At 65.4% G+C, this 111,023-nt stretch carries 110 protein-coding genes (1 of these 110 only partly in view); 72 read left to right on the forward strand and 38 right to left on the reverse strand.

The features are described 5' to 3' along the window. Positions 1–104: 104 nt before the first annotated feature. The 14 genes from motA to flhF all read left to right on the forward strand — a co-directional run bounded on the left by motA (position 105) and on the right by flhF (position 17,997). Complete coding sequence (gene motA, locus ACM1PE_RS09795) at positions 105–980, forward strand: flagellar motor stator protein MotA (RefSeq protein ID WP_059374415.1); 876 nt, start codon at positions 105–107, stop codon at positions 978–980. Between the two features lie 11 nt (positions 981–991). After that, entirely contained in the window at positions 992–1,984 is a 993-nt protein-coding gene (gene motB / locus ACM1PE_RS09800) for a flagellar motor protein MotB (RefSeq protein WP_059374417.1), read from the forward strand. A 2-nt stretch (positions 1,985–1,986) separates the two neighbouring features. Continuing rightward, positions 1,987–2,367 (forward strand): response regulator, encoded by a 381-nt coding sequence (locus ACM1PE_RS09805; protein ID WP_054456659.1) that lies wholly within the window; start codon positions 1,987–1,989, stop codon positions 2,365–2,367. Between the two features lie 29 nt (positions 2,368–2,396). Next, a complete protein-coding gene (gene cheA / locus ACM1PE_RS09810; protein ID WP_419343134.1) occupies positions 2,397–4,517 on the forward strand; it encodes a chemotaxis protein CheA in 2,121 nt (706 codons plus the stop codon). Positions 4,518–4,533: 16 nt separating this feature from the next. Continuing rightward, positions 4,534–5,034, forward strand: coding sequence for a chemotaxis protein CheW (gene cheW / locus ACM1PE_RS09815; protein WP_059374423.1), 501 nt, complete (start codon positions 4,534–4,536; stop codon positions 5,032–5,034). Between the two features lie 91 nt (positions 5,035–5,125). Then, positions 5,126–6,829: a methyl-accepting chemotaxis protein gene (locus ACM1PE_RS09820; RefSeq protein WP_118934113.1), complete on the forward strand. Its 1,704-nt coding sequence runs from the start codon at positions 5,126–5,128 to the stop codon at positions 6,827–6,829. An 8-nt stretch (positions 6,830–6,837) separates the two neighbouring features. Further along, positions 6,838–7,695, forward strand: a complete 858-nt coding sequence (locus ACM1PE_RS09825) for a CheR family methyltransferase (RefSeq protein ID WP_306632834.1) — start codon at positions 6,838–6,840, stop codon at positions 7,693–7,695. 20 nt (positions 7,696–7,715) lie between these two features. Next, positions 7,716–8,774, forward strand: a complete 1,059-nt coding sequence (locus tag ACM1PE_RS09830) for a protein-glutamate methylesterase/protein-glutamine glutaminase (RefSeq protein ID WP_059374430.1) — start codon at positions 7,716–7,718, stop codon at positions 8,772–8,774. Positions 8,775–8,824: 50 nt separating this feature from the next. After that, the gene (cheY, locus tag ACM1PE_RS09835) at positions 8,825–9,214 is read left to right on the forward strand and encodes a chemotaxis response regulator CheY (RefSeq protein WP_013393379.1); all 390 of its coding nucleotides are present in this window, start codon (positions 8,825–8,827) and stop codon (positions 9,212–9,214) included. A gap of 8 nt (positions 9,215–9,222) precedes the next feature. Further along, complete coding sequence (cheZ, locus tag ACM1PE_RS09840) at positions 9,223–9,855, forward strand: protein phosphatase CheZ (RefSeq protein WP_054456663.1); 633 nt, start codon at positions 9,223–9,225, stop codon at positions 9,853–9,855. Between the two features lie 235 nt (positions 9,856–10,090). Next, positions 10,091–11,638, forward strand: coding sequence for a methyl-accepting chemotaxis protein (locus ACM1PE_RS09845; protein ID WP_419343137.1), 1,548 nt, complete (start codon positions 10,091–10,093; stop codon positions 11,636–11,638). Positions 11,639–11,824: 186 nt separating this feature from the next. Further along, positions 11,825–12,979 (forward strand): flagellar biosynthesis protein FlhB, encoded by a 1,155-nt coding sequence (flhB, locus tag ACM1PE_RS09850; protein WP_059374432.1) that lies wholly within the window; start codon positions 11,825–11,827, stop codon positions 12,977–12,979. Between the two features lie 3 nt (positions 12,980–12,982). Continuing rightward, positions 12,983–15,103 carry a flagellar biosynthesis protein FlhA gene (flhA, locus tag ACM1PE_RS09855; protein WP_059374434.1) on the forward strand — a complete coding sequence of 707 codons (2,121 nt, stop codon included), beginning with the start codon at positions 12,983–12,985 and terminating at the stop codon, positions 15,101–15,103. Beyond that, positions 15,100–17,997, forward strand: a complete 2,898-nt coding sequence (gene flhF, locus ACM1PE_RS09860; RefSeq protein WP_419343139.1) for a flagellar biosynthesis protein FlhF — start codon at positions 15,100–15,102, stop codon at positions 17,995–17,997. Before flhA ends, flhF begins: the two co-directional genes overlap by 4 nt. A gap of 108 nt (positions 17,998–18,105) precedes the next feature. On the opposite strand, the gene ACM1PE_RS09865 is transcribed toward flhF, so the two are convergent. The 3 genes from ACM1PE_RS09865 to flgA all read right to left on the reverse strand — a co-directional run bounded on the left by ACM1PE_RS09865 (position 18,106) and on the right by flgA (position 19,753). Continuing rightward, a complete protein-coding gene (locus tag ACM1PE_RS09865) occupies positions 18,106–18,585 on the reverse strand; it encodes a flagella synthesis protein FlgN (RefSeq protein ID WP_054456868.1) in 480 nt (159 codons plus the stop codon). Between the two features lie 31 nt (positions 18,586–18,616). Continuing rightward, positions 18,617–18,910, reverse strand: a complete 294-nt coding sequence (gene flgM, locus ACM1PE_RS09870; protein ID WP_059374439.1) for a flagellar biosynthesis anti-sigma factor FlgM — start codon at positions 18,908–18,910, stop codon at positions 18,617–18,619. Between the two features lie 129 nt (positions 18,911–19,039). After that, on the reverse strand, positions 19,040–19,753 hold the full coding sequence (gene flgA / locus ACM1PE_RS09875) for a flagellar basal body P-ring formation chaperone FlgA (RefSeq protein ID WP_251880512.1): 714 nt from the start codon (positions 19,751–19,753) through the stop codon (positions 19,040–19,042). A 177-nt stretch (positions 19,754–19,930) separates the two neighbouring features. Between flgA and flgB the strand changes: the two genes are divergently transcribed. From flgB to ACM1PE_RS09955, 16 genes are all read left to right on the forward strand, one after another. Next, positions 19,931–20,338 carry a flagellar basal body rod protein FlgB gene (gene flgB / locus ACM1PE_RS09880; RefSeq protein WP_054456668.1) on the forward strand — a complete coding sequence of 136 codons (408 nt, stop codon included), beginning with the start codon at positions 19,931–19,933 and terminating at the stop codon, positions 20,336–20,338. A gap of 23 nt (positions 20,339–20,361) precedes the next feature. Beyond that, complete coding sequence (flgC, locus tag ACM1PE_RS09885) at positions 20,362–20,781, forward strand: flagellar basal body rod protein FlgC (RefSeq protein WP_054456669.1); 420 nt, start codon at positions 20,362–20,364, stop codon at positions 20,779–20,781. Positions 20,782–20,801: 20 nt separating this feature from the next. Beyond that, a complete protein-coding gene (locus ACM1PE_RS09890; RefSeq protein ID WP_251880510.1) occupies positions 20,802–21,500 on the forward strand; it encodes a flagellar hook capping FlgD N-terminal domain-containing protein in 699 nt (232 codons plus the stop codon). A 71-nt stretch (positions 21,501–21,571) separates the two neighbouring features. Then, positions 21,572–23,035: a flagellar hook-basal body complex protein gene (locus ACM1PE_RS09895; RefSeq protein ID WP_251880508.1), complete on the forward strand. Its 1,464-nt coding sequence runs from the start codon at positions 21,572–21,574 to the stop codon at positions 23,033–23,035. A gap of 37 nt (positions 23,036–23,072) precedes the next feature. Further along, on the forward strand, positions 23,073–23,837 hold the full coding sequence (locus ACM1PE_RS09900; protein ID WP_419343143.1) for a flagellar basal body rod protein FlgF: 765 nt from the start codon (positions 23,073–23,075) through the stop codon (positions 23,835–23,837). 65 nt (positions 23,838–23,902) lie between these two features. After that, positions 23,903–24,688 carry a flagellar basal-body rod protein FlgG gene (gene flgG, locus ACM1PE_RS09905; RefSeq protein ID WP_054456673.1) on the forward strand — a complete coding sequence of 262 codons (786 nt, stop codon included), beginning with the start codon at positions 23,903–23,905 and terminating at the stop codon, positions 24,686–24,688. Continuing rightward, entirely contained in the window at positions 24,688–25,377 is a 690-nt protein-coding gene (locus ACM1PE_RS09910) for a flagellar basal body L-ring protein FlgH (RefSeq protein ID WP_419343145.1), read from the forward strand. The genes flgG and ACM1PE_RS09910 overlap by 1 nt, the downstream gene beginning before the upstream one ends. Positions 25,378–25,379: 2 nt before the next feature. Further along, positions 25,380–26,516 (forward strand): flagellar basal body P-ring protein FlgI, encoded by a 1,137-nt coding sequence (locus tag ACM1PE_RS09915; RefSeq protein WP_419343147.1) that lies wholly within the window; start codon positions 25,380–25,382, stop codon positions 26,514–26,516. 5 nt (positions 26,517–26,521) lie between these two features. Continuing rightward, positions 26,522–27,499 (forward strand): flagellar assembly peptidoglycan hydrolase FlgJ, encoded by a 978-nt coding sequence (flgJ, locus tag ACM1PE_RS09920; RefSeq protein WP_306632830.1) that lies wholly within the window; start codon positions 26,522–26,524, stop codon positions 27,497–27,499. 70 nt (positions 27,500–27,569) lie between these two features. Further along, a complete protein-coding gene (flgK, locus tag ACM1PE_RS09925) occupies positions 27,570–29,237 on the forward strand; it encodes a flagellar hook-associated protein FlgK (RefSeq protein ID WP_419343150.1) in 1,668 nt (555 codons plus the stop codon). Between the two features lie 47 nt (positions 29,238–29,284). Then, entirely contained in the window at positions 29,285–30,529 is a 1,245-nt protein-coding gene (flgL, locus tag ACM1PE_RS09930; protein WP_419343152.1) for a flagellar hook-associated protein FlgL, read from the forward strand. 141 nt (positions 30,530–30,670) lie between these two features. After that, positions 30,671–32,560 carry a methyl-accepting chemotaxis protein gene (locus tag ACM1PE_RS09935; RefSeq protein ID WP_419343154.1) on the forward strand — a complete coding sequence of 630 codons (1,890 nt, stop codon included), beginning with the start codon at positions 30,671–30,673 and terminating at the stop codon, positions 32,558–32,560. A gap of 98 nt (positions 32,561–32,658) precedes the next feature. Then, the gene (locus tag ACM1PE_RS09940) at positions 32,659–34,518 is read left to right on the forward strand and encodes a methyl-accepting chemotaxis protein (protein ID WP_419343156.1); all 1,860 of its coding nucleotides are present in this window, start codon (positions 32,659–32,661) and stop codon (positions 34,516–34,518) included. A gap of 29 nt (positions 34,519–34,547) precedes the next feature. Further along, the gene (locus ACM1PE_RS09945; protein WP_059380596.1) at positions 34,548–35,015 is read left to right on the forward strand and encodes a hypothetical protein; all 468 of its coding nucleotides are present in this window, start codon (positions 34,548–34,550) and stop codon (positions 35,013–35,015) included. A gap of 139 nt (positions 35,016–35,154) precedes the next feature. Further along, a complete protein-coding gene (locus ACM1PE_RS09950) occupies positions 35,155–36,888 on the forward strand; it encodes a methyl-accepting chemotaxis protein (RefSeq protein WP_187774047.1) in 1,734 nt (577 codons plus the stop codon). A gap of 295 nt (positions 36,889–37,183) precedes the next feature. Next, complete coding sequence (locus tag ACM1PE_RS09955) at positions 37,184–38,779, forward strand: methyl-accepting chemotaxis protein (protein WP_419343158.1); 1,596 nt, start codon at positions 37,184–37,186, stop codon at positions 38,777–38,779. 53 nt (positions 38,780–38,832) lie between these two features. Here ACM1PE_RS09955 and fliR read toward each other — a convergent pair whose 3' ends face one another. From fliR to fliF, 13 genes are all read right to left on the reverse strand, one after another. Beyond that, entirely contained in the window at positions 38,833–39,621 is a 789-nt protein-coding gene (gene fliR, locus ACM1PE_RS09960) for a flagellar biosynthetic protein FliR (protein WP_419343160.1), read from the reverse strand. 34 nt (positions 39,622–39,655) lie between these two features. Continuing rightward, positions 39,656–39,925 carry a flagellar biosynthesis protein FliQ gene (fliQ, locus tag ACM1PE_RS09965; RefSeq protein WP_008163193.1) on the reverse strand — a complete coding sequence of 90 codons (270 nt, stop codon included), beginning with the start codon at positions 39,923–39,925 and terminating at the stop codon, positions 39,656–39,658. Positions 39,926–39,944: 19 nt separating this feature from the next. Then, positions 39,945–40,736 (reverse strand): flagellar type III secretion system pore protein FliP, encoded by a 792-nt coding sequence (gene fliP / locus ACM1PE_RS09970; RefSeq protein ID WP_419343162.1) that lies wholly within the window; start codon positions 40,734–40,736, stop codon positions 39,945–39,947. A gap of 27 nt (positions 40,737–40,763) precedes the next feature. Further along, positions 40,764–41,087 (reverse strand): flagellar biosynthetic protein FliO, encoded by a 324-nt coding sequence (gene fliO, locus ACM1PE_RS09975; RefSeq protein ID WP_419343164.1) that lies wholly within the window; start codon positions 41,085–41,087, stop codon positions 40,764–40,766. Positions 41,088–41,097: 10 nt separating this feature from the next. Continuing rightward, the gene (gene fliN / locus ACM1PE_RS09980) at positions 41,098–41,640 is read right to left on the reverse strand and encodes a flagellar motor switch protein FliN (RefSeq protein WP_419343166.1); all 543 of its coding nucleotides are present in this window, start codon (positions 41,638–41,640) and stop codon (positions 41,098–41,100) included. Continuing rightward, positions 41,633–42,640, reverse strand: coding sequence for a flagellar motor switch protein FliM (gene fliM / locus ACM1PE_RS09985; protein WP_306632823.1), 1,008 nt, complete (start codon positions 42,638–42,640; stop codon positions 41,633–41,635). Before fliM ends, fliN begins: the two co-directional genes overlap by 8 nt. A 2-nt stretch (positions 42,641–42,642) precedes the next feature. Then, entirely contained in the window at positions 42,643–43,269 is a 627-nt protein-coding gene (fliL, locus tag ACM1PE_RS09990) for a flagellar basal body-associated protein FliL (RefSeq protein WP_059380377.1), read from the reverse strand. A gap of 170 nt (positions 43,270–43,439) precedes the next feature. Beyond that, positions 43,440–44,831 (reverse strand): flagellar hook-length control protein FliK, encoded by a 1,392-nt coding sequence (locus tag ACM1PE_RS09995; RefSeq protein WP_419343168.1) that lies wholly within the window; start codon positions 44,829–44,831, stop codon positions 43,440–43,442. 24 nt (positions 44,832–44,855) lie between these two features. Beyond that, entirely contained in the window at positions 44,856–45,305 is a 450-nt protein-coding gene (fliJ, locus tag ACM1PE_RS10000) for a flagellar export protein FliJ (RefSeq protein WP_054456691.1), read from the reverse strand. Then, complete coding sequence (fliI, locus tag ACM1PE_RS10005; RefSeq protein WP_059380375.1) at positions 45,298–46,788, reverse strand: flagellar protein export ATPase FliI; 1,491 nt, start codon at positions 46,786–46,788, stop codon at positions 45,298–45,300. Before fliI ends, fliJ begins: the two co-directional genes overlap by 8 nt. Beyond that, positions 46,785–47,528 carry a flagellar assembly protein FliH gene (fliH, locus tag ACM1PE_RS10010; protein ID WP_118933648.1) on the reverse strand — a complete coding sequence of 248 codons (744 nt, stop codon included), beginning with the start codon at positions 47,526–47,528 and terminating at the stop codon, positions 46,785–46,787. The genes fliI and fliH overlap by 4 nt, the downstream gene beginning before the upstream one ends. Further along, entirely contained in the window at positions 47,521–48,531 is a 1,011-nt protein-coding gene (gene fliG, locus ACM1PE_RS10015) for a flagellar motor switch protein FliG (RefSeq protein ID WP_054456694.1), read from the reverse strand. Before fliG ends, fliH begins: the two co-directional genes overlap by 8 nt. Then, a complete protein-coding gene (fliF, locus tag ACM1PE_RS10020) occupies positions 48,521–50,182 on the reverse strand; it encodes a flagellar basal-body MS-ring/collar protein FliF (RefSeq protein WP_059380373.1) in 1,662 nt (553 codons plus the stop codon). Before fliF ends, fliG begins: the two co-directional genes overlap by 11 nt. 330 nt (positions 50,183–50,512) lie before the next feature. Here fliF and fliE point away from each other — a divergent pair, with 330 nt between their 5' ends. Continuing rightward, positions 50,513–50,845, forward strand: coding sequence for a flagellar hook-basal body complex protein FliE (gene fliE, locus ACM1PE_RS10025; protein ID WP_054456696.1), 333 nt, complete (start codon positions 50,513–50,515; stop codon positions 50,843–50,845). 95 nt (positions 50,846–50,940) lie between these two features. Here fliE and ACM1PE_RS10030 read toward each other — a convergent pair whose 3' ends face one another. The 7 genes from ACM1PE_RS10030 to ACM1PE_RS10060 form a co-directional block, all read right to left on the reverse strand. Next, positions 50,941–51,744, reverse strand: a complete 804-nt coding sequence (locus tag ACM1PE_RS10030) for a flagellar brake protein (RefSeq protein ID WP_059380372.1) — start codon at positions 51,742–51,744, stop codon at positions 50,941–50,943. 24 nt (positions 51,745–51,768) lie between these two features. Beyond that, positions 51,769–52,086, reverse strand: coding sequence for an EscU/YscU/HrcU family type III secretion system export apparatus switch protein (locus ACM1PE_RS10035; protein ID WP_059380371.1), 318 nt, complete (start codon positions 52,084–52,086; stop codon positions 51,769–51,771). Further along, positions 52,086–53,468, reverse strand: coding sequence for a flagellar hook-length control protein FliK (locus tag ACM1PE_RS10040; RefSeq protein ID WP_419343173.1), 1,383 nt, complete (start codon positions 53,466–53,468; stop codon positions 52,086–52,088). Before ACM1PE_RS10040 ends, ACM1PE_RS10035 begins: the two co-directional genes overlap by 1 nt. Then, complete coding sequence (locus ACM1PE_RS10045; RefSeq protein ID WP_054456700.1) at positions 53,465–53,821, reverse strand: flagellar protein FliT; 357 nt, start codon at positions 53,819–53,821, stop codon at positions 53,465–53,467. The genes ACM1PE_RS10040 and ACM1PE_RS10045 overlap by 4 nt, the downstream gene beginning before the upstream one ends. A gap of 46 nt (positions 53,822–53,867) precedes the next feature. Continuing rightward, a complete protein-coding gene (gene fliS / locus ACM1PE_RS10050; protein ID WP_306650950.1) occupies positions 53,868–54,296 on the reverse strand; it encodes a flagellar export chaperone FliS in 429 nt (142 codons plus the stop codon). 18 nt (positions 54,297–54,314) lie between these two features. Continuing rightward, positions 54,315–55,688 carry a flagellar filament capping protein FliD gene (gene fliD / locus ACM1PE_RS10055; protein ID WP_306650952.1) on the reverse strand — a complete coding sequence of 458 codons (1,374 nt, stop codon included), beginning with the start codon at positions 55,686–55,688 and terminating at the stop codon, positions 54,315–54,317. 144 nt (positions 55,689–55,832) lie between these two features. Continuing rightward, positions 55,833–56,210, reverse strand: a complete 378-nt coding sequence (locus ACM1PE_RS10060) for a flagellar protein FlaG (RefSeq protein WP_419343176.1) — start codon at positions 56,208–56,210, stop codon at positions 55,833–55,835. 142 nt (positions 56,211–56,352) lie between these two features. Here ACM1PE_RS10060 and ACM1PE_RS10065 point away from each other — a divergent pair, with 142 nt between their 5' ends. Continuing rightward, complete coding sequence (locus tag ACM1PE_RS10065) at positions 56,353–57,090, forward strand: IclR family transcriptional regulator (RefSeq protein ID WP_419343178.1); 738 nt, start codon at positions 56,353–56,355, stop codon at positions 57,088–57,090. A 34-nt stretch (positions 57,091–57,124) separates the two neighbouring features. Here the strand turns inward: ACM1PE_RS10065 and ACM1PE_RS10070 are convergent, their stop codons facing one another. The 4 genes from ACM1PE_RS10070 to ACM1PE_RS10085 form a co-directional block, all read right to left on the reverse strand. After that, positions 57,125–58,291, reverse strand: coding sequence for an acyl-CoA dehydrogenase family protein (locus tag ACM1PE_RS10070; protein ID WP_118933658.1), 1,167 nt, complete (start codon positions 58,289–58,291; stop codon positions 57,125–57,127). Then, on the reverse strand, positions 58,291–59,520 hold the full coding sequence (locus tag ACM1PE_RS10075; RefSeq protein ID WP_059380363.1) for a CoA transferase: 1,230 nt from the start codon (positions 59,518–59,520) through the stop codon (positions 58,291–58,293). Before ACM1PE_RS10075 ends, ACM1PE_RS10070 begins: the two co-directional genes overlap by 1 nt. Continuing rightward, positions 59,517–60,488 carry a Bug family tripartite tricarboxylate transporter substrate binding protein gene (locus ACM1PE_RS10080; protein ID WP_059380362.1) on the reverse strand — a complete coding sequence of 324 codons (972 nt, stop codon included), beginning with the start codon at positions 60,486–60,488 and terminating at the stop codon, positions 59,517–59,519. The genes ACM1PE_RS10075 and ACM1PE_RS10080 overlap by 4 nt, the downstream gene beginning before the upstream one ends. 68 nt (positions 60,489–60,556) lie before the next feature. After that, on the reverse strand, positions 60,557–60,973 hold the full coding sequence (locus ACM1PE_RS10085; RefSeq protein WP_118933660.1) for a cupin domain-containing protein: 417 nt from the start codon (positions 60,971–60,973) through the stop codon (positions 60,557–60,559). Positions 60,974–61,137: 164 nt separating this feature from the next. Between ACM1PE_RS10085 and folC the strand changes: the two genes are divergently transcribed. The 4 genes from folC (at position 61,138) to purF (ending at position 65,366) form a co-directional block, all read left to right on the forward strand. Next, positions 61,138–62,448, forward strand: a complete 1,311-nt coding sequence (folC, locus tag ACM1PE_RS10090) for a bifunctional tetrahydrofolate synthase/dihydrofolate synthase (protein WP_059380360.1) — start codon at positions 61,138–61,140, stop codon at positions 62,446–62,448. Positions 62,449–62,511: 63 nt separating this feature from the next. Next, positions 62,512–63,327, forward strand: coding sequence for an SPOR domain-containing protein (locus ACM1PE_RS10095; RefSeq protein WP_059380359.1), 816 nt, complete (start codon positions 62,512–62,514; stop codon positions 63,325–63,327). Then, positions 63,327–63,815, forward strand: a complete 489-nt coding sequence (locus ACM1PE_RS10100) for a CvpA family protein (RefSeq protein WP_054456710.1) — start codon at positions 63,327–63,329, stop codon at positions 63,813–63,815. Before ACM1PE_RS10095 ends, ACM1PE_RS10100 begins: the two co-directional genes overlap by 1 nt. Positions 63,816–63,845: 30 nt before the next feature. Then, a complete protein-coding gene (gene purF, locus ACM1PE_RS10105) occupies positions 63,846–65,366 on the forward strand; it encodes an amidophosphoribosyltransferase (protein ID WP_059380358.1) in 1,521 nt (506 codons plus the stop codon). A gap of 83 nt (positions 65,367–65,449) precedes the next feature. On the opposite strand, the gene ACM1PE_RS10110 is transcribed toward purF, so the two are convergent. The 5 genes from ACM1PE_RS10110 to map all read right to left on the reverse strand — a co-directional run bounded on the left by ACM1PE_RS10110 (position 65,450) and on the right by map (position 70,824). Continuing rightward, positions 65,450–65,971, reverse strand: a complete 522-nt coding sequence (locus tag ACM1PE_RS10110; RefSeq protein WP_118933664.1) for a M48 family metallopeptidase — start codon at positions 65,969–65,971, stop codon at positions 65,450–65,452. A gap of 78 nt (positions 65,972–66,049) precedes the next feature. Further along, positions 66,050–66,535 (reverse strand): disulfide bond formation protein B, encoded by a 486-nt coding sequence (locus ACM1PE_RS10115; protein WP_419343182.1) that lies wholly within the window; start codon positions 66,533–66,535, stop codon positions 66,050–66,052. 53 nt (positions 66,536–66,588) lie between these two features. After that, positions 66,589–67,302 (reverse strand): MarC family protein, encoded by a 714-nt coding sequence (locus tag ACM1PE_RS10120; RefSeq protein ID WP_059380355.1) that lies wholly within the window; start codon positions 67,300–67,302, stop codon positions 66,589–66,591. Positions 67,303–67,377: 75 nt separating this feature from the next. Next, a complete protein-coding gene (locus ACM1PE_RS10125; protein ID WP_419343184.1) occupies positions 67,378–69,984 on the reverse strand; it encodes a [protein-PII] uridylyltransferase in 2,607 nt (868 codons plus the stop codon). A gap of 18 nt (positions 69,985–70,002) precedes the next feature. Beyond that, positions 70,003–70,824: a type I methionyl aminopeptidase gene (gene map, locus ACM1PE_RS10130; protein WP_419343185.1), complete on the reverse strand. Its 822-nt coding sequence runs from the start codon at positions 70,822–70,824 to the stop codon at positions 70,003–70,005. A gap of 846 nt (positions 70,825–71,670) precedes the next feature. On the opposite strand from map, the gene rpsB reads away from it, so the two are divergent. The 18 genes from rpsB (at position 71,671) to ACM1PE_RS10220 (ending at position 88,553) form a co-directional block, all read left to right on the forward strand. After that, positions 71,671–72,420, forward strand: a complete 750-nt coding sequence (gene rpsB / locus ACM1PE_RS10135; protein WP_054456717.1) for a 30S ribosomal protein S2 — start codon at positions 71,671–71,673, stop codon at positions 72,418–72,420. A 178-nt stretch (positions 72,421–72,598) separates the two neighbouring features. Beyond that, entirely contained in the window at positions 72,599–73,477 is an 879-nt protein-coding gene (gene tsf, locus ACM1PE_RS10140; RefSeq protein WP_059380352.1) for a translation elongation factor Ts, read from the forward strand. 97 nt (positions 73,478–73,574) lie between these two features. Continuing rightward, the gene (gene pyrH, locus ACM1PE_RS10145) at positions 73,575–74,291 is read left to right on the forward strand and encodes a UMP kinase (RefSeq protein WP_013393440.1); all 717 of its coding nucleotides are present in this window, start codon (positions 73,575–73,577) and stop codon (positions 74,289–74,291) included. Between the two features lie 15 nt (positions 74,292–74,306). Beyond that, positions 74,307–74,867, forward strand: a complete 561-nt coding sequence (frr, locus tag ACM1PE_RS10150; protein WP_059380351.1) for a ribosome recycling factor — start codon at positions 74,307–74,309, stop codon at positions 74,865–74,867. A gap of 179 nt (positions 74,868–75,046) precedes the next feature. Then, positions 75,047–75,811 (forward strand): polyprenyl diphosphate synthase, encoded by a 765-nt coding sequence (gene uppS, locus ACM1PE_RS10155; RefSeq protein ID WP_059380350.1) that lies wholly within the window; start codon positions 75,047–75,049, stop codon positions 75,809–75,811. A 53-nt stretch (positions 75,812–75,864) separates the two neighbouring features. Further along, positions 75,865–76,722 (forward strand): phosphatidate cytidylyltransferase, encoded by an 858-nt coding sequence (locus tag ACM1PE_RS10160; protein WP_419343188.1) that lies wholly within the window; start codon positions 75,865–75,867, stop codon positions 76,720–76,722. Continuing rightward, entirely contained in the window at positions 76,719–77,918 is a 1,200-nt protein-coding gene (locus ACM1PE_RS10165) for a 1-deoxy-D-xylulose-5-phosphate reductoisomerase (protein WP_059380348.1), read from the forward strand. The genes ACM1PE_RS10160 and ACM1PE_RS10165 overlap by 4 nt, the downstream gene beginning before the upstream one ends. A gap of 58 nt (positions 77,919–77,976) precedes the next feature. After that, positions 77,977–79,308: an RIP metalloprotease RseP gene (rseP, locus tag ACM1PE_RS10170; RefSeq protein ID WP_419343190.1), complete on the forward strand. Its 1,332-nt coding sequence runs from the start codon at positions 77,977–77,979 to the stop codon at positions 79,306–79,308. 53 nt (positions 79,309–79,361) lie between these two features. Beyond that, on the forward strand, positions 79,362–81,695 hold the full coding sequence (gene bamA / locus ACM1PE_RS10175; protein ID WP_059380346.1) for an outer membrane protein assembly factor BamA: 2,334 nt from the start codon (positions 79,362–79,364) through the stop codon (positions 81,693–81,695). Between the two features lie 109 nt (positions 81,696–81,804). Then, positions 81,805–82,365 (forward strand): OmpH family outer membrane protein, encoded by a 561-nt coding sequence (locus ACM1PE_RS10180; RefSeq protein WP_059380345.1) that lies wholly within the window; start codon positions 81,805–81,807, stop codon positions 82,363–82,365. A 17-nt stretch (positions 82,366–82,382) separates the two neighbouring features. Next, positions 82,383–83,480: a UDP-3-O-(3-hydroxymyristoyl)glucosamine N-acyltransferase gene (gene lpxD / locus ACM1PE_RS10185; RefSeq protein WP_118933669.1), complete on the forward strand. Its 1,098-nt coding sequence runs from the start codon at positions 82,383–82,385 to the stop codon at positions 83,478–83,480. 70 nt (positions 83,481–83,550) lie between these two features. Next, on the forward strand, positions 83,551–84,006 hold the full coding sequence (fabZ, locus tag ACM1PE_RS10190; RefSeq protein WP_008167730.1) for a 3-hydroxyacyl-ACP dehydratase FabZ: 456 nt from the start codon (positions 83,551–83,553) through the stop codon (positions 84,004–84,006). Beyond that, positions 84,007–84,801, forward strand: coding sequence for an acyl-ACP--UDP-N-acetylglucosamine O-acyltransferase (gene lpxA, locus ACM1PE_RS10195; protein WP_306632814.1), 795 nt, complete (start codon positions 84,007–84,009; stop codon positions 84,799–84,801). Further along, a complete protein-coding gene (gene lpxB / locus ACM1PE_RS10200) occupies positions 84,798–85,994 on the forward strand; it encodes a lipid-A-disaccharide synthase (protein WP_419343193.1) in 1,197 nt (398 codons plus the stop codon). The genes lpxA and lpxB overlap by 4 nt, the downstream gene beginning before the upstream one ends. After that, positions 85,981–86,589, forward strand: a complete 609-nt coding sequence (rnhB, locus tag ACM1PE_RS10205) for a ribonuclease HII (RefSeq protein ID WP_373428969.1) — start codon at positions 85,981–85,983, stop codon at positions 86,587–86,589. Before lpxB ends, rnhB begins: the two co-directional genes overlap by 14 nt. After that, positions 86,586–87,374 (forward strand): TrmH family RNA methyltransferase, encoded by a 789-nt coding sequence (locus tag ACM1PE_RS10210; protein WP_419343194.1) that lies wholly within the window; start codon positions 86,586–86,588, stop codon positions 87,372–87,374. Before rnhB ends, ACM1PE_RS10210 begins: the two co-directional genes overlap by 4 nt. A gap of 133 nt (positions 87,375–87,507) precedes the next feature. Continuing rightward, entirely contained in the window at positions 87,508–87,978 is a 471-nt protein-coding gene (locus ACM1PE_RS10215) for a DUF2846 domain-containing protein (RefSeq protein ID WP_059380339.1), read from the forward strand. Between the two features lie 95 nt (positions 87,979–88,073). Beyond that, a complete protein-coding gene (locus tag ACM1PE_RS10220; RefSeq protein WP_251880463.1) occupies positions 88,074–88,553 on the forward strand; it encodes a DUF2846 domain-containing protein in 480 nt (159 codons plus the stop codon). 51 nt (positions 88,554–88,604) lie between these two features. Here ACM1PE_RS10220 and ACM1PE_RS10225 read toward each other — a convergent pair whose 3' ends face one another. Then, positions 88,605–89,432, reverse strand: a complete 828-nt coding sequence (locus ACM1PE_RS10225) for a pyruvate, water dikinase regulatory protein (RefSeq protein ID WP_059380337.1) — start codon at positions 89,430–89,432, stop codon at positions 88,605–88,607. Positions 89,433–89,624: 192 nt separating this feature from the next. On the opposite strand from ACM1PE_RS10225, the gene ppsA reads away from it, so the two are divergent. Further along, positions 89,625–91,991, forward strand: a complete 2,367-nt coding sequence (gene ppsA / locus ACM1PE_RS10230) for a phosphoenolpyruvate synthase (RefSeq protein ID WP_059380336.1) — start codon at positions 89,625–89,627, stop codon at positions 91,989–91,991. 72 nt (positions 91,992–92,063) lie between these two features. Here ppsA and ACM1PE_RS10235 read toward each other — a convergent pair whose 3' ends face one another. Further along, entirely contained in the window at positions 92,064–92,906 is an 843-nt protein-coding gene (locus tag ACM1PE_RS10235) for a bifunctional transcriptional activator/DNA repair enzyme AdaA (RefSeq protein WP_419343196.1), read from the reverse strand. A gap of 101 nt (positions 92,907–93,007) precedes the next feature. Beyond that, positions 93,008–93,745 (reverse strand): glutamine amidotransferase, encoded by a 738-nt coding sequence (locus tag ACM1PE_RS10240; RefSeq protein ID WP_059380334.1) that lies wholly within the window; start codon positions 93,743–93,745, stop codon positions 93,008–93,010. A gap of 169 nt (positions 93,746–93,914) precedes the next feature. Here ACM1PE_RS10240 and ACM1PE_RS10245 point away from each other — a divergent pair, with 169 nt between their 5' ends. The 3 genes from ACM1PE_RS10245 to ACM1PE_RS10255 all read left to right on the forward strand — a co-directional run bounded on the left by ACM1PE_RS10245 (position 93,915) and on the right by ACM1PE_RS10255 (position 96,558). Beyond that, positions 93,915–94,349, forward strand: a complete 435-nt coding sequence (locus tag ACM1PE_RS10245; RefSeq protein WP_059380333.1) for an NfeD family protein — start codon at positions 93,915–93,917, stop codon at positions 94,347–94,349. Between the two features lie 69 nt (positions 94,350–94,418). Further along, positions 94,419–95,345, forward strand: a complete 927-nt coding sequence (locus ACM1PE_RS10250) for an SPFH domain-containing protein (RefSeq protein ID WP_059380386.1) — start codon at positions 94,419–94,421, stop codon at positions 95,343–95,345. Positions 95,346–95,370: 25 nt separating this feature from the next. After that, positions 95,371–96,558 (forward strand): GGDEF domain-containing protein, encoded by a 1,188-nt coding sequence (locus ACM1PE_RS10255; RefSeq protein ID WP_280016412.1) that lies wholly within the window; start codon positions 95,371–95,373, stop codon positions 96,556–96,558. On the opposite strand, the gene smpB is transcribed toward ACM1PE_RS10255, so the two are convergent. Next, positions 96,559–97,032, reverse strand: a complete 474-nt coding sequence (gene smpB / locus ACM1PE_RS10260) for an SsrA-binding protein SmpB (protein WP_059380331.1) — start codon at positions 97,030–97,032, stop codon at positions 96,559–96,561. Between the two features lie 106 nt (positions 97,033–97,138). Between smpB and ACM1PE_RS10265 the strand changes: the two genes are divergently transcribed. From ACM1PE_RS10265 to ACM1PE_RS10295, 7 genes are all read left to right on the forward strand, one after another. Beyond that, positions 97,139–97,573, forward strand: a complete 435-nt coding sequence (locus tag ACM1PE_RS10265) for a type II toxin-antitoxin system RatA family toxin (RefSeq protein ID WP_042793335.1) — start codon at positions 97,139–97,141, stop codon at positions 97,571–97,573. Next, a complete protein-coding gene (locus tag ACM1PE_RS10270) occupies positions 97,563–97,910 on the forward strand; it encodes an RnfH family protein (protein ID WP_059380330.1) in 348 nt (115 codons plus the stop codon). The genes ACM1PE_RS10265 and ACM1PE_RS10270 overlap by 11 nt, the downstream gene beginning before the upstream one ends. 195 nt (positions 97,911–98,105) lie before the next feature. Then, entirely contained in the window at positions 98,106–99,260 is a 1,155-nt protein-coding gene (locus ACM1PE_RS10275) for an acyl-CoA dehydrogenase family protein (protein WP_419343199.1), read from the forward strand. Then, the gene (locus ACM1PE_RS10280) at positions 99,257–100,432 is read left to right on the forward strand and encodes an enoyl-CoA hydratase/isomerase family protein (RefSeq protein ID WP_419343200.1); all 1,176 of its coding nucleotides are present in this window, start codon (positions 99,257–99,259) and stop codon (positions 100,430–100,432) included. Before ACM1PE_RS10275 ends, ACM1PE_RS10280 begins: the two co-directional genes overlap by 4 nt. A 100-nt stretch (positions 100,433–100,532) precedes the next feature. After that, complete coding sequence (gene mmsB, locus ACM1PE_RS10285; protein ID WP_059380327.1) at positions 100,533–101,423, forward strand: 3-hydroxyisobutyrate dehydrogenase; 891 nt, start codon at positions 100,533–100,535, stop codon at positions 101,421–101,423. Position 101,424: 1 nt separating this feature from the next. Further along, the gene (locus ACM1PE_RS10290) at positions 101,425–101,862 is read left to right on the forward strand and encodes a PaaI family thioesterase (protein WP_118933678.1); all 438 of its coding nucleotides are present in this window, start codon (positions 101,425–101,427) and stop codon (positions 101,860–101,862) included. Positions 101,863–101,935: 73 nt separating this feature from the next. After that, the gene (locus tag ACM1PE_RS10295) at positions 101,936–102,625 is read left to right on the forward strand and encodes a VIT1/CCC1 transporter family protein (protein WP_419343201.1); all 690 of its coding nucleotides are present in this window, start codon (positions 101,936–101,938) and stop codon (positions 102,623–102,625) included. 30 nt (positions 102,626–102,655) lie between these two features. Here the strand turns inward: ACM1PE_RS10295 and ACM1PE_RS10300 are convergent, their stop codons facing one another. Further along, complete coding sequence (locus ACM1PE_RS10300) at positions 102,656–103,654, reverse strand: YgfZ/GcvT domain-containing protein (RefSeq protein ID WP_419343202.1); 999 nt, start codon at positions 103,652–103,654, stop codon at positions 102,656–102,658. 152 nt (positions 103,655–103,806) lie between these two features. Here ACM1PE_RS10300 and mltG point away from each other — a divergent pair, with 152 nt between their 5' ends. The 5 genes from mltG to ACM1PE_RS10325 all read left to right on the forward strand — a co-directional run bounded on the left by mltG (position 103,807) and on the right by ACM1PE_RS10325 (position 108,464). Beyond that, the gene (gene mltG / locus ACM1PE_RS10305) at positions 103,807–104,976 is read left to right on the forward strand and encodes an endolytic transglycosylase MltG (protein WP_419343203.1); all 1,170 of its coding nucleotides are present in this window, start codon (positions 103,807–103,809) and stop codon (positions 104,974–104,976) included. Then, positions 104,973–105,596: a dTMP kinase gene (gene tmk, locus ACM1PE_RS10310; protein WP_059380322.1), complete on the forward strand. Its 624-nt coding sequence runs from the start codon at positions 104,973–104,975 to the stop codon at positions 105,594–105,596. Before mltG ends, tmk begins: the two co-directional genes overlap by 4 nt. Then, positions 105,593–106,684: a DNA polymerase III subunit delta' gene (holB, locus tag ACM1PE_RS10315; protein WP_118935232.1), complete on the forward strand. Its 1,092-nt coding sequence runs from the start codon at positions 105,593–105,595 to the stop codon at positions 106,682–106,684. The genes tmk and holB overlap by 4 nt, the downstream gene beginning before the upstream one ends. A gap of 68 nt (positions 106,685–106,752) precedes the next feature. Beyond that, positions 106,753–107,523: a TatD family hydrolase gene (locus ACM1PE_RS10320; protein ID WP_059380320.1), complete on the forward strand. Its 771-nt coding sequence runs from the start codon at positions 106,753–106,755 to the stop codon at positions 107,521–107,523. A gap of 38 nt (positions 107,524–107,561) precedes the next feature. Next, a complete protein-coding gene (locus ACM1PE_RS10325; RefSeq protein WP_419343204.1) occupies positions 107,562–108,464 on the forward strand; it encodes an ankyrin repeat domain-containing protein in 903 nt (300 codons plus the stop codon). Between the two features lie 44 nt (positions 108,465–108,508). Here ACM1PE_RS10325 and ACM1PE_RS10330 read toward each other — a convergent pair whose 3' ends face one another. Continuing rightward, a complete protein-coding gene (locus tag ACM1PE_RS10330; RefSeq protein ID WP_059380318.1) occupies positions 108,509–109,207 on the reverse strand; it encodes a GntR family transcriptional regulator in 699 nt (232 codons plus the stop codon). A gap of 164 nt (positions 109,208–109,371) precedes the next feature. On the opposite strand from ACM1PE_RS10330, the gene gabT reads away from it, so the two are divergent. Both gabT and ACM1PE_RS10340 read left to right on the forward strand, forming a co-directional pair. Continuing rightward, positions 109,372–110,730, forward strand: coding sequence for a 4-aminobutyrate--2-oxoglutarate transaminase (gabT, locus tag ACM1PE_RS10335; RefSeq protein WP_419343205.1), 1,359 nt, complete (start codon positions 109,372–109,374; stop codon positions 110,728–110,730). Between the two features lie 10 nt (positions 110,731–110,740). After that, positions 110,741–111,023: the beginning of an aminopeptidase gene (locus tag ACM1PE_RS10340; RefSeq protein WP_280016407.1), read on the forward strand. The gene runs 698 nt beyond the window's last position; only the first 283 of its 981 coding nucleotides appear in the window; its start codon is at positions 110,741–110,743; its stop codon lies off the right edge, out of view.

Genomic DNA, 111,023 nt, shown 5'->3' on the forward strand with positions numbered 1-111,023 from the left:
ATACATCAAAAGCCCTGGAAAACCCCCCGTAACCCGCCTTTTTGGGTCGAGGGGAACAGGGGATCATTGACGCCAGTTTTAGACTTCGTTGGCAGGGGCCTGATGTGTTGATTGTTATCGGTTTTCTCGTGGTGGCCGTGTCGGTCGTCGGCAGCTTCATAGCGCTGGGCGGCCATTTGGGCGCGCTATACCAGCCGTTCGAGCTCACGCTGATTTTTGGGGCGGCTTTCGGCGCCTTCCTCGCCAGCAACAGCAAAAAGTCGCTGATGCTGGTCAAGGCCGCCTTGCCCGACGCCTTGAAAAGCTCGCGTTACGGCAAGGACGTGTACATGGAGCTGATGGCGCTCCTGTATGTGTTGCTGAACAAGGCGCGCCGCGAAGGCCTCATGGCCATCGAATCGCATATCGAAGACCCGGAATCCAGTCCGATCTTCAGCGAATATCCCCGTATCGCCAAAGACGCCAAGCTGATGGAGTTCATTACGGACTACCTGCGCATCATGATCAGCGGCAACATGAGCTCGTTCGAAATCGAGACGCTCATGGACGAGGAAATCGAAACCTACCGCCATGAGCGCGAAGTTCCCGTGCGCGCCCTGCAGCAAATGGCCGACGGCCTGCCGGCCTTCGGTATCGTGGCCGCCGTGCTGGGCGTGATCAAGGCGCTGGCCGCCGTGGACCAGCCGCCGGCGATCCTGGGCGACCTGATTTCCAAGGCCATGGTGGGCACGTTCCTGGGTATTCTGCTGGCTTACGGCTTTGTCGGTCCTCTGGCATCGCGCATCGATCGCCGAAGCGACGAGGCCACCAAGGTACTGGAGTGCATCAAGACCACGCTGTTGGCCAGCATGAATGGCTACCCGCCCCAGTTGGCGGTGGAATTCGGCCGCAAGGTGCTGTTCTCGGCTGTGCGCCCGACCTTCGGTGAGCTGGAAGAGCACGTCCGGCAAGCCAAGTCCGCCACGACCGGCAAGGCCTGACGGAGCGGGCCATGAGTACGGTAAACAATCACCGCGTGGTGATCCGCCGCAAGAAGGGGGGGCATGGCGGGGGGCACCATGGGGGCAGCTGGAAGATCGCGTACGCCGACTTCATCACCGCGATGATGGCGTTCTTTCTGGTGATGTGGCTGATCAGCGTGGTCCCGCGCGAAGAACTCAAGGGCATTGCGGAGTATTTCCGCATGCCGCTGCGCGTCGCCATCACCGGCGGGCCCAGCAGCTCGGCCGAAACCAGCGCGGTGCCGGGAGGCGGTCGCGACCCCTTGCGCAGCGAGGGCGATGTGCGCCGCGCGCAGGGCAATCGCGTGGAGGCCCAGCCCATGGGCGACGCCGAGCGTCGCGAACAGCATCGCTTGGAAAACCTGAAGAAGCGCATTGAAAACGTCATAGAGACCAGTCCGGTGCTGAAAACGTTCAGGCCGCAACTGCTGATCGACCTGACCACCGAAGGCCTGCGTATCCAGATCATCGACAACCAGAACCGTCCGATGTTCGCCACCGGCCGCGCGGAGGTGCAGCCCTACATGCGCGACATCCTCAGGGAACTGGGCCCGGTCCTGAACGAATTGCCCAACAAGGTCAGCATCTCCGGTCACACCGACGCCTCGCAGTACGCCCGCGGAGAGCGCGCCTACAGCAACTGGGAGCTGTCGGCCGACCGCGCCAACGCGTCGCGCCAGGAGTTGGTGGCGGGCGGCATGAACGAAAGCAAGGTCCTGCGCATCCAGGGGCTGTCGTCCAGCATGAGTCTGGTTAAAGATGACCCGTATGCGGCCGTTAATAGACGTATCAGCCTTGTGGTGCTCAATCAGAGCACCCAGCGGCGCATCGAAAGCGAGAACGCCGCGGCTGCGGACGTCAGCGCCAAGGATGCCCGCGAGGTAGGAACGGCAGTGGAAGCGGCGCAAGCCGCGGCCCAGGCCACGACGGCAACCAAACCAGGCGAGGCGGAGAGCAACCCGCCCGCGGAAGGGGTTCGATAGCAATGGCTGCAACGATTCTTGTGGCGGACGATTCGGCGACGATGCGGATGATCGTCCAGGCGACGTTGACGGGCGCGGGATGGAAAGTCCTGACGGCCGGCAATGGCCAGGAAGCGCTGGAATTGGCCAAGAGCCACCCGGTGGATCTGGTGGTCAGCGACTGGAACATGCCGGTCATGGGCGGCCTGGAGCTGATCCAGGGACTGCGCCAGGAAGACGAGTACCTGGACGTGCCGGTGCTGGTGTTGACCACCGAGGACGACGTGGACAGCAAGATGGCCGCCCGGGATCTGGGGGTCTGTGGCTGGCTCTCCAAGCCGGTCGATCCTGATGTGCTGGTGGAATTGGCGTCTGAACTGCTCGACGAGCAGGCCGGCGCGTAAGCAAGTTCATTTTTGAAGGCGTACGGGTCATGAGTTCTGGTTTGGACCTCAGTCAGTTTTACGAGACCTTTTTCGACGAGGCGGACGAGCTGCTCGCGCAAATGGAGCAACTGCTGCTCGAGCTGGATGTGGGCGCGCCCGACATCGAACAGCTCAACGCGATCTTCCGCGCCGCCCACTCGATCAAGGGCGGGGCGGCCACGTTCGGCTGTTTCACGCAGCTGGCGGGCACGACCCATTTGCTGGAAAACCTCCTGGATGCGATCCGTCGCGGCGAAATGGCGCTGCGCACGGACATGATCGATATTTTCTTGGAAACAAAAGACGTGCTCAAAAGCCAACTGGATGCCTATCGGGCCTCCGAAGAGCCCGATGAAGCCGTGTTTGAGCGTATCTGCGCCGTACTGAGGCAGCTTGCGCTGGAGCATAAGGATCCCGCCGCGGCAGCCGCGCCGGCCGGGGCCCCTGCAGCCGTGGCAGCGCCGGCTCCGGCCCCCGCACCGGTGGTTGCCCCGGCGCCTGCCCCCGAGCCCGCAGCGCAAGCGCCGGCCGCGGAAGCGGGCAGCCTGCCTCTGCGTGTGCGGATCACCAAGGTTTCGGACAAGGACGCCGCCTCCCTGCTCGAGGAAATGGGCAATCTCGGCAACGTCAAGGCCAGCGAACGCGCCGACGGCACCTTGACCGTATGGATGGACAGCACCTGCACGCCGGACGATATCGAGGCCGTATGCTGCTTCATCGTCGACGGCGACCAGCTGGAAATCAGCCGCGAAGCCGCTCCGGCGGGCGTGACGCAGGCTGCAGCGCCGGTTGCGGCCGCGACGCCTGCGCCAGCCCCTGCGCCTACGGTAGCCGAAGCGCCCGCCGTGGCCGAGTCGGCCGCGGCCGCCGAGGCCATCACACAATCCGCCCGCGTGGCGCGGCCTGCCGCGGCGGCTCCGGCGCACGCGGACAAGGAATCCACCTCGATCCGCGTCGGCGTCGAGAAGGTCGACCAGGTCATCAACCTGGTGGGCGAACTCGTCATCACCCAAGCCATGCTGGCGCAGACCGCTTCCACCCTGGATCCGGTGCTGCACGACCGCCTGCTCAATGGCATGGAACAGCTTGAGCGCAATGCCCGCGACCTGCAGGAAGCGGTCATGTCCATCCGGATGATGCCGATGGACTACGTGTTCAGCCGCTTCCCGCGCCTGGTGCGCGACATCGCCAGCAAGATGGGCAAGCAGATCGAACTGCAGACCCACGGCCGCGCGACGGAATTGGACAAGAGCCTGATCGAACGCATCATCGATCCGCTGACGCACCTGGTGCGCAACAGCCTGGACCATGGCATCGAGACGCCCGAAAAGCGCGTTGCCGCTGGCAAGGACCCCGTCGGGCAACTGGTGCTGTCCGCCCAGCATAACGGCGGCAACATCGTCATTGAAGTCAGCGACGACGGCGGCGGGCTGAACCGCGACAAAATTCTGAAAAAGGCAATCGCCCAGGGCCTGCCGGTCAACGAGAATTCGCCGGACGACGAAATCTGGCAACTGATCTTCGCGCCGGGCTTCTCCACCGCCGAAAAGGTGACGGATATCTCCGGCCGCGGCGTGGGCATGGACGTGGTGCGCCGGAACATCCAGGACATGGGCGGCCACGTGCAGCTGTCGTGCGAGCCGGGCAACGGCACCACGACGCGCATCGTCCTGCCGCTGACGCTGGCCATTCTGGACGGCATGTCGGTGCGCGTCGGCGAGGAGACCTTCATCCTGCCGCTGAATCACGTAACCGAATCGCTGCAGCCCACCAATGACCAGATCTACTCGGTGGCGGGCAATGAGCGTGTGATGCACGTGCGCGGCGAGTACCTGCCGCTGGTTGAGATGCACCGGGTGTTTTCGGTCGGTGACGCCCAGACCGATCCCACGCAGGCCATCGCGGTCATCATGCAGGCCGAAGACCGCCGTTTTGCGCTGCTGGTGGATCACCTGATCGGCCAGCACCAGGTCGTGGTGAAGAATCTGGAATCGAATTACCGCAAGGTGCCGGGCATTTCCGCCGCCACCATCCTGGGCGATGGCAGCGTGGCCTTGATTGTCGACGTATTTGCGCTTGCGCGCGCCAACCGCGAGCGTTGGTCGCAGCCCGAAGCCATTCTGAATTGACGGAGAAATAAACCTCATGGCAGCTAACCCGCAAACGCAAGCCCGACGCAAGGAAGATGTCGGCAGCGAGTTCCTGGTCTTCACGCTGGGCGACGAAGAGTACGGCATCGACATCCTGAAGGTGCAGGAGATCCGCGGCTACGACGCCGATTCGGTCACGCGCATCGCGAATGTGCCGCCGTTCATCAAGGGCGTGACAAATCTGCGCGGCATCATCGTGCCTATCGTCGACCTGCGCATCAAGTTCAACCTGGGGCGCGTCGAGTACAACGAACAGACCGTGGTCATCATTCTCAACCTCGATCGCCGCGTCGTCGGCATCGTGGTGGATGGCGTGTCTGATGTGTTGATGCTCAATTTGGGACAGATCCGCCCGGCGCCGGAGTTTGGCGCAACCCTGTCCACCGAGTACCTGACGGGTCTGGGCACGGTGGACGAGCGCATGCTGATCCTGGTGGATATTGAAAAAATGATGACCAGCGACGAAATGGCGCTGGTGGAGAAGGCCGCGTCCTGATCGGAACGGCCTGCTTGGGAGGTAGAAGCGCCATATTGAACCCAATGTGGCGCTTTCCTTTAACGACTTCAATCTGGGAGTGGTTCTTGTGATGCGCAAGTTCTTCGCAAACATGACGATACGCAGCAGCCTGTTGTGGGTGCTGGCGTTTTTCTCATTCATGTTGGTGATAGGGGCCGCGCTGGGCGTGCTGTCCCTGCGCATCAGCAATGGCACTCTGGCGCAGATCAAGCAATCGCAAGAGCTGGATGACGCGGTCGGCCGTGTGGTTTCCAGCTACAAGGACTCCATGACCGGCCTGGGCCGCGCGGCCGCGGCCAACTATGCTGACATCGTGAAGAGCGTGGGGCAGCCGACCTTGCTGACCCAGGGCCTGTCATCCGAGGCGGCCGGCTTGTTGGAGCGCGCCAAGGCCTCCATGAACAAGGGGCAGGCCGAGTACGAGTATTACAAGAGCCTGGCCCGGCCGGCCGAAGCGGCCGACGCCCTGAAGGAAATCGACGAATCCTATGACGCGCTGGTCCGGCAAGGACTGGCGCCGCTGGTGGCCGCCCTGGAAAAGGCGGACATGCCCGCCTACCAGAAGCAGGTCCAGACGGTACAGGACGCGCTCGAGGGACGCTACGCGCGAGCCATCGAAGGCTTTGACTTCTGGCGCGCCAGCAAGACGCTGGATGCCCACGAGGTGGCGCAGGTGCGTTACCAGTTCGTCCTGATGGCGGTAGCGGCTGGCGGCGTGATCGCCGCGTTGCTGGTGTTTGCCACCTACGTGTTCCTGCGCCGCCGCGTGCTGCTGCCGTTGAAGGAAGCCGGTCATCATTTCGACCGCATCGCCGGTGGCGACCTCACCGCCCGCGTGGACGTGCGCAATACCAACGAAATCGGCCAGTTGTTCGCCGCGTTGAAGCGCATGCAGGAAAGCCTGACGCGCACCGTGGCGTCGGTGCGCCGCGGGGTGGATGAGATCAACGTCGGCTCGCACGAGATCGCGGCGGGTAATACGGACCTGTCCAGCCGCACCGAGCAGCAGGCAGCCTCGCTGGAAGAAACCGCGGCCTCGATGGAAGAGCTGGCCTCGACCGTCAAGCAGAACGCAGACAATGCGCGCCAGGCCAACCAGCTGGCGGCCAGCGCCTCGGACGTGGCTGAGCGCGGCGGTTCGGCGGTGTCGGAAGTGGTCAGCACCATGCAGGAAATCTCGGCCAGCTCGCGCAAGATCTCCGAGATCGTATCGGTGATCGACGGCATCGCCTTCCAGACCAATATTCTGGCGCTGAACGCGGCGGTGGAAGCGGCGCGCGCCGGTGAGCAAGGCAAGGGTTTCGCAGTAGTGGCGGGCGAAGTGCGCTCGCTGGCGCAACGTAGCGCCCAGGCAGCCAAGGAAATCAAGGGTTTGATCGAGGACTCCGTGACCAAGGTCGGCGCGGGTTCGCAGCAGGTGGAGCGCGCTGGCTCGACGATGCAGGAAATCGTGGCTTCGGTGAAGCGTGTGACGGACATCATGGGCGAGATCTCGGCGGCGTCGGAAGAACAGTCCAGCGGCATCGACCAGGTCAATCGAGCCGTGTCGCAGATGGATGAGGTGACCCAGCAGAACGCGGCGCTGGTGGAAGAGGCGGCGGCTGCCGCGGGTTCCCTGCAGGAACAGGCACAACGCCTGGCCGAAGCGGTATCCGTGTTCAAGATCAATGCGGGCGAGGTCATCGAAGTTCCGGCCCAGCGCCTGTCGTCGGCGCGTTCTTCCGGCGACGATACACGTTTGCAGGCGCCTGACGCGCTTGCGCTTGGGCACTGAGGATAGCAGTGGCTACAACAGCGGCAACCCAGGCGCCGTCCATTTCGGTGGAACGCCAATTCGATTTTCGCGATGCGGACTTTTCGCGCGTGCGCAAGATGATCCATGCCTACGCGGGCATTTCGTTGGGCACGCACAAGCGCGAAATGGTCTACAGCCGCTTGGCCCGGCGCCTGCGTGCGCTGGGCATGCAGGATTTCGGCAGCTATCTGGACCAGCTGGAAAATGAGCCGAATGCGGCCGAGTGGGAAGATTTCGTCAACGCATTGACGACCAACTTGACCGCTTTCTTCCGCGAAGCCCATCACTTTCCCATCCTGGCCGACTTCGCCAAGCGGCGTGGCGGTCCGGTGTCGGTGTGGTGCTGTGCGGCCTCCACCGGGGAAGAGCCGTATTCGATCGCCATGACGCTGGTGGAAGCGCTGGGCCCCAGGGCCAGCGCAAGTTCGGTGCTGGCCACCGATATCGACACTAATGTGCTCAACCGCGCGCGGGCTGGAGTCTATCCGGCCGAGCGCGTGGACAAAATGGACGGCGAGCGTCTGCGGCGTTTCTTCCTGAAGGGCCGCGGCGCCAACGAAGGGCAGGTGCGGGTGCGTCCGGAAATCGCTGACATGGTCCGCTACGAGACCCTGAATCTCTTGGCGCCGGCTTGGCAGATCAATGAGCAGTTCGATGTGATCTTCTGCCGCAACGTCATGATCTATTTCGACAAACCCACCCAGGCCAGGATCCTGGAGCGGTTTGTGCCGCTGCTCAAGCCGGGTGGCTTGCTGTTTGCCGGCCATTCCGAAAACTTCACCTACATCAGCCGGGATTTTCGTCTGCGCGGGCAGACCGTCTATGAATGCGCGGGCAGGTCCTGAGCGGGACGAGGCAGCAAAAAATGAAGAAAATTAGCGTTTTGTGTGTGGACGATTCGGCATTGGTGCGTGGCCTGATGACCGAGATCATCAACAGCCAGCCGGACATGGAGGTGGTCGCAACCGCGCCCGATCCACTGGTGGCGCGCGAACTCATCAAGCGCCACAACCCCGACGTGCTGACGCTGGACGTGGAAATGCCCCGCATGGACGGGCTGGATTTCCTTGAAAAACTGATGCGCCTGCGTCCCATGCCGGTGGTGATGGTGTCGTCGCTGACCGAACGCGGCGGCGAAATCACGCTGCGGGCCTTGGAACTGGGCGCGATCGACTTTGTCACCAAACCCAAGCTGGGCATCCGCGACGGCCTGCTCGAATACACCGAGATCATCGCCGACAAGATACGCGCCGCCTCGCGCGCCAAGCTGCGCGCGCCCACGGCGCATGCCGCGCCCGCCGCACCCGCACCCATGTTGCGCCGCCCGCTGGCCAGCTCGGAAAAACTGGTGATCGTCGGCGCGTCCACGGGGGGCACGGAGGCGATCCGCGAGGTTCTGCAGCCGCTGCCGCCCGACAGCCCGGCCATCCTGATTACGCAACACATGCCGGCGGGTTTCACGCGTTCCTTCGCGCAGCGCCTGGACGCCCTGTGCGCCGTGACCGTCCGCGAAGCCGTGCATGGCGACCGCGTACTGCCCGGACACGTGTATCTGGCGCCGGGCGGCGACATGCACATGCGTTTGGGCCGCAGCGGCGCCAACTACGTGATCGAACTTGAAGCCAGCGAACCCGTCAACCGCCACCGTCCGTCGGTGGACGTGCTGTTCAATTCGGCCGCCGTCGCCGCCGGCAAGAACGCCATCGGCGTCATCCTGACCGGCATGGGCAAGGACGGCGCTGCCGGCATGTTGGCCATGCACCGCGCGGGCGCCCACACGATTGCGCAGGACGAGGCCAGTTGCGTCGTCTTCGGCATGCCCCGCGAAGCGATCGCCTTGGGCGCCGCGGATGAAGTGGTTTCGTTGTCGGCGATAAGCGAACGCATTCTGACTCGCCTGGGCGATCGCGGGCACCGCGTCTGACGCGCAAGGCTCCCCGATCGGTCCAAGCTAAATTTTTTCTGGAGTAGAAGATGGTAGACAAGGGCCTGAAGATTCTGGTGGTGGATGACTTCCCCACCATGCGGCGGATCATCCGCAACCTGCTCAAGGAGCTGGGTTTCGAGAACGTGGATGAAGCCGAAGACGGCGCCATCGGCCTGGAAAAGCTGCGCAACGGCGGTTTCCAGTTCGTGGTGTCCGACTGGAACATGCCCAATCTCGACGGCCTGGAGATGCTCAAGCAGATCCGCGCCGACGCGGCGCTGGCCTCGCTGCCCGTGCTGATGGTGACGGCCGAGGCCAAGAAGGAAAACATCGTTGCCGCGGCCCAGGCCGGCGCCAACGGTTATGTGGTCAAGCCTTTCACGGCGGCGACGCTGGAAGAGAAGCTCAACAAGATCTTCGAGAAAATCGCCGGTTGAGGTGAGCCATGAGCACGACGGAACATGAGAGCCCGGGCGAATCCCCCGACCTGATCCATCGCATCGCGTCGCTGACGCGCATGCTGCGCGACAGCATGCGCGAGCTGGGGCTGGATCAGGCCATCAAGGACGCCGCCAACGCCATTCCCGACGCCCGCGATCGTCTGCGCTACGTGGCGCAGATGACGGAGCAGGCCGCCAACCGCGTCTTGAACGCCACCGAGCAGGCTGGTCCCATCCAGGACGGCCTGTCGCGTTCGGCGCAGGCGCTGGATGCGCGCTGGCAGCAGTGGTACGACCAACCCCTGGAACTGCCCGAGGCGCGCGAACTGGTGAAGGACACCCGCGCCTACCTGCAAGATGTGCCGAAACAGGCGCAGCAGACGCAATCCCAGCTGATGGAAATCATCATGGCGCAGGATTTCCAGGACCTCACGGGCCAGGTCATCATGCGCATGATGGACGTGGTGGGCGCGATCGAGCGCGAACTGCTGCAGGTGCTGCTGGACAACGTCCCGCAAGAACGCCGCGACGAAGCGAACAGCCTGCTCAACGGGCCGCAGATCAGTCCGCAAGGCAAGACCGACGTGGTGACCAGCCAGGATCAGGTCGACGACCTGCTGGCCAGCCTGGGCTTCTAGCCGGGAGCCGCGCCGCCGGACAGGGTCTCCGGCGGCGCGTTTTCCTGGTGGTGCCGCCCGCGCATGAAGGTAGTCCGCATGAAGGTAGTCCCTAAGGGCGCAAAGAGCGCCTCATGGATAGACTCCCCTCCAGAACAATAATCAGGGGCTGTGCAGCGTGAATCATGGCGCGCAATGCGCGCCAGGCAACGGATGCCCATAGAAGGCGATCCGGGCCGGCACAAGGAGGTTGATCATGGCCAGATCCGTATTCCGCCTGGGCGGCATGTGGCGGTTGTTGCGGCGGCTCAATCGCGGCGACGCGACACTGTCGGAACGCACGCTATCCATCAGTCCGGCTGTTTGGCCGCTGTACGGTTTCATGACGCGCATACGCAGCCGCATCATGACCGTACGCCAGTCCAGCATAGAAATCGCGCTGAATGCCGCGCGCACGCAGTTCCAGGCGGGCCATTGCTCGATCCTGGCGCAGGAGCAGGCGCGGGCTGCTGAGGCGCTCGCGGCCAGCGGCGCGCAAATCGCCGCCTTGTCGACATCAACATCCACCCATGCGCGCGAGATTGCCGAGGTGTCGGGGCAGAATCTGCACGCGGCGCAGCAGGCGCTGGCCGAACTGTCGGACGTCAAGGGGCGGGTAGAGCGCATGACGCGGGAGATGGCTTCATTCACCGAGGTGGTCGGGCAACTGACGGACCGCGCCCAATCGGTCGGCGACATCAGCAAGCTGATCAAGGAGATCGCCCTGCAGACGCAGCTCCTGGCCCTGAACGCCGGGGTCGAGGCGGCCCGGGCAGGGGACGCGGGAAGGGGGTTCGCGGTGGTCGCCAGCGAGGTCGGGCGGCTGGCCGAACGCGTGAACTCGGCCACCAGCGATATCGGCCGACATACCGCCGAGATGTTGGAGCTGGTGGAGACGACCCAGCATCAGACCGGCACGCTGCGCGAGGACGTCAACGCTTCCGGCGTAGTGCTGGATCGGACATGCTCAGGCTTTGAGCGTTTCGTGCGCGACTTCGACAGCATGAACCGCCAGGTCGGCGACGTCGTTCAGGCCATCGGCGAGGTGGACTCGACCAACCACGGCATGAGCGAAGAGGTGGGGCGGATTGCCGCGCTGAGCGCCGACGTGTTGAAACGCGTGGGCCATATGTCCGGCGAGATCGACCGCATCCGCCGCCAGACGGAAAGCGTGCAGGAGGTGCTGGCCGACATGCGCACCGGCAATACCGCTTTTGACGGCCTGTCCCAGGCTCTCGAAGCCTTCCGGGATGCCGCCGTCAACCTGCTGGAAGACGCCAGGAGCCGCGGAGCGGACGTGTTCGACCGCCACTACCGGCGCATTCCCGGCAGCGAACCCGCGCGCTACCACACCAGTTACGACCGGCAGATCGACGAGACGGTGACGCAGCTGCTGGATAGCGTTCTGGATGGCGTGCCGGGCGGGATCTACACGATCCTGGTGGACGGCCGGGGTTACGCGCCGGCCCACAATCGCCGCTTTTCCCAGGCGCCTACCGGCGATCCGAAGCAGGACATCCTGCGGGTGCGCAACAAGCGCATCTTCGATGATCCGGTGGGCTTGCGCCTGGCGACCAATACCGGCGGAATGCTGCTGCAGACCTATTCCCGCGATACGGGCGAAATCGTCAATGACATATCCATTCCGGTCTATCTGGGGTCGGAACATTGGGGCGCGGTGCGGATTGGCCTGGATTTCGGCCGCTTCCAAGCGGCGGCCGGAGAGGGCGAGGCAGACCGGCTGGTGGTCGCCACGGGCGGCTGACGCCGCTGGCCCGCCCGGGGCCGGGCGCGTTCAGGGCGGGCCTGGAACGCGCTGCCTGAAACGCATCCGGGAATAGCGCCGCTTTCCCCCCGTTTCTTGGCTTATCGCCGAGCCCCTGGGCCTCCTAGAATCTCGGCGGGCAGCTCGTCATTCCATAATCCGCGAGCCGCGACAATACCGCAGAGCATGGCCGAAGAAAGCGACCTCGAAAAAACCGAAGCCGCCTCTCCCAGGCGCCTGGAAAAGGCGCGCGAGGAGGGGCAGATTGCGCGTTCCCGCGAATTGGGAACGTTCATGATGCTGGCGGCGGGCGTGGGCGCCATCTGGGTGGGCGGCAGTTCGCTCTACCAGACCCTGAGCGGCGTGTTGCGAAACGGCCTGGCGTTTGATCAGCGTATCGTGCTCGATCCCGGCGTGATGGTCGAACGCGCGGTCGAAGGTTTCGGCGAGGCCTTGCTGGTGCTGCTGCCGATTTTCGGGCTGCTGGCTGTCATCGCGGTGCTGTCCAGCGTGCTTTTGGGCGGCATCGTCATCTCGGGCAAGCCCCTGCAGTTCAATTTCTCCAAGCTCAGCCCCATTGCGGGCGTGAAGCGGATGTTCTCGTCGCAGACGGTGGTGGAGCTGATCAAGGCGCTGGCCAAGGCCGCGCTGGTCGGCGGGGTGGCGGTCTGGGTCATCTGGCGCTACCACGACGACATGCTCAGCCTGATGCACGTGGCGCCGTCGGCGGCGCTGATCAAGGCGCTGACGCTGGTGGCGATGTGCTGCGCCTTCATCGTGGCTTCGCTGATGGTCATCGTCATGCTGGACGTGCCGTGGCAGATCTGGAGCCACCTGAAGAAGCTGCGCATGTCCAAGGAAGACGTGCGCCAGGAGCACAAGGAAAGCGAAGGCGACCCCCACGTGAAGGCGCGCATCCGGCAGCAGCAGCGCCAGGCGGCGCGCCGCCGCATGATGGCGGAAGTGCCCAAGGCGGACGTGGTGGTGACCAACCCCACGCACTACGCCGTGGCTCTCAAGTACGACGAGGAAAAGAGCGGCGCGCCGCGCGTGCTGGCCAAGGGTACGGGCCTGATCGCGGCCAAGATCCGCGAGCTTGCCGCCGAGAACCGCATCCCGACATTGGAAGCGCCGCCCCTGGCGCGCGCATTGCATCAACACGTGGAGATTGGGCAGGAAATTCCGTCCGAACTCTACACCGCGGTGGCAGAAGTGCTGGCGTGGGTCTTCCAGCTGCGCTCCTGGCGGGCCGGTTGGGGCGCCGAACCGACGGCCCCGACCCGGTTGCCCGTGCCGGTCGAGCTGGACCCGCAAGCCAAAACCGCAGCACAAGGAGCTTAAGGAATGAGCGCTTTGCTCACCATGTTGAAGAGTAACGGGGCCACGCATGCGCGGCTGCTGGCAGGGCCGATCCTGATCGTGATGGTGCTGGGCATGATGGTCTTGCCCCTGCCCACGTTCCTGCTCGACCTGCTGTTCACCTTCAACATCGCGTTGTCGGTGATGATCCTGCTGGTGGCCATGTTCACGCGCAAGCCGCTGGATTTTGCGGCATTCCCGGCCGTGCTGCTGTTCGCCACGCTGCTGCGCCTGTCGTTGAACGTCGCCTCCACCCGCGTGGTGCTGCTCCATGGCCATACCGGGCCCGACGCTGCAGGCAAGGTCATTGAGGCCTTCGGCCACTTCCTGGTCGGCGGCAACTTCGCCGTGGGGATCATCGTCTTCGTGATCCTGACCATCATCAACTTCATCGTCATCACCAAGGGCGCGGGCCGTATCGCCGAGGTGGGCGCGCGCTTCACCCTGGACGCGATGCCGGGCAAGCAGATGGCGATCGATGCGGACCTGAATGCCGGCCTGATCGGCGAAGACGAGGCGCGCAAGCGCCGCGCGGAAGTCTCTCAGGAATCCGACTTCTTCGGCTCGATGGACGGCGCCAGCAAGTTCGTGCGGGGCGACGCCATCGCCGGCCTGCTGATCATGGCGATCAACATCATCGGCGGCCTGATCGTGGGCGTGGCCCAGCATGACATGTCGATGGGTGATTCGGCGCGCGTCTACACGCTGCTGACCATCGGCGACGGCCTGGTGGCGCAGATCCCGGCGCTGGTGATCTCCACCGCCGCGGGCGTGGTGGTATCGCGCGTATCGACCGACCAGGACATCGGCCAGCAGATTCTCAGCCAGCTGTTCTCCAACCCCAGCGTGCTGTTCCTGACGGCCGGCATCGTCGGCATCATGGGCCTGATCCCCAACATGCCGCACGTTGCGTTCCTGACCCTGGCCGGCGCGCTGGGCTGGGGCGGTTGGATGCTGTACAAGCGGCAAACTGCGGCGGCGGCCGCGGCGGCCGAGGTGCCGCCACAGGCCGTTACGCAGGCTCAGGCCGCGGCGGCCGAGGCCAGTTGGGACGACGTGTCCATGGTGGACCAGCTGGGCCTCGAGGTCGGCTACCGCCTGATCCCGCTGGTGGATCATGCCCAAAACGGGGAGCTGCTGCACCGGATCCGCAGCCTGCGCAAGAAATTCGCTCAGGACGTGGGCTTTTTGCCGCCGGTCGTGCATATCCGCGACAACCTGGAACTCAAGCCCAACGATTACCGCATCCTGCTGTCCGGCGTGGAGGTCGGCCACGGCGTCGCCATGCCGGGCCAGTGGCTGGCCATCGACCCGGGCGGCGTGACCGTGCAGATCAAGGGCACGCCCACGACCGATCCCGCCTTCGGCTTGCCGGCGCTGTGGATCGACGGCAGCCTGCGCGATCAGGCGCAGGTGGCGGGCTATACGGTGGTGGATGCCGGCACCGTGGTCGCGACGCACCTGAATCACCTGATGCACCGTCACGGTTCCAATCTGCTGGGCCGCCAGGAAGTGCAGCAATTGCTGGACCGCATTGGACGCGACGCGCCCAAGCTGGTCGAGGACCTGGTGCCCAAGACCCTGTCGCTTACGGCGCTGCAGAAGGTGCTGCAGGGCCTGCTGTCGGAAGAAGTGCCGATCCGCGACATGCGCACCATCATCGATACCTTGTCCGAACATGGTCCGCGCCTGGCGGCGCTGGCCGCCGGCACCGGCAGCCAGCCCGACATCAACGAACTGATCGCGCTGACGCGCCGTTCGCTGGGCCGCGCCATTACCCAGCAATGGTTCCCGGGAGAGGGCGAGCTGCGGGTAATCGGCCTGGACGTGAAACTCGAGCGCGTGCTTTCGCAGGCGATGACGACCAGCGGCGGCCTGGAACCCGGGTTGGCCGATACGTTGTTGCGCGAAGCGCAGGCCGCGGTCGAGCGCCAGGAATCGCAAGGCAATGCGCCGGTGTTGCTGGTGTCTCCGGTCTTGCGTGCGCCTTTGTCGCGCTTCCTGCGGCACCATCTGCCGCAGCTGGGCGTGTTGTCGAATACGGAAATACCCGATGAGCGCATGGTGCGTGTTACCGCGCTGATCGGCGGAGGTAATGGGGCATGAAGATAAGCCGATTTTTTGGGGCGAACAGCCGCGATGTGATGCGCCAGGTCCGGCAGGTGCTGGGACCGGACGCGCTGATCGTGTCGAACCGTAGCGTCGATGGCGGCGTCGAGGTGCTGGCTACCGTCGAAGGCGCTTTTGACGATGCCGCTCACGAGCCCGCGCCGCGCCAGGAAGCTGCGCCCGTCCGGCCGCTCGAAGCGCGGCCGCTGCCACCTGCGGGCGCGCCGGCAGGCATGCGCTTCGATGCGTCTGAGCAGGCAGGACGTGCGCCCGCGCCCGTGATGCCCCAGGGCGGATACGCGGCGCCGTCGCGTTCGATCGCCGCATACCAGACCGCTTACGCATCTTCGACACAGCCTGAAGATGAAGCGCCCCAGGTTGCTCCTATAGCGCCCCAGCCGGCGGCGCCCGTGCGGGTTGAATTGCCATCCCTGCCGCCGTTGCGCCAGGTCCCCGCTGATCAGTCCGCCGCATCCGCTGCCGCGCCTGGCGCTCCTGCGGCATCATCCGCGTATGCTGTTGCGCCCGCGGGGCAGGCCCCGGCGGCTGCCGCTGCCTATTCGGGCGTGCCTGCAAGCGCGGCTCCGGCGCCTGCGGCTTATACGCCAGCCACGCCCCAACCGGCGCCTCCGGCTTATACGCCAGCCACGCCCCAACCGGCACCGGCGCCTTACACGCCGGCCGCCCCTCAACCGGCACCCGCGCCTACGATGGCCCGCATGCCGGATGCGCCGTTGCGCCAACCGCCGGTTTTGCCGCCTGCGGCGATGCCGGCTGACGCCGCAGCGGGATTGCAGGACGCCATCAGCGCACTGCGTGGCGCTCTGGAAAGCCGCATGGACGGCCTGCTCTGGGGCGGCCGCCAAGGACCGGGCCGGGAACCCGCGGGCGCGGCGCTGTTCCGCAGCCTGCTGGACGCGGGGTTCAGCACCAAGCTGGTGCGCACCCTGGTGGAGCGCCTCCCGGAAGGAATGACGCCGGAAGCGGCGCTGAGCTGGGCCCGCAACGAGCTGGTGACCCACCTCCCGGTGCTGCGTTCCGAAGATGAGTTCCTGGCCGGCGGCGTATACGCCCTGGTCGGCCCGACCGGGGTGGGCAAGACGACCACGCTGGCCAAGCTGGCCGCGCGTTGCGTGGCGCGCGAGGGCCGCGAGCAGGTCGCGATGCTGACCACCGACAATTTCCGGATCGGCGCGCTGGAACAGTTGCAGATTTACGGACGCCTGATGGGCGTGCCCGCCCATTCGGTGCGCGATGCGGGCGAGCTGCGCCGCATCCTGGCTGAGTTGGGCAGCCGCAAGATCGTGCTGATCGATACCACCGGCATCAGCCAGCGCGACCGCCAGGTGGCGGAGCAGGCGGCCATGCTGTGCAATGCGGGCAAGCCGGTGCGCCGGCTGCTGGTGCTCAACGCGGCCAGCCAGGGCGACACGCTGGACGAAGTGGCGCATGCGTATCGCAATGGCGTGGGCGAGGATGTCGCGGGCTGCATCATTACCAAGCTGGACGAGGCTACCCGCCTGGGCGCGGCGCTGGATACGGCCATCCGTCATCGTTTGCCGATCCATTACATGTCGGTCGGGCAAAAGGTGCCTGAACACATGGAGCTGGCTCGCGCCGACGTGCTGATCGACCGCGCTTTCTCGATGGTCGAGCGCGCCCGCGCGCTGTACACCCCCAGCGAGGCAGACCTTGCGACGCTGGTGTCCGCGTCGCGGGAGCCCGAAAGCGCGGATCCGGCGCGCAAGCGGCAATTGCTGGCTTCCGCCATCCTGCGTCCGCAAGGTGGCGCGAGTTCCATCGAGGCGGCCCAGAACCTGGACGACGCCATTTCCTGGCTGGAAAGCGATCCGGCCTGCGTGCAGGCTCGCGCGTCCTGGCGCGGCTATGTCGGCGACAGTTCGGGCGCGAGCGTAGCTGCGCTGGGCGATGAACCCTTGGCGATGGTGCGCCGAGAATTTTCCGCGGTCTGCGGACGGCACCTGCTTGCCATGCATGGCAAGGCCGCCATGAAGGGAGAGGGTCTTCCTGGCGGAGCCGTGTTGGGCACGCTGTTGATGAGCGATCGTGGCACGGCTCTGGCGGCACCCGCGCAGCAATTGGTTTTGCCGCATGGGCTGCTCTCTTCATTTGCGCCTGCGGCGCCGGCACAGCCAGACGCGGCCCTGGCGTTGCAGGGGCGTGTTACCTGGCTGGCCGAGAAGCTGGAGCGCGTCCCGGTTGTTCAGATGCTGGAAACGGGCACATCCGCCTTGTGGCCGGCTTTGAGCGAGCAGGGCGTCGCCTGGGTTGCGCGCAGCGCCGGCGGCCAGCGCGTCATCCAGGATGACTGCCCGACCAATCTGAATGCCGTGGGTAAGAGCGTGGGCTATTTGCCCGTCGGCCAGCCCGGCGATATGCCGGGGCTGCACAGCGTCCAGGGCAGCAAGCGCGTGCCCCTGGCGTTGTGGGCTTCGGGTACGGAAGTGACCCTGCCTGGCCGTAGCGGCGGCGAACCCGTCCGGCTGGTCTGCGCCCGACTGATCGACACGGTCAGCGGCGAGGTGGCCGGGCAGCTGTTTGGCATGACCAATCTGCCCGCGTCCCAAGCGGATGCGGCCACCGTAGCGCGCTGGCTGGTGCTGCAGGATGAGGCCAAGGCGGGGTTCCGCTATATGGCTAATGCGTGGCAGGCTTTGCCGGCGGTGGACGGCGCCCATGCCTTGGCGCGCCAATCGCTGATGGCCGGTCAGATGGGCGCGGCATGCTGGCAGCTGGCGCACACGTCGGCGGCGGAAGTGCTGCGCGGACCCTTGTTGGGCATTATGGGAACGGATCGCAAGCTGTCCGGGCGCATGTTGCCGCTGGCTTTGCTGAAGATGTATGCGATGCTGGAGATGACAGCGGGGTAACGAAGGCCGTGGCTGGGGTGGTTTTGCGCAAGTGCGTGAGGGGTTGTGCGCGATAGCGAGGTGGGTTCCGGCGCGCGAACCGGCGCGCTTTACCTATCCTACGTCGGTTCAGCCCGCTACGATGGGTTTGCGGCCGGGGCCGCTGCGTGCACCACGGCCGCGGGCGTCGTAAGTGGATACAGTACCACCCGCCGCACCCAAGCCGCGCAGGGCGTCCAGTGACTGCTGCGTGTAGCGCAGATGCACGTCGATGAGCGCGCCGTTGCGCAAGTTGATTTCGTTGGCGGATGCCGATTTGCTCAGCAAAGCCTGCCAGACGCCCGACAGCTGTGGATGCAGAACGGCTGCCTGTTCGGTGCCGGTATGCCCGGCGGGCAGGCCGATCTCCGCGAGCAGGGAGTCCCGGACCTGGCTCAGGTCCACGAGCTTGCGGGCGACGTCGCCCTTGCGCTCGGTGATTTCCTGCAGCGTGCCGACGCTTCCCAAGCCCACCAGCACTTCGGTCTCTTCTTCCAGAATGGCGGAGAACTCGGTGATCAGGGCATCTTCCTGGCGCATGCAGGATTGCAGGGATTCGACGGTGCTCATGGTCATGCTGTTCGGCTCGGGAGGTTCGGGGTTACTTCAGCAAATCGCGGGCGCTGGCAATCAGGCTGTCCGCGATGCGGCCGGTGTCGATCTTCAACTGACCCGAAGCGATTGCCGCGCGGATGGCGGCCACGCGTTCGACGTTGATGTCATTGGACCCGTCCTGCAGCGCCAGCAGTTTGCGCGACGCCGAGCTCAGCGCCACCTGCGAGCTGCTGGAGCCGCTGGCACTGCCGGCGCCGTAGGCCTGGGCAACCGCCGAGTCGGCGCGGGGCGCGACGGCGTCAGCCGATAGGGGGCGGTTGGTGGTGGAATTGATCTTCAAGATTTTCTCCGCAGGGCGTCCTGGGTCGGTTGTGCGACGGTTTCGCCTACTTATGCCTCAGTAACGGCAGGGCCGGAAGGAACTTTAGGGGAGGGCGGTGTGTTGGTGCAATGCGACATGTAACAACAATTACAGTTGTATTTCCACCAGGCTGGCGTTGCGCACCACGCCGCTGACCACCTGGCCGCCCGCGGTGCGGACCTGCACGGTTGCGCCGGGCGCCGCGTTGTCGAGCGCCTGGCCTTCGCTGCTGACGACGAAGCCGTTGCCGCGCGCGTTGATGCGGACGTTGGCGCCGCGCACCACCGATTGTGCGTTGCGCAACCCGGAACCCCGTACTGCTTGCCCGGCATTGATCCGGTGCACGGCCGTCATGCCCACCACCGTCTGCGGATCCGTAATCGCGCCCGGGGGCAGGGCGACCAGGTCGCCGTCCCGTGGGGCGAGGTCGTCCGGCGTCAGGGCCTGCCCTGCGGCAATCATGCGTGCGGCGACGTAATAGTGGCCCGGCACGCTCACCGTCGCCTGAACATAGGCCGTCCAAGGTTTGGGGGCGTTGCAGCGCACCCCGACGGTCATGCGCGAACGCAGTTTCATGCCCGAGGGCATAAAAGGGGACATGGCGTCGCAAGGCGCCAGGCGTTCCGCGCGCGGCGGGTCTATCGCTATCGAGGGTTGCCCTGGAAGGCCGGCCAATTGATCCAGCAGATAGGTTTGCGCGACAAGAGCGATCGCCTCGGGCGCCTGGGTGGCGGTTTCCTGCCCCTGCGCGGCGGCCAGGGGCAACAGCAGGGCTGCCAGGCAGCTTGCGCGCGCGCGGAGTCGGGGGGCGGATATTTTCATGATGGAGGAATTGTAGAAGTCCGCGGCATTCGGCAATACGTGAATTGGATGAGAAATGGCGGGTTATTTGGCTGATTGTGTTGAGCCACCGGCCCCTATGATGCCGTCATCCAATGGGATAACGGTCTGTCCGGCATCCCTGGCTTTATCTGAATTGCAACGCACCAAGGCGCCCCGATGCTAGACAGGCTTAATGAAGATTTCCGGTTTTTCCAGCAGTCCCTGGGACTGCGCGCGCAACGCCAGGAAGTGCTGTCGTCGAACATCGCCAACGCCGATACGCCCAACTACAAAGCGCGCGATTTCGACTTCAAGACGGCCATGGCCAACGCCATGGAAGGCACGAAACGCCTGCCCGACACCGCGCTCACGCTGACTGCCGCTCGCCATATTCCGGCCAAGGCTGTATCGCAAGGTCCGACGGAACTCCTGTACCGCCTGCCGTACCAGCCGAGCATGGATGGCAACACGGTGGACATGGACATCGAACGCGTGCAGTTCGCCGATAACACCCTGCATTACCAAAGCACGATGCAGATGCTGTCTGGCCGTATCCGGACCATGATGGCCGCAATTCAGGAATGATTCTTTAAAGGGAGCGGCAGGCAATGTCCTTGTTGAGCATTTTCGATATCGCCGGTTCGGCGCTCAGCGCGCAATCGCAGCGCATGAACGTGGCGGCCAGCAACATGGCCAACGCCGACAGCGTGGTTGGCCCCGACGGCAAACCCTACCGCGCCCGCCAGGTCGTGTTCCAGGTGAATCCCCCGGCCGGCCAGGCGCTGGGCCAGGAAATAGGCGGCGTGCGCGTGGCTGGGGTGGTAGAAGACCAGTCTCCCTTGAAGCAGGTCTATGACCCGCAGCACCCCATGGCCGACGCTCAGGGCTACGTCAGCATGCCCAACGTTGACCCGGTGGCCGAAACCGTGAACATGATCGCGGCCTCGCGCTCTTACCAGGCAAACGTGGAGGTGCTCAACACCGCCAAGGCGCTGATGCAGAAGACCCTTACCATCGGCCAGTCCTAATTTCCGGAACCAGTTAATCCATGACCACTATCGACCAATCGACGAGCAAGACCGGTTTGGGCCTGGCTCAAACGGGCGCCAATAGCAGCAGCACGGCGCAAGGCTTGCAGGACCAGTTCCTGAAGCTGCTGGTCACGCAGCTGCAGAACCAGGATCCCCTGAATCCGATGCAGAACGCCGAGCTGACCTCCCAGCTGGCGCAGATCTCCACGGTGGAAGGCATCACCAACCTGAAGAACACCATGCTCGCCATCAGCGGCCAGATCGACGTGTCTCAGTCGATGAATGCCGTGGCCATGATAGGCAAGGGCGTGCTGATTCCCGGCTCCAAGATCAAGTCCGGCGTGGATGCTACGGATCCGGGTGGCCGCGTCGTCACGCCTTACGGTCTGGATCTGCAGGGCGATGCCCAGAAGGTGCAGATCCGTATCTCCGACGCCAACGGCGCGGTCGTGCGCACGATCGAAACGAAGGACCAGAAGCCTGGCGTGTACACGCTGTCCTGGGATGGCAAGAACGATCAAGGCATTGCGCTGGAGCCGGGTGCGTACACCGTGTCCGTTCTGGCCACGGATGCCGATGGCAAGAAGGTGAACGCAGAAGTCCTGAGCTACGGCCAGGTCAAGAGCGTGGCGTACTCCACTGAAGGCCTGAGGCTGGATCTGGGCCTGGATGGCCAGACCAGCATGCTGGACGTGCGCAAGGTGATCGGCGCCTGAAGCGTGCGCAATGTATCGGTGCCGGCGCATGGGCGGCGGCTTCCCCTAGTTAAAGATTAGCGAGAACAAACATGGGTTTCGGACAAGGATTGAGCGGCTTGAACGCCGCAGCGCAGAACCTGGACGTCATCGGCAACAACATCGCCAACTCTGGCACGGTCGGCTTCAAGTCCGCCACCGCCTCGTTCGCCGACGTCTACGCCAGCTCGCGCGTCGGCCTGGGCGTGAAGGTCGCGGCCATCAACCAGCGCTTTACCGTGGGCACGGTGAATGGCGGCGGCGGCGAGTACGACATCGCCATTGACGGCGCCAAGGGCATGTTCCGCGTCACCGACCAGAGCGGCGCGGTGATGTACACCCGCAACGGCGAATTCCTGGTCGACAAGAACAACTTCATCGTGAACGCTCAGGGCTATCGCCTGACGGGCTATCCGCCGGGCTCGGTTGGAGCCAACCCGGTGGAATTGCAGCTGCCCACCGCCAACGTGGCGCCCAAGGCGACCGCAGCAGGCACTACCGTTGCCAACCTGAACGCCAATGCCAAGGTTATCTACGAAACCAATACGACGACGGATCCTGGTTCCGATGGCACTGTCACGCTCAATGGCTTGCCGTACACGTTTACCAGGAACGGGACGGGAGCGTTGGTATGGGCCGGAGCTGCCCCGGCCGACGGCACATACACGAACGGCGCCAATAGTGTCACTATCACTGGCGGAGTAGTCACCGGCGATATCAAGACCATGGCCGGTTACAGCGAATACGTGGCCCCCACCGTGGAGGTCGGCAAGCCGTTCGATCCGAAGCAGTCCAGCACCTACACGAACGCATCGCCGATGACGGTGTTCGATTCGCTGGGCAACTCGCATCAGGTCATGCAGTACTTCGTGAAGCGTCCTTCGACCGGTCCCGATATCAGCAACTATGACGTCTATTACACGATAGATGGCAAAGCCATGGCGCCGACGACCGAAGCTGGTGGTGTATGGGGCAATCCGCAGAAGTTCACCTTCAACAAGGCGGGTGTGATGACCAGCGCGCCAGTGGTGAACCTGTCGTTTGCAACCCCGGGTGAAGGCGCTGCTCCGGCCGATCCCATCAACATCGCAATGAACTACGCGGGCACCACGCAGTTTGGCAGCGCCTACACCTTGGTGGCCAAGCCGGACGGCTACGCATCCGGTGAATTCAGCGGCATCAACATCGGCGGCGACGGCAGCCTGGTGGCAAGCTACACCAACGGCCAGACCCAGGTCGTCGGTACCATCGTGCTGGCCGACTTCTCCAACCTGCAGGGTCTGCAGCCCGTGGGCAACAACGCCTGGACGGAAACCTCCGCGTCCGGCCAGCCCATCTTGGGCCAGCCCGGCACCAACGGCCTCTCCAAGGTCGTGGGCCAGGCCACGGAGTCGTCCAACGTCGACATGAGCAAGGAACTGGTCAACATGATCATTGCCCAGCGCACCTACCAGGCCAACTCGCAGACCATCAAGACCCAGGACGAAATCATGCAAGTCCTGATGAACCTGAAGTAAGCCCGGCAGGCACGAGACGACACCGACGGAATAGGCAATGGACCGTATCATCTACACCGCCATGAATGGCGCGGCGCGCATCACCGAGCATCAGGCCGCGCTTTCCAACAACATGGCCAACGTGAACACGGCGGGTTTCCGCGAGCAGATCGCGCTGTACCGCTCCGTGCCGGTCACGGATGGGACGAGCCTGCCCACGCGTGTTTCGACGGTGGCGTCGACGCCGCGCAACAGCTTCCAGATGGGCAATATGCAGACCACGGGCCGGGATCTGGACGTGGCGCTGTCCAGCGAGCGCGGCTGGATCGTTGTGCAGACGCCGCAAGGCGAGGCCTACACTCGCGCCGGCAGCCTGCAGGTCGGCATCAATGGCCTGTTGCAGACCTCGCTGGGCCAGCCCGTGCTGTCTGACCAGGGCGGTCCCATCGACGTGCCCGACCAGGCTGCGCTGACGATCACGGCGGACGGCACCATTACCGCCATCGGCGCTGGCGACGCGCCGAACAACATCCTGAACCTGGGCCGGATCAAACTGGCCAACCCGCAGAACGAGCAGCTGGTGCACGGCGACGACGGCGTATTTCGCATGGCGCCCGTCAATGGCCAGCCTGCGCCTCCGGTACCCGCCGACCCCAGCCTGCGGCTGTTGTCGGGCGTGCTGGAAGGCAGTAATACCAATCCGATGGCGGCGATGGTAGGCATGATCGCCAACGCCCGCCGCTTCGAGCAGCAGATGCAGGTGATCCAGCAGTCGGACCGCAACGCCGAACGCGCCAACGGCATCCTGTCGGTAAGCGCCTGATACGGCAACTGAACTAGAAACAATTTTTGCGCGCGGCCGGGCCGCGACACCAGGAGTACTTCATCATGATGCGTTCGCTGTGGATCGCCAAGACGGGCCTGGAAGGTCAGCAGACCTCCATGGACGTGATTTCGAACAACTTGGCCAACGTTTCGACCAATGGCTTCAAGCGCGGCCGCGCCGTGTTCCAGGACCTGATGTACCAGACGCTGCGTCAGCCCGGCGCCCAGGTCGGCGACGCCACCCAGCTGCCGTCGGGCCTGCAATTGGGTACCGGTGCGCGCGTCGCCGCGACCGAGCGCATCCACACCGCCGGAAACCTGAACAACACCGGCAGCGAGATGGACATCGCCATCAACGGCCGCGGTTTCCTGCAGGTCGAACTACCTGACGGCACCCAAGCCTACACCCGTGACGGTGCACTGCAACGCGACCAGAACGGCCAGTTGACGACCGTCAGCGGCTACGTGATCCAGCCGCCGATGAACATCCCCGACAATGCGCTGTCGATCTCTATCGGCAACGACGGCATCGTTTCGGTTACGCAGCCCGGCGCCGCTGGCATCAACGTACAGATCGGCCAGCTGCAGATCGCCACGTTCATCAACCCCACCGGGTTGCAGAGCGTAGGTGAAAACCTGTATCTGGAAACCGACGCTTCGGGTCCCGCCAACCTGTTGCAGCCTGGCGTGGATGGCGCCGGTTCGATCATGCAGAAGTACGTTGAAACTTCCAACGTCAACGTCGCCGAAGAACTGGTCAACATGATCACCACGCAGCGCGCGTACGAAATGAACAGCAAGGCCGTCAAGACCTCGGACGAAATGCTGGCTCGCCTGACTCAACTGTGATGTCCATGTCTGTCCTGCGCCTGGTATCGAGTGCGGCCCTGGCTATGCTGGTGGTCGGTTGCGCCATGATCCCGCCCGAGCCCATCGTGACCGGGCCGACGACGGCGGCGCCGCCGCCGCCGCCCACGCCCATGGCGCAGCCGACGGGCTCGATCTATCAGCCGACGACCTACGGCAACTATCCCTTGTTCGAGGATCGCCGGCCGCGCAACGTGGGCGACATCGTCACTATCGTCCTGAACGAGAAGACCAACGCTTCCAAGAACGTCGCCACCAACACTAACCGTAGCGGCAGTGCCTCCCTGGGCATCGCCGCCGCGCCGTCCTTCATGGATAGCTGGGCCAACGCCAACCTGAACACCGACGCCAAGGGCGGCAATGTGTCGCAGGGCAAGGGCGACAGCACGGCGAACAATGCCTTTACCGGCACCATCACGACCACGGTGGTGGGGGTGATGTCCAACGGCAACCTGCAGGTCGCGGGCGAAAAGCAGATCGCCATCAACCGGGGCAGCGAATTCGTGCGCTTCTCCGGCGTGGTCGATCCGCGCTCCATCACCGGCACCAACACCGTGTCGTCCACGCAGGTGGCCGACGCCCGCATCGAGTACCGCAGCAAAGGCGTTATGGACGAAGTTCAGACCATGGGCTGGCTGCAACGCTTCTTCCTGATCGCTTCGCCGTTCTGAACATGAAACAACCGAATCCGATATCCGCCTTGGTGTCCTTGTTGGCGCGCGTCTGCATTTCGGTCGGGCTGGTGGCCGGCGCGGGCGCGGCACACGCCGAACGGCTCAAGGATCTGGCTTCAATCCAGGGCGTGCGGGGCAACCAGCTGATCGGCTATGGCCTGGTCGTGGGCCTGGACGGCAGCGGTGACCAAGTGCGGCAGACGCCGTTCACGCAGCAAAGTCTGACCAATATGCTGTCGCAGCTGGGCATCACCGTTCCGCCCGGCAGCAATATGCAGTTGAAGAACGTGGCCGCGGTCATGGTCACGACCACGCTGCCGGCTTTCGCCCGCCCGGGGCAGACGCTGGACGTGGTGGTGTCGTCCATGGGTAACGCCAAGAGCCTGCGCGGCGGCACGTTGCTGATGACTCCGCTCAAAGGCGCCGACAGCCAGGTCTACGCCATCGCCCAGGGCAATATCCTGGTGGGCGGTGCGGGCGCCTCCGCCGGCGGTTCCAGCGTGCAGATCAACCAGTTGAACGGTGGACGCATCAGTGCCGGCGCCATTGTCGAGCGCGGCGTGCCCACCACGTTCTCGCGCGACGGCTACGTTTACGTGGAACTGAACAACACCGATTTCGGCACGGCGCAGAATGTGTCCATGGCGTTGAACCGCAAGTTCGGCCAAGGCACCGCCACCGCCCTGGACGGACGCGTGGTGCAGGTCCGTACGCCGATGGACCAGGTGTCGCAGGCGCGTTTCCTGTCGCAGCTCGAAGACTTGCAGGTGACGCGCGCACCTACCGTGGCCAAGGTCATCATCAATGCGCGCACGGGTTCGGTCGTCATGAACCGTACCGTCATGATCGAAGAGGCCGCCGTGGCCCACGGCAATCTGTCGGTCATCATCAATCGCCAGAACCAGGTGTCTCAGCCTGACACGCCGTTCACGGAAGGGCAGACGGTAGTGGTGCCCAATACCCAGATCGAGGTGCGCCAGGAAAACGGCTCCCTGCAGCGCGTGAGCACCAGCGCCAATCTGGCGGACGTAGTCAAGGGCTTGAACGCCTTGGGCGCCACGCCGCAGGACCTGCTGGCGATTCTGCAGGCCATGAAGACCGCCGGCGCCTTGCGCGCCGAACTGGAAATCATCTGACGGCCATGGCTTACACCAATGATGCAGCGCGCGGCGCCAGCCGGCAGGATTCGGTCTTCGACATGGGCCGCCTGTCGGACTTGAAGCGCGACGTCAAGAAAGATCCTGAGGGGACCGAGCAGCAGAAGCAGGTCGCCAAGCAGTTCGAGGCCCTGTTCCTGCAGATGATGGTCAAGCGCATGCGCGAGGCGACGCCCAAGGAGGGGCTGTTCGACTCGCAGCAGACGCAGATGCTGCAGTCCATGGCGGACGAGCAACTGGCCTTGCATCTGGCGTCGCCCGGCATCGGATTGTCTGGTGCCATCTTGGCGCAGATGCAGCAGGGCAAGCCTGGCGAGCTGGGCGCGGATGCCGTCAAGCGCCTGGGAGAGGGTTCGGATCTCGATTTCCGCTCGGCCGGCTCGCGCGAAGTCTCGGCCCTGTTGAATGTGATGCGCAACAACAGCGCGCAGAACCGGGCGCTGGCCGCCGCGGAAGGCGCGCCCGACCACGTGGTCGCTTTCGTGTCCAAAATGTCGCGCGCCGCCAATCTCGCTTCCCAGCAAAGCGGCGTGCCGGCCCGCCTCATCATGGGCCAGGCGGCGCTGGAGTCGGGCTGGGGCAAGCGCGAGATTAAACACCAGGACGGCAGCACCAGCTACAACCTGTTCGGCATCAAGGCGGGTTCCAGCTGGAAGGGCCAGGTCGTCAATGTGCTGACCACCGAATACGAAGACGGCGTAGCTAAAAAGGTGACGCAACCTTTCCGCGCCTACGCGTCCTATGAGGAATCGTTCGCGGATTACGCCCGTCTGATCGGCAATAGCCCGCGCTACGAGGGCGTCACGCAGGCGCGCAACGAGATCGAGGCGGCCCGCCGGATCCAGGACGCGGGCTATGCGACGGATCCGCAGTACGCGCAAAAATTGATCGGCGTGATGAGCCAGTTGCGGGGCGCGGCATCCAAGGTGGAAATTTCTCGCCAGATGTTGGAAGGACTCTAAATTCGGATCATCTCCTGCCGTTAATTGGATATCCAGGCATATCAGCGGTTAAATACGGGGCATTGTCAGCATGAACATGTATAAATTGGCGCTGGGCGGGCTGAACGCCGCTCAGGCAGGGCTGGCCACCACCAGCCACAATATCAACAATGCCACCACGGTTGGTTACAACCGCCAGCGCGTCATGGTCTCGACCGCAGGCGCCCAGGCGACCAGCAACGGCTATATCGGCCGCGGCGTGCAGGTCGACACGGTCGTGCGCAGCTACGACAGCTTCCTGTACAAGCAACTGGTCGGCGCTCAGGGCAGCGGTGCCCAGTTGCAGACGCAATACAACCAGGTCTCGGCAATCAACAACCTGTTTGCCGACCGCACCGTCGGTATCGCGCCAGGCCTGACAAATTTCTTCACCAGCATGAACGCGGTAGCCAGCAAGCCTGCCGACCCCGCTGCGCGCCAGGATTTGCTGGGCAAGGCCAACAGCCTGGCTACCCAGATCCGCTCGGCATACACCGAGATGCAGAATCAGCGCATCGGCCTGAATACGCAGATCACGACGACGGTTGAGCAGGTCAACAGCTATCTGACGCGTATCGACGACCTGAACCAGCAAATCTCGCTGGCTACGGGCAAGGCCGGCGGCGGTCCTCCCAATGATCTGCTGGATCAGCGTGACCAAGCCGTCATGGAACTGAATCAGCTGGTAGGTATCACCACCTACGAGCAAGGCGACAAGATCAACATTACGCTGGCCAACGGCGGCCAAGCGCTGCTGTCCGGCAACACCATCTATCCGTTGCAAGCGGTGGCTTCCTCCAAGGATACGGGGCGTACCGCCATTGCCTACACGCTGCCGGCCGGCTCGGGTAAGACGGTTGCCGTGGAGCTGGGTGATGCGGAAGTGACCGGTGGGTCGCTGGGCGGCTTGCTGCAATTCCGCGCGACTTCGCTGGATGTCATGCAAAGCCAGCTGGGTCAGATGGCCGTCGGCCTGGCGCTGTCCTTCAACGAGCAGCACAAGCAGGGCCTGGACCAGAACGGCAATCCCGGCACGGATTTCTTTGGCATCGGTTCGCCGCAGGGCGTGCCGAATGCGCAGAACAAGAGCAACGCGTCGCTTTCGGGTCAGTTCACGAACGTGAACAACATCAACGCCAAGGAATACGAGATTTCCTTTGATGGCACGAACTACCGCGTGCTGCGCATGCCCGAGGGTTCGCAGGTCTACAACGGTCCGGCTACCGGCACGCCAGGCACGCTGAATCTCGACAGCGAGATGGGTGTGACCCTGACCATCAGCGAGCCGCCCCAGGCTGGCGACAAATGGTCGCTGGCGCCCACGCGCGATGCGGCGCGTGATATCACCGTACTGATTTCCGATCCCTACAAGATCGCGGCCGCCGATGCGGCGGGCGGTGATGCCAATGGCAAGAACGCGTTGAAGCTGGCGCAACTGCAGAACAGCAAAGTGCTGGGTAACGGCACGATGAGCGTGAACGACATGTTCGGCCAGGTGGTGAATACGGTCGGGGTGCAAACCGCTCAACTCAAGTCCGCGGCGACCGCGCAGGCAAACCTGATCACGCAGAAGACTGCGGCGCAGCAGGCTGTCTCGGGCGTCAACCTGAACGAAGAATACGTCAGCCTGTCGCTGTACCAGGAACAGTATCAAGCCAGTGCTCGCATCATTGATGTGGCCAGCACCATGTTCGACACGCTGCTGGGTCTGCGCGGCTGATCGGATCGTTGAATCGTGACAAATAAAGAAAATTTCGGAGCTTCACCATGCGCCTGAGCACCTCGATGATGTACTCGAACGGCCTGAAGGGCGTTCTCTCTCAGGAATCCGATATGAACCGCCTGGTTGAGCAGGTCGGTAGCGGACGCAAGAATCTGAGCCCTGCCGATGACCCCTTGGCGGCGGCGCAGGCCATCAGCGTCGCACAGACGCAGAGCATGAACAGTACGTATGGCATGAACCGCCAGACGGCCAATACGAACCTGGGTCAAGAGAACAACACCTTGACCGCCGTCACGAACGCTCTGCAGGAAGCGAGAACACGCATCATCCAGGCGGGTGGCGTGCTGTCCGATACGGATCGCCAGACTCTCTCCGCGGCACTCAAGAGTACCCGTGAAGCGATGCTGGGCTTGGCCAATACCACCGATGGCAATGGCCAGTACCTGTTCTCCGGTAATGATGGCAGCGTCATGCCGTACGCGAAGAATGCTGCCGGTCAGATTGTTTACAGCGGCTCGGTCGGCGAACGAACCATTCAGGTTGATCAAAGCCGGCAACTGTCCACCAGTGACCTGGGCAAGGACATTTTTGCCCGAGCCAATCCGGGTTCGCAGGCTTTCGTCGCATCGGCTGCAAGCGCCAATACCGGGACTGCCCAGTTCGGCGCGCCTTCCGTTGTGCCCGGATCTGCCAACAACGGAAAGAGTTTTGCCGTGCAGTTTGAGGCCGATGCGGCTACGGGCGCTATCGGTTACCGGGTTACGACGACCAATCCCGACGGATCTAGCTCCACAGTACCGGCTGCGGGGTTGCCTGCTACCGGGTATACCGATGGTGCGACCATTGATTTTGGCGGCGTGTCGGTGGCAATCAAGGGTGCTCCCAACGCAGGCGACGTGATCAATGTCGAGAGCGTTCAGGCCGCCGATATGGATGTGTTCGCAGCCCTGGACGATGTGATCGCTGCTCTGGATGCGCCCAGCAGCGGCGATCCGGTGGCGACGGCAAAGTTGAACAATGCACTCGCTACCGCCAACAAGAAGTTGGCAAATACCTATGACAACGTGCTGACGGTACAAGCTTCGGTCGGCGCTCGCATGAATGAACTGGATGCGCTGGATGCCACCGGTACGCAGAAGGGGCTGTCCTATTCCAAATCTCTCTCGGATCTGGAAGAGCTGGACTACTACCAAGGCGCCAGCCAGCTCGCGTTGCGCCAGGTCGCCCTGCAAGCGGCGTCGGCAGCATTCATGACCATTCAGGGATCAAGTCTGTTCAGCCGCAAGTAGTACTGCGGTAGGTACAAAAACGCGCCATCGGGTGCGTAGGGTTGCGCCTTTGCGGACGCTACTGGCCAGGGGCCGGGGCGTCCGTGTGTGCGTGCAGAGTAGGAAATAGTCGTTTCACATTGCTTAACGCTCGGATATTCCATGCTTGTCAACTTGAAAGTCCGCACCTGTCTCGTTCTGGTGTTGCTGCTCTTCACGGGCGCCATGTTCATCTCAAATGGCGTGGCGTGGATGGGGCTGAACTCGAGCAATGAGAAGCTGGAGCGGGTCAACGACGCCTATTCCACGCAGGCCTCGCAGCTGAACCGGGCCTACATCCTGTTCCTGCGCGGCCGCTTGCTGTTGGCGACGTCGCTGATGGATCTGCAGCAAGGAAAGACCGAACAGGCGACTTCGCAGGCCAAGCGCGCCGAAGGTTTGATGCAGGAAGGCGCCCAGGCGCTGGACGCATACCGCAAGGCACCCCGCCTGGAAGGCTCGGAGGCGTTGAATCAAAAGCTGGAAGACGCCTACAAGCAATTCAGCGACGTGGTCAGGCGTCAGGCGGCCGCGTTGTCGACCATGGCCGTGCAGGACTACCTGGATCTGAACGACGCGGGGAGCGCGGCGAACACGGCTCTGAGAGAGGCCGTCGGCGGCGTGCTGGCGCATATCGACTCCAGCACCGATGAGCTCGTGGTGCAGGCCGAAGCGTCCCACGGCGTTTCGCGCACGGTCACGATAGTCATGCTGGCGATCTCCCTGGCCTTGGCATTGGGCTGCTGGCTGTTCATCAGCCGGACCGTGCTGCGCCCGTTGCGGGAAGCGGGCGACCATTTTGAAAAGATCTCGGGCGGCGATTTCACCGGTCGCATCGACGTGCGCAGCACCAACGAGATTGGCCAATTGTTTGGCGCTATCAAGCGTATGCAGGAAAGCCTGACCCGCACCGTGGCGCTGGTGCGCCGTGGCGTGGACGAGATCAACGTGGGCTCGAGCGAGATTTCCGCCGGCAACACGGACCTGTCCAGCCGCACCGAGCAGCAGGCGGCCTCGCTGGAGGAAACCGCGGCTTCGATGGAAGAGCTGGCGTCGACCGTGAAGCAGAACGCGGACAACGCGCGCCAGGCCAATCAGCTGGCGGCCAGCGCGTCCGACGTGGCGGAGCGCGGCGGTTCGGCTGTGTCGGAAGTGGTCAGCACGATGCAAGGCATCTCGGCCAGCTCGCGCAAGATCTCCGAGATCGTATCGGTGATCGACGGCATCGCGTTCCAGACCAACATCCTGGCGCTGAACGCGGCTGTGGAAGCGGCGCGCGCGGGTGAGCAGGGCAAGGGCTTTGCCGTGGTGGCGGGCGAGGTGCGTTCGCTGGCGCAGCGCAGCGCCCAGGCGGCCAAGGAAATCAAGGGCTTGATCGAGGATTCGGTGAGCAAGGTCGGCGCGGGCTCGCAGCAGGTGGAGCGCGCGGGCGCAACGATGCAGGAGATCGTGGCGTCGGTGAAGCGCGTGACGGACATCATGGGCGAGATCTCGGCGGCGTCCGAAGAGCAGTCCAGCGGCATCGACCAGGTGAACCGCGCGGTGTCGCAGATGGACGAGGTGACGCAGCAGAACGCGGCGCTGGTGGAAGAGGCTGCAGCGGCTGCAGGGTCTCTGCAAGAGCAGGCGCAGCGCCTGGCCGAAGCAGTATCCGTGTTCAAGATCAATGCGGGCGAAGTGATTGAAGTCCCCGCGCAGCAACTGGCGTCGCAACGCGCCGCGCCGCGCATGCCGGCTCCGTCCGCGCCGCAGGCAGCAGCGGCAAGCAAGGTGTCCACCGAACCTGCCAAGGCAGAAGCGCCTCAGCCGGCGGAACCTGCGCCGAAGGCGGCGCCTGCGCCCCGCCTGACGCAGGTCGCCCGACCCAAGCCAGCGCCGGAAGCAGCCACTACCGTTCGTCCGCTACGCCGGCCGGCCAGCCGGCCGACGAGTGCCAAGGACGCCGCGCCTGCGGCGCCAGCCGCCAGCCGACGCCCAGCGCCTGCGGCGGACGACGATTGGGAGTCTTTCTGACGGAGGGATCCGTCAGCGCAGCACACGCAGTAAAGCTACCCCCTATTTACGGCTTGGCGGCATGAATGCCGCCGGGACGACTACCGGAATATACGGAAATGTTTAGCAATCTGAAGGTGCGCACGGGCTTGATGCTCGCCCAGTTGGCCGTGGCGCTGGCCGCGCTGGTGTCCATCGTCCTGGGCTGGAACAGCATGCGTTCCAGCTCCGAGGCGATCAATGCGCTGGACACCTTGAGCGTGCAGCAGGCGAATCTGATCAAGGACGCTTACACGCAGATGTTGCGCGCGACCATACGCGCCGACATCGCCGCCGCGCAGCGGGCCACGGGCGACGCCAACGGCGCCAGCGAGAACACGCGCACGGTGCAGCAGCTGGTCGCCGACGCCAAGAAGAAGATGGAAACCTTCAAGGCCATCCCGAAGACTACGGCGCTTGGCAAGAGCGCCGAAGGCGATCTTATTTCGTCCTTCAACGGGTTCGCCGACGCGCTGCAGGCCATGATGTCGGCCTTGGACAAGGGCGATTCGGCGGCTTACCTGGATCTGAAGAACACCAGGGCCGGCGCCGCGAGTGGGGCATTCTCGAAGCAACTGACCGAATTTGCCAAGGACATCACCTCCTATAGCGAAGAGATGGTGTCGTCTTCGCGTTCGCAGGCGGCGACGATGGCGATTGTGTACGTCGCGCTCGCCGTGCTGATCTTGGCCGTATGGATGGGAGCCTTCCTGTTCATGAACCGCGTGGTGCTGCGTCCCTTGCGCGCTGTCAGCGACAGTTTCGATAAGATCGCCGGCGGCGATCTCACCGTGCGCGTGGACGCGACCTCCACCAATGAGATCGGCATGCTGATGGCGGCGGTCAAGCGCATGCAGGAAAGCCTGACGCGCACGGTGGCGTCGGTGCGTCGCGGAGTGGATGAAATCAATGTGGGTTCGCGGGAGATTTCCGCGGGCAATACGGATCTCTCCAGCCGCACGGAGGAACAGGCGGCTTCTCTGGAGGAAACCGCCGCCTCGATGGAACAGTTGGCTTCGACCGTCAAGCAGAACGCGGACAACGCACGCCAGGCGAACCAGTTGGCCGCCAGTGCCTCGGACGTGGCCGAGCGTGGCGGTTCGGCGGTGTCGGAAGTGGTCAATACCATGCAGGAAATCTCTGCCAGCTCGCGCAAGATTTCTGAAATCGTTTCGGTGATCGATGGCATTGCGTTCCAAACCAACATCCTGGCGCTGAACGCCGCGGTGGAGGCTGCGCGTGCGGGCGAGCAGGGCAAGGGTTTTGCCGTGGTGGCGGGCGAGGTGCGCTCGCTGGCGCAGCGCAGCGCCCAGGCGGCCAAGGAAATCAAGGGCCTGATCGAGGATTCGGTGAGCAAGGTCGGCGCGGGCTCGCAGCAGGTGGAACGCGCGGGCGCAACGATGCAGGAGATCGTGGCTTCGGTGAAGCGCGTGACGGACATCATGGGCGAGATCTCGGCGGCGTCGGAAGAACAGTCCAGCGGCATCGACCAGGTGAACCGCGCGGTGTCGCAGATGGACGAGGTGACGCAGCAGAACGCGGCGCTGGTGGAAGAGGCGGCTGCCGCCGCAGGTTCGCTGCAGGAACAGGCCGAACGCCTGGCCGAAGCGGTGGCCGTGTTCAAGATCAATGCGGGCGAAGTGATCGAAGTCCCCGCGCATCAGTTGGCGGGGCGACGCCCGGCGGCGCGCGTGGCTGCCCCGGTTGCTCCCTCCGCCCCGGCGGCGCAGGCGGACGCGCCTGCGGCAGAGGCCAAGGCGGTACCGGCCGTGCGTTTGACGCATTCCGCGCGGGCCAAGCCGGCTGCGGCCGAAGGGGCGACTGCGGCACGGCCGCTGCGCCGTCCCACTGTGCGTCCGGCCGCTGCGCCAGCGGCGAAGCCCGCGACGACGCCAAGCCGCCGATCGGCGCCTGCGGATGACGATTGGGAATCTTTCTGACACCGGCCTTGCCGGTAAATGGGTAGGGTATGCGAGGCTATATACATCTTCTGGCAACGGCCGTGTTGGCGGTCTTTCTGGTTGGCTGCGCGGCGACCGGGCACAATTTCGACCCGGACAAGCTGTCGACCTTGACCCCTGGGCAAACGACGCTGGAAGAGGCCTCTCGTGCGCTGACCGCCCCGCCCGACAAACTCTATAAGCAGACCGACGGTACGTTGCTCGCGCTCTGGGCCTTCAAAATCACCTTCGTCGCGGACGGCTTGTACAGCCGCAAGGAAGCGCTGCTGCAGTTCGGCCCGGATGGCCGGCTGCTGCGCCTCGTCGACAGCACCAATATCTTGCTGGAACCCTGGGAACGCCAGAAGCTGCTGGGACCCGCGCCTGTGCCTGACCTGCGTCAGGATATGGCGCCGCCCGCTGCGGCCCCCGAGGTGCAGACCATCTACATACCGGGTCCGGGTGAAGCGGCCGGCTTGCAGCCTCAGGGCAAATAACGCCCTGTAGTCCAGCGGGGAGCATCGCGGCGCGCGCCGCGATGTACGTCGCCCGGAGTTCGTGCCTCGTGTAACAAGGCATGTCCACCGGGTGGTTTTTCATTTGGTCAGAGTAGTTCCTGAGGGATGGGGAAATAATATGGAAGCGAGTCTCGAGTCCGGTACGAAATCCGGAAAAGTCGGCAAGAAGAAGGCCGCGCGCGCACCCAAGGTGAAGCGCAAGCTGCGGTTGCGCGATGCCCGCGTCGGCACCATGTTGCTGTGGGTCATGGCGTTTTTCGCCGTGTTGATCGCGGCGGTGGGCGGTTTGGCCGCGTATTTCCTGCAGAACAACTATGAGTCGATCCGCGAAGTCAATGCCTTGACCGAGCGTGCGAAGCAGGTCGAAGTGATCAACAGCGACATGTTGCGCGCGCGCGTTGCGCTGATGGTCGCCGCGCGCCATCTGCAGGAATCCGGTTGGGGCAGCGGCGAGAACTCGGCCCGCGATGCCGCGGCGGCCTTGAAGGGCGCCACGGACCTGCTGACCGGCGTGCGTAGCCGCTTCGCCGATTTCCAGAAGAACATGCTGCAGGACGATACGGGCCGTCAGTTGTCGATGAACCTGGTCCGTCGTTATCGTTCGTACATCGACGATGGCGTGGATACCATGGTCGAAGCCCTGCGCAGCGAAGACTATTCCACCTTCTACATGGTGAACAACGAGTACGGCACGCCGCGTAGCGCAGCCTTCATCGAGGCGCTCAGCGAGTTCGGCAAGTACATCGGCGACCAGCAGCAGGAGACGATCAACGAGGCGGAAGCCAACTTCAACCTCGCCATGGTGGCGGTGGGCGTCGCCGTCGGTCTGGCGGTGTTGCTGATGATTCTGGCGCGTCTGGTATTTGGTCGCCTGGTGGTGCGCCCCTTGGTGGAAGCCGGCCAGCACTTCGACAAGATTGCTGCCGGAGACTTGACCAGCCGCGTGGAAGTGCGTTCGCACAACGAGATCGGCCAGTTGTTCGCCGCACTCAAGCGCATGCAGGAAAGCCTGACTCGTACCGTGTCCGCGGTACGCAGCGGCGTGGACGAAATCACGGTGGGCTCGCGCGAGATTTCCGCCGGCAACACGGACTTGTCCAGCCGTACGGAAGAGCAGGCGGCTTCGCTGGAGGAAACCGCGGCCTCGATGGAAGAGCTGGCGTCGACCGTGAAGCAGAACGCGGACAACGCGCGCCAGGCCAATCAGCTGGCGGCCAGCGCGTCCGACGTGGCGGAGCGCGGCGGTTCGGCTGTGTCGGAAGTGGTCAGCACGATGCAAGGCATCTCGGCCAGCTCGCGCAAGATCTCCGAGATCGTGTCGGTGATCGACGGCATTGCCTTCCAGACCAACATCCTGGCGCTGAACGCGGCTGTGGAAGCGGCGCGCGCGGGCGAGCAGGGCAAGGGTTTTGCCGTGGTGGCAGGCGAGGTGCGCTCGCTGGCGCAGCGCAGCGCCCAGGCGGCCAAGGAAATCAAGGGCCTGATCGAGGATTCGGTGAGCAAGGTCGGCGCGGGCTCGCAGCAGGTGGAGCGCGCGGGCGCAACGATGCAGGAGATCGTGGCGTCGGTGAAGCGCGTGACGGACATCATGGGCGAAATCTCGGCGGCGTCCGAAGAGCAGTCCAGCGGCATCGACCAGGTGAACCGCGCGGTGTCGCAGATGGACGAGGTGACGCAGCAGAACGCGGCGCTGGTGGAAGAGGCTGCAGCGGCAGCGGGGTCTCTGCAAGAGCAGGCGCAGCGCCTGGCCGAAGCGGTGGCCGTGTTCAAGATCAACACGGGTGAAGTGATCGAGGTCCCCGCGCACCAGTTGTCGGGCGGTTATGCCGCGCCGACGCTGACGCAGGCTTGATGCCCGTCTTCTAACGTCTGCAACAGGACCGCGGCCGCGCTGATGCGCGGCCGCGGTCCATGTGCTTTACGCCTTGGTGTGCGCAAAATTCATGCGCACGTTAAGTTTTCGAAAATTTGGTCGTTAACAACAATAACGCCTGAAAAGGGCGGTGAACAGTGTTCGAAAACGCGGGGGCCATGCCGTCCCGGAGCCTGACGAACCTGGCGGGGGAACACGTCTATGCGGGGCGTCAGATCCGGTTTGCTCGCCGATATTCATTCGCTGCTCGACATGATGTATCCGGAGACAAGCTGTGCGCGTCAACCTACCTGTCCACAATGTAGAAACCAAGCTGCGCGAGGATCAATACCTGATCTCGCGTACTGATACCAAGGGCCGGATCGTCTATGCGAACCCGGCCTTTGTCGAAGTCAGCGGTTTTTCCCGAGAAGAACTCATCGGCAAGCCGCACAATATCGTGCGTCATCCCGACATGCCGGCCGAAGCCTACGAAGATCTGTGGGAAACGCTGCAGGCCGGAGAGTCCTGGCTGGGGCTGGTGAAGAACCGGCGCAAGGACGGCGGTTACTACTGGGTGCTGGCCAACGCGACGCCCATCGTCGAAAACGGCGAGGTCGTGGCGTATTCCTCGGTGCGGGTGCGCCCCTCCGAAGAACAGATCGAAATGGCTGAGGATTTGTATGCCCGCATTCGCGAGGGCACGGCCAAGGGCGTGCGCATCCTGCGCGGGCGTCCCGTGCGGGCAGGCTGGCGCCGCGGCGTGGACGTGCTGGCATTTCCGTTCCGGCGTAATGTCCGCAGCCGCATGCTGCGCCACGCGCTGCTGTCATCGGCAATCATGGCCGGCGCCGGTATTTACGGCCTGCGGGCCAACTGGGCGGAACTGGGCACCTTGGGCGCGAGCGTCGGCTGCGCGGCCATCGCGCTGGGCGTTTTCGCCATCTTTGGCATGGGTTGGCGCCTGTCGCGCTCGCTGCTGGATCCGATGGTGGATGCCGCCAATATGGCGCGTCAGGTCGCCGCAGGCAATCTGACCACGCAGATCGTGGCGGATTCCGATGATGAAGTCGGAAGCTTGAAATTTTCGCTCGATGTGATGCGCAAGAGCCTGATCGGGATCGCGCAGGATGTGTATCGCGGCATCGAGGGTACGACCCATGCCGCGGCGCATATCGCGCGCGGCAACCAGGAACTCGCGGGCCGTACCGAAGGCCAGGCGGCGTCCTTGCAGCAGACCGCGGCCAGCATGGAACAGCTGACCTCCACGGTGCGGCAGAACGCGGACAATGCGCGACAGGCCAATCAGCTGGCCGCCAGCAGCATGGAAGTGGCGCGCAAGGGCGGTGTGGCGGTCGGGCAGGTGGTGAGCACCATGCACGGCATTTCGGACAGTTCCCGCAAAATTGCCGACATCGTCAGCATCATTGAAGGCATTGCATTCCAGACCAACATCCTGGCGTTGAACGCTGCCGTGGAAGCGGCTCGCGCCGGAGAGTCGGGCAAGGGCTTCGCGGTGGTGGCGGGCGAGGTGCGCAGCCTGGCGCAGAAGAGCGCCCAGGCAGCCAAGGAGATCAAGGGCCTGATCGAAGACTCGGTGGAACGCGTGACCGAAGGCTCCCTGCAGGCCGAGCAGGCGGGCGCGACGATGCAGGACATCGTGGCCGCCGTGCATCGTGTCACCGACATCATTGGCGAGATTTCGCAGGCCTCGCAGGAACAGTCCAGCGGCATCGAGCAGGTGGATACGGCGGTGTCGCAGATGGATGTGATGACGGTGCAGAACTCCGCGCTGGTCCAGGACCTGGGGGGCGCGGTGGTCCAACTGGGCAACCAATCCGGCGCGCTGCGCGAGACGATCCGGGTGTTCCGTCTTACCGGGCAGCAGTGATCGGGCGCGGGGCGGTGTCACACACCGCCCCGGCGGTCCCTATGAGTCCAGTCCTACTTGCCCGCCAGGGCGTCGGCGACGCGGCTCATCGCGGTGAGGCCGGATTCGAGCAGCGATTCCAGGAAGGGCCCGGCGTGCGGCAGGACGACCGCCAGAATGGTGACGCCGATGATGAGCGTCACGGGAAATCCGATCGAGAACACGGATAGCTGCTGCGCCGCGCGGTTCAGGATGCCCATGGCCAGGTTGATGGTCAGCAGCGCGCAGATCAGGGGCAGGGCCAGCAGCAGACCCGATACGAATATGGTCTTGCCCCATTCCACCACCACGCCAAAGCCGTTCTGATGCAACTGGATCATGGCAACGGGCAAGGTGTCGAAGGAGCGTACCAGTGCCGCCAGGACCAGTAGATGGCCGTCCAATGCCAGGAATGTCAGCATCGCAATGATGTTGAACAGGCGCGACAGCACCGCGGTATTGGCGCCGGAGCTCGGGTCGAAGAACGACGCGAACGACAGGCCCATCTGCAGGCCGACGAATTCACCGGCGGTCTGCACGGCGGCGAACACCAGGCGCATGGTGAATCCCAGCGCGATGCCGATCAGCACCTGCTGCATCACCATCCACAATCCGGCGAACGAACCGGGCGCTATGGGCGGCACGGGGTCAAGCGCCGGACTGATCGCAACGGCCAGGACGAAGGACAGCCCGACCTTGACCTTGATGGGAATCAGCGATTCCGAGAACAGCGGGGCGGTGCCCACGAGCGCCAGAATGCGCACGAACGGCCAGAGAAACTGGCCGATCCAGCCGTTGAGCTGCTCGAGCGTGAAGGCGATCATGGGGAAAGGTCCGGTGTCCGGCGGCGGGCGCCGCTCAGGACACCAGCATGGGGATCTGGCCGATCAGCTGCCGTATGTAGTCGACCATGACGCCGATAAGCCAGGGACCGAGCAGCACCAGCACGCCGCACATGGCCAACAGCTTCGGAATGAACGACAACGTCATTTCGTTGATCTGCGTGGCGGCCTGGAAGATGCTGATGACCAGGCCCACCACCAGTGTCACGAGCAGCAAGGGCCCAGCCATCGCAAGCACGATCTTCATAGCCTGGTAGGTCATGGTCATGACGGTTTCGGCGGTCATGGCGATTCTCCTCCAGGCGTTATTGATAGAAGCTCTGGGCCAGGGAGCCCATGAGCAGGTTCCAGCCGTCGGCCAGCACGAAAAGCATCAGCTTGAAGGGCAGGGCCACCGTCACCGGAGGAACCATCATCATGCCCAGTGCCATCAGCACGCTGGCGACGACCAGGTCGATGATGAGGAAGGGTATGAAGATGGTGAAGCCGATCTGGAAGGCGGTCTTGAGTTCGCTGGTGATGAACGCCGGCACCAGGATGCGCAGAGGCACCTGAGTAGGGTCTTCCAGGGCGGGCTGCTTGGCCAGGTTGGCGAACAGCGACAGATCGTTCTCGCGCGTCTGGTGCAGCATGAAGGTGCGCAGCGGCGCGGCGGCGCGCTCGACGGCTGCCTCGAACTGGATCGAGCCTTCGGACAGCGGCTTGTAGGCGTCGGTGTATATCTTGTCGAATACCGGCGACATCGTATAGAAGGTCAGGAACAGCGCCAGGCCGATCAGCACGTGGTTGGGCGGCGACATGGCCGTTCCCATGGCGCTGCGCAGCAGGCCCAGCACGATGATGATGCGGGTGAAGCCCGTCATCATGAGCAGCGCGGCGGGCAGGAACGACAGCGAGGTCATCAGCAGCAGGGTCTGCATGCTGAGCGAATAGGTTTCGGAACCGTTCGGACCCGGCGTTGCGGTCAGCGCGGGCAAGGTGGCCTGCGCGACGACACCCGCGGGAAACAGGGCCAGGCCTAGCAGGGCGGCGGCGCCGAGCAGGTGTAGCGCGCCGGGCCGGGCGCGGACGGTTGTCGTGCTGGTGAGCAAACTCATGGGTGTCGCTTGGAGGGCGCGGCAGCGCTAGCGGCGCTTGAGCGCCTGGCCCAGCTTGGCCGCGAAGGCGGCCGCGGGCAAGGTCGAAGCCTCCGGCAGTTGGCCGGCGGGCAGGGTATGCAGGGTATTGAGCTGGTTCGGGCCGACGCCCACCACCAGCCAGGTGTTCTCGACTTCCACCACCACGATGCTCTGGCGCGGACCGACGGGCAGGCTTGCGACCTGCCGCAACAGGCTGCCGCCGCCGCGCTGTGTCAGCCCGGCGCGGCGCGCCAGCCAGGCCGAGGCCAGGATGGCGGCCACGACCAGGATCAGGCCGGCAAAGACGCGCAGGAGGGTGGAATCGTCCATGACGCCAGGATCAGCGGCGGTTGTTCAAGCGGTTGATCCGCTCGGACGGCGTGATGATGTCGGTCAGGCGGATACCGTACTTGTCTTCCACGACCACGACTTCGCCCTGGGCGATCAGGTAGCCGTTGACGAAGATGTCCATCGGCTCGCCTGCCAGGCCGTCCAGCTCGACCACAGAACCCTGGCCCAGCTGGAGCAGGTTCTTGATGGTCAGGCGGGTGCGGCCCAGCTCGACCGTCAGCTGGACGGGTACGTCCATGATCAGGTCGATATCCGCGCCCGTGCCACCGGTGGCGCCGGCCAGGGGTTTGAATACGGATTGCGCGGCAGGTTGGGCGGCTGCGGCAGGAGCGGCAGGCGCCGCCGCTGCGGGAGCCGGCGCGGCAGCGGGCGCCGCCGCACTGGTCTGCTCGGCCATGGCTGCGGCCCAGTCGTCCTGGGGCTTCAGGCCGTCGGCCTGGGTGGGCGGATTGGCGCGGGATTGTTCGGCGAGCGCGTCGGCCCAGTCGTCGGCCGGGGACGAGCCGGTACCGGGCTCGTTCTTGTCAGTCATGGTCAGAGGCCTCGTTGGATTCTGTATCGTGGGTAAACATGTTCTGTACGCGCAAGGCGTACTGGCCATTGAAGACGCCGTAGCCGCATTCCATCAACGGCACGCCGTCGACGCTGGCGACTATGGTTTCGGGTACGGTCACGGGAAGGACGTCGCCGACTTTCAGGCTCATCAGTTCGCGGATCGACGAGGGAATGCGGGCAAATTCCGCAACCACGTCGATATCGGCGCTGCGCACCTGGCGCGAGAGCTGCTGCGCCCAGCGCTGGTCCACTTCTTCGAGTGTGGTTTCCTGCAGCGGGCGCGTCAGCAGGTCGCGCACCGGTTCGATCATGGAATAGGGCAGGCAGATGTTCAGGTCGCCGCCGGTCGCGCCGAATTCGATGTGGAACGAGGTGACGACCACCACTTCATTGTTGCCGGTGATGCTGGCGAACTTGGTGTGCATCTCTGAGCGCACGTACTCGAATTCGATCGGGTAGACGGGATCCCAGGACTTGCCGTAGCTTTCCAGGGTCAGGTTGAGCAGGCGCCGGATGATGCGCTGTTCGGTCGTGGTGAAGTCCCGGCCTTCGACGCGTGTGTGGTAGCGGCCATCGCCGCCGAACAGGCTGTCGATGACCAGGAACACCAGGTTCGGGTCATAGGTGAAGAGGGCCGTGCCGCGCAGGGGCTTCATCTGAATCATGTTCAGATTGCTCGGCACGGGCAGGTTGCGTTCGAAATCCGCGTACTTCTGGATCTTGATCGAACCCACGGTAATGTCGGCGCTGCGGCGCATGAAGTTCAGCAGCACGTGGCGCATCTGCCGGGCGAAACGCTCGTTGATGAGCTCCAGCGTCTGCATGCGGCGGCGCACGACGCGCTCGGGCGAACTCAGGTCGTAAGCGCGGGCGCCGGCGTTCGGGTCCGCGGCGGTAGTTTTGCTGTCGCTTTCGCCGGTGACGCCCGCCAACAGCGCATCAACCTCGTCCTGCGAAAGAAATGCCTCGTAGGCCATGCTTATTGCACCACGAACGCCGTGTACAGTACGTCGGTGACATACTGGCCGTCCGGCAGGGGCGAGAAGGGGCGATTCACGGCCTGCTTGATCGCGTTGGCCATGTCGGTCTTGCCTTGCTGAGTCTGCACGCCGGTGGGCGATTGCGACGACAGCACCATCAGGATGCGGCTGCGCACTTCAGGCATGTACTTTTCGAGGCGCGTACGGGTCTGCTCGTCGCTGACGCGCAGCGTCAGGCCCACATGCATGATGCGTTCCGTATCCGGATTTTGCAGCGTGACGGTAAAGGGTTCGATCGGCACGAAGATCGGAGCGGGCACGGCGACCGGGTTGGCCGGCGGCGCGACAAAGGTGGTCGGGGTGGCTTGCGGGCCTTGTTCCGGCTGACCCGGCTGGCCGGGTTGGCCAGGCTGTCCGGCGGGCACCTGACCGACGCCGAGCTGCACGGTTGCGCTGTTCTGCGGCTGCATCCGTTGGGTGATGAACCAGGTCGCGCCGGCGCTGGCCGCGGCAACGATGAGCAGGACCAGGATTGCCAGCAAGGGGCGAAGAATACGGCCCATGCCGCCGGAGCGGGAAGAAGGCGCGCCGCGCGCAGGCATGGGTGAAGGTTTGGAAGTCGCCATCTCGGTGTCGATGCGTGTTTTGCCGCTGATGAAAACGGGTTCTTAGTGGATGAAAGCATTCTGCCCCAAATGCCGCTTCCGCTTGGAGGCGAAAAACAGGGCGAAAGCCGCGTATCTCAAGCTATTGCTGCACCGCCCGCAGCCGTGGCCAGAGGCGATGCGTTGCTTTGTCAGGCGAAGGTGTCCACCAGCGCGTTGGCGTTGCGCGGGCTTGCCACCGCAACGGGGGCTTCAGCCGCGGCCTCGGCGCCAGTCTGGCTGCCGCCGGCATGGCGCTGCGAGCCGTTGCCGCCTTGCTGCGCGAACTCCTGTTGGGCGGCTTGTTCACCCACGCTGGTCTGGCCGAGCGAGATGCCGGCCTGGGCCAGCGCCTGCTGCAGTTGCGGGATCGCGGTTTCGATCGCCTGGCGGACCGAGGCGTGGGCCGACACGAACGAAGCGCTGGCTACGCCGTCCGTCAGGTTCAGGCTGACGCGCAGCGGACCCAGATCGGGCGGATCGAGGCGCAGTTCGGCAGTTTGCATGCCCTGGCGTGCGCTGTGGCTCATCATGACGACCTGTTGGCCGAGCTCTGTGCCCCAATGGGTGCCGCCCACGGGAGTGGCGACTTGAAGCACCACCGGTACGACGGGTGCGGCGACAGCTGCCGGATTTGCAACCGGAGCGGCGGCAGGACGCTGCGCGGCTGCGGCAAGCGCCTGGGCCAGGTGGTCCTGGGCCGAGGCGCCATGTTGCGGCGCCTGGAATTGCTGTTGGGCGCTGGCCAGGGCCGGCGTTTCGTCGGTCTGTTCAGGCATGGCGGCGTGGCCCGCAGCCGGGCGCGCATCGCGCGCGGGACGGGGCAGCGCGACTTCCGCGGCGAGTCGCGGCGTTTCGGCCTTGACGGGCGCGGCAGCGGCCGGGGTGCGGACCGGCGCTTGCGCGACTGCCACCGCGTCAGTGCCGGGCTTGGCTGCCGCGGTGACGACCGGCACGGCGATTTCGGCCTCGCGGGCGGCAAGCGCGGCGGCAGCCTCTGCTTGCGGAGCGGTCAGGCCAACAGCGCCAGAGGCGGCGATGGCAGCGGCCTGCGCCTGCGTTGCGGGCGCGGCGTCGGCGGCATTCAGCGCGGCGGTCAGAACGGCGGCGCCGCTGCTCATCGCTGCGGCGGCAGCGGCGGCGTTGCCGCGTGCGAGCTGCACTTGTTCTGCGGCCTGGGCCGCGATTTCCAGGGCTTGCTGCGGGAGAATGACCGCGGGTTGCGCGGCCGCGACGGCCAGCGCGCCTGCCTCGGCCTGCGCGGCGGTTTGCACCGCCTCGTCGATGGCGCCGGCGGCGGCGCCTTCGGCTCGGGCGGCCGGGTCGCTGGAAGTCTTGCCATCAGCGGACATCTTGGCGCCGTTGTTCGCGGGCCGCGAATCGGCGGCCTGGCTGGGGCGTTGTTGCGCGGGACGCTGCTGGGCCAGCACGTCGGAGAAGCTGGGGCCCTTCTTGTTTACAGGCGCGCTCTTGGCGCCGAGCGCGTCGGCGATCGACGAGGGCGCGGCGGGCGCGATAGAGGGCAGGGGCAGGGGAGCGTTCATCTGGGGCTTCCTGTGAGGTATTGCTTAATGCATGCCGGTCTGGCGTTGGACCAGGCGGGCGGAGTATTCATCGTTGGCGCGCTGTTCGCGGCGGGATTCCACGACGGCCTGGGCGCGCAGTTCGCGCTGCGCCAGGGCGTCGTAGGAGTTGAGCTTGCGTTTTTCCTGTTGCCAGTAAAGCCGGCCCTTGGCGAGGTTGTCGTCCGCCTGGCGCAACACGCCTTGTTGCTGGCTGATGGCGTCGTCCAGCGTGCTGATGAAGCGCTGATAGTTATGGCAGTCGCTGGCCGACATTCCGCTGGTCATCGCCTGTTGCAGCCGTTCCAGGTAGTCCTGGCGGTAGTCGTGCAGCATGGATAGCTGGCGTTCGGCGTTGGTGCGTTCGGCGCTGAGCCTGCCGAGCAGGCGGGCGGCTTCGTCCGTGCTCTCTTTGGCCAGGTTGATCAGCATGTCCAAAGGCAATTGGCTAGGCATAAGCGTTCCTCAATTCGAAACTGGCCTGCAGTTGGTTGACGGCGGCTTCATAACCGACGTTTTCGCCTATGTCTTGCTGCAGGAAGGCTTCCAGGCGCGGATAGCGGGCGATGGCGTCGTCCAGCTGCGGGTCATTGCCGGCGGCGTAGGCGCCCACCGCGATCAGATCGCGGTTGCGCTGGTAGCGCGACAGGCTTTGCTTGAAGCGTCGCACCACGGCGAACTGCTCGGGCGTGATCAGCGAGGTCATGGCGCGCGAGATAGACGCTTCGATGTCGATGGCCGGGTAGTGGCCGGCTTCGGCCAGGTGGCGTGACAGCACGACGTGGCCGTCCAGGATGGCGCGGGCCGAATCCGCGATCGGATCCTGTTGGTCGTCGCCTTCGGCCAGCACGGTGTAGAACGCAGTGATCGAGCCGGCTTTGCCGGACGGTCCGGGCGCGCCCATGCCCGCGCGTTCGACCAGCGTCGGCAGCTTGGCGAAGACCGAGGGCGGATAGCCCTTGGTGGCAGGCGGCTCGCCGATGGCCAGCGCGATTTCGCGCTGCGCCATGGCGTAGCGGGTCAGCGAATCCATGATCAGGAGCACGTCCAGGCCCTGATCGCGGAAGTGTTCGGCCAGGCGCGTGGCGTAGGCGGCGCCTTGCAGGCGCAACAGCGCCGACACGTCGGCCGGCGCAGCCACCACGACCGAGCGCGCCAGGCCTTCGGGGCCGAGGTTGTGCTCGATGAATTCCTTGACTTCGCGGCCGCGTTCGCCGATCAGCCCGACGACGATCACGTCGGCCTTGGTGTAGCGGGCCATCATGCCGAGCAACACGCTCTTGCCGACGCCGGAACCGGCGAACAGGCCCATGCGCTGCCCCCGGCCCACGGTGAGCAGGCCGTTGATGGCGCGCACGCCGGTGTCGAGCACCGTATCGATGGGTGCGCGCGACAGCGGGTTGATCGGCTGGGCGGACAGGGGGGCGAGTTCGGCGCCGTTGAGCGGACCCAGTCCGTCCAGCGGCCGGCCGGCGCCGTCCAGTACCCGGCCCAGCAGGGCGTTGCCGACCGGCAGGTGGCGGCCCAGCTGCGGCTTGGCGTTGCCGTTCAGTTCGGCCTTGCGCGGCAGCGGGATCTGGCGTTGCACGGGAGGCTCGCCAGGCACGACGCGCGCGCCGGGCGGCAAGCCGGAAATATCCGCCTGCGGCATCAGATAGAGGGTGTGGCCGTCGAAACCTACGACTTCTGCATCGGCCCAGTGGTCGTGGCCGCGGGCGATTTCGATGCGGGCGGCCGCCCCGACGGGCAGACGCAGGCCGGTGGCGTGCAGCACCAGGCCGGTGGCGCGCGTGATCTTACCGCTCACGAGCCACGGGTCGGTCGAGGCCGCGCGGATCGAGCCGATCTGTAGCTGAGTCTGCCAGCGGTCGATGACCGGCACCGCGGTAGCGGGCGCGGCCGGCTGGCCGGGCAGGGCGGGAGCCGGATTGGCGCTCACACCGGCTCCTCCCAGGAGACGTTGCGGCCCAGCGAGGCCGCGACCCGGCGCCAGCGCGTCTGCAAGGTGGCGTCGATGTCGCCGAAGGGCGTTTCGGCGCGGCAGCCGCCGCGCGAGATGGACTCATCGGCCAGAACGCGCCAGTGGCCTTCCTTGAGCTCGTCCGCCAGATGCAGGCGGATCAGTTCGATGTCGTCGGGGTTGGCCCACAGGCGCATCTGGCCGCCGGCGGTGGGATTGATGTGCAGCACTTCGCGCACCGCGTTGACAACGGTTTCCGGCTGGTCGGCGAGCGTGGTGCGCACGACCTGCTGGGCGATGTCGAGAGCCAGGGTCAGCAGGCCTTGGCCCATTTTTTCTTCGAGCGAGCCTAGGGACGCGGCGCAAGCCTCTACCAGCGCATGCAGGCGCTGCGCTTCCGCGGCGCCCTGTTCGCGGGCCTGGACGAGGCCTTCTGCGTAGCCTTGTTCGCGGCCGGCGGCGAGCCCGGCCTCATAGCCAGCCTGTTGGCCGACTTCGAGGCCGGCGGCGTGGCCCAGCGCGTGGCCTTCCTCGCGGCCTTCGGCAAGCGCCTGGGCGCGCAGCTGGGCCATCACCACTTCGGGATCCGGCCCGGGGTCGGGTTCGGGTTCCGGCTCGGCTTCGACGACCGCGGGCTCGTCGAACGACAGCATCTGCCAACGCCGCCAGGCGGCGCTGCGCGAGATGAGCGCCGTGGCGCCGCTGTCGACCTCAGACATAGGTGTCGTCTCCCTGGTTGCCCAGGACGATCTGGCCGCTCTCGGCCAGGCGGCGCGCGATCTGCAAGATCTTCTTCTGCTCGGTCTCGACCTTGGACATGCGGATCGGACCTTGCGCGTCCAGGTCTTCGCGCAGCATTTCGGCGGCGCGGCTGGACATGTTGCGCAGGAACTTGGCGCGCAGCTCTTCCGGGGCGCCCTTGAGCGCAACCATGAGCGTGTCGTTGTCGATTTCCTTGAGGATGAGCTGGATGGCGCGATCCTCGACGTCGAGCAGGTTGTCGAAGACGAACATCTCGTCGATGATCTTCTGCGCCAGGTCGTTGTCGCGCTCGCGCAGGCTGGCGACCACGGTTTCTTCCTGGGTCGAGTTCATCATGTTGAGGATCTCGGCCGCGGTGCGCACGCCGCCCATCTTGCTGCGCTTTGCGCCCTGGCCGGCCAGGACCGAATTCAGGACTTCCGTGAGCTCGGACAGCGCTGCTGGCTGCACGCCGCCGAAAGTGGCGATGCGCAGCATCACGTCGTTGCGCAGACGGTCCGTCAGGAGCGCCAGCACGCCGGCGGCGCGGTCGCGCTCCAGATGCACCAGGATGGTCGCGATGATCTGCGGGTGTTCGTCGCCGATCAGTTCTGCGACGGTGTTCGGATCGAGCCAGTTCAGCGCATCGATGCCGCTGCCGCCTTCGCCGGCTTCGAGGATGTCTTCGATCAGGCCGGCCGCGCGGTCGCTGCCCAGGGCCTTGGTCAGCACGGTGCGGATGTAGTCGTCCGAACCCAGCGTTACAGCCATGAACTGGTCGGCCTCCTGGCGGAACTCTTCCAGCACCACCGCAACGTCGCTGCGCGTGACCTGTTTGAGGCTGGCCATGGCGGCGCCGACCTGCTGGACTTCACGAGCGCCGAGGTACTTGAAGACCTCGGCTGCTGCATCTTCGCCCAGCGACATCATCAGCACGGCGCTGCGCGTCATGCCGTCCAGCGGGGTGGAATCATTTTTCATCTTTGTTCATCCAGGTGCGCAGAACCATGGCGACGGCGCGCGGATCCTTGGTGGCCATCGTGCGGGCGCGTTCCAGGTTGTCTTGGTAGCGGTCCACTTCCTTGGCGCGGGCCGCGTCCTGGGCCTCGCGTGCGGCTTCGACGCGTTCGGCTTCAGCCTGTTCCGGATCGACCGGCGGGTAGAGGTAGTCGCCCACCGTGCGGCGCAGCAGGCGATACAGCCACAGCGCCAGCACGCCACCGACCAGCCAGGCCAGGATCGTCTTGAACAGCGAGATCATTTCCGGATCGCGCCACATCGGCACCGGCGGCGGGCCGTCGTTGAATTGGCTGTTGACCAGGTTGAGCGAATCGCCGCGGGTCTCGGAGTAGCCCATGGCTTCGCGCACGAGGTTGGTCAGCTTGTTCAGTTCTTCAGGCGGCAGGGGCTGCAGTTCGCCGTCCTTGTCGCGCATGTAGTTGACGACCACGGCGACCGACAGGCGCTTGAGGTTGCCCACCGGCTGCTTGATGTGGCTGATCGTGCGGTCCACTTCGTAGTTGGTGGTGGCGTCGCGGCGTTCATTGAGGTTGCCGGTGACCGCCTGCGTGCCGGTCTGCTGCTGGGCATTGGCCGGTTGCTGCGGCTGGCCGGGGCGGGGCGGCTGGGGTTGCGGCGGGTTGGCGATGGGAGCCTGCGGATTGGCCGGCGCCTGGTTCGACAGCGCGCCAGGCACGCCTTGCGCGGGATTGATGCCGCGCTGGGTCGAGTCGCTGGTTTGCTGGCTGCGCACGGCGGCCTGGCCGGGCTCCTGGTTAGGGCGGTAGACCTCGGAGGTTTCTTCGCGGCGGGCGAAGTCGACGTCGGCGCTGGCCTGGGCGTGCACATTGCCCGGGCCGACCAGCGGATTGAGGATGGTGAGGATGCGTTCGACCGTGCGCTGTTCCATTTCGCGCACGAAACGCATCTGGTCGGCGTCCATGCCGCGGCCTTCGCCCATCGGCGCCGACAGCAGGCGGCCGTTCTGGTCCACGATGGATACGTTTTCGGCGGTGAGTTCGGGAACGCTCGAGGCCACCAGCCAGGAAATCGCGGAGACCTGGGCGTCGCTCAGGCTGCGCCCCGGATGCATGTTCAGCAGCACCGAGGCGGTGGGCGCCTGGCGTTCGCGCACGAACAGCGACTGGCGCGGCATGGCCAGGTGCACGCGGGCGTGCTGCACGGTGTGCATGGCTTCGATCGAACGCGCCAGCTCGCCTTCCAGGCCGCGCTGGTAGTTGATCTGTTCCGTGAACTGGCTGGCGCCGAAGCGGGCGTTGTCCATCAGTTCGAAACCGACGGAGCCGCCGCGCGGCAGCCCCTGGGACGCCAGTTGCAGACGGGCGTCGTACACGCGGTCGGCCGGAACCAGCACGGCGGTGCCGGTTTCGTTGTAGCGGTAGGGCACGTTCATCGTGCCGAGCGCCGCCACGATGGCGCCGCCATCGCGGTCGTCCAGGTTCGAGAAGAGCACCTTGTACTTGGGCTCGCTGCTCCACATCGCCACGGCGACGATGACCGCGACGAGAGCCGCCGCCGCGCCCAGCAGGACAGGCTTGGGCAGCGCGCGCACCTTCTCCAGCACGGGGAACTTCGTCAGCAGCGACGAACTCAGGGTGGCCTGCTGGTTCATTGGCGGCCCCCGCTGGCCACGCGGAGCTGGAATTGGGACTTCATGTCTGGGTAGGGCAGATTACACATGCAACGTGCTTCTGGTCTGGGGAGAGCGTGGATTATTGCCCCTGAGACGTCCATCCCAATCGTTGAAAACGGCCGGTTTTTGGCGTTACTTATCTCCTATGTCCCCGACAAGGCGGACAAAGCCGCGGCCGCCCTGACGGCAAGCGGCCGCATTCGTGGAAATGTCGGGTTTTTTGGCGGTTCTTGTCGGCTATGAACCGGCGGAGTTGGCGTTACGCTGTGCGCACAATTGGTGTAATCCCAACCAGCAAGGAATCAGGTAATGGCTGTATCAGGCTTGTCCGGCATCGAAAGCATGCTTCAGCAGATGCGCGCGGTAGTGAGCAAGGCGGAGACCGGTAATCTCAGCGCGGGTGAAATGGTCGGTCAGCCGGACGGCTTTGCCGCGGAGCTGCAACGCTCCATCCGTCGCGTCACTTCCGCCCAGAATGCCGCCACGGCCCAGGCCAAGGCGTTCGAGCTGGGAGCGCCCGATATTTCCCTCAACGACGTCATGATCGACATGCAGAAGGCCAGCATCGGCTTCCAGACGGCGGTGCAGGTGCGCAACAAGCTGGTTGCGGCCTACAAGGAAATTTCCTCGATGGCGGTCTGAGTCCCGTCGCGGGAACAGCGCTTGCGCGTACGCCGCAAGCGCAGCAGGCATCAGGGGCGGGGCGCTTGCCGCGCATGGCTCCGCCAAACCAGGTATCAATTGCGCTGGGCGCCTCTTTCCAGGCGCCAGACTACCTGCTGCAGCCAGTTTTCCTGGCGCGCATCCAGATTCAGGAAGACGGCTCCCAGGTGGCTGACGGGCGGTTCGCCAGTCAGCGAAACATGCCTTGCCGCCGGTTCGTCCGAATCGGCGGATGAGACCATGGGCTGCCCGGAAACCGGGTATACATTGCGCACTTCCAGGCTAGCGTTGAGCTTGCCCTGGTCGCCAAAATCCAGTTGCACATTTTCCAGCACGGTGCCGCGTTCCGGCAGGGCGGAGACCGCGAGTCCTGCGCGCAGGCCTACGCCGTCGACCGAGATGTCGCGTATCGTGAACGCGTAGGGCTTGTCGTTGGGCGTGGCTTGCCAACTGGCGCGGCATACGTTGGCGGCCGCGATCAGGGACGCGCGGAACATCTTGCGGCGCTGGATGCGGGCCAGGCGTTCCGGGAACGGCGATACCAGCGCGGCGCTGCCGTCGTCGAAATGAATGATCTGGGGCCGCTGCACGCGAAAGCGGATCTGCACGCCGCCATAGGCGGTGGCATGGAAGTGGAAGGTGGTGCCGCTCAGCAAGCCCATGGAGTCGGACTGCTCGAAGTCCGCGCCGGCGTAATCGCGCGGCCTCCAGAAGAATTCGCCGGCCTGCTTGTCCACGCCGAGGATCAGCACGGCCATCTCCCGGTCCGCGGCGTCGCGTACCAGGATGTGGCTGTCGGGGTGGGTGAGTTCGAACAGGGCCGAACGCATCTCGTCAGGCCGGGTCAGCAGGAACTCCGGGTCGCTGGCATCCAACACTTTGGTCTTCCTCAGGTAATAGGGTCAGGCGGGTGGGGCGGGTTCGGGGAACTCGCGCGATTCCAGGCGGTAAAGCCAGGCCAGCAATTCTGCCACCGCTACATAGAGTTGGGGAGGAATATGTGCGTCCAGGTCCACCTGCATCAGCAGGCCGACCAGTTCGCGCGACTCGTGGACGTAGAGGCCGTTTTCCTGCGCGGCGCGGACGATGGTGTCCGCGAGCTGGCCGTAGCCCTTGGCGACGACGCGCGGAGCGCCGTCCTTTTCTTCGTAGGAAATGGCGACCGCCGCGTTGCGGCCGGCGTTCGGGTCCGATTCCGGATGGAGGGTGAGGCGGCTCATCAGATATCGGCGGGAATGTCGAGGCGCGGTTCGACCACGCTCACCGACAGATTGCTCAAGGTCAGGCCGGCTGCCAGCAGGCGCGAACGCAGCGCGTCCGAGGAGTCATTGATCTCGGCCGCGCTGTGCGGCGCGACGAGTTGCAGGACGATCTGATCGCCGGCCAGGTTCAGTCGGGCATCGACCAGGCCCAGTCGGGGCAGGTCCAGCTTCAGGCGCGTGGCCCAGGTGGAAACCGCCGAGTCCGGGTCGCCGCCGTAGGGGTCGCGCTCGACTTCCCATTCCATGGGCGCGCCGGGCCAGGCTTCGCCTTGCCAGGTCAGCGCCTGGTTGGCCAGCACGTCCAGTTGCTGGCGGACGAGTACGGTCAGGTCCTGGTGTATGCCGGTGATGGGCGTGCCGGGAGCAGGCGTGCCGGAGGCGGGCGAGCTGGCGGAGCCTGCGCCGCCGGGTGTGGCGTCGACGCCTGTGCGGCCGCTGGGGGCTGCGCCCGCCCGCGGCCGCGAAGGCGCGGCCTCCTGCGCGGGCGGATTCTTGCCGAGCACCGCCTGCGGCTCGTTGCGCAATTGCTCGGGGTTGGCGCGGCCGAAGACCATGTCCGTCAGATGGGACTCGTAAAACAGGCCGCTGCCTTGGAGCGCCTGACGCAGAGCCTGTCCCAGCGCGCGCGCCGAAGGTCCGCCAGCCGCCAGGGCGACATGCGCGGCAGCGTCGGGTCCTTTGGCGGCGCTGGGATTGACGCCCGGTCCGGCCGGCCGGTCCTGTGTTGCACCGGTTGCCGGAGTGTCGCCGTCAAGCGCCGCCGCGGCCGAAGCCGCGAGCGCGCCGGCTTGCTGGGGAAGGGCCGGCGCCGGCGTTTGGCCAGGCAATGGCTGGGATGCTTGCGCAGTGGCCTGTGCCGTTTGTTGGCCTGCTTGCGCTGCCGGCATGGGGCCGGCGCTAGCGCCACCGCCGGATTGGCCCGGCTGCGCATGCGCGGTCCATAAGGGGGCACGGCCCTGGACCGCAGGTGCGGCCTCTGGGAATTGGGCGAGCAAGGCAAGAATCGTACGCGCCGTCGTGCCCAGCGTGGTCGGGGCCGAGGCGGTGGTGTCGCTGCTGGTCACCAGGCCGCGGGCGGCCAGCGCCAGCGCTGCGGCGATTTTGGGGTCGACGACAGTATTCGGACGGTCGCCGCGGGCGCCGCCGGGCTGTATGCCCTGCCGCGAGTCGCGTGTTGATCCATCCGAGGCGCCGGGCTTTTCCAGGCTGCCGGGCTGGCTGACCGCGTCGGGGCGGGCGCCGGATACCTGGTTGGCGCTGGCGGCGGACATCGTCGTGCCCAGCACGGCGTCCAGCCGCTGCACCAGGACGTTGCCGAGTGCGGCGGGACCTACGCTCATTCTTCAGGCGCCTGCTGGTAACCGTAGGCGGACAGCAGGGTCTGCTGGCGCTTCATGCGTCCCAGAAGGTCGCCCAGACGGGCCAGCTGCGGCAGCGCCAGATCCCGGGTGAGCGCGTCGTTTTCCAGGATGCGCACGAGCAGGTCGTATTTCATGGCGCGGCCGGCTTCGTCCAGTGGCGCCGAATGTTCGGTCTGGCGCAGTCGTTCCACCAGTTCGCAATATTGCTGTCCATGGACCATGGCGCCGTCCCAGTCGCCGGCTTGCGCCGCCACTAGCATTTCTCCCGTGATGAGAGCGATCTCCTGGTAGTGTTCCAGGATGGGGGAGGTGTACTGGGTCGTGGACGTCATGGAAATCTCGGGCGTTCGATGGCTGGCTGGGGCTTATGCGATGCCGTCAAGGCTGCACGCCCCCGGCAGGGCGATCAATGGATGTTTGCCAGGCCTCGGCCAGATCGGCCAAGAGGCGGTCTGCCGTTTCGAGCGCTTCCGCGTCTGCTTTAAGGTTAGCCATCAACAGCGTGCGGACGATGTAGTCGTATAGAAGAGCGAGATTTGCGGCGATTTCGCCGCCCGCCTCCATATTCAGTCCGGTTTTCAGGCCTTCGTCGACGATTCTGATGGCTTTCGAGATGGCAGCTCCTCGGTCCGTGGTTCTGCCCTCCTGCAAGTGCAGGCGTGCCTGCCCGATCGCTGCCCGGGCTCCCATGTACAGCAGCGAAATCAGTCGCTCAGGGCTGGCTCCCAGGATTTGGGTCTCCAGACCGATATCGGTGTAGGAGCGTACGGAATGGGATCCGGTTGGGCGTCGGGCGGCGTAAGTCATCAATACATCTTCTATAAATTACTTGGACTTGCTCATGGCCGCGAATTGCTGGGTCAGGTAGTTGGCGGTAACAGTCTGCTGCGAAACGAACTTGTCGAGCGCGACGAACTGGGCACGCATGGCTGCCATGGATGCTACGCTCGACGCCTTTGCGCGGACCAGTTGCTCCTTCACGTCCTTGATCGATTCGTTCAGGCCATCCTGGCTGATCTTGATGGAGCCATTGCTGCCGAGGATGCCCTTGGCGGCGGCGTCAAACTTCGCGGCGAGTCCATCGGACGAAGTCATGATGCGCTTGACGTCGGCCGGGTTGGTCGTCAAAGCCTTATCGAGTGCGGTTTGATCGAGCTTCAGGACGCCGGTTTTGGGATCCATGGAGATGCCAAGGTCGGCAATCGAACGCAGCGAGCCTTCACCTGTTATGACCTGTAGGGCGCTCGACATTGACGACTGTATGCTGCGTGTCGTGCTGTCGCCCGTCAGCGCCTGATTCGTTTGTGCGGTAACGTCAAACGCAGTCAGTTTGGAGATCGTGCTTTGCAGCGAGTTGTACGCGCTGACGAAATCCTGGACTGCCTTGCTGGCGACACTGGTGTCGCTTTGCAGCTTCAGGGTCACCGTCTTGTCTGCCGGCGTCGTGGCCGTGAGGTTTAGCGTGACGCCGTCGATTGCGTCGGAAATATTATTGCTGCCGCTCTTGACCACGATGCCGTTGATTTCGACTTCCGCATCAGCTGCCTGGGTTTGCTGTGTCAGCTGAGCGCCGGTGCCTGAGTTGTAGCTCAGGATGTCCTGCAGTTTCTGGTCGCCCGTCACCGTGATGGAGCTTACCGATGCTTGCACGCCCGTGTCTTTGGCGCTGAGCATCAGATAGCTGCCGCTCTCGTTGGTGATGATGGTCGCCCGAACGCCGGCTTTGTCATCACTGTTGATAGCTTTGGCGATACCGTTCAGGGAGGTGTCGTCCGTCAGATTGACGGTGTGCTTATCGCCATTGGTCAGCTGAATTTCGAATGAGCCAGTGGCGCCGTTGGAGGCGGTGCGGTCGGCGACCTTGCCAGATTGCAGGGTTTGAGCTGCCGCCAAAGTCTTTACCTTGATGGTGTACTCACCCATCGTGGCACCATTTTCGCCGATGGTCGCCGTCAGGCCGTCGCCGATCACATTGGGTTTTACGGCGTCCAGCGTGGACGACTTACCCAATGCCGCTGCTGCTTTCTGCAGGGCTTCAACCGCGCTTTGAATCTGGCCAAAGGCGCTTACACGGGCCTCGTAACTGGCTTGGCGATTCGTGTACAGGCTGAGCTTCTTGTCCTCGGCCGCCTGGAGATCGGTCAGGATCTTTTCGAGGGGCAAGCCGGTGGTCGAGCCGAGGTTGGTGATAGAGGCCATGTGAAATTCCTTCCTAGCGATGCGATTCTGTCAAAAATACGGTGGCGGCGATTGGCCGGGTAAGGGCATTAGGCGGGCCTAATTCGACGCTTCCATGGCGGGTACGCTCGATGGCGGCGGACGGCGCATGAAATCAGGGTCGAATCAGGCTGTGGTCTTGATGCCGTTTCCTTGCATGTTCACGATCATTTTGGCGATTTTCAGCAGGGTTTCGCTGGGGATCGTGCGTATGACGTCGCCCGATTCCGCGTCTATCACCGATACCACTACTTGGTGCACGTTGGGGTCGATCTCGAACTGGAGCTGAGTGGACCAAGCCTTCATCTGGTCGTTGATTTCGTCCAGAGCCTTGTCCAGGGGAAGCTTTTGCGAATCGGATTGATCCGATGTCGCGCTGTCTGAAGCTCCGCTGTTCGTTGCGGCAGCTGCGGGCGCCACACTCATGGATGGGTCCGGCGCAACCGGCGCGGCCGCGACCGGCGCTGGTGCAAACGATGCGGGGGCTAGGGGGGTTACGGCCATGATCACTCCAACGGCGATGTGGGCGTCTCGGAGGAACGCGCTGTTTTCAGGGAATTCTCAGCTACCATTACGGCAGGCCCGCAGGGAACTTTAGCCGCCGGCGAGCCAGATGTTTCACGTGCTAAACAGTTCGGACCAGGTAATGAGTGTCAAGACGGCGCTGCGAGTTATCGAAATCATCGAAACCTATGCCCGCGAAAAGCGCGCGCTGCCGCTATCGGAACTGGCCCGGCTGCTGGATGTGCCGGTGTCCAGCTGCCTGGCCCTGATCCGCACCCTGACCGGCCTGGGTTACCTGTATGAAACCGGCCGGCGCCAGGGCTACTACCCGACCGGCAGGCTATTGGCCATGGCGCAGCGCATCGCCCGCGCCGATCCGGTGCTGGACCGGGTCTATCCCAGCCTTACCGAATTAAGGGACGCCACCCGCGAAACGATTGTTTTCGCCAAGTTGAGCCAGGACGGCCGGGTGGTCTACCTGGATGTGCTGGATTCCCCGCATACGATCAGATACGCGCCGGTTGCGGGTGAGTTCAAGGACGTTCACGCGAATTCTCTCGGAAAGGCGCTGCTGTCCCTGTTGGACACACCGGCCCGCGACGCCATGCTCGCGGACATGACCATGACCCGCCACAACGAGCGCACCCTGGTCACACGCGAGGCGCTGCTGGCGGACCTGGAGCTGTCGCGCCAGCGCGGCTGGTTCATGAACAGCGGCGAGTCCATTGCGGACGTGGGTGCCATCGCCTGGCCCGTTACGCTGTCCGGCGAACACTACGCGATTTCGGTGGGCGGGCCGATCTACCGGATCGAGCCGCAGCGGGAGGCCTACGCGCGCATCCTGCGCTCAGCCTGCACCGCGCTGGAGCAGCAGGCCTGACGGGCAGGCCTGGGCGCCTATCGAACGCCGTCGCTCAGTAGGACTTGGGCAGTCCCAGCACTTTCTCCGCGATGAAGCACATGATCAGCTGCGGACTGACCGGCGCGATGCGGGGAATGAAGCTTTCGCGCAGCAGGCGCTCCACGTGGTATTCCTTGGCGTAACCCATGCCGCCCAGGGTCATGACCGCGGTCTGGCAGGCGTTGTAGCCGGCCTCGGCCGCCAGGTACTTGGCCGAGTTGGCGTAGGGGCCGCAGGGCTTGCCGGCGTCATACAGGCTGGCGGCCTTGAATACCATCAGGTCGGCGGCTTCGAGCTGCATCCAGGCTTGCGCCAGGGGGTGCTGGACGCCCTGGTTCTGCCCGATGGGACGTCCGAACACGGTACGCTCGCCGGCGTATTTCACCGCCCGGTCCAATGCGGCGCGACCGATGCCCACGGCCTCGGCCGCGATCAGGATGCGTTCGGGGTTCAAGCCGTGCAGGATGTATTCGAAGCCGCGGCCTTCCTCGCCGATGCGGTCGGCCACGGGGATGCGCAGGCCGTCGATGAACAGCATGTTCGAGTCCACCGCCTTGCGGCCCATCTTCTCGATTTCACGCACTTCTATCTTGCTGCGGTCCAGATCCGTATAGAACAGCGACAAGCCCTGGGTGGGCTTGTCGACGTCTGACAGCGGGGTGGTGCGGGCCAGCAGCAGCATCTTGTGGGCGACCTGGGCGGTCGAGATCCAGATCTTGCGGCCATGCACCACGTACTCGTCGCCCTGGCGCACGGCGCGGGTGCTGAGCTTGGTGGTGTCGAGCCCGGCGTCGGGCTCGGTGACGGCGAAGCAGGCCTTTTCGCGGCCGGCGATCAGGGGCCCGAGCCAGCGCTGGCGCTGCTCGTCGCTGCCGAAGACCACCACCGGGTTCAGGCCGAAGATATTCATATGGACCGCCGAGGCGCCGGTGAAGCCTGCGCCGGAGGCCGCGATGGTCTGCATCATCAACGCCGCTTCGGTCATGCCCAAGCCTGCGCCGCCATATTCCTGCGGCATGGCGATGCCCAGCCAGCCGTCGCGCGCCAGATCGGCATGCAGGGGTTCCGGAAAGCCGCCTTCGCGGTCGCGTTCCAGCCAATATTCGTCCGGATAGCGTTCGCAGATGCGGGACACGGCGTCCCGCAGCGCCAACTGGTCGGGGGTGAATTCAAAGTCCATCAGTCGTTTCCATTCAAGGTGATGCCGCGGGCCGCCATGGCGTCGATCCGGGCGGGGTCATAGCCGGCTTCGGCCAGCACCTCGCGGCTGTGCTGGCCCAGCCTGGGAGCGGGGCGGCGTATCGAGGTGGGGGTGCATTCGTATCTGCCCAGCGGCGCGGTCGTGCGTATCGGGCCCTCGCTGGGGTGGTCCATGGTCCGGATGAAGCCGGTCGCGGCCAGATGCTCGTCCTGCAGCAGGTCGTCCACGGAATAGAGCGGCGAGGCGGGAATGTCCGCCTGCGCCAGGCCTTCCAGCCAGTCCTGGCTGCCCCGGGTGGCGATGACGTCGGCGACGAAGGCGTAGACCTCGCCGATATGGGCGGCGCGTGCGCCGTGAGTGCTGAAGCGCGGGTCCCGCGACAATTCGGGCCGGTCGATCAGGTCGAAGAAGTTGCGCCAGTGCTTGTCGTTATAGATCAGCAGGCTGATGTAGCCATCGGCCGTGGCGTAGGGGCGGCGATGCGGCGCCAGCAGGCGTGCGTAACCAGTGGGGCCGAGCGGGGGATCGAAGGTGGCGCCGCCGAGATGGTCTCCCAGCACGAGGTGGGCCATGCCCTCGAACATGGGGATTTCCACCTGCTGGCCTTGCCCCGTGCCGCGCGCATGCAGCACCGCTGACACCAGCGCGATGCCGACGTGCAACCCGACCGCGCGGTCGGCCAGGGTCAGCGGCGCGTAGCGCGGCACGTCTCCACTGTGCTGGGCAGAGAGGGCGGCGATGCCGGTCTGGCCCTGGATCAGGTCGTCGTAGGCGGGACGCCCGGCGTACGGGCCGGCCTCGCCATAGCCGTAGGCGCCCAGGTAGACGATGCGCGGATTGCGCGCCGCGACCGTCTCGTAGGACAGGCCCAGCCGGGCCATCGCTTGCGGGCGGATGTTGTAGAGCAGGGCGTCGCAGCTTTCGGCCAGCTTCAGGCAGGCCTCCAGTCCCTCCGGCGTCTTCAGGTCCAGCACGACCGATCGCTTGTTGCGGTTCAGGTGCAGATAGATATGGCCCATGCCGGGGTTGCGCATGGGGCCGACGGCCCGCATGTTGTCGCCCGCCGGCGGCTCGACCTTGATGACGTCGGCGCCCAGGTCGGCGAGGACCTGGGTGGCATAGGGACCCATCACGACGGTGCTCAGGTCCAGGATGCGCACGCCCGCCAGCGGGCCGCCGGGGGTTTCGGATTGCGGCCGCTCGTTCATTGCTGTTCGATTCCCGCGTCGCGGATCAGCTTGCCCCACAGGTCCAGCTGCGCACCGACGAACTGGGAAAAGGCCTCGGGCGTGCTGGAGAAGGCGTCGAATCCCAGGCCGGCCAAGCGCTTTTTCACGTCAGGCTTGGCGACCACCTGGTTGATCGCGGCATTCAGCTTGGCCACGATCTCCGGGGGCATGCCCGCCGGGCCGAAGTAGCCGTTCCAGGAGTTCAGGTCGAAATCCTGCACGCCGGATTCGGCCATGGACGGCAGGTCCGGGACGATGGCGCTGCGTTCGGCGGTTGATACCGCCAGGGCGCGCAACTGGCCCGATTGCACGAAGGGCAGGCCGGAAGCCAGGTCGGTGAACATGAAATCGACCTGCCCGCCGACCACGTCGGTCAACCCTTGCGGCGTGCCTTTATAAGGCACGTGCAGGATGTCGATCTTGGCGCGGTTCGCCAGCGTGGCGCCGGCGACGATGCCCGTGCTGTTGCCGCTGGCGTAGGTGATGCGGCCGGGACGCTGGCGCGCGTCGGCGACCAGTTCGCCCACGGTTTTCCAGGGGCGTTTCGGGTTCACCACCAGGATGAAGGGCAGGTTGCCGCCGCGCGCGATGGGGGTGAAGTCCTTGACCGGATCGTAGGGCACGTTCTTCATCAGCCAGGGCGCGGCCGAATGCGAGGTATTGGTGGTGACGAAAAGCGTGTAGCCGTCGGGCTTGGCGCGCGCCACGTAGTTGGCGGCGATGGTGGCGTTGGCCCCGGGCTTGTTCTCCACCACGACCTGCTGGCCGAGGATGTTGCCCAATTCGGCGCCGAAGATGCGGCCCACGGCGTCGGTGCCGGACCCGGCGGGAAAGGGGACGATCAGGGTAATGGGTTTGGCTGGGTAGTCGGTGGCGTGGGCGGCGGGGCCGGCGAACAGCGCCGCGCCGCCGATGAGGGCGGCGCCCAGCAGGCTTAGTGGTCTCATGGGTTTGTCTCCTGTGTGCTTCGGGTCCAGGCGCGGTTTCTGCGTCCGCTGCCCGGGGCTGCGCCGCGTCAAGCGGCTGGGGATGGCGCCGGAAAGCCGCGTATCACGCGGTCTGGGGATTCTTCATAAGGGGGCGTGTAGATCACCAGCAGGCGGGCGGGCTCGTCGCTGGTGACGGTGAAGACGTGCGGAATGTCCGGAGGGAAGTAGCAGCAGTCGCCGGGTCCCATGTCGGCCCATTCGTCCTGCACCTGGGCGCGCGCCGTGCCGGACAGCAGGTAGCAGACCTGCTCGATGCCGGGGTGGGCGTGCGGCAGGGCGCCCTTGCCCTTGTCGATCACGCCCAGCAGCACTTCCACGCCCCGGGAGCCGACGGTGTCCGGGCCGATCAGGCGCCGGTTCAGGGTGCCGGTGTGATTGGCGGGGTGGTAGCCGGGCACATCGGCCTCGCGCACCAGCCAGGCGGGGGTCTTGCCTTGCGTCATGGTTGATCCGTTTAAGTTTTCATACGTGAAATTATTTTTATGTATGAGAAAAATAGTGGCAAGCAGTTTTTCGCTGCGGATACCTTGCCGCTCCCTGGGGGATTAGGGAAAACACCGGGCGCGGACTGCTAAAATCGAAGGCTGACCTCACTACCGGCTTTGTCATGTCTTCTGCCCGCACGCCCGACGTTTCCGCCACCCTGTCCGATTGGCTGCAGTACCTGGAATCGATCCACGCCACCGCCATCGACATGGGCCTGGACCGGGTGCGCGAAGTGGCGGGGCGCCTGGGGCTGGAGCTTTCCGGCGTGAAGTTCGTGGTCGGCGGCACCAACGGCAAGGGTTCCACCTGTGCCATGCTGGAGGCAATCCTGCTTGCGGCCGGCTACAAGGTCGGGCTGTATACATCCCCGCACCTGATCAATTTCAACGAACGCGCCCGCATCAACGGCCAGATCGCCACGGACGAGGCCCTGATCGCCCAGTTCCAGGCGGTCGAAGCCGCGCGCGGCGACGTGTCGCTGACCTATTTCGAGTTCACCACGCTGGCGATCCTGCGGCTGTTCTCGCAGTCGAAGCTGGACGCCGTGGTGCTGGAGGTCGGCTTGGGCGGACGGTTGGATGCGGTCAATATCGTCGATGCCGATTGCTCCATCGTCACCAGCGTGGACCTGGACCACACCGACTGGCTGGGCGATACGCGCGAGAAGATCGGCTTCGAGAAAGCGCACATCTACCGCAGCGGCCGGCCGGCCATCTGCAGCGATCCGATGCCGCCGCAATCGTTGCTGGACCACGTCCAGGAAATCGGCGCGGACCTGTGGCTGTTCGGGCGCGACTTCAACTATTCCGGCGACCGCCAGCAATGGGCCTACGGCGGCCGCGAGCAGCGGCGCAATTCACTGGCCTATCCGGCGCTGCGCGGCGCCAACCAATTGCTGAACGCCTCGGCCGCGCTGGCCGCGCTGGAATCGGTGCGCGACCGCCTGCCGGTGCCGCAGCAGGCCGTGCGCCTGGGCTTGCTGCAGGCTTCCCTGCCTGGCCGTTTCCAGATCCTGCCGGGCCAGCCCGCGGTGATCCTGGACGTGGCGCACAATCCGCATGCCGCGGCGGTGCTGGCGCAGAACCTGGACAACATGGGCTTCCATCCCTACACCCACGCGGTGTTCGGCATGCTCAACGACAAGGATCTGGCCGGCGTCATCGCCAAGCTCGGCACGCGCATCGACAACTGGTACTGCGCCGGCCTGCCGGGTCCGCGCGGCACCTCTGGAGACGCGCTGGCGGAGCAGGTCGCCGCCGCGCTGCCGCCTGCGCCGGCGGATGGCGAAAAACCAGGCGTCTCCGCTTACCCGGATCCCGCCCAGGCCTTTGCGGCAGCGCGCGAACGGGCAGGGGAGAATGATAGAATCGTAGTGTTCGGCTCGTTTCTCACCGTAGCCTCGGTTTTGCAGGCTCTGGGTCGCAAGGCATAGGCAGCAGCGGGTCAGTCGCGTCCAGGCGGCCCGCCGCCATATCGCCGCAAGGAATTCTCCTCCATGGGTTTTTTCAAACGCAAAGATCCTGCCGACCAGGCGCAGTCCTCCAAACGGGCGGCTGTGCCCAGCGAGGTGCAGGCTGCGGAGCTGCGCGGCCGCGCGCGGCGCAGGCTGGCAGGCGCTGTCGCGCTGGTGCTGGCAGCCGTCATCATCCTGCCCATGGTGCTCGATTCGCAGCCCACGCCTGTGGACGACAACATTCCCATCAGGGTGCCGGACCGCAATACGCCGTTCCAGCCGCAAGTGACCGAACCGCAAGTCGCCGCGCCGCAGACGCCCGCGCCGGGCAGCGCCACGCCGACGGATCCTTCGGCCATTCCCACGCCGCCTCCGGTCACCTCCGTGCCGCCGCCGGCAACGACGACGCCTCCGGCCGCTCAGCCCGCGACGCCGCCCGCGACCGCCGCCGTCACGCCGCCCAAGCCCGAGCCCAAGCCGGCCACGCCGCCCAAGCCCGAACCCAAGCCCGCGACGCCGGCCAAGCCCGATAACCGTTCGGATGACGGCGCGCGCGCACTGGCCTTGCTGGAAGGGCGTCCGGCGCCCGCGGCTTCGGCGCCCGCGCCCAAGCCGGCCGCCAAGGGCAATTTCGTGTTGCAGATCGCCGCCTACACCACATCCGAGGACGCCCAGTCGCGGCGCAGCAAGCTGCACCAGGCTGGCGTCACCAACGCATTCGTGGAACAAGCCACCATCAATGGCAAACAGCAGTACCGTCTGCGGGTGGGGCCGTTCCCCTCGCGCGAGGCGGCGCAGGCGGCCCAGGCGCGGTTGCGCACCCTGGGCTATGACAATGGTTTCATCGCCGCCCAATAGTGACCGGCTTCGACTTCGTCGTGCTGGCCATCCTGGTGGTTTCGGGTGTGCTGGGCCTGGTGCGCGGCCTGCTCAAAGAGGTGCTGTCGCTGGTCGCCTATCTGCTGGCCTTCGTGGCCGCGATATGGTGGGGGCCCACGGTCTATGCCTGGCTGGAGCCCTATATTGAAACGACGCTGCTGCGCATGGGAGTTTCGTACGCTGCAGTGTTCATCATCGTGCTGCTCGGCGTGGGCTTGGTCAACATGACGCTTGCCGCCCTGATCCGCAGCACCGGACTGAGTCCCGCCGACCACGGCCTGGGCGGGATGTTCGGGCTGGCCCGTGGCCTGTTGATCGTGCTGGCGCTGGTCGCCGCCGCAGGCTACACGCCGCTGCCGCAGGAGCCGTGGTGGAAGGACGCCATGTTTTCGCATTCGGCCATCGAGGCCATCAAACATATCAAGACGTGGCTGCCGCCGTCCCTGGCGACGTGGCTGCCGTATTGATTAGCTTTAAATCAACCAGGAACTCTCACCATGTGTGGAATCGTAGGGGTCATCGGGCGCGGGCCGGTCAACCAGCTGCTCTATGACAGCTTGCTGCTGTTGCAGCATCGCGGGCAGGACGCCGCGGGCATCGCGACATCGCAAGGCAACCAATTCAATATGTACAAGGCGCACGGCCTGGTGCGCGACGTCTTCCGTACGCGCAACATGCGCGCGCTGCCGGGTACGTCGGGCGTCGGCCAGGTCCGCTATCCCACCGCGGGCTCCAGCGCCAGCGAGGAAGAGGCCCAGCCGTTCTACGTCAACGCGCCGTTCGGCATCATGTTGTCCCACAACGGCAATCTGACCAACTGGCGCGAGCTGCGCGAATCGCTCTACCGCGTCGACCGCCGCCACATCAACACCAACTCCGATTCCGAAGTCCTGCTGAACGTGCTGGCGCACGAGCTGCAATCGGCGGCCAGCGGCGTGTCGCTGGACGACGACGCGATCTTCCGCGCAGTGTCGGCCCTACACAAGCGCGTGCGCGGCGCCTATGCCGTGGTGGCGCAGATCTCCGGTTACGGCCTGCTGGCCTTCCGCGATCCCAACGGCATCCGTCCGCTGTGCATCGGCCGCCAGGAAACCGAAGAGGGCGTGGAGTGGATGGTCGCGTCGGAATCCGTGGCGCTGGAAGGCAGCGGCTTTGCCTTCGTGCGCGACGTCGAGCCCGGCGAAGCCGTGTTCATCGACCTGGACGGCCGCTTCGTCAGCCGCCAGTGCGCCGACAATCCGCAACTCGTGCCCTGCATTTTCGAATACGTGTATTTCGCGCGTCCGGATTCGCTGATCGACGGCGTGTCGGTATACGACGCCCGCCTGCGCATGGGCGAGTACCTGGCCGACAAGGTGGCGCGCAACATGCGCCTGGGCGATATCGACGTGGTCATGCCGATTCCGGATTCCTCGCGTCCCGCCGCCATGCAGCTGGCCGCGCGGCTGAACCTGGACTATCGCGAAGGCCTGATCAAGAACCGCTACGTGGGCCGCACCTTCATCATGCCGGGCCAGGCCGTGCGCCGTAAGTCCGTGCGCCAGAAGCTCAATGCCATTGGCATGGAGTTCAAGGGCAAGAACGTGCTGCTGGTGGACGACTCCATCGTGCGCGGCACGACCAGCCGCGAGATCGTGGACATGGCCCGCGCCGCCGGCGCCAACAAGGTCTACTTCGCCTCGGCGGCGCCTCCGGTGCGCTTCCCGAACGTCTACGGCATCGACATGCCCACGCAGAGCGAACTCATCGCCACCGGCCGCACCGACGAGGAAATCGCCCGCGCGATCGGCGCCGACTCGCTGGTCTACCAGGACCTGCACGACATGCAGCAGGCGGTCCGGGATATCAATCCCAAGCTGTCGCGCTTCGAGGCGTCCTGCTTTGACGGTCAGTACGTTACGGGCGACATCACCCCCGAGTACTTGGCTCGCCTGGGCCAGTCCCGTGGCGAACCGGGCGAGGAAGGGGGCGCGAGCGGCTTGCAGTTCAACATGGGCTACGCCGCCAGCGACGCCTGACGCGTCTGTCTGGTGGCAAGAAAAATGCCGTCCTTCGGGACGGCATTTTTTATTGCGCGGTACTGAGCGCTTGCTCAGGGATATCAGGCCGCCGCCTTCCACAAGGTTTCGCGTGTCGCCTCCAGGTGCGTCAGATACAGCCGCAAGTCGAACTCGTACTGGTGGTACTGCGGTTCCATGCGCAGGCACAGGTTGTAGAAGGCCTTGTTGTGGTCTTTTTCCTTCAGGTGGGCCAGCTCATGCACCGTGATCATCTTCAGGAATTCCGCCGGCACGGTCTTGAACAGCGTCGCCACCCGGATTTCATGCTTGGCCTTGAGCTTGCCGCCCTGCACGCGCGAGATGTAGGTGTGCTGGCCGAGCGCATGCTGGATCACATGGATCTTGCTGTCGAAGGCGACCTTGTTGATCTGGTCGCCGTTGCGCATATAAGTGTTCTTCAGGTCGGTCACGTACTGATAGAGCGCCCGGTCGGTGCGCACGTCATGAGGGCCGGCGGGATAGCGCGCCAGCAGCGCCGGACCCAGCTTGTCTTGGTCGAGCAGCTTTTGGGCCTGGGCGAGCAGGGATTCCGGGTATCCGGTCAGGTATTTCAGGGTGGACATGATCGAGGCGGGCGTGGTCAGGCAGCCCGGCGTTTGGCTGCCGCCCGCAAGACTGCAGGCGGCATCGGGAAGATGAGGTTACTGCGACCCGCCGCGCCGGAATACGACCGGCAGCGCCATGAAAAAGATGATGACGAAGAGCGCCAGGCTCCAAAGCGCGTATTCGATGCCCAGCACCGGCACCTTGGCGTCCATGCAGGTGGCATAGATGCCGAACAGCCACGGCACGGCGCTTTCCAGGCCGATGCCCGTCATGAAGCGGTCGGCGAAGGTCTGGTCGCAGGACAGCATGTTGGCCGCTACGCTGTACTGATACCAGGCGGCCGCGATGCCGCTCAGGGACAGCAGCGCGGCGAGTGCGCCGCACAGGCGCGTCAGCGCGCGTCCGCCGCCGAATCCGCCCACCAGCGCGATGACGCCGATCACCAGGTAGATCAGGCGCTGCATGACGCACCAGGCGCAGGGAGGCATGTCGAAGACATGCTGGGAAACCAGGGCGAGGCCGACGGCGCCGAAGCAGAAGAGGGCGATCAGGCGGAGCAGGCGTTCTGAGCGAGAGGTCATTGTTGCTTTGCAAGGGTTGGAAAAGGGGGGCTGGACACGGCCCCGAGCCAGGCTTAGGCCTTGGGAATCGGAATTGGTTGCATCACTTGCTGCAACACGCCCAGCAGCAGCTCGCGGGATCCTTCCCAGAAGATCTGCACGCCCAGGCACAGCATGATGAAGGCCGACAGGCGCATGAACACGGCGGTGCCATTGTCGCCCAGGCGGTGCAGCATCTGCGCCGCAAAGCGCAGGCAGATGTAGAGCGTGACCGACACGACGATGATGCCCGGAATCGATCCGCCCAACCGCAGCAGGCTCAGCACGTGGTTCTGGTCGCGCAGCGACACCCCCACGGTGATGGCCGCGGCGATGGATCCGGGGCCGCAGCTGATGGGGAAGGTCAGGGGATAGAACGCGCGGGCCTTGGCCATTTCCGGAGTGAAGGACTCGGCCATGCGCGCCACGCGTTCGGTGTCGGCGTCGGGTGAATTCACCAGCCGCCAGGCGCTGGCGATCACGAGCATGCCGCCGCCGACTCGCACGATGGACAGCGAAATGCCGAAGAAGCTGAGCAGCACGTTGCCCGCGACCATGGCGACGATCAGCATCAGGCAGACATTGATGGCCACGCGCTTGGCCAGCACCATCCGGGTGGACGACGACGCGCCCTCGGTCAGCGACAGGAAGATCGGCGCGATCGCGGGCGGGTTGAGGAACGGCAACAGGGTAGCCAGCGCGAAAAAGAAGCTGGTACCGAAAACGCGCAGATAATCGTTTAGCTCCATGGGGAGGGCATCGCCTGGCCGAAAACCGGGATTGTATGCGGTCCCGGCGGCGCTGGCGATGCCGGGCGCCCGCGGTCAGGCGGCGCGCTGCTGGGCTTCCTCGCCCGCCAGGGCGTCCAGGACGTCGCGCTCGAACTGCATCTGGCTGCGCGGGCGCGTCAGCGCGGTGCCGTCGACGATGAAGACGTCTTCGACCCGGTCGCCCAGCGTCATGATCTTGGCCATCAGCAGGTTCACCTCGTGGCTGGCAAAGACGCGGGCCAGGGCGTGCAGCAGGCCGGGCCGGTCGGTGGCAGTCACGGACAGGCGCCAGGAGGTGCTGCGCTCGTCGGGCTGCAGTTCAGCCTGCGGCATGACCGGGAACACCCGCGACACGCGGGACTGGCGGCCGCGGCTGTAGTAGCCGCCGCGAGCGGGCTGTTGCAAGGCGGCGGCGTGCGGGTCCTTGAGGCGTTCGGCCAGTTCGTGTTCGACCAGGGTGGCCTGGGCGCGCAGGTCGCTGGCGCCTTCCGGCAGCAGCACGATGAAGCTGTCCAGCGCCCAGCCGTGGCGCGTGGTGTGGATGCGGGCATCCTGAATGGAAAGCGACTTGGCGTCGAAATAGCCGCAGATCGCCACGAACAGGTCGGGCGCATCGCGGGTGTACACCATGATCTGCAGGCCTTCGCCGTGTTCGGTCGGGCGGGCCTTGACCACCGCCTGCGCTGGCGCGACCTGGTGGTATAGGTGGCGGGTGTGCCAGGCGATGTCCGAGGCGTCGTGGCGCAGGAAGTACGCCACGTCGAGCTGGTTCCAGAAGGCCTCGCGGGCGTCGTCGCGCAGGCCCGCCAGGCGGGTCAGGCGGGCGGCTTCTTCCTTGCGTTCGGTCAGGACAGTGTGGGCGTCGGCATGGGCGCCGCCCAGGGCGGCCAGCGTCAGCTTGTACAGATCTTCCAGCAGCTTGCCCTTCCAGGCGTTCCAGACCTTGGGGCTGGTGCCGCGGATATCGGCCACCGTCAGCAGATACAGCGCTGTCAGATGGCGCTCGTCCTTCACGGTGGCGGCGAAGTCCTGCACCACGGTCGGATCGGACAGGTCGCGCTTTTGCGCCACGGCCGACATCAGCAGATGCTGGCGGACCAGGAACTCGACCAGCTTGGCGTCCTCGGGCTCCATGCCGTGGTCTTGGGCAAACTTGCGCACTTCGCGCGCGCCCAGCTCGGAGTGGTCGCCGCCGCGGCCCTTGGCGATGTCGTGGAACAGCGCGGCCACGTACAGCAGCCAGTGCCGGTCCAGGCCGGCGATCAGCTGGCTGGCCAGCGGATATTCCTGGGCGTGCTCCGGCATGGTGAAGCGGCGCAGGTTGCGCACCACCGCCAGCGTGTGCTGGTCTACCGTGTAGGCGTGGAACAGGTCATGCTGCATCTGGCCGACGATGCGGCGGAATACCGGCAGATAGCGCGGCAGGATGTTCAGCATGGTCATGCGCCGCAGCTCGTGCACGATGCCGCGCGGCTGCTGCAGGATTTGCAGGAACAGCTTGCGGTTGACCGGGTTGCGGCGGAACTGCGCGTCGATGCGGTGGCGCGAATGCCAGATGGCGCGCAGCGTGCGCGCCGACATGCTGGTCAGTTCCGGGTGCTGCTGCATCACCAGGAAGGCGCGCAGCAGCAGGGTGGGATTGCGCTCGAAACCGTCGTCGCGAATGATGTCCAGGCGGTCCCGCAGATTGCGGAAGTCGTCGTCGATGTCGCGCGCGTCGCTATCCGGGCGCGGGAACAGCCGTTCCTCGATGTTCTGCACCAGGATGCCGTTGAGCTGCGTCACCAGACGCGCCGCCCAGTAGTAGCGCTGCATCAGCAGCTCGCTGCCGCGGCGGGTGGCGGTGGCGTGGATGCCGTAGACCTCGGCCAGGGCGGGCTGCAGGTCGAACAGCACGCGGTCTTCGCGCCGGTTCGCCAGCAGGTGCAATTCGATGCGCAGGCGCTTGAAGGCTTGTTCGGCCTTGCGCAGGTCGCGCGCCTCGGACGAAGTAAGCAGGCCGGCCTGCGCCACGGAGCGCCAGCTGTTGCCAAAGCCGGCCGCCCGGGCCATCCACAGGATGACCTGCAGGTCGCGCAGTCCGCCCGGCGACTCCTTGCAGTTCGGCTCCAGCGCATAGGGCGTGTCTTGGTAGCGCGCGTGGCGCTGCTGCATTTCGACGCGTTTGGCGCGAAAAAAAGCGCGCGGGTCCAGGCGGGACTTGGTCGCGGCTTCGAAGGCCTTCATCAGCGTGCGGCTGCCGGCCAGCCAGCGGGATTCCAGCAGAGCCGTTTCCACGGTGATATCGGCATCCGCCTCGCGTTCGCAGTCCTCGATGGTGCGTACGCTATGGCCGGGCTCCAGGCCCAGGTCCCACAGCGAGGCCACCAGCTTCTCGATGGCCGACTCGTCCTCGGGCGTGGGCGCGTGCGGCAGCAGGATCAGCAGGTCCACGTCGGAGTGCGGGTAAAGCTCGCCCCGGCCATAGCCGCCCACGGCCGCCAGCGTGGCGCCGGCGGGCAGCGGGCAATGCTTGATCAGGTCGCGCAGCGCGGCGTCGACGATGCGGCGCAGCTCGGACAGCAGGGTGTCCGGCCGCAGGTGCGTGCGGAATTGCGCCACCGCGGTCCGCCGGGCTTCCTGGATGCGTTCGCGCAGGGCGCTGAGTATGGCGGCGGTCATGGTGGCTAAGCTTGTGTATCAGACGGCTGGGATGACCAGGGGGTCGGTGACGAAGGCGGGCGGCTTGGGCATTCCTGGCGACAGGGTCAATACTTCGTAGCCGGTCTCGGTGACACAGACAGCATGCTCCCATTGGGCCGACAGGCTGTGGTCGCGGGTGACGACCGTCCAGCCGTCGGACAGCTGGCGGATCTCGCGGCGTCCGGCATTGATCATGGGTTCGATGGTGAACAGCATGCCCGTCGTCAGCTTCACGCCCGTACCCGGCTTGCCATAGTGCAGCACCTGCGGGTCTTCGTGGAAGCGCTGGCCGATGCCGTGGCCGCAGAACTCGCGCACTACTGAAAAGCCGTTGGCCTCGGCGTGCTTCTGGATCGCGTTGCCGATGTCGCCCAACGTGGCCCCGTTTTTCACCTGCTGGATGCCCTTCCACATGCATTCGAAGGTGATCTCGGTCAGGCGGCGCGACAATATGGACTGTTCGCCTACCGCGTACATGCGGCTGGTGTCACCGAACCAGCCATCCTTGATGATGGTGACGTCGATATTCAGCGAGTCGCCGTTTTTCAGCACCTTATCGCCCGGGATGCCATGGCAGACTTGGTGGTTGACCGAGGTGCAGATGGCGCCGGGGAAGGGCGGATAGCCCGGGGGCGCATAGCCCACCGTGGCGGATTTCACGCCCAGTTCATCGGTCAGGTACTCCAGGCAGAGGCGGTCCAGCTCCCCGGTGGTGACCCCAGGCTTGACGTAAGGCGTGATGAAATCGAGGACTTTGGCCGCATCCTGGCAGGCGGCGCGCATCTTGGCCAGGTCGGCTTGATTGGTGATAGTGCCCATGGAATAGCTTGGCGATGTCTCGCTTGAATGTCTGCTTGAAAGAATAGTAGAATTATAGGCTTCCCTAAAATTTTGGGGAGCAATCGGGTTACGGCAAAGGCTGAACCCGGCGGGTGCAGGCAGCGGAACCGATGCCTCGCAAACCCGGCAGTTGTTCTGGCAGCGGGTCCTTTCATAGTGATCGGCGGCGCGCCCTGAAGTTTCACCGCAAGCGAAGGTTGTGGAGCGAAATCGGGCAGGCCGTTGATTCCGTGGGTGGATACGCGAACAGGAAACCAGTCGGGCGGGCGGGGATAGCGGCAAATCCGGAGCAGGCGCCAGGCTGGGGACGCGGCGTGCTTGTAAGCCCGGTCATGTTTTAGAGCGGCGATGCAGGCTCAGGGTTTGGACTCGGTGTGGATGTCGGCTTAAGTTATTGAAAACGTTCGCGTTTTCTTAAGAAATGCCCCGATGGTCTGATGCGCGGTCGAACTGAAGTCTGGGTGTAAAAACCCCTTGCTTGAACGCGAAGAGCTGGATTTTCCAGAGCTGGATTTCGCCGCCAACAAAACAGGTCCGGGTGCGCTTTCGGGAAACCGCCGGAAACTTCCAGGAAATTCCTGGTGGGTCTGGAAAAGCGCCTGCAAGCAAGCGGTGCAAGGCCTTGGTCGTGGCGGCCGTCTGGGTTTATCGCGGCAGCGTAGTAGAAGGCGCCCCAGGGCGTCGTAGTTATTGCGGCAGTGATCGGTCGGCCCGGTTAAAATTTTGTCATCCCGCATTTGCGGGAAATCGCGCGCAACACCACCCAGGGTGTCAGTCAAAGGCTGATGCAGGTGCGGCGCAAGAAATCAACCCTTGGAGAAAGTTATGTCTTTGATGCGCGAAATGCTGGAAGCGGGTGTCCACTTTGGTCACCAGACCCGCTACTGGAACCCCAAGATGGCCCCCTTCATCTTCGGCCATCGCAACAAGATTCACATCATCAACCTGGAAAAGACGGTTGATAAGTACCAGGAAGCCACCAAGTTCGTGAAGCAGCTGGCTGCTCGCGGCGGCAACATCCTGTTCGTCGGCACCAAGCGCGCTGCCCGCGAGCTGGTCGCCGCTGAAGCCTCCCGTTGCGGCATGCCCTTCGTCGACGCCCGCTGGCTCGGCGGCATGCTGACCAACTTCAAGACGGTCAAGACCTCGGTCAAGCGCCTGAAGGACATGGAAGCCGTTGTCGCCGAAGGCGGCGCCGAGCGCATGATCAAGAAGGAAGGCCTGCTGTTCCAGCGCGAACTGGAAAAGCTGAACAAGTCGATCGGCGGCATCAAGGACATGAACGGTCTGCCTGACGCCATTTTCGTGATCGACGTCGGCTACCACAAGATCGCCATCGCCGAAGCCAAGACCCTGGGTATCCCCGTGGTCGCCGTGGTTGACACCAACCACTCGCCCGAAGGCATCGACTACGTCATCCCCGGCAACGACGACTCGGCCAAGGCCATCGCGCTGTACGCCAAGGGCATCGCCGACGCCGTGCTGGAAGGCCGCGAACAGAACCTGAACGGTCTGGTCGAAGAACTGGGCGAAGGCCAGGAAGAGTTCGTCGAAGTGCAGGACAACCAGGCCTAAGCCTGTTGTCATGTCCGGCGGTTAGCGTCTGGGAGCGGTGCCGAAATCGGTCCGCTCCCGCCTCGCCGGCAATGCGAAGGTGGGCTCCCATCTTCCTGATCCGCTAGTCGCGGATGTCCCATCGAATCAAACCACTGTCCCGGTGCGCCGGGGCATGTTCTAGCAAATTGGAGCAAACATGGCTGAAATTACCGCTGCCCTGGTCAAGGAACTGCGCGAAAAGACCGACGCGCCCATGATGGAGTGCAAGAAGGCCTTGACGGAAGCCGAGGGCGACCTGGCCCGCGCCGAGGAAATCCTGCGCGTCAAGCTGGGCAACAAGGCCAGCAAGGCTGCCGCTCGCGTCACCGCTGAAGGCCTGATCGGTCTGTTCATCTCCGCCGACGCCAAGAAGGGCGCCGTCATCGAAATCAACTGCGAAACCGACTTCGTCGCCAAGAACGACGACTTCGTCGGCTTCGTGAACAAGCTGGCTGAACTGGTCGCCACGCAGAATCCCGCCACGGTGGAAGCCCTGTCGGCGCTGCCCTACGGCGACGGCACGGTTGAAAGCACCCGCACCGCCCTGATCGGCAAGATCGGCGAAAACATCTCGATCCGCCGCTTCGAGCGCATCGAGACCCCGAACGCGCTGGCCAGCTACGTGCACGGCGGCAAGATCGGCGTGCTGGTCGAATACACCGGCGCGGAAGAAGTGGGCAAGGACCTGGCGATGCACATCGCCGCCACCAAGCCCAAGGCTCTGAACGCCGACGGCGTGAACCCCGCCGACATCGCCGCCGAACGCTCGGTCGCCGAACAGAAGGCCGCCGAATCGGGCAAGCCGGCTGACATCGTCGCCAAGATGGTCGAAGGCTCGGTCGCGAAGTTCCTGAAGGAAGTCACCCTGCTGTCGCAGCCGTTCGTCAAGAGCGACAAGCACAGCGTTGAGCAGATGCTCAAGGAAAAGGGCGCTTCGATCAGCAAGTTCGTGCTGTTCGTTGTCGGCGAAGGTATCGAGAAGAAGACCAGCGATTTCGCCGCTGAGGTCGCCGCTGCCGCCGCCGGCCGCGCCTGACCCAGGGTAGTGCTTAAGGGCCGGCGCTAGATTAAATTCTAGTCCGGCCTATTTCTTGTCTTACACTTTCGTCGGATTGTTCTTCGGGATATCACCTATGAGCAGCAGAGCATACAAACGGGTTCTTCTCAAACTTTCCGGCGAGGCGCTGATGGGCGACGATGCATTCGGCATCAACCGCTCCACCATCGTCCGCATGACCGATGAGGTCGCTGAAGTCGCCGCCACGGGCGTCGAGCTGGCCATCGTCATCGGCGGGGGCAATATTTTCCGTGGCGTCGCCCCGGGCGCGCAGGGCATGGACCGCGCGACCGCCGACTACATGGGCATGATGGCCACCATCATGAACGCGCTTGCGCTGCAAGACGCGCTCAAGCACAAGGGTGTCGACACCCGCGTGCAATCGGCCTTGAATATCGATCAGGTCGTCGAACCGTACATCCGCCCGAAGGCGCTGCGCTACCTCGAAGAGGGCAAGGTCGTCATCTTCGCGGCAGGTACCGGCAATCCCTTCTTCACCACGGACACGGCTGCTGCGTTGCGCGGCGCCGAGATCGGGGCGGAGATCGTGCTGAAGGCCACCAAGGTCGACGGCATCTACAGCGCGGATCCCAACAAGGATCCCACCGCCACGCGTTACTCGCGCATCAGCTTCGACGAAGCGATCGTCCGCCGGCTGGAAGTCATGGATGCCACCGCCTTCGCGCTGTGCCGTGACCAGAAGCTGCCGATCAAAGTGTTTTCGATCAATAAGTCCGGCGCCCTCAAGCGGGTCGTCAGCGGCGAAGACGAAGGCACCTTGGTACACGTCTAAAGAAAAGGAAATTCCATGAGCGTCGCAGAAATCCGCAAATCCGCCGAAGCCAGGATGGCCAAGTCGCTTGACACGCTCAAGACCAACCTGGCCAAGATCCGTACGGGCCGCGCCCACACCGGCATCCTGGACCACGTGCAGGTCGAGTACTACGGCTCGCCCGTGCCGATCAGCCAGGTTGGCAACGTGAACCTCGTGGACGCCCGCACCATCAGCGTGCAGCCCTACGAGAAGAGCATGGCCTCCGCGATCGAAAAGGCGATCCGCGAATCGGACCTGGGTCTGAACCCCATGTCGATGGGCGACACGATCCGCGTGCCGATGCCTGCGCTGACCGAAGAGCGCCGCCGCGACCTGACCAAGGTGGTCCGCAGCGAAGGCGAGGACGCCAAGGTGGCCGTGCGCAACCTGCGCCGCGAAGCCAACGAAGCGCTGAAGAAGCTGGTCAAGGACAAGGAAATCTCCGAGGACGACGAACGCCGTTCGCAGGACGACGTCCAGAAGCTGACCGATCGCAGCGTGGCTGACATCGACAAGATGGTCACGCAGAAAGAAGCGGAAATCATGACCGTATAATTCCTGGATGCCGTCAGGGTGACAGGCTAGCCCCTATCTCCCTGGCGACCGGGATATCCTGCCTGAGCGCCGTCCTGTCCATTGATTCGCAGCCTTGCTGCCTAGCGGTGGAACGACGGCGCAGGCTTTTCTTCACGTAATTCCGTTTTCGCCGTTTCACCGCGCGCAGCCCCAGACCAATGGCAACCAGTTCGACCCAGGCGGTTCCCGCTACCCGCGACATTCCCGAGCACGTGGCCATCATCATGGATGGCAATGGCCGGTGGGCGACTAGGCGGCTGCTGCCGCGCACCGCGGGCCACGCCAAGGGCGTGCAGGCGGTGCGGCGCGTGGTCGAGGCCTGCGGCCGCGCCGGCGTGCGCTATCTGACCCTGTTCGCCTTCAGTTCCGAGAACTGGCGCCGTCCGGCAGAGGAAGTGTCGCTGCTCATGCGCCTGTTCGTGCAGGCGCTGGAGCGCGAGATCGGCAAGCTGGAAGAGCAGGGCGTGCGCCTGCACGTCATCGGCGACCTGTCGGCCTTCGAGCCCCGTTTGCAGGAGCTGATCTTCGCGGCCCAGGAGCGCACGGCCCACAACGACCGCCTGCACCTGACGGTCGCCGCCAACTATGGCGGTCGCTGGGACATCCTGCAGGCGACCCGCGCCATGCTGGCCGCCGAGCCCGCACTGGCCACCCAGCCCCAGCTGGTGGACGAGGAGCGCCTGGCGCGCCATCTGTCCATGTCCTGGGCGCCAGAACCCGATCTGTTCATCCGCACCGGCGGCGAACAGCGCATTTCCAATTTCCTGATCTGGCAGATGGCTTACGCGGAGTTCTACTTCACGGATCGCTACTGGCCGGATTTCGGCGCCGCCGAGCTCGCGGCCGCCTTTGACTGGTACCGCACGCGCGAACGCCGCTTCGGCCGTACCAGCGCGCAAGTCAGCGAAAACGGCGCGAAATAAAACGGACGGCGACTAGCGCGTCTTTCCAGGGCTGTACACGAGGAGACCGTCAAATGTTGGGCCAGCGTATCGTTACCGCAGTCGTTCTGTTGGCCGTTCTGGCCGCCGCGATGGTCAGCGCGAACCCCTGGTGGTTCGTTGCGCTTCTGGCCCTGGCTGCCGCCTGCGCCAATTGGGAGTGGCTGCGCCTGACCCTGCCGCAACCGCCTTCCCCTCTCATTGCCGTCGGCGTCGCCGTCCTGCTGTTCGGGGGCATGCTGGCGTTGGCGTCCGCCTGGCTCGCGGGGCAGAATGCCGGCATCGCGGATCCCGTCTGGGTGCTGCGTTACGTGGTGCCGGCGGTGGCCGCGGTTTGGCTGTTCGGCGGTCTGACGGCGGTGGTGCGCGGGCGCTCCGATGCGCCTCCCGCCAGCTTGGGCTGGTCGGTTTTTTCCGTGCCCGCGGCGTTTGCCGCCTGGGCCGTGCTGGCGCAGATGTTCGTGGCGCATGGCGCCGGTTTCGTGGTGTCGCTGCTGGCACTGGTCTGGGTCGCCGACATTGCCGCCTATTTTGCCGGCAGAGCCTTTGGCAAGCGTAAACTGGCCCCGCGGGTCAGCCCGGGCAAGACGGTCGCGGGCGCGGTTGCCGGCGTCCTGGGCGCGGTGATCTGGATCGGTCTTTCCAGCCTGTGGGAAGGCACTTACGGCCATGCGCTGGTCGAGCGCTGGAGCTTCTGGCTGGCTCTGCCCATTGCCGCCGTGCTCGGCGTGCTGTCGATCGTGGGCGACCTGTTCGAATCGCTGCTCAAGCGGCGTGCCGGCCGCAAGGATTCCAGCACGCTGCTGCCTGGCCACGGCGGGGTCTATGACCGCATCGACGCGATTCTCCCGGTCGCGCCGTTTGCGCTACTTTTGTCTGGAGTGTTGTTTTGACGGCTTTTCAACGCGTCGTCGTGCTGGGATCGACCGGTTCGATCGGTGAAAGCACGCTGGATGTGATCGCCCGCCACCCCGAGCGCCTGGCGGTTTACGCGCTGTCGGCGTACAGCCGGATGGCGCGCCTGGCGGAGCAGGCGCAGGCCAGCCGCGCTGCCGTGGTGGTGGTGCCGGACTCGGCGGCCCGCGAGAAATTCATTGCCGCATGGGCGGGCGGCCAGCCCATGCCGGAAATCCGGGTCGGCGCTCAGGCGTTGGCCGATACCGCCGCCGATCCCCAATGCGACTCCGTCATGGCGGCCATCGTGGGGGCTGCGGGACTGCCCGCTGCCCTGGCGGCCGCCCGCAGCGGCAAGCGCGTATTGCTGGCCAACAAGGAAGCGCTGGTTGCAGCCGGCTCGCTCTTCATGCAGGCCGTACGCGACAACGGCGCCGAACTGCTGCCTATCGACAGCGAACATAATGCCATTTTCCAATGCCTGCCTCATGGCGGGCGAGCCGTCGCGCCGGATCGCCCGGCGCCCGGCGTGCGCCGTCTGCTGCTGACCGCCTCCGGCGGCCCTTTCCGCGGACGCGACCTGGAAGACCTGCACGATGTGACGCCGGCCCAGGCTTGCGCTCATCCCAACTGGAGCATGGGCCGCAAGATCTCGGTCGATTCCGCCACCATGCTCAACAAGGGCCTGGAGGTGATCGAGGCGCATTGGCTGTTCGCGATGCCTGCTGACCGCATCGAGGTGGTGGTGCATCCCCAGAGCGTGGTGCATTCCATGGTCGAGTACGACGACGGCTCGGTGCTGGCTCAGCTTGGCCAGCCCGACATGCGCACGCCCATCGCCTACGGCCTGGGCTTTCCCGAACGCCTGGACAGCGGCGTCGGTCCGCTGGACCTGACGCGCCTGGGGCGGCTGGACTTCGAAAAGCCGGATCTGGCCCGCTTTCCGTGCCTGGCCCTGTCGTTCGCGGCGCTGCGCGCCGGGCAGGGAGCCTGCGTGGCGCTGAACGCCGCCAACGAGATCGCCGTGGAGGCCTTCCTGAGCGGTCGGCTGCCCTATACCTGGATTCCGCGGGTAATCGAGGCTTCCCTGGAGTGGCAGGCGCGGCAAGCATCTGTTACGCTCAACAGTCTTGACGACGTGCTCGCGCTTGATTCCGACGCGCGCGTCTTCGCGGGCAACCTGGGCCTGGCCTGACGCAGGCTCGGTCGCCACCGTCCGCCTGCCTCTGATTTCCTAGATTTCTCCGATTCCGATGCTTTTCACCCTGCTGGCCTTTGCGGTTGCGCTTGGCTCCCTGATCATCTTCCATGAACTGGGGCACTATTGGGTGGCCCGTCTGTGCGGCGTGAAGGTGCTGCGCTTCTCGGTGGGATTTGGCAAGGTCATCCTGCGCCGCACCGACCGCCACGGCACGGAATGGGCCGTTTCGGCCCTGCCGCTGGGCGGCTACGTCAAGATGCAGGACGATCCCCCCGCCGGCGCGAGCCCGGCGGAAGTGGCAGGGGCCTTCAACAGCAAGCCCGTCGGCCAGCGTATCGCCATCGTCGCCGCCGGCCCCATTTTCAACCTGATACTCGCGGTCTTCCTCTACGCCGGCCTGAACATGGCCGGCACCGAAGAGCCCGTGGCCGTCATCGCCCAGCCCGCGGCCGACACGCCGGCCGCGCGCGCCGGCCTTTTGTCGGGCGACCGCATCCTGGCCATCAACGGCGAAGAGGTGGCCTCCTGGTCCGACGCGCGCTGGCGCCTGATGGACGTCATGGCCACCGGCGGCAGCGCCAGGATCGAGGTCAAGACGCCTGCGGGCGCGGTCCAGCAGCGCGAACTGGTGCTGCCGTCGAACACGATGGATCCGGCTGGCGGCGACCCGCTGGCCGCAGCCGGTGTGCGCCTGGCCCAGCCCAAGCCCGCTGTGCGCGTTGTCAACGACGGCGGCGAAGGGCAGGCGGCAGGCCTGCGGGCGGGTGACCTGGTCCTGGCCGTGAACGGCGTTCCCACCCCGGACACCAGCGCGCTGGTCCGGCAGATCCAGGAAAGCGCCGGCAAGACCCTGGCCATGACCCTGGCGCGCGACGGCGCCAATGTTTCCCTGAACGTCACGCCCCGTGCCGAGACGGTCAACGGCCGGGTAATAGGCCGCCTGGGCGTCCAGCTGGGCGGCGACATTCCCATGGTGACCGTGCGCTACGGTGTATTCGAAAGCCTGTGGAAGGGCGCCGTGCGCACCTGGGACACCGCCTGGTTCTCCCTGCGCATGATGGGGCGCATGGTCACGGGCGACGTTTCCTGGCGCAATGTCAGCGGTCCCGTGACCATCGCCGATTACGCCGGCCAGACCGCCAGAATCGGAATTGTTGCGTACATCGCTTATATCGCCTTGATCAGTATCAGCCTGGGCGTACTAAATTTGCTGCCCATTCCCATGCTGGACGGTGGCCATCTGCTGTACTATCTCGTCGAAATTGTGCGGGGTAGCCCGCCGCCAGCAAGGTGGATCGATATCGGACAGCGCGCCGGCATAGGTTTATTGGCAAGCCTGATGGGGCTTGCGCTGTTCAATGATTTCACGCGTTTGTTCACTTGAACGCGATTTAGCATAAAATCCCCCGCCATTTGCACGACCGAGGATACTCAAGGATGTCTTTTCGCCGGATGTTTCATCACAAAAAGGGTGTACTGCCGGGTTTGATCGCCGCACTGCTGGTTCCGGCCATCGCCCACGCCTTCGACCCTTTTGTCGTGCGGGATATCCGCGTAGAGGGTATTCAACGAACTGACGCCGGCACCGTCTTCGGCTATCTCCCCGTCAAAGTGGGCGAAAAGTTCACCGAAGAAGAAGCCACTGAAGCCATCCGCCGCTTGTACGGCACAGGCTTTTTCACCGACGTACAGATCCAGACGGACAACAACGTCGTCGTGGTGGTCGTGCAGGAACGCCCCACGATTGCGTCGGTGAACTTCAACGGCATGCGCGAGTTCGACTCCAAGGCGATCACCACGTCGCTGGCGCAGGTCGGCTTCGCCGAAGGCCGCATCTTCGACCGCTCCATGCTCGAGCGCGCCGAATACGAACTGAAGCAGCAGTACCTGTCCAAGGGCAAGTACGGCATCGAAGTGACTTCCACCGTGACCCCGCTGCCGCGCAACCGCGTGGGCGTGAGCTTTGACGTGTTCGAAGGCTCGGTCGCGCGCATCCAGGAAATCCGCTTCGTGGGCAACAAGGCTTTCTCCGAAAGCGATCTGCTCGACGAGTTCAAGCTGACCACGCCGGGCTGGCTGACCTGGTATACGGATACCGACAAGTACTCGCGCGAAAAGCTCGAGGGCGATCTGGAGCGCCTGCGCTCGTTCTACCTGGATCGCGGCTACCTCGAGTTCTCGGTCGAGCCGCCGCAGGTCACGATTTCGCCGGACCGCAAGGACATCCGCATCACGATTACCGTGCACGAAGGCGAGCCTTACAAGGTGCGCAGCGTGAAGCTGGCCGGCAATCTGCTGGGCCTGGACAAGGAAATCAACGCGCTGCTGGAAATCAAGCCGGAAGAGACGTTCTCGGCCGCCAAGGCCAACGGCTCGGCCAAGGCCATCACCGACTACCTGGGCGAACTGGGCTACGCGTTTGCCAACGTCAACCCGAACCCGCAGCTGGATCGCGCCAAGCATGAGGCCGACCTGACGTTCTACGTCGACCCCAGCCGCCGCGTGTACGTGCGCCGTATCCAGATCGGCGGCAATACCCGCACCCGCGACGAAGTCGTGCGCCGCGAAATGCGCCAGCAGGAAGCCGCCTGGTACGACGCCAAGGACATCAAGACCTCGCGCGACCGCGTCGACCGCCTGGGCTATTTCAGCGACGTCAACGTCAAGACCGATCCGGTCCCGGGTTCGCCCGACCAGGTCGACGTCAACGTCGACGTCAAGGAAAAGCCCACCGGCATGATCAACCTGGGCGTGGGCTACGGCTCGTCCGAAAAGGCCATTCTGTCGGCCGGTATCAGCGAAGACAACGTCTTTGGCAGCGGCACCAACCTGACCCTGCAGCTGAACACCAGCAAGACCAACCGCGCCGTGGTGCTGTCGCACACCGACCCGTACTGGACCAAGGACGGCATCAGCCGCACCACGTCCGCCTACTACCGCGTGACCGAGCCCTGGAACAACAACGACGGCGACTACCGTGTCAAGGCCATGGGCCTGGGCATGAACTTCGGCGTGCCGATTTCCGAGTATGACCGCATCATGCTGGGCGCGAACTTCGAACGCAACCAGATCGATCTGTTCAACAACTCGCCGGCAGCCTACGAGAAATTCGTCAACGATTACGGCGATTCGACCAACTCGGTGATCTTCACCACCGGCTGGACCAAGGATACCCGCGACAGCGGCCTGGCGCCGACCAAGGGCGGCTACACCCGCCTGAAGGCGGACCTGTCGACCGTGGACCTGAAGTACACGATGTTGACGGCTCAGCAACAGTACTTTGTGCCGCTGGGCGGCTCCTACACCCTGGCCTTGAACGGCATGGTCGATTGGGGCCAGAGCTACGGCGGCAAGGACTACCCGGTCATCAAGAACGTCTATGCCGGCGGTATCGGCACGGTTCGCGGCTACGAAGGCTCGTCGCTGGGTCCGCGCGACACGAAGACGGGCGACTACCTGGGCGGCACGCGGCGCGTCATCGCCAACGCGCAGCTTTACCTGCCGTTCCCTGGCGCCTCGAAGGACCGCACCTTGCGCTGGTTCATCTTCTCGGATGCCGGCCAGGTTTCGTCGGGCAGCGGCTTGCAATGCACCGGCGGCAAACCTGGCAGCGAGGTCGAGGATCCTTGCGGCTGGAGGTTCTCGGCAGGTATCGGGCTGTCGTGGCAGTCGCCGATGGGGCCGTTGCAGTTGTCTTATGCGCGTCCGCTCAATTCGAAGCCTGGCGACGACAAGCAAAGCTTCCAGTTCCAGATCGGGACCGGTTTCTAAGCGCCTCGTTACGCTTGAAAACAAGGGAGAAGGGCGTACGGCCGGCTCCCTTGCTGTTTAGTGGCACAATACACACTTTGGCTTTGCCTTACTGGAAGGTGAGATTTTCATGATGTCTGATTCCGCACTTAAAACCTCGAAATCGCTGCGCACCATGCGCCGCGGCAAACTGGGCGGCTCCATTGCCCTGGTAGGTGCGCTCATTCTCGGTTCGGCTGCTGCGATTCCCGCGCAGGCCCAAGGCACGAAGATCGGTTTCGTCAATACCGAGCGGATCCTGCGCGAGTCGGGTCCGGCCAAGGCTGCGCAAAGCAAGATCGAAGCCGAATTCAAGAAGCGCGACGATGAGCTTCAGCGCCTGAACAACAGCCTGCGTTCGCAAGCCGAGAAGTTCGACAAGGACGCGCCTGTCCTGTCGGAGTCCGATCGCGTCAAGCGCCAGCGTGAACTGTCCAACCTGGATACCGACCTGCAGCGCAAGCGCCGCGAGTTCCAGGAAGACTTCAATCGCCGCCGCAACGAAGAGTTCTCGGGCATCGTGACGAAGGCCAACGACGCCATCAAGCGCATCGCCGAACAGGAAAGCTACGACCTGATCATCCAGGACGCAGTGACCGTCAACCCGCGCATCGACATCACCGACAAGGTGATCCAGAGCCTGGGCAAGTAAGCAGCACCCGTCACGTTATGCCGGTTCTACTGGATCTTGCCCGCGCGCCAACGCTGGAAACACTGTTGAGCGCCGCCAACACCCAGGGGATGGACTGGCGTATCAGCGCGGTTCCCGGCGCGGACCCCATGCGGGTCTGCGGCATCGGAACCCTGTCATCGGCGGGTCGGCAGGAAATCGCTTTCCTGGCCAACCCCCGCTACCAGAGCCAGTTAGGCGCCACGCAGGCGGGGGCGGTCATCGTCTCGCCGGACGTGGCGCAGGCTCTGGAGGCCGAGGGCAACGCCCGGCCGCCGTTCGCGCTGGTCGTCTGTCAGCATCCCTATCTGCTTTATGCCCGCGTGGCGCAATGGTTCGATGCCGCGAGACGGCCCGAGCTGCCCGCATCCACGCATCCTTCCGCCGTGGTCGCCGCTGACGCCATCATCGAAGAAGGCGTGCGCATCGGCCCGAATTGCGTCGTCGAATCCGGCGCCCGCATTGGCCGCGATACCGTGCTCGGACCTGGCTGCGTCATCGGCGCAGGCTCGTCCGTCGGTCCCGGCAGCCGCCTGTACGCCCACGTCACCTTGTATGACGGGGTCAAGGTGGGCGCGCGCGCCATCATCCATAGCGGCGCGGTGCTGGGCGCGGACGGCTTCGGCTTCGCGCCCGATCCCACGCTGGGCAAGGGCGCCTGGGGCAAGATTCCGCAGCTCGGCGGCGTGACCGTCGGTGACGACGTCGAAATCGGCGCCAACACCACCGTTGACCGGGGCGCGCTGGAAGACACCGTCCTGGCCGACGGGGTGAAGCTGGACAACCAGATCATGGTGGCGCACAACTGCCGGATCGGCGCGCATACCGCGATTGCGGCCTGCGTGGGCGTGGCCGGCTCGACCACCATCGGTGAGCGCTGCACCATAGGCGGCGCCGCCATGCTGTCCGGGCACCTCACGCTGGGCGACGATGTGCATGTTTCCGGCGGCACCGCGGTGACGTCCAGCATTTCGAAGCCTGGCCGCTATACCGGGGTCTTCCCGTACGCGGAACATGGCGAATGGCAGCGCAACGCCGCCGTGATACAACAGTTGGCGCAATTGCGCCGGCGCGTGCGGACGCTGGAAAAAGACTAGGGCGGCGCACTGCCGCCCCTGGCGCGTCCGCGCCGCATGATTACTTTACTTCGCAGGAAAGCATAGAAAAATGGAACTCGACATCAAGGGGATCATGGAGAGACTGCCGCATCGTTATCCGATGCTGCTGATTGACCGCGTCGTCGAAATGGTGCCTGGCAAGTCCATCGTGGCCATCAAGAACGTCTCGATCAATGAACCGTTTTTCAACGGCCATTTCCCGCACCACCCGGTGATGCCGGGTGTGCTCATCGTGGAAGCCATGGCTCAGGCCTCCGCGCTGTTCTCGTTCACCGACGAGAATGGCGGGCTGAAGTGCGAAGGTTCCAAGACCGCGTATTACCTGGTCGGCATCGACGGCGCGCGTTTCCGCCGCCCCGTGGTGCCGGGCGACCAGTTGCGCATCGAGGTCGAAGCCGAACGCCTGAGCCGCAGCATCTGTAAGTACCAAGCGCGCGCGACGGTGGACGGCCAGGAAGTCGCTTCGGCCAAGCTGATGTGCGCGATTCGCAGCCTGGAAGAGTAAATGGCAGGAAACATTCACCCCTCCGCCGTCATTGATCCGGCGGCAAAGCTCGACCCGACCGTCGTGGTCGGTCCGTTCGCGACCATCGGTCCCAACGTGACCATAGGCGCGGGCACCGAGATCGGCCCGTACTGCATGGTGGACGGGGTGACGACCATCGGGCGCGACAACCGTTTCTATCGGTACTGCTCGATTGGCGGCATGCCGCAGGACAAGAAGTACCAGGGCGAGCCTACCCGCCTGGAAATCGGCGACCGTAATACGTTCCGGGAATTCGTCACGCTCAACACGGGCACCGTGCAGGACGGCGGCGTCACGACGATTGCCGACGACAACTGGGTCATGGCGTACGTGCACGTTGCACACGATTGCCACATCGGAAGCAACACCATCCTGGCCAATTCGGTGCAACTGGGCGGCCACGTCCATGTTGGCGATTGGGCCATCGTGGGCGGCCTGACCGGCGTGCACCAGTTTTCGCGCATCGGCGCGCACAGCATGACGGGCGGCAACAGCTCCCTGATGCAGGACACGCCGCCGTTCGTGCTGGCCGCGGGCAATCCGTGCCGTCCGGTGGGCGTCAACGTCGAAGGGCTGAAGCGTCGCGGCTTTACGGCCGCCGACATTTCGGCGCTGCGCGACGCCTACAAGATCATCTACCGCCGTGGCCTGTCCCTGGACGCGGCGCGGGCTGAACTGCGCGCCCGCCAAGAGGCGGAGCCCGAGGTGGCCCCGCACCTGCAGACCCTGCTCGACTTTCTGGACGTCGCAAGCCGCGGCATCATCCGCCCATGAACGCTCGGATCGGCATGGTGGCCGGCGAGCCTTCGGGCGACCTGCTGGCTGGTCGCATCATTGCCGGTCTGCAAGCGCGCGACGCCGGCGTGCGCTGCGAGGGTATCGGCGGGCCGCAGATGCAGGCCCATGGTTTCGATACCTGGCACCCCATGCATGCCTTGACCGTGTTCGGCTATGTCGACGCGCTCAAGCGCCTACCCAGCCTGCTTGGTACCTATCGCGACGTCAAGCGGCGCTGGCTGGCGGAGCCGCCCGCCGTGTTCGTCGGCATCGACGCACCGGACTTCAATCTGCGGCTGGAGCACCAGCTACGCCAGGCAGGCACGCCCACGGTGCACTTCGTTGGGCCGTCGATCTGGGCCTGGCGCTATGAGCGCATCCACAAGATCCGCGAGTCGGTATCGCACATGCTGGTGCTGTTCCCGTTCGAGGAAGAGATCTACCGCAAGGAAGGGATTCCGGTCACTTATGTGGGCCATCCGCTGGCCGGGGCCGTGCCCATGCAGCCGGACCGCGCCGCGGCGCGCGCGCGCCTGGGCCTCGACCAGAATGCGCGCGTGCTGGCGATCCTGCCGGGCAGCCGCTCGTCCGAGATCCGTCTGCTGGCGCCGCGCTTCCTGCAAGCCGCGCAGATCCTGCAGAAAAAGGACCCGGCCCTGCAATGCGTCGTCCCCATGGTCAACGACCAGCGGCGCGCGGAGTTCCAGTCCATTCTGGCCCAGTACCCCGTACCGGGGCTGCGCTGCGTCACCGCGAATGATCTGCACGGCGACGGCGGAGAGCGCCAGGCGCCCGTCGCCTGGTCCGTCATGGAAGCGGCCACGGCGGTGCTGGTGGCCAGCGGCACGGCCACGCTGGAAACGGCGCTGTACAAGCGGCCCATGGTGATTTCCTACGTGCTGTCGCCCTGGATGCGCCGCATCATGGCCTGGAAGTCCGGCCAGCAGCGTCCCTATCTGCCCTGGGTGGGCCTGCCGAACGTGCTGCTGCGCGATTTCGCCGTGCCTGAGCTGCTGCAGGACGATGCCACGCCCGAGAAACTCGCGGAGGCGACCTGGACGTCCCTGACCGACGACGCGGGCAGGGCGCGCATCGAAGCCCGCTTTACCGCCCTGCATCAGGAGCTGCTGCGCGACACGCCCGCGCTGGCTGCGCAGGCGATCCTGGAGGTGGCCGGTGGAGCAGCCTGACCTGTTCGCGGCGCCCGAGCAGCCTGCCATGATTACGGCGGGCGTGGACGAGGCGGGCCGCGGCCCGCTGGCGGGCGCCGTGTACGCCGCGGCCGTCATCCTGGATCCCGCCCGACCGATCGCCGGGCTGGCGGATTCCAAGGTGCTCAAGGCTGCCACGCGCGAGGCGCTGGCGCTCGAAATCCAGGAATTCGCGCTGGCCTGGTGCATCGCCAGCGCCAGTGTGGCCGAGATCGACAGCATGAACATCCTGCGCGCCACGATGCTGGCGATGCAGCGTGCGGTGCAGGGCCTCGCCACCATGCCGCAGCTGGCGCTGGTGGACGGCAACCAGGCTCCCAAGTTGGGCTGCACCGTGCAGACCGTCATCAAGGGCGATGCGCTGGTGCCCGCGATTTCCGCGGCTTCCATTCTTGCCAAGACCGCGCGCGACGCGGACCTGCTGCGCCTGCACGCCCTGTATCCCCAATATGCCTTCGATCAGCACAAGGGTTACGGCACCCCGCTGCATCTGGAGATGCTGCGCGAGCACGGCCCATGCGCCGAGCACCGGCGCAGCTTCGCACCCATCAAGGCCTTCGGCCTGAATCCATGAAGCACATCAGTTCTCGCGACAATCCCGCAGTCAAGGCGCTGGCCAAGCTGGCCGGCACGGCGGGCAAGCGCGGCGCGCCGGTGCTGCTGGACGGCGTGCACCTGTGCCAGGCGTGGCTGCGGCATCACGGCGCGCCCGATCAGGCGATCTTCGACGTGGAGCGCCTGTCCCAGCCCGACATCGCGGCGCTTGCGGCCGCGGTGCCGGACCGCGACTGCCTGGCCTTGGACGCGCGGCTGATGCAGTCCCTGGCGGCCGTGGAAAGCGGGCAGGGCGTGGCTTTTCAGGTGACGCCGCCCATCCTGGACCTGCCGGATGCAGTGGACGAAAACTGCGTGCTATTCGACCGCATCCAGGATCCCGGCAATGTCGGCACGCTGCTGCGCACCTGCGCGGCGGCGGGCGTGAAGCGCGTCTTTCTGGCGACGGGCACGGCCGCGGCCTGGTCGCCCAAGGTGTTGCGCAGCGGCCAGGGCGCCCATTTCGCCTTGGCCATCCACGAACACGTCGATCTGGCTGCCTTGCTGCCCAGATTGAGGGTGCCGCTGGTGGCGACCGCGCTGGATGGCGCGCGCGACCTGTACGAGGACGCGTTGCCGCAACGCTGCGCCTGGGTATTCGGTCACGAAGGCCAGGGCGTGGCCGCGGAACTGCTTTCCGCGGCGCGCCTCAAGGTGCGCATACCGCACGACATGGCGGCGGTGGAATCGCTCAATGTGGGCGCCGCAGCCGCGATCTGCCTCTTCGAGCAGCGGCGCCAAGCCTTGCGCGGCAAGCTGGACTGAACGCCGATCTGGCCATCGTTTCGCCGCTTTTCCGCCGATTGCAGGCACCGTCCCCTGTTTATACTGCCCCGTTTGCCCGAGCCGGGCGGTCTTGAGCCGCGCCTCGAGGCCAGGATCCGATCAAGGACGGGACATGAAAAGCTGGATCAAATCGAGTCTTGCCGCGCTGGGCGCGGCGGTGTTGCTTTCTGCTTGCGCCGGCCCCCGGTATGGCGATGTGGCGGACCGCATCCCGGCGCTGGAGGCTGCCGAAGGCCGGATTTACTTCTACCAGCCCGCAACGCCCAATGGCGACAAGGTCGCGCAGCCCGCGATCCTGGTCGACGGCCGCAAGGTCGGCCGCTCCAAATCCGGCCGTTTCTTCTTCGTGGACCGCGCGCCCGGCGAGGTGGAAGTCATCACCGCCACCGACCGCAAGGAGCGCAAGGACGCGCTCAAGGTTCCGCTGGCCGGCGGGCAGACCCAATACGTGCGCGTGGATGTTGCGGGGGGCAGGCAGGTTCTGCGGCTGGAGGCCTCCGCTGACGTCGCCGTGCAAGCGATGTCGGACCTGCGCTACTGGGGCGCCGGACGGCGCGAGCGAGAGCCGCTGCGCTATGAGTAAAATTACAATATGTAGGTTTTAGACTCATCCATATACGTTCTCGCGGGATCCATCGAGCTGATGGCCTGTGGGGCTGGCACATCGGAGAAGACGGAATGAAGCGCAGGTTCAAGATGGTGGCTGCCGCCGTGCTGGGCGCGGCCTTGTTGGCGGGTTGCGGCGGTCCCCGGTACAAGGACGTTGCCAGCACCATCCCCATGATGGTGCCGGAAACCGGGCGCATCTATTTCTATCAGCCGCCGGCGCCGGTTGGCGTGGTGTCGGCCCAGCCGTACCTGCGCGTGAACGGTCTGAAGGTCGGCCGTTCCAAGCCGGGCAGCTTCTTCTATGTGAACCGGCCTGCCGGCAAGTACGTGGTCGACACGTTGCGCGACGACGAGCAACTGTCGTTCACGCTGGCCCCGGGCCAGACCCGTTACGTGCGATTGAGCATCGAGGGCGTGAGCGGCAATTCGTCCAACATGGGCCGCCAGGATATGCGCCTGGAAGACTCGGAGGCGACCGCCCAGCAGGAGATGGGGCCGCTGAAGTACTGGGGCGCCGGCTCGCGCGAACGCGTCAAGCTGCGTCCCTGATCCGGACTACGCTGCAAGGAAGGGCGCGCCATGGGCGCGCCCTTGTCGTTTTCAGCCCCGGTCCAGGCCCACTTCCTGCAACACCGTCGTGGCGATCTCCTCGATCGATTTAGTGGTGCTGGACAGCCAGGAAATGCCCTCGCGGCGCATCATGCGTTCGGCCTCGGCCACTTCGTAGCGGCATTGCTCCAGCTGCGCATAGCGGCTGTTGGGGCGGCGCTCGTTGCGGACTTCGGCCAGGCGTTCGGGCTGGATCGACAGGCCGAACAGCTTGCCGCGGTGCGGGGCGATGGTGGAGGGCAGGGTGCCGCGCTCGAAATCGTCCGGCGTCAGGGGGAAATTGGCCGCCTTGATGGCGTATTGCATGGCCAGATACAGGCTGGTGGGCGTCTTGCCGCAGCGCGACACGCCGACCAGGATCACGTCCGCCTGGTCCAGCTGGTTCACGAACTGGCCGTCGTCATGCGCCAGGCTGAAGTTGATGGCGTCGATGCGGTTGCGGTACTTTTCCGAGTTGGCCTGCATGTGCGAGCGGCCGATGGAATGGCTGGACTTCAGGCCCAGCGCCTGCTCGATATGGCTGACGAAGGTGCCGAACAGGTCCAGGAAAACCCCGTTCGCCTGACGAACGCGCGCCAGGATGTCCGGATTAACCAGGGTGCTGAACACGATCGGGGGAACGCCGGCCTCCAGGGCGCTGCGGTCGATCCGCATGGCCACTTCCGCGGCCTTTTCCAGCGTGTCGACGAAGGGCAGGCGGACAGGCTTGAAATTGACCTCTTCAAACTGTGAGAGCACTGACTGGCTGAAGGTTTCTGCGGTGATGCCGGTACTGTCGGAAACGATGTATACCGTGCGTATGATCGGGGTAGATGTCATGTGTAAAAAATTCCAACCAGGCAGATGGCCGGACGCACTCCACCGAGTACAATCAGGCCCCTATAAGTCACCCCAAGGGCGGTCCAAGGCCAGTTTGGTCAGCGCGTAAATTGGGGCTGCGATCCGACTGTGATCCAGCTTCCTGATGCATTGACCAAACTCGCTTTCATTCCATTGTAAAAGGTGACTTCAATGTCGTACGTTGTTTTGTTCGAGCAGCTCCGCATGACGGACGTGGACTCGGTAGGAGGCAAGAACGCATCACTAGGCGAAATGATCAGCCAGCTGTCTGGCGCGGGTGTCCGCGTGCCGGGCGGCTTTGCCACGACCGCTGATGCTTTCCGCGACTTCCTCAAGGCCTCCGGCCTGGACAAGCGCATCGCCGAACGTCTGACCACACTGAACCCCGAAGACGTGCGCGAACTGGCCAACGCCGGCTCGCAGATCCGTCAATGGATCATCGACGCGCCGTTCTCGCCCGAGTTCGAATCGCAGATCCGTACCGCCTTTGCCAAGCTCGACGCTGATGGCAAGGGTTCGTTCGCCGTGCGCTCCTCCGCCACCGCCGAAGACCTGCCCGACGCCTCGTTCGCCGGCCAGCAGGAAACCTTCCTGAACGTCGTCGGCATCGACGACGTGCTGGACAAGATCCGCCACGTGTTCGCGTCGCTGTACAACGACCGCGCCATTTCCTATCGCGTGCACAAGGGCTACGCCCACGCCGACGTCGCGCTGTCGGCCGGCATCCAGCGCATGGTGCGTTCCGACAAGGGCAGCGCCGGCGTCATGTTCACCATCGACACCGAATCGGGCTTCCAGGATGTGGTGTTCATCACCTCGTCCTACGGCCTGGGCGAAACCGTGGTGCAGGGCGCGGTCAACCCCGACGAGTTCTACGTCTTCAAGCCGACGCTGGCCCAGGGCCACTACCCGATCGTGGGCCGCCGCATCGGCTCCAAGCTGATCAAGATGGAGTTCGATCCCGAGCGTCCCGAAGGCCGCGCCGTGCGCACGGTCGACGTGCCGGTGTCCGAGCGCAACCGCTACTCGCTGACCGACGACGAGGTCAACGAACTGGCCCGCTACGCCGTCATCATTGAAAAGCACTACGGCCGCCCGATGGACATCGAGTGGGGCCGCGACGGCATCGACGGCAAGATCTACATCCTGCAGGCGCGTCCGGAAACCGTGAAGTCGCAGCAGGGCGTCAACGACGTGCAGCAGCGCTACCGCCTGAAGGCCACCGGCCAGGTCCTGATCACCGGCCGCGCGATCGGCCAGAAGATCGGCGCGGGTCCGGTGCGCGTGGTCGGCGACATCTCCGACATGGACAAGGTCCAGCCGGGCGACGTGTTGGTCACCGACATGACGGATCCCAACTGGGAACCCGTGATGAAGCGCGCTTCCGCCATCGTCACCAACCGCGGCGGTCGCACCTGCCACGCGGCGATCATCGCGCGCGAGCTGGGCATTCCGGCAGTCGTGGGCTGCGGCAACGCGACCGACCTCCTGAAGGAAGGCCAGGCCGTGACCGTGTCTTGCGCCGAGGGCGACGAAGGCCGCATCTATGACGGCCTGATCGAAACCGAAGTGGAAGAAGTGCGCCGCGGCGACATGCCCCCCATCGATCTGAAGATCATGATGAACGTGGGCAACCCGCAACTGGCTTTCGACTTCGCCCAGATCCCCAACGGCGGCGTGGGTCTGGCCCGCCTGGAATTCATCATCAACAACAACATCGGCATCCACCCCAAGGCGGTGCTGGACTATCCGAACGTCGATGGCGAACTGAAGAAAGCCGTAGAATCGGCCGCTCGCGGTCACGCCAGCCCGCGCGCCTTCTTCGTCGAGAAGATGGCAGAAGGCGTGGCGACCATCGCCGCTGCCTTCTACCCCAAGCCCGTCATCGTGCGCATGTCGGACTTCAAGTCCAACGAGTACCGCAAGCTGGTCGGCGGTTCGCGCTACGAGCCCGAGGAAGAGAACCCCATGCTGGGCTTCCGCGGCGCGTCGCGCTACATCGCCGAGGACTTCGCCGAGTGCTTCCGCATGGAATGCGAAGCGCTGAAGAAGGTGCGCGATGAAATGGGCCTGACCAACGTCGAGATCATGGTGCCCTTCGTGCGCACCCTGGGCCAGGCGGCCAAGGTGGTGGACCTGCTCGCCAAGCATGGCTTGGCGCGAGGCGAAAACGGCCTGAAGCTCATCATGATGTGCGAAGTGCCGTCCAACGCCATCCTGGCCGACGAGTTCCTGCAGTACTTCGACGGCTTCTCGATCGGTTCGAACGACATGACCCAGCTGACGCTGGGCCTGGACCGCGATTCGGGCATGGAACTGCTGGCTGCCGATTTCGACGAACGCGACGAGGCCGTGAAGTTCATGCTGCGCCGCGCGATCAAGGCTTGCCTGGCCGCCAACAAGTACGTGGGCATCTGCGGCCAAGGCCCCAGCGACCACCCGGACTTCGCGCAATGGCTGAAGGAAGAGGGCATCCTGTCGATGTCGCTCAACCCGGATACCGTTGTCGATACCTGGCAGCGTCTGGCCAAGAACTGATCGGCTTGCTGATGTGAAAACCCCGCGCCTGCAAGGGCGCGGGGTTTTTTTACGCGTGCAAGCGGGAAAGGACTATGCCGCCAGCGCTTCGCGCGCAATCAATTCGCGCTTGCGGTCTATGCCCCAACGGTAGCCGGCCAGCGAGCCGTCGGTGCGCACCACCCGGTGGCAGGGGATGGCCAGCGCGATGTTGTTGGTGGCGCAGGCGCGGGCCACGGCGCGCACGGCTCGCGGCGAGCCTATGCGTTCGGCGATATCGGTGTAGGTGGCGGTTTCACCCACGGGGATCTCGCGCAGGGCTTGCCATACCTGGCGCTGGAAGGCCGTGCCGCGCACGTCCAAGGGCAGGTCCAGGCCGCGGGAGGGGTCTTCGACGAAGCCCACCACGGCCGCCACCCAGCCTTCGAACTGCGTGTCCGCGCCGATCAGGCGGGCGGCCTTGAAGCGGTCCTGCAGGTTGCGCACCAGTTGTTCCGGGTCTTCGTGCAGCGCGATCTCGCAGATGCCGGTGTCGCTGGCCGCCACCAGCAGCGCGCCCAGGGAGCATTGCGCCACCGCGAAGCGGATATCCACGCCCTCGCCGCTCTTGCGAAAGGCGGTGGGCGTCATGCCCAGGATGGCGGGGGCGGCTTCGTAGAAGCGGCCGCTGGAATTGAAGCCGGCGTCGTACATGGCGTCCGTGACGCTGGCGCTTTGCTTGAGATGCTGGCGGGCGCGGCTGGCGCGCAGGGCGTCGGCGTAGGCCTTGGGAGTGATGCCGGTGGCCGCCTTGAAGACGCGGTGGAAATGGAAGCGGCTCATGCCGGCCTGTTCGGCCAGGGTGGACAGATCCGGCGGCTGCTCGGCTTCCAGGGCGCGGCAGGCGCGTTCGACGGCGGCGGCGTGCTGTTTGCTCAGGGCGGCGGCTTGGTTCATGAAAAAGCTCCTGTTGCGCGTGGATTCGCGCGCTTGGACCCATCGTCTCAAAAGCCTGCCGCCGCCGCACTCCGTATATTGCGCGGGGGCCGCGCAGGGCGCTACGCGGGGGCGTAGGCGTCCAGAAAGCGCCGCAGCAGGCCGCCCGCGACGGGCGTGGCGCGGACGTTGGCGGACAGCCCCGGGACGTCCAGGTTTTCAGCCGCGTAGCGACGGCCGAAGCGTTCCAGATGGGCGCGGATGAAGTCAGGGCCGAATTCGGGATGGAACTGGGTCGAGAATACGTTGCGGCCGATGCGGATCATCTGATGTTCGTCCAGGTCCGAGCGCGCCAGCACGGCGGCGCCGGGCGGGGGTTGCAGCACGGTCTGCGCATGCAGCATCTGGGCGGGGAAGGTGGACGGCAGTCCGGCCAGCAGCTTGTCGCCGGCGGCGGGCGGCAGCAGCTCAACGGTCTGGGTGCCGACTTCGCGCCCGGCGGGGTTGTAGCCGACCTTGCCGCCCAGCGCGTAGGCCAGCAACTGATGGCCGTAGCAGACGCCGAACATGGGCAGGCCGGTTGCGGCGGCTTCGCGCAGCCAGGCGGCGGTGTCCTCGCTCCAGGGTTCCTTGTCGGTCACCATGGCAGGCGAACCCGTGATCAGCGCGGCGCGATAGCGGGCGGGAGCCTGCGGCCGCTTGCCCTCGTGGACGGGCACGATTTCCATGGCCTCGGCGGTCAGGCCGGCGGCCTGCGCGAGTTGTTCGGCATAGCCGCCGAACTGGCTTTTGAGCGTGTCGTCCGGATCGCCGGTGTGCAGGATCAGAACGGGGAGAACGGTGGGTATTGCAGCGGTCATTGGGGGCTAGTGCGTAAAGGATGCGGGCGCCGGGTTCCAGGGGGAGATCCACCGCCAGCGCACATCATAATCCAGCGCCCGGATCCATGATGAAAGCCGCTTTTCCGTTCCGTCCCGGAAATACGTACAATCGCGCTCAGAGACTCATCCTTTCGGGCGAACGAAGACTATGTGGATTTGGCTGGGACTGGCCGCGCTGGCCCTGATCGGGGAATTGGCGACCGGCACTTTCTATCTGCTGCTGGTGGCCCTGGGGCTGGCAGCCGGGGGCGTGGCCGCCTGGTTCGGCGCCGGGCTGGAGTGGCAATTGCTGGGCTGCGGCATCGTATTGCTGCTGGGGCTGCTGGTGCTGCGCAAGACCCGCGTGTTGAAAAAGCGCGAGGTCAATTCCGCCCGCAATGCCGACGTCAATCTGGACATCGGCCAGACGGTGTCGGTCGAGGCCTGGTCCGGCCAGGGGACCGCGCGCGTCTGGTATCGCGGCGCGCATTGGCATGCGGAACTGGCGCGGGGGCATGCGCCGGTCGCGGGCGAACAGACCATTACGGAAATGCGCGGTTCGACTCTGGTTCTGACCCCCAAGGGCAAGCCCGGCTCGGCCTAAGCAGCGCCCGCGCCAGTTCCGCGCGGCGCCCGTGCACCTATTTACCAGAAGGAGAGGCTCCGAATCATGATGATCGATACATCCACCATCGTCCTGCTCGTCATCGTCGCGCTGGCGATACTGATAGTCATCAAGTCGATCGCCATCGTGCCTCAGCAGCACGCCTGGGTGGTCGAACGGCTGGGCAAGTTCGACCGGGTCCTGTCGCCCGGCGCGGGCTTCGTCATTCCGTTCATCGAACGCGTGTCGTACAAGCACTCGCTCAAGGAAATCCCGCTGGACGTGCCCAGCCAGGTCTGCATCACGCGCGACAACACGCAGCTGCAGGTCGACGGCGTGCTGTATTTCCAGGTGACCGATCCGATGCGCGCGTCTTACGGTTCGTCCAATTACATCTCGGCCATCACGCAGCTGGCGCAGACGACCCTGCGTTCGGTCATCGGCAAGATGGAACTGGACCGCACCTTTGAAGAGCGCGACTCCATCAACAGCAACATCGTGTCTTCGCTGGACGAGGCAGCGCTGAACTGGGGCGTGAAGGTGCTGCGCTACGAGATCAAGGACTTGACCCCGCCCAACGAGATCCTGCGCGCGATGCAGGCGCAGATCACCGCCGAGCGTGAAAAGCGCGCGCTGATCGCGGCCTCGGAAGGCCGCCGCCAGGAACAGATCAACATCGCTACCGGCGAGCGCGAAGCCGCCATCGCCCGTTCCGAAGGCGAGAAGCAGGCTCAGATCAACCAGGCCCAGGGCGAGGCCGCCGCGGTGCTGGCGATTGCCGAGGCCACCGCCAAGGCCATCACCCAGGTGGCGGACTCCGTGCGCCAGCCGGGCGGCATGGAAGCGGTGAACCTGAAGGTCGCCGAGCGCTACGTCGAGGCCTTCGGCAATGTCGCCAAGGAAGGCAACACCTTGATCCTGCCGGCGAACCTGGCGGACGTGGGCGGCATGATCGCCTCCGCCATGACCATCGTGAAGTCCACTCGCAACAGCTGATAACCGCGCCCGGCGGCGCCTGACGATGATCGCTCCCGTTAACTTGCTTTTGATAGCAGCATTGGCGGGAGTGCTTGCGCTGTGCGTGCTGGGGTCGCTGGCCCGCAGCGGCATGGCCGGCATCAAGGAGACGATACGCGCCAACCTGCTGACGCTGGCGGCGTTCGGGCTCTACGCCTTCCAGATCACCGAGGCGCCGCTATGGGTGTCGGTGATGGCGGCGAACACCGCCGTTGCCCTGGCCCTCTGTGCCTATTACACCGGATTGCGCCGGCTGGTCGGCCTGACCGTGCCCAAGCGCCTGATGGCGCTGGTGTCCTGTGCCACGCTGCTGGCGCTGGCGTACTACACCTACATTGATCCTCAGATCGGGCCGCGCATGGTGGTCATGTCCTGGCTGATGTTCGGGTTCATGGTGGCCATCGCCATGACGGTCAAGCGCGGCATGCCGATGAACCGGTCTCGCTACAGCTACCATTTCGTGTGCGTGGTGGCCCTGATCTCGGCGCTGGTGTGCGCGACGCGGGCCGTCGTCTACATGTTCGACATCGCCATCGCGCAGGCCCTGTTGCTGCCCTCGGCCTGGAACATCGCATTCATGACGCTGGGCGTGCTGACGATGCCATGCCTGACCCTGGGCACCATCATGATCATCCACGACCGCATGCTGGCCGACCGCGAACAGGAGGCCAGCACCGACTTCCTGACTGGCCTGATGTCGCGCAAGGCCTGGTGGCTGCAGGCCGAGCGCTATTGCGCCCAGGCGCTGCGCACGCGGCGGCCGCTGACGCTGCTGTTGCTGGACATCGACCATTTCAAGCGTATCAACGACACCCATGGCCACGCGGCCGGCGATGCGGTGCTGCGCCATTTCGGCCTGCTGGCGACCGCCACGCTGCGCACCGGCGATCATGTCGGACGCGTGGGCGGCGAGGAGTTTGCGGTGCTGTTTCCGGATATGCGCAGCGATGCCGTGCTGGATGTGGCGGAGCGGCTGCTGGATTCGGTGCGGCGCACGCCTTGTGCGCACGGCGGCAGCACCATGTCCTATACGTTCAGCGCCGGGGTGGCGGACTGGATGCCCGGAGAGAGCCTGCAGGCGTTTTTCGAGCGGGCCGACCGCAAGCTGTATAGGTCCAAGTCGGCCGGGCGCAACCGCATCACGGGACCGGGGCAGGATGCCGAGCGCCAGATGCTGCCCGAGGCCGCCTGATCAGTCGTCCTTGCCTTTGCGCGGCGCGCGGGTGTCGTGCTTCATGATGCGCTCTTTCTCGCGCTGCCAGTCCTTTTCGCGCGCGGTGTCGCGCTTGTCGAACAGCTTCTTGCCGCGGCCCAGCGCGAAGTCCAGCTTGATGCGCCCGTTCTTGTAGTGCAGGTTGAGCGGCACCAGCGTGTAGCCGCGCTGCTCGACCTTGCCGATGAGCTTGCTGATTTCCTCGGCCTTGAGCAGCAGCTTGCGCGTGCGCATGGCGTCGGGGTGGATATGGGTGGAGGCCGTGGGCAGGGGGCTGACGTGCATGCCCAGCAGGTAGAGCTCGCCGTCGCGCACGATGACGTAGCTTTCCTTGAGCTGCACGCGGCCATCGCGGATCGCCTTGACTTCCCAGCCTTGCAGCACCAGGCCGGCCTCGTAGCGGTCTTCGATGAAATAGTCGTGCGTGGCCTTGCGGTTGTCGATAATGCTCATAAAGCCCTTGTGCCTGGGTGCCGCGCGCTATGGCTAGAGGCGTATTCTGGCCCCAGGTCGTGTTGTGCCGGTAAAATCGTGCCATTCTAGCCATTTGCGATAGTCGATGCACAAAGTACAACGATCCGTCCTGGTGCCTTACAGCGCCGCCCAGATGTTCGATCTGGTCGCCGACGTGGAGAAGTACCCCGAGTTCATGCCCTGGTGCGGCGGCGCCGAGGTGCAAACCCGCGACGAGCACGGCATGCAGGCCTCCATCCTGATCAGCTTCGCGGGCATGAAGCAGCGCTTCACCACCCGCAACACCCATGCCTATCCCGACCGGATCGACCTGGAGCTGGTCGACGGCCCGTTCTCCAGCCTGGTGGGACACTGGGAGTTCCAGCCGCTGGCCGAGGACGCCTGCAAGGTCCTGTTCACCATGGAGTACGCGTTTTCCAACCGCGCGCTGGAAATGGTGGTGGGGCCGGTGTTCAACCGCATCGCCACCAGCTTCATCGATTCCTTCACCAAGCGCGCGCAGGCCAAGTATGGCGAATGAGCCGTTCGCGGGGCCGCAGATCGGCGTCAGCGTCTGCTACGCCTTGCCGGGCCATGTCTGGCTGCGGGAGTTGCGCCTGCCCGACGGCGCCACTGTGGCCGACGCGCTGGCGGCCAGCGGCTTTGGCGAGGCCTTTCCCGTGGTTGAACCCTGGACCCGGGGCGTGGGCATTTTCGGCCGCGCCACCGAGCCGCAGGCCAGGCTGGCCGATGGTGACCGGGTAGAGATCTACCGCGGCCTGAGTTTCGATCCCAAGGAGTCGCGGCGCCGCCGCGCCGAACACCGCCGCGCCAAGACGGCGAAGAACGGCAGGGTCCGCCCGGCCGGGCTGCTGTAGGGCAGCGCTCAGAGGGGCGGCGCGCCGCCCCGCACAATGTCGCAAATAGGACAAATCGCCGTGCCGCTTCCGGCGTAACATAAGCATCGTCACGCATTTACGTTTACGTCAACGTCATGTCAAAATCGACGGGCTGGCGTTCACGAGACGGCAGCAACGCCAACAGACAATACTCAGTACAACAGGAGACAGGCTGTGGACTTTGAACTGACCGACGAGCAACGCGCTTTTGCGCAGGCGGCGCGCGACTACGCCGAGGGCGAACTGGCGCCCAACGCCGCGCGCTGGGACGCCGAAGGCATCTTCCCGCGCGAGGCTTTCGCGCGGGCGGGCGAGATGGGTTTCTGCGCCATCTATGCCAGCGAGGACATCGGCGGCCTGGGCCTGCCGCGGCTGGACGCCACGCTGGTGTTCGAGGAAATGGCGGCGGTGGATCCGTCGACCACGGCTTTCCTCACGATCCACAACATGGCTACCTGGATGGTCGGCAACTGGGGCCAGCCCGCGCTGCGGGAAGCCTGGGGGCCATTGCTGGCCAGCGGCCAGAAGTTGGCATCCTATTGCCTGACCGAGCCGGGCGCCGGTTCGGATGCGGCGTCGCTGTCGACCCGCGCGCAGCGCCAGGGCGATGACTATATCGTCAACGGCGCCAAGGCCTTCATTTCGGGCGGTGGCGACACGGACCTGCTGGTGGTCATGGCGCGCACCGGCGGCGAGGGCGCGGGCGGCATCAGCGCGTTCGCCATTCCGGCCGACAGCGAGGGCATAAGCTACGGCCGCAAGGAGGAGAAGATGGGCTGGAACAGCCAGTCCACCCGTCCCATCACCTTCGAGAACGTGCGCGTGCCGGCGGCCAACATGCTGGGCCAGGAGGGCGAGGGCTTCAAGATCGCGATGAAGGGCCTGGACGGCGGACGCATCAACATCGGCACCTGCTCGGTGGGCGCGGCGCAAGGCGCGCTCGATGCCGCCCGGCGCTACATGGACGAACGGCGCCAGTTCAACCGCCGCCTGGCCGAGTTCCAGGCCTTGCAATTCAAGCTGGCCGACATGGCGACGCACCTGGTGGCGGCGCGCCAGATGGTGCGCCTGGCGGCCTGCAAGCTGGATGCGGGGGCTTCGGACGCGGCGACCTACTGCGCCATGGCCAAGCGCTTCGCCACCGACATGGGTTTCCAGATTTGCCTGGACGCGCAGCAGATCCACGGCGGCTACGGATACCTGCGGGACTATCCCTTGGAGCGTCTGGTGCGCGATACTCGCGTTCATCAGATTCTGGAGGGGACCAACGAGATCATGCGCGTGATCATCGCCCGCCAATTGTTGGAAAAAGGAGCCGACATAAGATGAATGCACCGGTGCTGTTCGAAGAAAAAACCGCTGCCAATGGAGTACGGTTCGGGATCGCGACGCTGAATTCGCCGCAGACCCTGAATGGCCTGTCGCTGGAAATGGTGGATCTGCTGGCCGAACGGCTGGACGCCTGGGCCCGTGATCCCGGCGTGGCCCTGGTGGTCCTGCAGGGCGCGGGCGACAAGGCCTTCTGCGCGGGCGGAGACCTGCATGGCCTGTACCGCAGCATGACGGAAAACGCCGGCAAGCCGGGCTGGAACAACGCCTATGCGCGCCGCTTCTTCGAGCACGAGTACCGGCTGGACTACCGCATCCATACCTACCCCAAGCCGGTGCTGTGCTGGGGCCATGGCATCGTCATGGGCGGCGGCATCGGCCTGATGATGGGCGCCAGCCACCGCGTGGTCAGCGAGACCTCGCGCCTGGCGATGCCGGAGGTCACGATCGGCCTGTTCCCGGACGTCGGCGGCAGCTGGCTGCTGAATCGCATGTCGGGCAGGATCGGACTGTTCCTGGCCTTGACCGGGGCGCAGCTGGGCACGTCGGATGCTTTCTTCGCCGGCCTGGCGGACTTCCGGCTGGATCACGCGGATTGGCCCAAGCTGCTGGCTTCGCTGGAAGAGCAGCCCTGGGCCGGCCAGGCAGCCGGCACGGCGGAGGATGCCATTCCTCCGCGCGCGATCAACGACGGCCTGCTGCGCCGCGCCCTGACGGCGCTGGAGCCTAAGACGCCGTTGGCGCCTGGCAGCCTGCGCCAACACTCGTTCCTGATCAACAGCCTGTGCAGCGGCAACCGCCTGGACGATATCTACGAAGAGCTGGCCGCGCTGAAGGACCACGAGGATCCTTGGCTGGCGCGCGCGGCCCAGACGATGCTGGCCGGCTCGCCCGGATCGGTGCGCCTGTCGTTCGCGCTGCAGCAGCGGCTGCGCCTGCGTTCGCTGGACGACGTGTTCCGCGCCGAGTACATCGCGGCGCTGGCCTGCACCGCCCATGGCGATTTCGCCGAGGGCATCCGCGCCTTGCTGATCGACAAGGACAAGAAGCCGCGCTGGAGTCCCGCCGTCATCGACATGGCGACCGACGCCTGGGTGCAGAAATTCTTTGACGAACCCTGGCCCGAGGGCGAGCCCCACCCGTTGGCGGACCTGGGCCAGGAGGGCCGCTAGGCGCCACGCGGCGGCGGCCCGGCCGCCGCCCGCCGGCGCGGCAACGCTAGTACCACGATGGTTTCACACCTATAGCTATAGCAACAGGAGACAGGACATCATGAGCAGCATCGCGTTTATCGGTTTGGGCAATATGGGCGCGCCCATGGCATTGAATCTGGTCAAGGCCGGACATAGCGTGACGGTTTTCGATCTGGTGCCGGCGGCGGTGAAAACCCTGACGGACGCCGGCGCCAAGGCTGCCGCGTCCGCTTCGGAAGCAGTCAAGGGCGCCGAGGTGGTGGTTTCGATGCTGCCCGCCAGCAAGCACGTCGAAGGTCTGTATCTGGGCGAGGACCTGCTGGGCAAGATCCCGTCCAGCGCGCTGGTCATCGAATGCAGCACCATCGCGCCCGACTCGGCGCGCAAGGTGGCGCAGGCGGCCGAGGTGCGTGGCATCGCCATGATCGACGCGCCGGTGTCCGGCGGCACGGGCGGCGCGGCCGCAGGCACGCTGACCTTCATCGTCGGCGGTCAGGCCGCGGCGCTGGAGCGCGCCCGCCCGATCCTGGAAAAGATGGGCAAGAACATCTTCCATGCCGGTCCGGCCGGCGCCGGCCAGGTGGCCAAGATCTGCAACAACATGCTGTTGGGCATCCTGATGGCCGGCACGTCCGAAGCCCTGGCGCTGGGCGTGGCCAACGGGCTGGATCCCAAGGTGCTGTCGGACATCATCGCCAAGAGTTCGGGCCGCAATTGGGCCACGGAACTGTACAACCCCTGGCCCGGCGTGATGGAGCATGCGCCGGCCTCCAAGGGCTATGCGGGCGGCTTCGGCGTGGACCTGATGCTGAAGGACCTGGGCCTGGCGGCCGAGGCGGCCTTGTCGGCGCGGGCCTCGATCCCGCTGGGCGAGCTGGCGCGCAACCTGTATTCGCTGCATAGTTCCGGCGGTTCGGGCAAACTGGACTTCTCCAGCATCGTCAACCTGGTCAAGCGCGAGCAGGACTGACATGGCGGCATCGCACGCGCAGCCGGACCCAGCCGCACGGGTCCAGGAGAGCTTCGCCCGGCAAAGCATCATGACCTTGCTGGGCGCGGCGCTGGACGTGGTCGAGCCGGGCAGGGTGGACATCGTGCTGCCTTACCGCGCCGACCTCTGCCAGCAGAACGGTTTTCTGCACGCCGGTATTTCCACGACCATCGCCGACAGCGCCGGCGGCTATGCCGCCTATACCTTGTTCGCGCCAGGCGAGGACGTGCTGACCTCGGAGTTCAAGATGAACTTCCTGGCGCCTGCCAAGGGCAGCCGCTACGTGGCCAGCGGCCGCGTGGTCAAACCCGGCAAGCGCCTGTCCGTCTGCCAGGTCGAAGTGCATGCGTACGACGGCGAGCAAGCTACGCTTTGCGTGATAGGCTTGCTTACCGCGGTGCGCGTGACGCCGCGCTGAATCCCGCGCGCGGCGGGTCCTGCGCAAGCCGGACCTGCCGCGCGTTCATCACGCGGCGCATGGGTTTGTGGCAATGCCTTCAAAAGAACATCATCGGATTTTTCGCAGCAACTGGCTGCGCGCGGCCGTGCTGGGCGCAAACGACGGTATCGTGTCCACCGCCAGCATCATCACCGGCGTCGCGGCGGCGCAGGCCACGCAGGGCGCCATCCTGACCTCGGGGCTGGCTGGCCTGGTGGCCGGCGCGCTGTCGATGGCGGCGGGAGAGTATGTGTCGGTGAAGTCGCAGGCCGACATCGAGGCGGCGGACCTGCGCATGGAGCAGCGTTCGCTCAAGCGCAATTCCGGCGAGGAATTGGCCGAGCTGGTCGATATCTACGTGGACCGCGGCCTGACCCGCGACCTGGCCGAGCAGGTGGCGCGCCAACTGACCAGCCACGACGCCCTCGACGCGCACGCGCGCGACGAATTGGGCATCTCTCTTCATAACCGCGCCCGCCCGGTGCAGGCCGCCGTGGCGTCCGCCGCGTCGTTCGCCGCAGGCGCGGCGCTGCCGCTGGCGGTGGCCGCCGTGACGCCAGGGTCGCAACTCATCGGCTGGGTAATCGGCGCATCGGTGGTTTGCCTGGCCGCTCTGGGTGCCCTGGCCGCCGGGGCTGGCGGGGCGCCCAAGGGGCCGGCGGTGTTGCGCGTCACGGTTCTGGGCGCGTTGGCCATGGCCGTGACGGCGGGCGTGGGCGCGTTGTTCGGCGTGGCGGCCTAGGACCGCCACGGTCCGCGCGGGGCGGGGAGCTCAGGGCGTGATGGAATAGGGCAGCGCGGCGGCCGCAATGCGCGGACCGTCCGCGGCGCCCAGCCGCAGGTCGCCTTCCGGCAGGGCCGCCAGCGTGGTTTCGAATAGCACCGAGACCACGCCTTGCGTGCCGGCCGCGTCCACGATCCGTCCGGTGGGTTCGCCGGGCTGGGTGGCGTCATAGACGTCCACGCCGGCCAGCGCCTGGCCTTGAACGGCGGCGTCGGCAATGGTGCCGTAGGCCATGCGCCGCTTGACCGTGCCGCGGTAGTGGCTGCGCGCCACCACTTCCTGGCCCGGGTAACAGCCCTTGGTGAAGCTCACGCCCTGGATCAGGTCCAGGTTGACCGTCTGCGGGATGAAGACATCCTGCGTGGCCGCAGTGATCCACGGGATGCCCGCTGCCAGGTCTGCGGCGCGCCATTGCGCGGCGGGCGCCAGGCCCAGCGCGCCGGCCAGCGCGGCCGACTGGTCCAGTTGTTCGTCCGATGCGATCCACCACCAGCGCAGATGCGCGTTGGCGGACGGCGCGGCGATCCAGGTGCCGGATGGCAGGTCGACGCGCTGCCAGGGCGCGCGCGGCAGCGCGCCGGCGGCGGCTTCCAGCGCCGCCGCGTCCGCGGGCGAGGCCGTCACGCCCGCCACATGCAGCGGCGTGGCGGCGAGCTTGGCCTTGGCGCGCAGCACGAACATCGACAGGCGTTTGAGCAGTGCCTGCGCCAGATCCTGAGGCACCAGGCCGTAAAGCTGGGGCGCGTCGTCCGCGCCGGGGGCGGCGCGCCACATCACCAGGGTGGCCAGCAGGCGGCCCTTGGCGGTGCAGTAGCCCGCCAGGCGGGCGGCGTCCTGGGGCAGGCCGGTGACGTCCTGCGTGAGCTGGCCGTGCAGGAAACCGAGGGCGTCCGCGCCGGATGCGGCGAAGACCAGGAAATCGTCCAGCGGCGCAATTTGCGCGCAACCTTCTGCGCGGACGGGAATCGAAGAATGGAAAGCGTGCATGGAGGCGGTGTTATCGCGTCATCAAAGTGCTGATGATAGCCGCGTTCCCCTCCGGGCTGGGCCATGTCCCCGCCGCGCGCAGGGACGCGCGCTACGTTCCGCCCCTCTTTAGCCGCAAGAGTTCCGCGCGATCAATTAAACTTCCGACACTTATGAAGAAGCGACTCTTTTTTTACGTCCTGTGGTTTTTCCTGTTGATCGCGCTGGCTGCCGCCGCAGCCGTGGGCGGCGCTTGGTATTGGGCCCACAAGCCCATGCAGCTGAAAGCCGACAGGATCGATTTCGTGGTGGATCCGGGCAGCAGTCCGCGCACGGTCGCGCGGGTGCTCAACGAGGCCGGCGTGCCGGTCTGGGAGCCGGGTTTCATCTGGATGGCGCGCCTGTCCGAACTCGACAAGCAGATGAAGGCGGGCGGCTACCAGGCCATCAACGGCGACTCGCCCTGGAAGTTGCTGGAGCGCATGGCGCGCGGCGACATGACGCAGCGGCAGATCACCTTCCTGGAAGGCTGGACCTACCGCCAGATCCGCCAGGCGCTGCGCGCGAATCCCGACGTCAAGCAGACGCTGGGCGAAACCACCGATGAAGAACTGATGGAACGCCTGGGCTCGGAAATCAAGCAGCCGGAAGGGCTGTTCTTCCCGGACACCTACATCTTCACGCCCGGCAGCACCGATTACGATCTGCTGCGCCGCGCCTACCAGGAAGGCCAGCGCATCCTGCAGGACACCTGGGCCAAGCGCCAACCAAACCTGCCGGTGACCACGCCCTACGAGGCCCTGGTGCTCGCATCGATCGTTGAAAAGGAAACAGGCCATGGGCCGGACCGCCGCCGCGTGGCAGGCGTGTTCACCAACCGGCTCAAGATCGGCATGCTGCTGCAGACCGATCCGACGGTGATCTACGGCATGGGCGACGCCTACCAAGGCCGCATCCGCAAGCGCGACCTGCAGACCGACACGCCCTGGAACACCTATACGCGTCCGGGCCTGCCGCCCACGCCGATCGCGGCGCCTGGCCGCGCGGCGCTGCTGGCGGCGGTGCAGCCGGAGCAGCACAAGTTCCTCTTTTTCGTTTCCCGCGGCAACGGCACCAGCGAGTTCTCGGTCAACTTGAACGAGCACAACCGCAACGTTTCCCGCTACATCCTGGGCCAGGGCCAAGGCCAGAATGCCGCGCCCAGCCCGGCTTCGAGCCGCGGCGCGGCCAATGGCAATCCGGCCAACGGCACGCCCGCAGCCGCGCCCAGCGCCAGCCCGGCGCCGGACGCCGCGCCCGAGCCGGACCAGGGACAGGCACAAGTACAAGGACAAGACCAATGACCACGCGCGGACGCTTTATCACGCTGGAAGGCGTGGACGGCGCGGGCAAGAGCACGCATACCGTCTGGATCGCCGATTTCCTGCGTGCGCAGGGGCTGGACGTGGTGTCCACCCGCGAACCCGGCGGTACGCCGCTGGGCGAGAAGCTGCGCGCCTTGCTGCTGACCGACTCCATGGGGCTGGACACCGAGACGCTCCTGATGTTCGCGGCCCGTTGCGAGCACCTGCATCAGGTCATTGAACCGGCCCTGGCGCGCGGCGCCTGGGTGGTCTGCGACCGCTACACCGATGCCACCTATGCCTATCAGGGCGGCGGGCGCGGTCTGGGCGCGGCGCGCGTGGCCGCGCTGGAGGCCTGGATGCAGGCCGGCCAGCCCGACCGCACCTGGCTCTTTGACGTGCCGCTGGAAGTGGCGCGCGCCCGGCTGGCCGACGCGCGCGAGCCGGACCGCTTCGAGCGCGAGGGCGCGGCCTTTTTCGAACGCACCCGCGAGGCCTACCACGCCCGCGCCGAGGCTGATCCGCAGCGCATCCGCATCGTCGATTCCACCCAGTCCATCGCCCAGATCCGCACCGGCCTTGAGGCGGGACTGCGCGAACTGCTGGGGCAGTCGGCATGAATGCGACCCGCGCCGCCAAAGACGAGGACGTCAAGGCGTCCAACGCGCCGCAGTTCCTGCCCTGGCAGGCCGAGACGGCGCGCAACTGGCTCGGCAACCGCGATCGCTTCGCCCATGCTTGGCTGATCCATGGGCTGGCCGGCATCGGCAAACTGGACTTCGCGGTCGCCGCGGCGGCCAGCCTGCTGTGCGAAACGCCGGACAATGGCCTGGCTTGCGGCCGTTGCGCCGCCTGCGCCTGGTTCGCCAGCGGCAATCATCCCGACCTGCGCCGCATCCGCCCCGAGGCCGTCGCGGTGGAAGAGGGCGCGGACGCCGCCGAGCCCTCGGAAGACGCCGAACCCGCCACGGGCGCGGCCAAGCGCGCGCCGTCCAAGGAAATACGCATAGACCAGATCCGTTCGCTGGAATCCTGGTTCAACACCGCCACGCACCGCGGCGGCTGGCGCGTGGCGCTGCTGTACCCGGCCCATGCGCTGAACGTGGTGTCGTCCAACGCCTTGCTCAAAGTGCTGGAAGAGCCGCCGCCGCACACGGTCTTTCTGCTGGTCGCGGATGCGCCGGACCGCCTTTTGCCCACGCTGGTGTCACGTTGCCGGCGTTTGCCGCTGCCCGCGCCGGACCCCGACACCGCGCTGCAATGGCTGCGCGAGCAGAACGTGGAACCGGCCCGCGAATGGCTGGCGGCGGCCGGCGGCGCGCCGCTGGCGGCGTTGAGGCTGGCCCAGTCGAACGAGTCCGCTTGTCCGCCCTGGCTGACCCAGCTGGTCGGGCCGCTGTCCAAGGGCCAGTCGCCCGACGTCGGCACGCTGGCCGAGGCCCTGGAAAAAGTGGCGGCCAGCGAATGGATCGACGCCTTGCAGCGCCTATATACGGACCTGATGCTGGCCGGCGCGGGGGCGCCGTCGCGCTACTTCCCGGCCCTGGGCAGCGCGGTTGCGCAAGTCGCCGCGCGCATGAATCCGGCCAAGGTGGCCGAGGCCGCGCGCTGGCTGACGCGCCAGCGCGCGCTGGCCACCCACCCCTTGAACGCCAAGCTCTTCGCCCACGCGACCTTGCAGCGCGTGGTGCTATCCTGCCTGGCGTAAGCCCTTGATCCGGCGGCGCTTCGTCCGGTAAAGGGCGCGGCGCCGCGGCACTTGTATCCAGACTCATCATGTACGTCGATTCCCACTGCCATTTGAACTTCCCGGAACTGGCCGCCGACCTGCCGGCCATACTTGACCGGATGGCTGCCAACCAGGTCACGCACGCGCTGGTCGTCAGCGTCAACATGCCGGAATGGCCGGGCCTGATGTCGCTGGTCGAGCCGCAGGCCAATCTGTGGGCCTCGGTCGGCGTGCATCCCGATTACGAAGACACCCCGGACCCCACGCCCGAAGAGCTGGCGCGCCTGTCCGAGCATCCCAAGGTCGTGGCCATCGGCGAGACCGGGCTGGACTATTACCGCCTGTCCGAACCCCTGGACTGGCAGCGCGAGCGCTTTCGCCGCCACATCCGCGCCGCCCGCGATACGGGCCTGCCCCTGATCGTGCACACGCGCTCGTCCGCCGAGGACACCGTGCGCATGCTGCGCGAAGAGCAGGCGGCCGAGGTCGGCGGCGTGATGCATTGCTTTACCGAAAATTGGGAAGTGGCACAGGCTGCGTTGGACCAGAACTTCTATATTTCGCTGTCTGGCATCGTGACCTTCAAGAATGCGCAGATCGTGCATGAAGTGGCTGCCAAGGTGCCGCTGGACCGTTTGCTGATCGAAACCGATTCGCCGTATCTGGCGCCTGTGCCGTACCGCGGCAAGTTGAACGATCCGTCCAAGGTGATTCACGTGGCCGAGAAGATCGCGGATCTCAGGGGTATACCGGTGGCTGATGTGGCGCGCGCTTCAACGGATAATTTCTTCCGTCTTTTCAATAAGATAAAGAAATAATCTAATCTTATTTATTTAAAGTGATTTATAGGAAACCCATGGCTGCCCGCAACGCTTCCGTCCAGAACACCCTCTTGTCGTGTTGCCGTGGAGCGCTGCTGGCGCTGGCCATGGGCATGGCGGTTCCCGCCGCGGCGCAGGCCGCCAATCCCGGCGATTGGTGGGTCTATGTCGCCAATGACTACCCGGACGACATCAAGGAACTGCTGGCGCGCGGCGAGGATCCCAACGTGCGCTACAAGAACGGCCAGCCGGCCCTGATGCGCGCGGTGGTGGACGGCGCCTGGAAGGTGTTCGACGTGATCGCGGCCGACAAGCGCACCGACGTCAACGCCGAGAACCCGGCGGGCGAGACGCCGCTGATGTATCTGGCCATCGCCGGCCAAACCGAACGCGCCAAGAAGCTGATCGCGCGCGGCGCCCAGGTCAACCGCCTGGGCTGGACGCCGCTGCACTACGCGGCCTCGAAGGGGCAGCTGGAAATGGCGCGCCTGCTGCTGGCGCACAAGGCCATGGTCAACGCGCCCGCGCCCAATGGCGAAACGCCGCTGATGATGGCGGCGCTTTCTGGCCGCAAGCCCATGGTGGACCTGTTGCTCAAGGCAGGGGCGGATGTGGGCTCGCGTGATACCAAGGGCCAGACTCCGGCCGATTGGGCCAGGACGGGCAAGTCCACGGCGGTGGCGGCGGAACTGGACAAGCTGATTGCGCAGCAAGAGGAAGCGCGCCGCAAGCTGCGCGCGGCGCGGCCGGCCGAAGAGGGCGCCGAGGCGGCGGGTGCGCAGGCAGGCGCGGCAGTGGGCGCGCCGGCCAGCCCGGAGCCGGGCGCGGCAGCCGCGCAGGCTCCCGCCGCGGAAAAGAAAGCCCCGGCCGCGTCGTCCGCGGTCCAGGGCGTTTCGGGCGTGAAGCTCAACAACTACGACGAGCCCGCCGCGCCCTGAGGCGCGGGCTTGCCCGAGGCCGGCCCGCAAGGGGCCGGCCCGATTCAGATCACGTAGTTCTTGTAGCGCTCGATGTAGTCGCGGGCGCTGCCGTTCAGTTCGCGCACGCAGCGCTCGGCCTCGTCGCCGTCGCCGCGCACCATGGCGTCCAGCAGGGCGCGGTATTGCTTGATCCCCATCTCTGAGCGGCCCGGCAGCAGGGCCACGCGGCGCATCGACACGCGGGTGCGGTCGTAGATGCGCTCGATCATGTCGCTTAGCACCGGATTGCGCGCCAGTTTCTTGATGTGGTTGCGGAACTGTTCGATCGTGGCCACGTGGGCCTCGATGTCGCCGCTTTTCAGGCTTTGTTCGAAAGGCTCGCCCAGCAGGGCCTGCATCGCTTCCCAGTCGGCGGGGGTGGCGTTGGCCATGGCCAGCCGTACCGCCAGTCCGTCCAGGGCTTCACGCACCTGGTACAGGCGGTAGGTGGTTTCCATGTCGACCAGGGCCACCACGGCGCCCTTGTTGGGCACCCGTTCCACCAGCGCGCGGTCTTCCAGCGTCGCCAGCACTTCGCGCGCCTTGGCGCGCGGGATGTCGTAGGCCTGCGCCAGGTCTTCTTCCGGCACGCGAGTGCCGGGCAGCAAGGCCTGCGACGCAATGCGTTCCCGCATATCGAGTATGACTTCGTGGGTGGAGGCCGCCTTGCGTGTTTCGGGGGCGGCGGCGTCAGCAGAGGCAGTCGCGCGTTTAGTGGGCATGTAGGCACCTGGGTTGAGTGGAGCAAAGCATAGCACATTTTGAACGCAAGATTGTGCACAATTTAGAATGCGTAGTTGTAAATCAGCATTGACACAATAAAACGCACAAGAATATAGTGGCTCCACTTCGTCGCGGTACCCACTCATTCAAGGAGCCCTGGGCAATGAAAGACGCCGTGCAGTCCCCTCAACTTCCCGGCCCGCAGTGCCAGGCATATCTGGCCCGGCGCAATGCCGCCGTCGCGCTGGGCGTGGCCAACGGTCCCCCGGTGTTCGCGGCCGCTGCCCGCGGCGCCACGCTGACCGACCTGGACGGCAACGCCTACATCGATTTCGCCGGCGGCATCGGCACCCTGAACGTGGGCCACGCGCATCCCGAGGTGGTGGCTGCGGTCCAGGCGCAGGCGGCGCGCTATCTGCACACCTGCTTCAACATCGTCATGTATCCGGAATACATCGAGCTGGCCGAAACGCTGGTCGGCCTGGTGCCCGGATCCTGGCCGAAGAAGGCCATGCTGCAGACCACCGGCGCCGAGGCCGTGGAAAACGCCATCAAGGTGGCCCGCCGCGCCACTGGCCGGCAGGCGGTGGTGGCCTTCGAGAACGCCTTCCACGGCCGCACCTACATGGCGCTGTCCCTGACCGCCAAGGCGCCCGCCTACAAGACCGGCTTTGGTCCCTTCGCGTCCGAGGTCTATCGCGCGCCGTTCCCGGTGCGCTACCGCTCGGGGCTGACCGAAGCCGAATGCGCCGAGGCCGCCTTCAATGAATTCCGCCGCCTGGTCGAAACCGAGGTCACGCCGGAGCAGGTCGCCGCAGTGATCATCGAGCCGGTCCAGGGCGAGGGCGGCTTCCATGCCGCGCCGCCCGCCTTTCTGCAGGCGCTGCGCGCCTATTGCACCCAACACGGCATCGTGCTGATCGCCGACGAGATCCAGTCGGGCTTCTGCCGCACCGGAGAATGGTTCGCCACCCAGCATGCCGGCATCGAAGCCGACCTCTACACCCTGGCCAAGTCCATGGGCGGGGGGCTGCCGATAGCGGCGCTGGTGGGGCGCGCCGATCTGATGGACGCGCCGGCCGTGGGCGGCCTGGGCGGCACCTATGGCGGCAACCCGCTGGCGTGCGCCGCGGCGCTCGCCACCATCGCGGTCATGCAGCGCGAAGACTACGCGGCGCGCGCCCGCGACCTCGGCGGCCGGGTGCACGCACGCTTTGCGGACTGGGCCGGCCAGTACGGCATCGTGGGCGACGTGCGCGGCCAGGGCGCCATGGTCGCGTTCGAAGTCGTGCGCGGCGCGGGCGACGACAGTCCCGCCGGCGACCTGGCGGCCCACATCGTGCAGGCCGCCTACCAGGGCGGGCTGGTGCTGGTGAAGGCGGGCTTTTACGGCAACGTGATCCGCTTCCTGGCGCCGCTTTCCATTACTGATGAGGAATTGGCCCGCGGCCTGGACATCCTCGGGCGCGCGGTGGCGGATGCCCAGCGCATCGCCGACGCGCGCGCGTCGCAAGCGGCTTGAGGAGCACACCATGCATACGCTGTTGAAACTGAAGAACGCGCGCAAGGTGGTCAGCCAGCTGGGCGCGGCCAAGCCAGGCATGGAAGTGCTGGTGCTGTATGACCTGCATACCCACCACAACGTCGAGCCCCTGGCCATTGCGGTGGACGAAGCGGGCGCCGGCCTGCACCTGCTGCAGATCGCCGGCTCCGCGCGCCATGGCCGGCAGTTGTCGCCGGTGGTGGCCCAGGCCATGCAGGCGGCCGACCTGGTGATTGCATTGACCCGCGCCAACGCCGCGCATACCGATGCGC

This window comes from Achromobacter sp. PD1, assembly GCF_048541815.1.
Taxonomy (GTDB): domain Bacteria; phylum Pseudomonadota; class Gammaproteobacteria; order Burkholderiales; family Burkholderiaceae_B; genus Achromobacter; species Achromobacter bronchisepticus_A.

Excerpts from the sequence above, each read along its gene's own strand:
- motB (WP_059374417.1), top strand. The coding sequence starts at position 992 with ATGAGTACGGTAAACAATCACCGCGTGGTGATCCGCCGCAAGAAGGGG.
- ACM1PE_RS09805 (WP_054456659.1), top strand. The coding sequence starts at position 1,987 with ATGGCTGCAACGATTCTTGTGGCGGACGATTCGGCGACGATGCGGATG.
- cheA (WP_419343134.1), top strand. The coding sequence starts at position 2,397 with ATGAGTTCTGGTTTGGACCTCAGTCAGTTTTACGAGACCTTTTTCGAC.
- cheW (WP_059374423.1), top strand. The coding sequence starts at position 4,534 with ATGGCAGCTAACCCGCAAACGCAAGCCCGACGCAAGGAAGATGTCGGC.
- ACM1PE_RS09820 (WP_118934113.1), top strand. The coding sequence starts at position 5,126 with ATGCGCAAGTTCTTCGCAAACATGACGATACGCAGCAGCCTGTTGTGG.
- ACM1PE_RS09830 (WP_059374430.1), top strand. The coding sequence starts at position 7,716 with ATGAAGAAAATTAGCGTTTTGTGTGTGGACGATTCGGCATTGGTGCGT.
- cheY (WP_013393379.1), top strand. The coding sequence starts at position 8,825 with ATGGTAGACAAGGGCCTGAAGATTCTGGTGGTGGATGACTTCCCCACC.
- cheZ (WP_054456663.1), top strand. The coding sequence starts at position 9,223 with ATGAGCACGACGGAACATGAGAGCCCGGGCGAATCCCCCGACCTGATC.
- ACM1PE_RS09845 (WP_419343137.1), top strand. The coding sequence starts at position 10,091 with ATGGCCAGATCCGTATTCCGCCTGGGCGGCATGTGGCGGTTGTTGCGG.
- flhB (WP_059374432.1), top strand. The coding sequence starts at position 11,825 with ATGGCCGAAGAAAGCGACCTCGAAAAAACCGAAGCCGCCTCTCCCAGG.
- flhA (WP_059374434.1), top strand. The coding sequence starts at position 12,983 with ATGAGCGCTTTGCTCACCATGTTGAAGAGTAACGGGGCCACGCATGCG.
- flhF (WP_419343139.1), top strand. The coding sequence starts at position 15,100 with ATGAAGATAAGCCGATTTTTTGGGGCGAACAGCCGCGATGTGATGCGC.
- ACM1PE_RS09865 (WP_054456868.1), bottom strand. The coding sequence starts at position 18,585 with ATGAGCACCGTCGAATCCCTGCAATCCTGCATGCGCCAGGAAGATGCC.
- flgA (WP_251880512.1), bottom strand. The coding sequence starts at position 19,753 with ATGAAAATATCCGCCCCCCGACTCCGCGCGCGCGCAAGCTGCCTGGCA.
- flgB (WP_054456668.1), top strand. The coding sequence starts at position 19,931 with ATGCTAGACAGGCTTAATGAAGATTTCCGGTTTTTCCAGCAGTCCCTG.
- flgC (WP_054456669.1), top strand. The coding sequence starts at position 20,362 with ATGTCCTTGTTGAGCATTTTCGATATCGCCGGTTCGGCGCTCAGCGCG.
- ACM1PE_RS09890 (WP_251880510.1), top strand. The coding sequence starts at position 20,802 with ATGACCACTATCGACCAATCGACGAGCAAGACCGGTTTGGGCCTGGCT.
- ACM1PE_RS09895 (WP_251880508.1), top strand. The coding sequence starts at position 21,572 with ATGGGTTTCGGACAAGGATTGAGCGGCTTGAACGCCGCAGCGCAGAAC.
- ACM1PE_RS09900 (WP_419343143.1), top strand. The coding sequence starts at position 23,073 with ATGGACCGTATCATCTACACCGCCATGAATGGCGCGGCGCGCATCACC.
- flgG (WP_054456673.1), top strand. The coding sequence starts at position 23,903 with ATGATGCGTTCGCTGTGGATCGCCAAGACGGGCCTGGAAGGTCAGCAG.
- ACM1PE_RS09910 (WP_419343145.1), top strand. The coding sequence starts at position 24,688 with ATGTCCATGTCTGTCCTGCGCCTGGTATCGAGTGCGGCCCTGGCTATG.
- ACM1PE_RS09915 (WP_419343147.1), top strand. The coding sequence starts at position 25,380 with ATGAAACAACCGAATCCGATATCCGCCTTGGTGTCCTTGTTGGCGCGC.
- flgJ (WP_306632830.1), top strand. The coding sequence starts at position 26,522 with ATGGCTTACACCAATGATGCAGCGCGCGGCGCCAGCCGGCAGGATTCG.
- flgK (WP_419343150.1), top strand. The coding sequence starts at position 27,570 with ATGAACATGTATAAATTGGCGCTGGGCGGGCTGAACGCCGCTCAGGCA.
- flgL (WP_419343152.1), top strand. The coding sequence starts at position 29,285 with ATGCGCCTGAGCACCTCGATGATGTACTCGAACGGCCTGAAGGGCGTT.
- ACM1PE_RS09935 (WP_419343154.1), top strand. The coding sequence starts at position 30,671 with ATGCTTGTCAACTTGAAAGTCCGCACCTGTCTCGTTCTGGTGTTGCTG.
- ACM1PE_RS09940 (WP_419343156.1), top strand. The coding sequence starts at position 32,659 with ATGTTTAGCAATCTGAAGGTGCGCACGGGCTTGATGCTCGCCCAGTTG.
- ACM1PE_RS09945 (WP_059380596.1), top strand. The coding sequence starts at position 34,548 with ATGCGAGGCTATATACATCTTCTGGCAACGGCCGTGTTGGCGGTCTTT.
- ACM1PE_RS09950 (WP_187774047.1), top strand. The coding sequence starts at position 35,155 with ATGGAAGCGAGTCTCGAGTCCGGTACGAAATCCGGAAAAGTCGGCAAG.
- fliR (WP_419343160.1), bottom strand. The coding sequence starts at position 39,621 with ATGATCGCCTTCACGCTCGAGCAGCTCAACGGCTGGATCGGCCAGTTT.
- fliQ (WP_008163193.1), bottom strand. The coding sequence starts at position 39,925 with ATGACCGCCGAAACCGTCATGACCATGACCTACCAGGCTATGAAGATC.
- fliP (WP_419343162.1), bottom strand. The coding sequence starts at position 40,736 with ATGAGTTTGCTCACCAGCACGACAACCGTCCGCGCCCGGCCCGGCGCG.
- fliO (WP_419343164.1), bottom strand. The coding sequence starts at position 41,087 with ATGGACGATTCCACCCTCCTGCGCGTCTTTGCCGGCCTGATCCTGGTC.
- fliN (WP_419343166.1), bottom strand. The coding sequence starts at position 41,640 with ATGACTGACAAGAACGAGCCCGGTACCGGCTCGTCCCCGGCCGACGAC.
- fliM (WP_306632823.1), bottom strand. The coding sequence starts at position 42,640 with ATGGCCTACGAGGCATTTCTTTCGCAGGACGAGGTTGATGCGCTGTTG.
- fliL (WP_059380377.1), bottom strand. The coding sequence starts at position 43,269 with ATGGCGACTTCCAAACCTTCACCCATGCCTGCGCGCGGCGCGCCTTCT.
- ACM1PE_RS09995 (WP_419343168.1), bottom strand. The coding sequence starts at position 44,831 with ATGAACGCTCCCCTGCCCCTGCCCTCTATCGCGCCCGCCGCGCCCTCG.
- fliJ (WP_054456691.1), bottom strand. The coding sequence starts at position 45,305 with ATGCCTAGCCAATTGCCTTTGGACATGCTGATCAACCTGGCCAAAGAG.
- fliH (WP_118933648.1), bottom strand. The coding sequence starts at position 47,528 with ATGTCTGAGGTCGACAGCGGCGCCACGGCGCTCATCTCGCGCAGCGCC.
- fliG (WP_054456694.1), bottom strand. The coding sequence starts at position 48,531 with ATGAAAAATGATTCCACCCCGCTGGACGGCATGACGCGCAGCGCCGTG.
- fliF (WP_059380373.1), bottom strand. The coding sequence starts at position 50,182 with ATGAACCAGCAGGCCACCCTGAGTTCGTCGCTGCTGACGAAGTTCCCC.
- fliE (WP_054456696.1), top strand. The coding sequence starts at position 50,513 with ATGGCTGTATCAGGCTTGTCCGGCATCGAAAGCATGCTTCAGCAGATG.
- ACM1PE_RS10035 (WP_059380371.1), bottom strand. The coding sequence starts at position 52,086 with ATGAGCCGCCTCACCCTCCATCCGGAATCGGACCCGAACGCCGGCCGC.
- ACM1PE_RS10040 (WP_419343173.1), bottom strand. The coding sequence starts at position 53,468 with ATGAGCGTAGGTCCCGCCGCACTCGGCAACGTCCTGGTGCAGCGGCTG.
- ACM1PE_RS10045 (WP_054456700.1), bottom strand. The coding sequence starts at position 53,821 with ATGACGTCCACGACCCAGTACACCTCCCCCATCCTGGAACACTACCAG.
- fliS (WP_306650950.1), bottom strand. The coding sequence starts at position 54,296 with ATGACTTACGCCGCCCGACGCCCAACCGGATCCCATTCCGTACGCTCC.
- fliD (WP_306650952.1), bottom strand. The coding sequence starts at position 55,688 with ATGGCCTCTATCACCAACCTCGGCTCGACCACCGGCTTGCCCCTCGAA.
- ACM1PE_RS10060 (WP_419343176.1), bottom strand. The coding sequence starts at position 56,210 with ATGGCCGTAACCCCCCTAGCCCCCGCATCGTTTGCACCAGCGCCGGTC.
- ACM1PE_RS10065 (WP_419343178.1), top strand. The coding sequence starts at position 56,353 with ATGAGTGTCAAGACGGCGCTGCGAGTTATCGAAATCATCGAAACCTAT.
- ACM1PE_RS10070 (WP_118933658.1), bottom strand. The coding sequence starts at position 58,291 with ATGGACTTTGAATTCACCCCCGACCAGTTGGCGCTGCGGGACGCCGTG.
- ACM1PE_RS10075 (WP_059380363.1), bottom strand. The coding sequence starts at position 59,520 with ATGAACGAGCGGCCGCAATCCGAAACCCCCGGCGGCCCGCTGGCGGGC.
- ACM1PE_RS10080 (WP_059380362.1), bottom strand. The coding sequence starts at position 60,488 with ATGAGACCACTAAGCCTGCTGGGCGCCGCCCTCATCGGCGGCGCGGCG.
- ACM1PE_RS10085 (WP_118933660.1), bottom strand. The coding sequence starts at position 60,973 with ATGACGCAAGGCAAGACCCCCGCCTGGCTGGTGCGCGAGGCCGATGTG.
- folC (WP_059380360.1), top strand. The coding sequence starts at position 61,138 with ATGTCTTCTGCCCGCACGCCCGACGTTTCCGCCACCCTGTCCGATTGG.
- ACM1PE_RS10095 (WP_059380359.1), top strand. The coding sequence starts at position 62,512 with ATGGGTTTTTTCAAACGCAAAGATCCTGCCGACCAGGCGCAGTCCTCC.
- purF (WP_059380358.1), top strand. The coding sequence starts at position 63,846 with ATGTGTGGAATCGTAGGGGTCATCGGGCGCGGGCCGGTCAACCAGCTG.
- ACM1PE_RS10110 (WP_118933664.1), bottom strand. The coding sequence starts at position 65,971 with ATGTCCACCCTGAAATACCTGACCGGATACCCGGAATCCCTGCTCGCC.
- ACM1PE_RS10115 (WP_419343182.1), bottom strand. The coding sequence starts at position 66,535 with ATGACCTCTCGCTCAGAACGCCTGCTCCGCCTGATCGCCCTCTTCTGC.
- ACM1PE_RS10120 (WP_059380355.1), bottom strand. The coding sequence starts at position 67,302 with ATGGAGCTAAACGATTATCTGCGCGTTTTCGGTACCAGCTTCTTTTTC.
- ACM1PE_RS10125 (WP_419343184.1), bottom strand. The coding sequence starts at position 69,984 with ATGACCGCCGCCATACTCAGCGCCCTGCGCGAACGCATCCAGGAAGCC.
- map (WP_419343185.1), bottom strand. The coding sequence starts at position 70,824 with ATGGGCACTATCACCAATCAAGCCGACCTGGCCAAGATGCGCGCCGCC.
- rpsB (WP_054456717.1), top strand. The coding sequence starts at position 71,671 with ATGTCTTTGATGCGCGAAATGCTGGAAGCGGGTGTCCACTTTGGTCAC.
- tsf (WP_059380352.1), top strand. The coding sequence starts at position 72,599 with ATGGCTGAAATTACCGCTGCCCTGGTCAAGGAACTGCGCGAAAAGACC.
- pyrH (WP_013393440.1), top strand. The coding sequence starts at position 73,575 with ATGAGCAGCAGAGCATACAAACGGGTTCTTCTCAAACTTTCCGGCGAG.
- frr (WP_059380351.1), top strand. The coding sequence starts at position 74,307 with ATGAGCGTCGCAGAAATCCGCAAATCCGCCGAAGCCAGGATGGCCAAG.
- uppS (WP_059380350.1), top strand. The coding sequence starts at position 75,047 with ATGGCAACCAGTTCGACCCAGGCGGTTCCCGCTACCCGCGACATTCCC.
- ACM1PE_RS10160 (WP_419343188.1), top strand. The coding sequence starts at position 75,865 with ATGTTGGGCCAGCGTATCGTTACCGCAGTCGTTCTGTTGGCCGTTCTG.
- rseP (WP_419343190.1), top strand. The coding sequence starts at position 77,977 with ATGCTTTTCACCCTGCTGGCCTTTGCGGTTGCGCTTGGCTCCCTGATC.
- bamA (WP_059380346.1), top strand. The coding sequence starts at position 79,362 with ATGTCTTTTCGCCGGATGTTTCATCACAAAAAGGGTGTACTGCCGGGT.
- ACM1PE_RS10180 (WP_059380345.1), top strand. The coding sequence starts at position 81,805 with ATGATGTCTGATTCCGCACTTAAAACCTCGAAATCGCTGCGCACCATG.
- lpxD (WP_118933669.1), top strand. The coding sequence starts at position 82,383 with ATGCCGGTTCTACTGGATCTTGCCCGCGCGCCAACGCTGGAAACACTG.
- fabZ (WP_008167730.1), top strand. The coding sequence starts at position 83,551 with ATGGAACTCGACATCAAGGGGATCATGGAGAGACTGCCGCATCGTTAT.
- lpxA (WP_306632814.1), top strand. The coding sequence starts at position 84,007 with ATGGCAGGAAACATTCACCCCTCCGCCGTCATTGATCCGGCGGCAAAG.
- lpxB (WP_419343193.1), top strand. The coding sequence starts at position 84,798 with ATGAACGCTCGGATCGGCATGGTGGCCGGCGAGCCTTCGGGCGACCTG.
- ACM1PE_RS10210 (WP_419343194.1), top strand. The coding sequence starts at position 86,586 with ATGAAGCACATCAGTTCTCGCGACAATCCCGCAGTCAAGGCGCTGGCC.
- ACM1PE_RS10215 (WP_059380339.1), top strand. The coding sequence starts at position 87,508 with ATGAAAAGCTGGATCAAATCGAGTCTTGCCGCGCTGGGCGCGGCGGTG.
- ACM1PE_RS10220 (WP_251880463.1), top strand. The coding sequence starts at position 88,074 with ATGAAGCGCAGGTTCAAGATGGTGGCTGCCGCCGTGCTGGGCGCGGCC.
- ACM1PE_RS10225 (WP_059380337.1), bottom strand. The coding sequence starts at position 89,432 with ATGACATCTACCCCGATCATACGCACGGTATACATCGTTTCCGACAGT.
- ppsA (WP_059380336.1), top strand. The coding sequence starts at position 89,625 with ATGTCGTACGTTGTTTTGTTCGAGCAGCTCCGCATGACGGACGTGGAC.
- ACM1PE_RS10235 (WP_419343196.1), bottom strand. The coding sequence starts at position 92,906 with ATGAACCAAGCCGCCGCCCTGAGCAAACAGCACGCCGCCGCCGTCGAA.
- ACM1PE_RS10240 (WP_059380334.1), bottom strand. The coding sequence starts at position 93,745 with ATGACCGCTGCAATACCCACCGTTCTCCCCGTTCTGATCCTGCACACC.
- ACM1PE_RS10245 (WP_059380333.1), top strand. The coding sequence starts at position 93,915 with ATGTGGATTTGGCTGGGACTGGCCGCGCTGGCCCTGATCGGGGAATTG.
- ACM1PE_RS10250 (WP_059380386.1), top strand. The coding sequence starts at position 94,419 with ATGATCGATACATCCACCATCGTCCTGCTCGTCATCGTCGCGCTGGCG.
- ACM1PE_RS10255 (WP_280016412.1), top strand. The coding sequence starts at position 95,371 with ATGATCGCTCCCGTTAACTTGCTTTTGATAGCAGCATTGGCGGGAGTG.
- smpB (WP_059380331.1), bottom strand. The coding sequence starts at position 97,032 with ATGAGCATTATCGACAACCGCAAGGCCACGCACGACTATTTCATCGAA.
- ACM1PE_RS10265 (WP_042793335.1), top strand. The coding sequence starts at position 97,139 with ATGCACAAAGTACAACGATCCGTCCTGGTGCCTTACAGCGCCGCCCAG.
- ACM1PE_RS10270 (WP_059380330.1), top strand. The coding sequence starts at position 97,563 with ATGGCGAATGAGCCGTTCGCGGGGCCGCAGATCGGCGTCAGCGTCTGC.
- ACM1PE_RS10280 (WP_419343200.1), top strand. The coding sequence starts at position 99,257 with ATGAATGCACCGGTGCTGTTCGAAGAAAAAACCGCTGCCAATGGAGTA.
- mmsB (WP_059380327.1), top strand. The coding sequence starts at position 100,533 with ATGAGCAGCATCGCGTTTATCGGTTTGGGCAATATGGGCGCGCCCATG.
- ACM1PE_RS10290 (WP_118933678.1), top strand. The coding sequence starts at position 101,425 with ATGGCGGCATCGCACGCGCAGCCGGACCCAGCCGCACGGGTCCAGGAG.
- ACM1PE_RS10295 (WP_419343201.1), top strand. The coding sequence starts at position 101,936 with ATGCCTTCAAAAGAACATCATCGGATTTTTCGCAGCAACTGGCTGCGC.
- ACM1PE_RS10300 (WP_419343202.1), bottom strand. The coding sequence starts at position 103,654 with ATGCACGCTTTCCATTCTTCGATTCCCGTCCGCGCAGAAGGTTGCGCG.
- mltG (WP_419343203.1), top strand. The coding sequence starts at position 103,807 with ATGAAGAAGCGACTCTTTTTTTACGTCCTGTGGTTTTTCCTGTTGATC.
- tmk (WP_059380322.1), top strand. The coding sequence starts at position 104,973 with ATGACCACGCGCGGACGCTTTATCACGCTGGAAGGCGTGGACGGCGCG.
- holB (WP_118935232.1), top strand. The coding sequence starts at position 105,593 with ATGAATGCGACCCGCGCCGCCAAAGACGAGGACGTCAAGGCGTCCAAC.
- ACM1PE_RS10320 (WP_059380320.1), top strand. The coding sequence starts at position 106,753 with ATGTACGTCGATTCCCACTGCCATTTGAACTTCCCGGAACTGGCCGCC.
- ACM1PE_RS10325 (WP_419343204.1), top strand. The coding sequence starts at position 107,562 with ATGGCTGCCCGCAACGCTTCCGTCCAGAACACCCTCTTGTCGTGTTGC.
- ACM1PE_RS10330 (WP_059380318.1), bottom strand. The coding sequence starts at position 109,207 with ATGCCCACTAAACGCGCGACTGCCTCTGCTGACGCCGCCGCCCCCGAA.
- gabT (WP_419343205.1), top strand. The coding sequence starts at position 109,372 with ATGAAAGACGCCGTGCAGTCCCCTCAACTTCCCGGCCCGCAGTGCCAG.